Below are 112,012 nucleotides of genomic sequence, written 5' to 3'. Positions count from 1 at the left end.
GGAGGCGGGCGAGCGTCCGTGGGGACCGGCGGTACGGCGCTGGGCACCATCCGCGCCGGAGGCTGGGAATGTCGATCCGACGACGCTCGACAATTTCGTGGCGCGCCTGGCCGCCGATGGCCTGTGGATCTACGAGGCAATGTACGAAGGCCAGCTGGACGAAGGCGTGCGCGCCCGTGTTGCCGAGCGCATCGCCGGGTTGTTGGCGAAGTCTGACGGAACGTCCAGTTGAGCGGCCAGCCGGCGCGCAGACATCGCCCGTGGTAGAGCCGACCGCTGGTCGGCTGCCCTTCGGTCAGGCCACGAAAATGCGCTTCGGTAGAGTCGACTGTCAGTCGACTGCTCTTCAATCAGACAGCGAAAACCCGCGCTTCGCGCGATAGTCGACTGACAGTCGACTCTACCCCTCGCGCGTCTGCCCAGCCTGGCCCCCAGCCGCTTGCGGAACGCCTTCGACAGCGAGAATGACGGAACGTCCAGTTGAGCGGCCAACCGGCGCGCAGACATGGCCCGTGGTAGAGCCGACCGCTGGTCGGCTGCCCTTCGGTCAGGCCACGAAAATGCGCTTCGGTAGAGTCGACTGTCAGTCGACTGCTCTTCAATCAGACAACGAAAATCCCGCGCTTCGCGCGACAGTCGACTCTACCCCTCGCGCGTCTGCCCAGCCTGCGTGGCGCCCGCGGCCAGCCACGCCCTCGGCGATACTCCCAGCCGCTTGCGGAACGCCTTCGACAGGGAGGCGGTATCGGCAAACCCCAGCTCGATCGCCACTTGCTTGACCGCCACGCCTGCCCGCAGCTGCGCGCAGGCCAGGCTCAGCCGCCAGTCCAGCAGATAAGCGGCCGGCGTCGCCTGCATCACCTCCTTGAACACGGCCGCGAACGCGCTGCGCGACATTCCGGCAGTCGCAGCCATGCGCGGCAGCGTCCATTCGACCTGCGGCGCCTGGTGCATCGCCACCAGCGTACGGGCCAGCCGCGCATCGGACAGCCCGCGCATCAGCCCATGGCTGACGCCCGCCGCATCCGGGTGGTCCACCACCCAGCGCAGGATCTGGATCAGCGCCACCTCGAACAGGCGGTTGGTCAGCAGCCGGGAGCCGCAGCGCTGGCGATCGGCCTCGGCGAACAGCAGGTGCAGGGTGTCATCCAGTTCGCCGATCGCCGCCAGCGGCACCACCATCACCGGTGGCAGCGACTGCACGATCGGATTGCGCGCGCCGCCATCGAAGTCCAGCGTGGCGCAGGTGAAATCCGGGCCATCCAGCGGTGCGTTGAAGAACACATGGTGCAGCGGCTGCGGATACAGCAGCAGGCTGGGTGTGTCGATCTTCAACCGGGGCAGCGCGATATCGCCCCCGGGATGACGGACCTCCATTTCACCCTGGCGCAGGATGTGCAGGAAGGCACGACCGGGTTGCGGCTCGAAGACGTGGCGCCCGCACAGCGGACCACTGTGGAACAGCGCGGCCTGCACCCGGAAGCGTTCCAGCAGGGAGGAGAGGCGGTCGGGTGAGGAAGTGTCGGCGGACACGTTCATGGATGAATGGACAACATGTGTGGTTTATTGCGCCTGATTCGTCCAGGAAGTCTACCTAGGATGAGCGGGTCGTCCAATCCCGGGCGCTTTCCCAAGGAGATCCACCATGTCCCGTGTCCCCCTGATCGATGCCGCCAACGCCACCACCGACCGTCAGGCCCTGCTGGGCCAGGTCCACGCCGCCTTCGGCGCCACCCCGGCCATGTTCCGTGCCGTGGCCAATTCGCCGGCCGCGCTGCAGAGCATGTGGGGTGCGTTCGGCGCGCTGGGCGGCGGTCGCCTGTCGCCGCTGCTGGGCGAGCAGATCGCCGTGGCCATTGCCAACCGCAATGCCTGCGAGTACTGCCTGGCCGCGCACACCGCGCTGGGCCGCAAGGCCGGCGCCAGCGGCGAGCAGATGGCCGCTGCGCAGATCGGCCAGTCCAACGACCCGGCTACCGCCGCTGCACTGGACTTCGCGCTGAAGGTGGTCGAGCAACGAGCGCAGATTGCCGATGGCGATGTGCAGGCGTTGCGTGCGGCTGGCTTCGATGATGAGCAGATCGTTGAGATCCTCGCCCACGTCGCGCTCAACCTGTTCACCAACTACGTCAACGTAGCATTCGACGTCCCGGTGGACTTCCCGAAGGTCGCGCTGCGCTGAGACCTGGCCTGGCCCGGGTGGCAGCGGTCGCCCGGGCCGGTCTGAATGGAGCCGACCGGGTAGAGTCGACTGTCAGTCGACTATCGCGCGCAGCGCGGGGTTTTCGGGGAGGCTGAACGAAGAGCAGTCGATTGACAGTCGACTCTACAACGCAGCGTTCGACGTGCCGGTGGACTTCCCGAAGGTCGCGCTGCGCTGAAACCTGGCCCGGCCCGGGTGGCAGTGGTCGCCCGGGCCGGTCTGAATTGAGCCGACGGGGTAGAGTCGACTGTCAGTCGACTATCGCGCGCAGCGCGGGGTTTTCGGGGGGCTGAACGAAGAGCAGTCGACTGACAGTCGACTCTACCCAGTCGAGGACTACCCAGTCGATGCTAAATGTCGTCTGCCTGCAGCCGCTCGGGATGGGTATACACATTGAATCCGCTCTCCCGTGCGAACCCGACCAGGCACAGGCCGGCGCTGCGGGCCAGGTCGATCGCCAGCGCGGTCGGCGCCGAAACCGCCGCCAGCACGCTGGCTCCCGCACGCGCTGCCTTGCTCACCATTTCGTAGCTGGCGCGGCTGGAAATCACCAGCAACCCACCGTCGATGGCGTGCTCGTTGTGATGCAGGGCGCCGATCAGCTTGTCCAGTGCATTGTGGCGACCCACGTCCTCGCGTACCCAACCGATGCGCCCACTGGCGTCGGCCCAGGCCGCGGCGTGGATCGAACCGCTTGCCGCATTCATCGGCTGGTGCTGCGCCAAGGTCGCCACCGCCCGCTGCAGGGCGGTGGCGGAATAGCTGCGGCGTTCGCGGATCTGCGGCAGCGGTCGCAGCACTTCTTCCAGCTGGCGCGTGCCGCACAGGCCGCAGCCACCACGGCCGGGCAGCAGGCGCCCATTGGCGGGGTCCAGATCGGCACCGGGTGCATCCTCGGTCACGGTCATCTGCAGCTCGATGCCTTCCAGTTGCGGTCGTACCTCGATGGCCAGCAGTTGGGCAGGCGTAGCGATCAATCCCTCGCTGAGCGAGAAGCCCAGCGCAAAGTCCTCCAGGTCGCAGGGCGTGGCCATCATCACCGCGAATGCGGCGCCGTTGTAACGCAGCGCCACCGGCACTTCCTCGGCCACCACGTCGACCTGCGGCTGATGCCCCTCGCTGCGCCAGCGCTGCAACGGGCGCTGGGCCGTGCCGGCAGGCGGGGTGTGCGGTGGGGTCGAATCAGGCATGCAGCGCGTCCGGACAAGGGAGATACGCAGGTGGTGGACCACCCACGCCATCGAGAATAGCGCAGTGGCCATGCGCTGACGCAGGTGTAACCGTTGTCATGGCAGGCTGCGCTGAAAACAGCGCGCACCCACTGGCGAAGCCGTGCAGGCCGTGTTTGACTGTGGGGCTGGCTGTGCGTCCGAAAGCGCCGCCGGACCGCGTTGTGCCCATTGTTGCCGCGTTCCTCCCGTCAGGTTCCCGAACATGTCCGAGCAGAAGCCGCCGCGTTACAAGCCCTACAACCAGCCCGCCGGTGGTTGGGGTGCCGCCGGAGCCACCGCCAAGGTGTTGCTGCAGCAGAGTGTGATCGGCAAGGGGTCGAAGGCGTTGCTGGCGATGAACCAGCCCGGTGGCTTCAAGTGCCCCAGCTGCGCGTTCCCCGATGCCGACGAACGCAAGAAGCTGGAGTTCTGCGAGAACGGCGCGAAGGCACTGGCCTGGGAAGCCACCCAGTTCCGTGCCGGTCGTGAGCTGTTCGCCCGGCATACCGTTACCGAGCTGATGGCGCAGACCGACTACTGGCTGGAGATGCAGGGCCGGTTGACCGAGCCGATGCGCTACGACGCGGCCACCGATCACTACGTGCCGTGCAGCTGGGACGATGCCTTCGCACTGATCGGCCGCCACCTGCAGGCGCTGGACAGCCCGCACCAGGCCGAGTTCTATACCTCCGGACGCACGCCCAACGAAGCGGCGTTCCTGTATTCGATCTTCGTGCGCGAGTTCGGCACCAATAATTTTCCGGACTGCTCGAACATGTGCCACGAGCCGACCAGCCGCGGCCTGCCGCCGGCCATCGGGGTGGGCAAGGGCACCATCGTGCTGCAGGATTTCGAGCACGCCGAGGCGATCTTCGTGATCGGCCAGAACACCGGCACCAATTCACCGCGGATGATGAGCAACCTGGTCGAGGCGCGCAAACGCGGCATTCCGATCGTGGCGGTCAACCCGATGCCCGAGCGCGCGCTGATCCGCTTCGCCGAGCCGCAGGACATGGTGCAGATGGCCACGTTCGGTTCGACCGAGATCACCAGCGAGTTCGTGCACATCCGCATCGGCGGCGACCTGGCCCTGATCAAGGGCATGATGAAGGTGATGTTCGAGCGCGAGGCGCAGGGTGAGCGTGTGCTCGACCATGCCTTCCTCGCCGAACACACGGTGGGCCTGGAGGCGCTGCGCGAAGACGTGATGGCGCAGGACTGGGACCAGATCGTGCAGGTGTCCGGCATTTCGCAGGCGCAGATCCGTCGCTGTGCGGAGATCGACATCCGCTCCAATGCCACCGTGATCTGCTACGGCATGGGGCTGACCCAGCACCAGTACGGCTCGCGCCTGCTGCAGCAGGTCGCCAACCTGCTGTTGCTGCGTGGCAACTTCGGCAAGCCCGGTGCTGGCATCGGGCCGATCCGGGGCCATTCCAATGTGCAGGGCGACCGCACCGTCGGCATCGACGAGAAGCCCAAGCCGGCCTATCTCGACCGCGTGCAGCAGGTGTTCGGCTTCGACCCGCCGCGTGAGCATGGCCACCATGTGGTCGAATCCATCGAGGCGATGCTGGACGGCAGCGCCAGGGTGTTCATCGGCCTGGGTGGCAACTTCATTCATGCCGTGCCCGATACGCCGCGCGCGTACGAGGCAATGCGTGGGCTGGACCTGACCGTGGGCATCGCCACCAAGCTCAACCGTGGGCACCTGGTTCATGGCCGCGATGCGCTGATCCTGCCGGTGGTGGCGCGCTCGGAGCGCATCGTCACGCCGGCCGGCGAGCAGTTCGTCACCATCGAAGACGCGATGTCCAATGTGACCGCCTCGCGCGGCGTGCTCGAACCGGTCAGCGCCGATGTATTGCCCGAGGTCGAGATTGTCTGCCGCATGGCGCTGGCCACACTGCCCGACAGCAGGGTTGACTGGGCCGGCTGCATGCACGACTACGCACCCATCCGCGAGCTGATCGCTGCGGTGTATCCGGAGATCTACACCGGCTTCAACGAGCGCATCCAGCAGCCACACGGTTTCCATCTGGACATTCCGCCGCGCCGCCGGGTGTGGCCCACGCCGAATGGCAAGGCCAACATCCTGGTGATGCCTGGGCTGGACGTGGACGACCCCGTACATGACCCGGACATGCTGCGCTTGGCCACCGTGCGCTCGCATGACCAGTACAACAGCACCATCTACAGCTACAACGACCGTTATCGGGGCGTGTACAACGATCGCATGGTGCTGTTCATGAACATCGAGGACCGGCTGGCACGCGGGCTGGACAAGGAAGCGCTGGTCAGCCTGGAGACGATCAGCGGCGATGGTGTGCAGCGGCGCGTCGAGGGCCTGACGGTGCTGGACTACCCGATGCCGCGCGGCGCGCTGGCCGGCTACTACCCCGAACTGAACCCGTTGTTGCCGCTGGACTACTACGATCGGGTCAGCGGTACCCCAGCGGCCAAGTCGATCCCGGTGCGGATGAGTGCAATGGCGGCGGTCGCCTAGCAGTGGATGAATCCAGTCCTATGGGCCTTCGGCATGTGGGTTGGGTTCATCCAGAGCAAAGGAGCAACGGAAATAGTTGGCCGTATCCCGCCAAGCGCCAACGATCGGTTCCTGGATCTGGGCCAGCAGTTCACGGGCCTTGACGGGATCATTGGCCTGGCAGGCGAAGTACGCGAATGATTGCAGGTTCCATGGCGAGGGATAACGTGACAGCACGTCTTCGAAGCCGCGTTTCATGGTCGGCCAGTTCACTTTCGAATCGGTGAACAAACGGTCCTCGTACTCCCGCTGCGAGGCGACCCAGTAGATACGGGCGTACAGCATGTATTGGTCCTGCGGTGGGGCCGCAGCCATGACCCTGCGTGCATAGGCTTCCAGGCCAGCCGGATCGCCGCCCCACTTCGGAGCGAAATAGCGCACGGCAGCAAAGTAGAGCGGGAAGTAGCCCGGATAGCGCGCGATGCCTTCGTCATGCAATGCGAAGAAGCGGTCTGCATCCCAACTCTGTTCGATCGCCCGGTGTTCCATCGACTCGTACCAGTACGGGTCCGTGCTGGCGATGTCCTTGTATTTCAGCAGGTAGTCAACGGCCTGCTGCTGCAGCGCCTTGAACGGTGCCCAGTCCTCTTCCTTCACCGTATTTGCATAGCCGGGGCCGCGGATGCTCCAGCCTTGGCGGCTGAGCATCTCAGCCATGGCCAGGCGCGCCGACGGCGACCTGGGGTAGCGCGAGATCCACGCCTGCACGAGCTTCTCGCGACCCTGCCAGTAGGCCGGATCACGGTTGCTCATGCTGAAGGCATAGCCGATGCCTACGTAGTACGCCGAAAGCTTCCAGACACCACTGCTGAAGTAGCGATCCGTATCCCGGAAACGACTGGCGAGTTGCTCCAGTCTGGCGAAATCCTGCTTCTCCAGCAGTTGCTGTGCCTGCCGAGAGACTTCAGCGCGTTCGCTTGCTTCATCTTCGCTTGGTTTTTCGGCGTGCGTGATGGTCGCGCACGACAACAGCAGCACCACAAGCAGTGTTCGCATGAATCCATTCATGAGGGAAACTCCGTGTCGGGGACAGGGGCAGGGGCGTGGCAATGCAGGGTGGCACGATTGCCATCTCGCCATAGCAAGGGGCGTCGCGCAAGTCGGCCGCGTGGTTGTCAAGCTGTCAGGGTCGTTGCCAGCCCACTGAGGGTGCCTGCATCGGCTATCATCGGCGTGTGAACCTGCCTGGCCTGCTGCTGCGATGGATGTTGCTTGTCGCCCTGGTGCTGAATGCACCGGCGCTGGCACTCGCTGCGTCTTCGTACAGCGGATCGGCCAATCAGGATCACTGCGCTGCACCGCACGCGGCCGCGATGGCGGCAGCCGGCTGCTGCGATGATACGGCCCCGGCGGCCTGCCAGAGTGGTGAGTGTGAATGCCCGCCCGCCTGCCTTGGCATGCTGGCCACGTTGAGCGGAACGCCAGCCTCGCCGTGGCGCGAGGCGCCTGTAGCCGCCCGTTCCCAGCAACGCGCATCGCCGCCGATGCCGGACCCGTTGCGGCCCCCCATCGCGTGATTTCCTGCAGGCCTCACGCGCCTGCCGTAGCTGCTCGACTTCTTCTCGACTCTGCCCGCGCCTTCGATGCGCGGGCGGCGGGCTACGTTGCCCGCCTCTGCAAAGGAATCACTCAATGAACCGTACTCTCTCCCTCGGCCTGCTGCTGGGCACTGTGTTGGCTACGACCGCCTGTGCACGTGCCGCCGAAGAATCCGCCGCCGCACCGGTCGCCAGCGCGGCACCGGTGACACCGATCCAGGCCAGCCCGGCCAAGGTCGATCCGGCCTTGCCGGTGGCCATCGTGCACAAGACCGCCAGCTGCGGTTGCTGTGGCATCTGGGTCGACCACCTGAAGGCCGCCGGCTTCCAGGTCGATGTGCGCGACACCGATGACATGAATCCAATCAAGGTCCGCCTGGGTGTGCCGGTCGGCAAGGCGTCCTGCCATACCGCCGAGATCGGCGGTTACGTGGTCGAGGGTCACATCCCGGCCGAGGACATCAAGCGCCTGCTGGCCGAACGCCCGGCCGCGCGCGGGCTGGTGCTGCCCGGCATGCCGGCCGGTTCGCCGGGCATGGAAATGCCGGACGGCTACGTGCAGCCGTACACCGTCGAGCTGGTGCGCACCGACGGCAGCACCGAGCCGTTTGCCCAGCACGGGCAAGGTGGCTGACAGCCAGTGGTGGTGCCGGTCGGTCTGACCGGCACCTTTCCTCGCGGCCGACTTGCTCTTTCGACTTGCTCTTTACAGAGTCGAGCCGTGCTCGACTGCTCTGCGGCTCCGTCGAGCAAGCTCGACGCTTCGGAATCAGCGGGTCCCGGCCGTTTCCCTGGCCAACTGCGCGTCGAACTTCTTCTCGGCCGCATCCGCGTAGGCGTTGCAGGTCAGTGCCTCGGCGCTGGCCTTGCTGCCGACGGCGTAGTTCCAGTTGCTGGCGCCCGGATGCGGGGTGAGCAGCAGATCGCAGGGCAGCGCCCGTACCGTTGCGAAGCTGCGCTTGTAGTCCTCGATCAGGCGCGGATAACGGGGATTGCCCTTCAGCTGGTAACCCGGTGCACTCAGGCTGTCGGCGTAGGCGATGCGCACCGGCTTCCCATCGCGGGTGTCGGTCCAGGTCCAGGCGGTGCTGCCCGGGGTGTGCCCCGGCATGAAGTGCGCGGTGAATGCGATGCCGCCCACCGTGACCACTTCGCCGTCCATGATGATGCGGTCGGCGCTGGCCGGCGGATAGGTGATGCCGTCGCCAAAGTGCAGGTCGTTGCTGCCGCCGCGCGCCAGCAGCACCGCCGTTTCTGCATTGGCCGCCACATGCGCGCCGGTGCGACGCTTGAGCTCGGCGACCGGGCCGGCGTGGTCGGCATGCGCATGGCTGAGCAGGATCAATCGCAGGTCCTGCGGGGCCACGCCGCGCAGCTTCATGTTGTCCAGCAGGTGACCGGCCATCTGTGGCATGCCGCCATCCAGCAGTACTGCGCCCTCGGCGGTCTGCACCAGCAGCGCGGTCAGGTCCTCGGTGCCGATCTGCCAGGTGTGGTCGGCAACCTGCAGCGGCGCCATCGGCTGCAGCCAGGACGCATCCACGGTATAGGCCCGCAGTTGTGGCAGCGGTGCCTCGGCGGCGCTGGCGTGGGCGGCCGGAAGAGCGACGGCCAGGGCGAAGGCGAGCAGGGTAAAACGCATGATCCACGTCCGCTTGAAGGAGGCCCAGAAACTAGCATGGGCCTCCTTCATCGCGTCTCGCATAGATTTCATGGCTCCCATAAGGACGCCATGGATCAGTACCGGTACTGCCATCCCAGCGTCAGCACCCGGCCGCGGCCGGAGAAATAGCTCGGGTTCGACGGCGTGGTCTGCGAGTAGTAGCTGATGTACTGCCTGTCCGCCAGGTTCTGCACGCCCAGCGTGAAGGCATGCTTGTCCAGCGTATAGCGCGCGACCAGATCCACGGTGGTGTAACCCTTGAACTCGGCCACCCGCGCGCCACGCAGGTCGAAGTCGCGGTCGAAGGCATGACTGGCCTGCAGGCGGGTGCTCAGCTGCGGCGTCCAGCTCTGTTCCCAGAACGCAGTCAGCCGGTTCGGCGCGATGTTCACACCAGCCAGGTCGCTGTCGAGGCGACCGTCGACGTCGGCGTCGTAGCGGCCGTTGGCGCGTGCGTAGCCGAGGCCGAGGCGGCTGTCGCCCAGCCGCAGGCGCAGGTTGCTTTCAAAGCCTTCCACGCGGGTGGCCTGGCGCTGTACCGCATAGGCATCGATGCCCGGATCGTAGATCAGTACCGAGCCGAGCCTGGATTCGGAGGTGTAGTAGGCAATGTCACCGCTGAAGCGGCCATCGTCGTACTCCAGTCCGATCTCGCGGTTGTCCGACACCACCGGTGACAGGTCGATGAGGCTGTCCACGCGCTGGCCGTCGCGGTTGATCGCGCGCAGCACGCGGCCGACGTCGGCCACGGTGTAGCCTTCCGAGTACGAGGCATAGGCGTTGAGGCGATCGTTGATGTACCAGACCGCGCCGAAGTTGGGCAGGGTCTCGCTCATGGTCGGCTTGCCACCGGCCACCTTGCGTGCGCCGTAACGGGGCAGGGTGGTGTAGTCGCCTACTTCCAGCTCGCCCTTTTCGTAGCGCAGGCCGCCGGACAGCATCAGGTGATCGGTCGGCCACCAGTGCAGCTGCAGCAGCGGTGACAGGCTCTGGTAGGTGGTCTGCGGCACCCAGTTCATGCCACTGGCCAGCAGCACCTGGTGGGTGCGGTCGCGCAGGCCGTCCAGGCCCAGGGTCACGTCCAGCGAGGTGTCGGCGATGCGGCTCCAGCTCTGGGTCAGCTTGAAGCCGCGCTTGTCCGATTCGTTCTGGGTCTGGTCCCAGGCGGCATTGGCGCCGGTGTTGCCCCAAGGATCCCATTGGCTGGCACCGTAGCGGCCTTCGAAATCGACCGCGAAGGCCTGCGCCTGGAAACGGCCGCCGAGCAGGTCGGCGGCGCTGTAGTCCACCGTCAGCGAACGCGAGCGGTTCATCGGCGGATCGAGCGGCGTATCGCCCGGGACCGAAATGGTCGGGCGACCGGTCCGGTAGTCACCGTTGATGGCCAGGTAGTTGTCCAGCCCGCGCAGTTCATAGCGGTTGGCCATGACCTGCAGGCGGTGGCCGTCGGCAATGTTCCAGCCCAGCTTGGCGAATACGTTCGATGAGGTCGAGTCCATCAGCTCGCCCTGCGCGTTGGTGCCGATCGATCGGCCCTCGCCGTCGTGGTACAGGCCCTGCTTCTCATAGGCCAGGCCGGCGACCAGGTCGAACTGCTCGCCGCGCACGCCCACCAGGGCCGAGCCGCGCTGGCCATTGTCGTCGTGGCGGCTGGGCAGGGCAGCGCTGTAGCTGACGCTGGTGTCGAGCAGGAACGCGCCCGGCTCACTGGGCGCACTGCGGGTGATGATGTTGACGATGCCGCCGGTACCGCCGATGCCCTGCAGCGCGTTGGCACCGTGGATGACCTCGATGCGTTCGATCATCGCCGGGTCGATGGTGTGCGAATCACGCGAGCCATCTCGCAGTGGCGTGGACTGCGGCACGCCGTCGACCATGTACAGGATGCCGCGGCCGCGCATGGTTTCGCCGTAGTTGGACATCTTCTCGCGCGCCGGGGCAAACGCCGGGATCTGCGACGACAGCACCCGCGACACATCCGAGCCCAATGCCAGCTGCTGGGCGATGTCCTCGCGGGTCAGCACCGTGATGGTATTGGGCATGGCGGTCTCGCCCTGCGGCATGCGCGCGGTCGAGGCCGAGACCGTGACGCGGGCCAGCGACGTCGTCGAGGCGGATGACGGCGCCGATGATGCGGCCCGGGCCGGGATGCGCGGCTTCGCCGGCGCTGGCGCGGCACTCACCACGAACACCCCTGGCGAACGTTCCTGCATCGCCAGGCCTTGGCCTGCCAGCAGCCGCTGCAGGGCCTCACGCGGGGTGTAGCGGCCATCAACAGCCGGGGCGCTGCGGCCGCTCACGCTGTCGGCGGCGAACAGCAGCTGGATGCCACTCTGCCGCGCCAGCGCAGTGAGCGAGGCCTGCAACGGGCCGGCCGGCAGGTGCAGCTCGACGGGCGCGGATGCAGCGGTCTGCGCCGTGGCGGGCAGGGCCGCACAGAGGCAGGCAGCGAGCAGGGTGGGGGCCAGCCGGCGCAGGGCGGCTGGCGGAACAGGGCGGGTCATGCGGGGGTCCTTCGGAAGGGTTCAAGCACTTGCCGGATGGGACGGCGCGCAACCCACCCTCGGTGTGGCATTCAATCGCGGGCGCGCAGATGCAGGCTGCCATCGGAAGCGGTGTGCACCTGTACCGGCAGGATCTCGGGCAGCAGCGCGAGTACAGTCTCGGCGCGGTCGGCATCGAAGACGCCTGACACCTGCAGCGGCCCCAGTACCGGGTCGTCCAGCACGATGGGACGGTCGTGATAGCGCTGCAGGATGCGCAGCACCTCGGCCAACGGCATGCGGTCGAATTGCAGCCGTCCACGGGTCCAGTCGGCTCGATCCGGGTCCACCGCTTCCGGCGGAGACAACGATCCTGGCTGGGCCAGCACGCGCTGCCCCGGCTTCAGGCGCTGCTCTGCGCCCCCGCCATCCACACGCACGCCCACCTCGCCGCGCCACAGGGTTACCTCGCTGAGGCTACCCTGCCGGTCAACGTCGAACACCGTGCCATAGTTGCGCACATGCACCGCCCCGGCCTCGACCTCGAACGGGCGCCAGGTCGAGTGCTGCACCTGGAAACGGGCCTGGCCCTGCACCAGCACCACCTGCCGCGAGCGGATGTGCCTGCGAACCTGCAGATGGGTACCGGCGTCGAGCAGCAGATGGCTGCCATCGGGCAGGCGGATGCCGCGGCGTTCGCCCACCGCGCTCCGATAGTCGTGCACCTGCCATGCCGGGTCGGCAATGAACACGCCCGTGGCCGTGATCAGCAGCAGCGGCAGGACGATCTTCGCCGCACGCCCACCGCGACGACGCTGCAACGCATCCGCGCTGGGCATGGGGAAGCGTTCCTTCAGGGCATCGCGATGCTGGTCCAGCACCTGGTCGATGGTTGCGGGTTGGACCGGCGGTTGCGGTGGGGACGGCGGCGGTTGTGGGCTCATCGCAGGCCAGCCGACCGTTGGCAATCGGCCATGGCCAGGCGCAGGTGGCGCTCCACCGCCTTCTGGCCGATACCCATGCGGCGGGCAACCTCAGCCTGTGGCAGTTCGTGGATCTTGTGCAGGATGAAGACCTGCTGGCGGCGGCAGGGCATGCGTTCGATGGTGGCGCCCAGTCGTTGCAGTGCCTGCTGTCCCTGCGCCTGCTGCTCAGGCCCGGGGCGCGGGCAGGCGTCATCGGGCAGCTCGGCACGCGCTTCCACCCAGTGCCGGCGCAGATCCTCGGCGCGGCAGCGATCCACCGCCGTATCGTGCGCGATCCGCCGCAGCAGCGCGATGGGTTGCCGTGCATCGTAGGCGGCCGGGCGTTCCAGCAGGCGCACGCAGACATCGTGCACCACCTCACGAGCCAACCCCGGCGAGCGGAAACGGCGGCGCAGGTACTCCACCAGTTCCTCGTAATGGCGCACCAGCGAGGACATCAGCGGCAGCGCGGGAGGGGGTGGGGAAGGCAGCTGGGACATCCGGACCGGAAGCAAGGGCAAGGGGCGCGCGCGGGGGAGGGCATCCCTGCGCGATGACGCAATACTAATGGGAACCGTTCGCGTTTGCCATGTGGGGCGCGGGTCGGGGATTGTTCGTCGGAACTGGAAAGTGAAACCACGATCATCGTCTGGAGCGCAGAATCGGCCGCGGCTAGCCTGCAAGCAGGCTCAAGGAGATGGACCATGCACGTGCTTCTGGTGATGGTGGGTGGGGTGTTGTTGTTGGGGGTATTCCTGCTCTTCGGGCGGCTGTGGAGCGTAGGCCAGTCACAGCTGCCCACGGCGCTGCTCGCGTTCATCGCCACCTGGCTGCTGGTGACGCTGGCCAACATGTGGGTGGGCGTGAGCAAGGCCGGTTACGCCGTGCGGGAAGAACTGCCGATCCTGCTGCTGGTGTTCGCGCTGCCGGCCCTGCTGGCTGGACTGCTGTACTGGCGCCTGGCGCGCTGAAGGACGGCCATGAGCACACGACTGAGACCGCCTGCCCTGCGCCAGCGCGATGGCCACCACGCCCGCGTGACTTACGAAGAGCTGTTCTTTGATCTGGTCTACGTCTTTGCGGTTACCCAGCTCAGCCACCATCTGCTGCATCACCTGGACCTGGTCGGGGTGATGCAGACGCTGGTGCTGTGGTTCGCGGTCTGGCTGGGCTGGCAGTACGCCTGCTGGGTCAGCAACTGGTTCGATCCCGAGGCGCCACGCATCCGCAGCCTGCTGTTCGTCACCATGTTGCTGGCGCTGTTGATGTCCTCGTCCATTCCCGAGGCCTTCGCTGAACGCGCCTGGGTCTTCGCGGGGGCGTACGCCACCATGCAGGTCGGGCGCACGGTGTTCGTGCTGCTGGAGGTCGGTCGCAGGCATCCGTTGGCGCCCAATTTCCGACGCATGCTGGCGTGGGTGAGCGTGTCGGCCTGCTTCTGGCTGGCGGGCGCCGCCGCCGAGGGCAATCTGCGTCTGGCGTTGTGGGCGGTGGCGGTGGCCTGCGAATACATTTCGCCGATGTTCGGTTTCGCGTTTCCTGGCCTGGGCCGGTCGCACACCCGCGAGTGGACCATCGAAGGCGGGCACCTGGCCGAGCGTTGCCAGCTGTTCGTCATCGTCGCACTCGGCGAGACGCTGCTGGCTACCGGTGGCGTGCTCAGCGAGGTCGAGCAGTGGAGTGCTGCGGTGGTGTCTGCGGTGCTGGCCACCTTTGCCGGCACCATCGCCATGTGGTGGTTGTATTTCGGCATCTCCAGCCGCGATGCCACCGCGGCGATCACCCATTCCGAGGACCCCGGGCGGATGGGGGCCAACTTCCACTACGTGCATGCGCTGCTGATCGCCGGCATCATCGCCACCGCGGTCGGCAATGATCTGGTCATGGACCATCCTGGCGCAGCGGTGACCCCGGTCTACGCCACGGTGCTGGTAGCGGGGCCGTTGATCTACCTGCTGGGCAGTGCCCTCTACAAGCGCGTGGTCTATGGGCATGCGCCGCGCTCGCACCTGCTGGGTGCGGTGGCGCTGCTGGTACTGGGCCTGATGCTGCCGCACATGCACCTGCTGGCCGCCGGGTGGCTGACCAGCCTGGTGCTGCTGGGCGTGGGGCTGCTGGATACGCGGCTGAAGCGGCGCACCCGGCCGTTGCCGGGCTAGAACCCGCCGCCGGTCTTGAAGCCACCGCCACCGCTGATGCCGCCGCCGCTGCGGAAGCTGCTGCCGCTGGAACCCGAACTGGAACTCGAGCGCGAACTGGAACTGGAACTGGAACTGGAACTTGAACGCGAGCTGGAACTGCTGGAACCGCTCAAAAGCAGGTCGAACAGGCTGCCAGAGGAGTGGGTGGCGCTTCGGCTGCTGGTGGTGCTGAAGAAGGACGCGGCGACTGTGGCCGGTGCGGCGGCCCGGTAGCTTGGCGCCTCGTAGGCTTGGCGTTCGCTGTCTGCTGCCGCCTGGTAGCTCCTGCGCGCAGCCTGCAGGCTGTCCAGGCGCTTCTTCAGCACGGCCATTTCACGGGTGTGCTCAGCCACCATGCCGTCGATCTCGCCCAGGCGCAGGCGACTGCCATGGATCCGTTCGAGCACGGCATCGTCCTCGCCGGAGGCGGTGGCGGCGACGCGGCGGTACAGGTCGTCCATGCTCTTGGCCGAAAGCGTGCGCGCCAGCGCGGTGAGCAGGGTGCGGCCTTCGGCATCGGTCCAGCTGTGGAAGCCGTCGATCTGTGCCTGCTTGGCATCCACGGTCTGCCGATGCAGCTGCTCGGCCAACAGCGCCTGCGCCAATGCGCCCTGTGCCGTCTGCAGCTGCTGGCGCAGCGGGTCGCCACCGGCGTGGGCGAGGGCGGCATCGCGGGCCTGCTGTACCGGCTGGCGGGCAGCCTCGACGTCGTCGCGGGCGCGTCCGGCATGTTCCTGCAGATAGGGCGGAAGTTCGACCAGCGTGGCGTACTCGCGACGGGCACGGTCGAAGCCGCACAGTTCGGCCAGCCAGCCGTCGACGGTGCGCACCATCGGCCAGCCGCGGTAGGCCGTGCTGCCGTAGTTGCGCCGGTGCAGGTACATGAAGATCGGGTCGGCCTGGTAGGCGCCGGCCTTGGCGTCATGCTCCGACTGCGCAGAGGTGGCCATGCGCTCGACCGTGTCGGCCCGCGCCACGGCCAGCTGCAGGTCGTCCTGCAGCGCCCTGTAGGTGGGTTCCGCTTCCAGCGTGGTGTCCACCTGGTCCTGCAGGGCCTGCCAGCGTCCGCCGGCGGCGTCGCGTGCGGCAACGGCCTCCTGCGACCGCTGCTGCAGCGACTGCTCGATGTCCAGCAGCGCCTGCAGCTCGCCTGCCAGCGCCGCCGCTTTGCGATCACGGCGCTGCAGATCGGCGCTGGTCTGCTGCAGCAGGTCCCGGGCCAGCATCGGCGGCGCATCGGTGGCAGCCTCGGCCTGCAGGCGGGCCAGCGCGTTGAAGTCGTCGCGGACCCGCCCGTGCAGTGCTTCCTGTTCCTTGATCAGTTCCCGGCACTGGTCGCCACGCGCGGCCAATTGTGCCTGCGCCTGGCCGATATCGGTTGTGACATCGGCAATCGCGTCGTTCAGATCTCTCATGTCAGTTCCTTACCCATCACCATTGGGTGATGTAGCCGCCGGTGGTGGGCATGCGGAACCGAGGCGAAAGGCTGCCGCGCGGCTTGCTGCCGATCTGGTCGTCTTCGATGATGCCGTTGTCCTGCTTGTCGGCGGCAACACGGTTGTAGGTGGCCTCGGGCACACGTACGGCAAACACAGAAACCCGTTCGTCCTTGCCGGTCTCCTCGTTGCGGATCGGCAGTTCGGCAGCGTTGCCGGCCTCGTCCAGCGCTTCGGTCACCAGGTAGTAGTTGCGGCCACCATTGGCCTTTTCGTTGTAGCGCCAGACGCCGGTGCGTTCATCGTCACGGTTGACGATGCGGTAGACCAGGGTCTGCGACAGCAGCCCCACCAGCTGGCTGACCTCGTCCACGGCCGGCCCGGCTTCGGCCAGCGTCTCTATCCGGATCAGGCGGGCGGCCTGGTCCAGCGCACGCTCGAAGCGCTTGCGGTCTTCGCCGGTGACGCCGGTGGCGAGGCCGTCGGTCTTGAGCTGGGCCAACCGCTCGTTGAGCGCGGCCAGCTTGTCGGCGCTGCCGATCAGGTCCTTCAGGGTCGCTACCGCCTGGCCGGCCGCGGCCATGTCGCCTGCGCGCAGTGCCACGTCGCCGCCGGTGTAGGCGCGTGCGCGCACCTGCTCTGCATCCGGCGCGAGGCGAGCGGCCTTTGCAGCGGCGTTGGTGGTGTCCAGCAGCTCGCTGGCCTCGATGGCCTGGCTGAGGGTATTCACCCGCTCGGTGAGCGCGGGCAGGGTTTCCCTGGCCTGCACCAGCAGCTGCGCGGTTGCCAGCCGGTGCTGCTCAACCTGCGCGGCCGCCTGCGCGCCGGTGGCAGTGCCACCACTGCTGAGCCGGGTGAGCTTGTCTTTGCGCACAAGAGTCGGCTGTGCGGCCAGTGCGGCGGGAACCTCGGCGAAGCGGCGCTGTGCTTCGGCCAGCGCGGCCTGTGCGCCTTCGGTCAGCGGCTGCAGGCGCTCACCGCTGGCGGTGGCACGTGGCAGCAACCCCTGCAGGACCTGTACCTGTGCGGCCAGCAGGGCGCGCGCTGCAGCAGCCGCCTGTTGCAGCGCGGCCACCTTGTCGTTCAGCACCTGTACGTTCTTCTGCACGTTGCTCTCGTGCACGAACGCGCCGAAGCTGCGCGCCATCGCCAGCAGAACACCGAGCATCAGCAGCACCAGGGCCACGATCAGCGCCCACTTCAGCAGCCGGCTGCGATCGATCCAGCGCCGCGCCAGCCACGCCTTCCAGCCACATGGCGCGACGTAGAGGTAACGCTGCTCACGCTGGGCCGCGATGCCGGCCTCGAGGATCTCGTCGGAGACCTCGATGCCCTGCGAGCGGTACAGCTCAAGCAGGCGCTGCTTCAGCGTTGCCTTGTCATGGCCGCTGTCGGCGAGCGCCTTCATTTCGGCATTGCGGTAACGCAGCTGGTCGACCACATCCATGGTCAGCAGCGCATCCTGCAGCTCGGCAGGGGCCATCGTCGCACTCACCTCAGCGCGACTCCGGGCTCGGCGGTGCCTGCAGCAGGGCAGCGAAACGCTGTTTGCCCTGTTCGACGTACTCGGCGATCTCCGCCGAGTCACGGGTGGCCTGGCCGCGCAGCTGCTCGATCTCCTGCAGCGAAGTCTCCTGGAAGCGCACCACTGCATCGACCAGCTTGCGCACCGAATCGACGCCGATGGTGGCGCCGTAGCCCGCCTTCAGACCCTCGTGCAGCACGTCGTCGCCAATGTTGGCCACCGCTTCCAGGCCCTTGGAGGTGCCCTCGGTCATCGCGTTGAGCGCCTGCGTGGACTCATGCAGCCCCATCTGCGTGGTGAACGCCAGGTTCAAGGCGGTGAAGCTGGTTTCATTGGTGGAGAAGAACACCACCGAACGCTCGTTGACGCGGCGCTTGACCTCGTGCGACTGGTGCACGCGCAGCATGATCGCCTCGGACGTGGCGTAGTTCACCTGCAGGTTCTCGGCCAGGTCCTTGGCCAGCTGGTAGCGTGACTCCTCGGCCTGGTTGTTGCGCAGGGCCTCGTCGCGGGCCATGACCAGGCGGCCGGTGTCGGCGGCATCGGCGGCCGGATCGGCCGATTCCACGCGCTGCTGCGCCTGCTTCAGCGCCTCGCGTGCATCGGCCAGCGCCTGCTCCTGCAGCTTCAACAGTTCATGTGCCTGGATCTCGGCATCCTTGATCGACAGGCGGAAGTCGCCGTACATCTCCAGCACGCGCGACTCGCGCTGCAGCTGCTCGGCCGAATCGCGGCTGACCTCCAGGAACGTACGGCGGATCTTCTCGAACCGGCTCGGGATGTCACCGCGGGTGACCTTCATCCACAGGTTCTGCAGGCGCTCGCCCATGTCGATCTTGCCGTCGCGGACCTGCTCGACCATGGTGCTGGCATCGTCACGGATGCTGTCGAAGGCGCGGATGATCTCGGTATAGCGGTCAGACACCTTGGCCGAGCTGATTTCATCACGCATTACGGCATTGAAATGGCCGGACTGCTGCAGCACGCGGGCAATGGCCACCACGCGACCCTGGTCGAGGGTGGACAGCTGCGACACCAGCGCGATAGCCGGCGCGTTGTTGTCCTGGGGGGCGGCCAGGCCCAGGCTGCGCAACGTGGCCATGGCGCGGTCGAGATACTTGATCGGCGCGGTAGCAGCCGGCGTGGCAAGGAGGGTGTTCTCGGACATTTCGACGGCTCCGGTCAGGGCAAGCGATGAGGAACCTGCTGCGTGGAACGGGCAGGTTGCTGCGAAACGAAGGGGAAGGGGAGCGGCAGCCGTGCGGCGCACGGCAGGCTGGCCCGGTCAAGGACCGCGGGCCCGGTATGGGCAAGGGTGGTGTCCTGTTCAAGCATGGCGCTTTCCCTGCAGATCGCCCCCTGGCGATTCCTGGCCCATTGTAGCGGTGGTGATGGACAGGTGAAGCCCCACCGATGGCAGGGTGGAGTAGCGTTGGCGCTCGCTCATCCGTTCCGGCCAGCGAGGGCTTCGTGCAGAACATACCGCAGTGGTTGATCTGGGCTGGATTGTCTGCCGTGTTCGCAGCGCTGACCGCGCTGTTCGCCAAGGTTGGGGTCAAGGGCGTCGACTCGGACCTGGCCATGGCGATCCGCACCCTGGTGGTGGCCGCGGTGATCCTGCCGCTGGTGGTGATCACCGGCAAATGGTCCAATCCGTTGCTGCTGCCGGGCCGCACCCAGCTGTTCCTGGTGCTGTCGGCATTGGCCACCGGCGCTTCGTGGCTGTTCTACTTCCGCGCGCTGCAGAGTGGTGAGCTGGCCAAGGTCGCAGTGGTCGACAAATTCAGTGTGGTGCTGGTGATCGTGCTGGCCTACCTGCTGCTGGGCGAACGTCCGACCCTGCGGGAGTGGAGCGGCATCGGCCTGGTTCTGGCCGGGGTGATCGTACTGGCGACGAAGAAGTAGCAGCGTTCAAACCCATCGACGAGGGAGAGCAGGATGCAGGGCGAAGCGCGCGGAACCTTTGAAGTGAACCTGCTGCCGATCGGTGGCAACGACGGCCCGATCGGGGTGATGTCGATCGACAAGGTCTTCCATGGTGACTTGCAGGGCAGCAGTGTCGGCCAGATGCTGGCCTTCCGCAGCCCGGTGCAGGGCTCGGCCGGCTACGTGGCGATGGAGCGGGTGACGGCCACGCTGGCCGGGCGCCAGGGCGGGTTCACCCTGCAGCACAACGGGTTGATGACCCGTGGCACGCCGCAGCTGAGCGTGGTGGTGGTGCCGGATTCGGGCAGTGAAGGACTGCTCGGTCTGTGCGGCACACTGGAGATCATCATCAGTGAAGGCCGCCACGATTACCGGTTGGTTTACGCGCTGCCGGAGCCGGAATAGGCTGCTTGCGGGTTCAAGCGCTGCCCGTCTGCAGGCGGTCGTACATGCGTACCAGGTCAACCAGGGTGCGCGCGCCCATCTTGCGCATCACCTGCGCGCGGCGCACCTTCACCGTGATCTCGCTGACCCCGAGGTCGCTGGCAATCTGCTTGTTGAGCCGGCCGCGTACCACGCCATCGACCACCTCGCGCTCGCCGGCATTGAGGGTGTCCCAGCGTAGCTGCAGCGCGCCGAGTGCCTCGCCGTCGCGGCGGCGCTGGCGGTCGATCTCGATGCCCTTGTGGATGGCATCGAGCAGCTCCTGGTCACGGAAGGGCTTGGTCAGGAATTCGATGGCGCCATCCTTGATTGCGTTGACGCCCATGGCGATGTCGCCGTGGCCGGTGATGAACACCACCGGCAGCTGCAGGCCGTGGCTGCCCATCGTGCGATGGAATTCGAGGCCGCTCTGGCCGGGCATGCGCACGTCCAGCACCAGGCACGCCGGCGCGTCCTCCAGGTCGTGTTCGAGGAAGGCCTGGGTGGAGGCGAAGGCGCGCACCTGCAGGCCCATCGAGGCCAGCAGGTCTTCCAGTGCGGCACGCACCGACGGATCGTCGTCGACCACGTAGACGATGGGCGCTGGGTCGATGGCTGGGGCAGCGGGCTTACGCATGTTGAACGTCCGAGGCGATGGGCAGGTCGAACACGAAGCAGGCACCGCCGCCTGCCGGTCGTTCGGCGCGGATCTGGCCGTCATTGGCTTCGATCATCGAACGGCTCAGGCTGAGGCCCAGTCCCAGCCCATGTGACTTGGTGGTCCAGAACGCATCGAATACACGCTCGGGATGATCGGCGGGCAGGCCCACGCCCCGGTCGCGCACGCTGAGACTGACCTGCTGGCCGTCACGCCGGGTCAGTAGTGACAGGCGACGGTCGGCTGCGGGTATGGCTTCCATTGCATCCACTGCATTGAGGATCAGGTTGCCGATCACCTGCTGCACCTGCACGCGGTCGGCGTGTACCGGCGGCAGGTCGGCGTCCAGCAGCAGCGCCACCGCCACGCCGTGCTGGTCCAGCTCGCTGCGCGACAGCGCCAGCATTTCCTCCACCGCCTGATTCAGGTCGAAGGCGCGTCGTTCCGGTGCCGCGCCCTGGGTCAGGCCGCGGATGCGGGCGATCACGTCACCGGCGCGGTGCGCGTCTGCCAGGATGCGGGCCACGGTCTGCCGGGCCTTGTCCACGTTCGGCGGGTCCTGTGCGAGCCAGCGCTGGCAGGCTTCGGCGCTGCTGGCGATGGCCGCCAGCGGCTGGTTCACTTCATGGGCGATGGAGGTGGTGAGCTCGCCCACGGTGGAGGCGCGCGCCACCCGCAACAGGCGGCCCTGTGCTTCCTGCACGGCGGCCTTGGCCGCTTCCATGTTCAGGGCGAGATAGGTGGTGATGCCGATCACCAGCATGCCGATCACCGAATTGACCAGGCCGATGCGGTAGGTGCCGAAGCGGGTCAGGAAGAAGCTCAGCCCGGTGAGTGCGATGCAGGCGACGGCCAGGGTGATGAGCCCGCGCGCACCCAGCACGCGCGACGCCGCGAGGATGACCGCTGCGTAGAAGCAGGCAGCGGCAACCGCGTAATCGGTGACGGTGTCGATCAGGAAGATCGCCGCCATCACGACGATCAGGGCCAGCAGCACCAGCGGGCGGCGGGGCGACAGCGATGGCATCGGGGAAGCTCCCTGGCGTGGGGGAAAAGGATAGCAAAGCCGGCATTGGTGGATGCCGACCTGGGCCGGCGTGCTCTCGTGCGGTGGGTGCCGACCGTTGGTCGGCACAAACCAGAGCGATGCCTGGTAGTGCCGGCCGCTGGCCGGCAACTGCATGGTGTTGCCGGAGTTCATGAGGTTGCCGGCCAGCGGCCGGCACTACCGCAGGGATGGACACGGTCTCTGAAGGTTCTGTGCCGACCACCGGTCGGCACCCACCAAAGCGATGCACGGTGCGCCCGCGGATCATGAGGTTGCCGGCCAGCGGCCGGCACTACTCCTCCAGGCTGGCGTTCCAGAAGCCCTGCAGCACACCGGGCGTGGTCGCCAGGGTGGCCAGCACGGCATCGAGCTCACCGGCATCCACGGTGGTGGCATACAGCACCGCTTCGATCTCCACGTCGCGCTCGCCGAACGGACGCTGGTCCACCGCGCGCACCGGGTAGTGCGCCTGCTCAAGCAGCAGCAACAGCTGGTCCAGCACCTCGGCCTGCTGCTCGCGTTGGCAGACCACGTTGATCGCATAGGTTGCCTCGCTGAACGCTTCCGGCAGCGGCTGCCGCTGGATGCGGTTCACCACCGGCCGCAGCAGGGTATTGGCGGCCAGCACGAACACCGCTGCCAACACCGCCTCCGGCAGCAGCTTGATACCGGCACAGGCACCCACCGCCGCCGATCCCCACAGGGTGGCGGCGGTGTTCAGGCCGGACACCTGGGCGCCGTCCTTCATGATCGCGCCGGCGCCGAGGAAGCCGACGCCGGAGATCACATAGGCCACCACATGCAGCGGTGATGGCGGGCCGCCGTACAGGTCATGGAAGCGCACGGCCAGATCGACGAACACCGCCGCTCCCACCGCCACCAGCGTGTTGGTGCGCAGGCCCGCGGTGCGTTGCCGCAGCTGCCGCTCCAGGCCGATGGCCGTGCCCAGCACGAACGCCACCGACAGGCTGATCAGCGAGCTGAGCGTGGCGCCGGCGTTGAACGCCGGCAGGTTCGGATTGATGTCCATTGTGTTTCTCCCTGGACAAGGCGGCGGGCGCTTACTGCCAGCCGTAGCGACGGATGTAGAACTTCTTCAGCGCGGTGGTCAGCACCGCATAGCCGAACAGGATCGCCACCAGGAACGGCCAGTAGCCAGCCGGCAGCGCCTGCAGCTTGAAGTAGCCGGCCAGTGGGCTCATCGGCAGGGCCACGCCGATTGCCATGATCAGGCCGGCCATCAGTAGCAGTGGCGGAGCGGCGATGCTCTGCAGGAACGGCACCTTCGGCGTGCGGATCATGTGCACGATCAAGGTCTGGGTCAGCAGGCCGACCACGAACCAGCCGGACTGGAACAGGCCCTGGTCGGCCGGCGTGCGTGCGTCGAACACGTACCACATCAGCGCGAAACAGGTCAGGTCGAAGATCGAGCTGATCGCCCCGAAGAACACCATGAAGCGGCCGATGTCCGCCGGGTTCCACTTCAGTGGCTTGCGCACCAGCTCCTCGTCCACGTTGTCGAACGGGATGGCGATCTGCGAGATGTCGTACAGCAGGTTCTGCACCAGCAGCTGCAGCGGCAGCATCGGCAGGAACGGCAGGAAGGCCGAGGCCACCAGCACCGAGAACACGTTGCCGAAGTTGGAGCTGGCAGTCATGCGGATGTACTTCAGCATGTTGTTGAACGTGCGCCGGCCCTGGATGACGCCTTCCTCCAGCACCATCAGGTTCTTTTCCAGCAGGATGATGTCGGCCGCCTCCTTGGCGATGTCCACCGCACTGTCCACGCTGATGCCGATGTCGGCCGCGCGCAGCGCCGGTGCATCGTTGATGCCGTCGCCGAGGAAGCCGACCACCTTGCCCTGTGCGCGCAGCTCGCGCACCAGCCGCTCCTTGTGCAGCGGCGTCAGCCGGGCAAACACGCGGTGGTGGTGCAGCGCCCGCGACAGCGCGCCGTCGTCCATGCGCTCGATCTGCGGGCCGGTCAGGATGGTGTCCGCGTCCAGCCCCACCTGTGCGCAGACACGGGCGGTCACCAGTTCGTTGTCGCCAGTGAAGACCTTGACCTCCACGCCATGTGCAGCCAGCGCCTGCAATGCCTGCGCGGCCGATTCCTTTGGCGGGTCCAGGAAGGCCACGTAGCCGACCAGGGTCAGGCCGCACTCGTCGGCCTGCGTGTACACAGTCTGGCTGGCGGCGGTCTCCTTCATCGCCACTGCCACCACGCGCAGGCCCTGTTCGTTCAGTTCCTCGGTGGTCTGCCGCACGCGGGCCAGCCGGTGCTCGTCCAGTGGCATGTCCTGGCCGTTCTCGCGCACGGTGCTGCACACCGCCAGCATTTCTTCCACTGCCCCCTTGCAGATCAGCTCATGGTGGTCCTCGCGCTCGGAGACCACCACCGACATGCGGCGGCGCTCGAAGTCGAATGGGATCTCATCCACCTTGTGGTAGTCCTGCGAGAGCCGCAGTGAACCCTGCAGCTCCACGTGCTCCAGCACCGCGCGATCCAGAAGGTTGATCAGCCCGGTCTGGAAGTGGCTGTTGAGATAGGCGAATTTCAGCACGTCTTCCGAATCGTGGCCGAACACATCGGTGTGGCGCTCCAGCGCGATCCTGTCCTGGGTGAGGGTGCCGGTCTTGTCGGTGCACAGCACTTCCATCGCGCCGAAGTTCTGGATCGCATCCAGGCGCTTGACGATCACCTTGCGCCGCGACAGCAGCACCGCGCCCTTGGCCAGGGTGGAGGTGACGATCATCGGCAGCATTTCCGGCGTCAGACCCACTGCCACCGACAGTGCGAACAGGAACGCCTCGGTCCAGTCGGCCTTGGTCCAGCCGTTGATCAGCAGCACGAACGGCACCATCACCAGCGCGAAGCGGATCAGCAGCCAGCTGACACTGTTGACGCCGGCCTGGAATGCGGTCGGCGCACGGTCGGTGGCGGTGCTGCGCTGGGCCAACGTGCCGAAGTAGGTGCGGTTGCCGGTGGCCAGCACCACGGCGGTGGCCGTGCCGGACACCACATTGGTGCCCATGAACAGCAGGTTGTGCTGTTCCAGCAGGCCGGCCAGGCCGTCGCCCGGGTGCGCGAACTTCTCTACCGGCAGCGATTCGCCGGTCATCGCGGCCTGGGCGACGAACAGGTCCTTGGCGGTCAGCACGCGGCAATCGGCCGGAATCATGTCACCGGCCGACAGCACGATGTGGTCACCGGGCACCAGCTCACGGATCGGCAGGTCCAGCAGGCGAGCCGGGCGACGGCTGTGCAGGTGAGCGCCGAAGTACTGGTCGGCCACATCGGCGGCCTCGGTGCCCGGATTGCGGCGCAGCACGCGCGCGGTGTTGCCGACCAGTGCCTTCAGCCGCTCAGCCGCACGGTTGGAGCGGCCTTCCTGTACGAAGCGGATCAGCGTGGACAGCAGTACCATTGCACCGATCACCACGGTGGCCTTGATGTCCTCGGTCAGCCAGGACACCGCGGCCAGCACGGTCAGCAGCAGGTTAAACGGATTGCGGTAGCAATGCCACAGGTGCCGCCACCACGGCAGCGGCTTTTCGTGATCCACCTCGTTGGGGCCGAGCGTGACCAATCGCTCCTCGGCCTCATGCGGGCTGAGGCCGTCGGCGTGCGATCCCAGCGTGGTCAGCAGCTCGGCTTCGTCCTGCTGGGCGAGGGTGACCAGGCCGGTGGTGAGCGCGAACGGCGCGGCCTCGGCGCTGCCCGGGCCAAAGCCGGCTTCGGGCATCGCGCGGCGGCGGAACAGGTTGCCTGCGCGACGGCTGCGCAGGAAGGCATTGAACCAGGCGTTGAGCAGGCTCATGGGACTCTCCTCGAATGTCAGAGCCGGCCGCGGCCGGAACACGAACGGAACGGTTGGAACAGGTCAGGCGTGGCGCATCGCCAGCACCGCCGGCGACCACGGCTGCATGTGCAGGCGCTGGCTGCCGCCGATGCATAGCGGTTTCATTGCATCGCGCAGGGGATAGGGCAGGTGGCGAAGCACGGTGATGCGCTCGCTGATCGGCAGCAGCGACAGCGCGTCGGCCACCACGCGCGGCGAACCGAGCGACAGCGAACGGGCGAACATCACGGGGCCGTGTTGCAACAGTTGGCTGCGCAGGCCGGCGACATCGCGCTCACTGATCAGGCGGCGCAGGGTGATGTAGAGGATCTTGTAGGACATGGGGGCGATCTCCAGGCAAGCAGCGCCTGGCGGTCCCCCGTCACTCAGGCAGGCAGGAACCGGCGGGCAGGCGCCAGGAACAGGCGGATTGCGTGCATCGGGGGCGCGGTGCGCCCGGCAGGGTCGGGGTCCATCTGCGTCTCCATGAGGGGAGGGTGCCTGCCAGGGTTGCCCTGGCCAGTGGCGCTATTGTCCGCCCCTGAATGGGGCTGGCCTAGAGGCTCGTGGGTTAGCTGGGCTATACCTTGGTATAGCTGATGCCGCGATGAGGCTTCGAACATTCTGGGCCCCTTCCCACGGAACGCACGTAATGCGGCTCACTCATCAGTTTGAGCGAATGGATGGCGCCGTCTGGGCTCTTGACGCTTTCGGCCCGACTCGAGGAAGGGGCCTTTGCATGCAGCGTCCCGGTGCCCTTCGTTCCTGGCGGTCTACGTCACGGTTTGTGCGGAGCACGCAGAGACGTTGCTCCGGGAAGCGTTGCTCTGGAAATAGACTGCCTTCCACCACACAGACACAGGGCCATCAATGAAAACGTCGACCCAGCATCTTCCTGAGGGGATATCCCTGACGGTTCGCGAGCCCGAAAACGGCCCATCAAGGCCCGTCATCATCTTGTGCCATGGATTCTGCGGCATCAAGGAGCTGCTGCTTCCAGATTTTGCCGATGCCTTTGCGAAGGCGGGCTTTGTGGCCGTTACGTTCGACTATCGGGGTTTTGGAGACAGTGACGGTGAGCGAGGTCGGCTCGTGCCTGCGATGCAGATCGAGGACATCCGGTCTGTCATCAAGTGGGTTCGCGCACGCTCGGATGTGGACAGTACGCGGATCGCGCTATGGGGAACGTCGCTGGGTGCAGGGCATGTCTTTGGCGCGGCTGCGCAGGACGGCGGAATTCGCTGCGTGATCAGTCAGCTGGGCTTCGCGGACGGCGAGGAGGTGGTGACCGGACACATGAGCGAAGTTGAGAAGGCAGCCTTCGTGGCCACGCTGGACAAAATGGCTGAAAGGCAAGCCACGACGGGCAAGGAAATGCTCGTAGGCATCACCAAGGTGCTGAACGATGCCGAATCGAAGGCATTTTTTGAAGAGAACAGGGAGAAGCATCCAAAGATGGACGTCAAGATTCCATTCTTGACGGTCCGCGAGACCCTTAACTACAAGCCAGCCCTGGCGGCTGCACGGGTTACCTGTCCAACGCTGGTGGTGATTGCCGGCCAGGATCGTGTGAATCCCCCTGCGCAGGGGCGCGCCCTGTTCGATGCAGTCGCCGCAGACGAGAAGACGCTCTATCAAGAGCCGGATGCGCGCCACTACGATGTCTACAGTGGCGAGTACTTCCAGAGAATCATCAAGATCCAGATCGATTGGCTCAGGGCACAGCTCTAGACCTACGCCTCCGTCCGGAAGTGCAACCAGGACGGGGCGGGCGATTGCAGGTGGTCGCTCTTGTCAACGCGCCAGGACGCACCTGATAGGAAGCCTCCCTGTGCTCCGTAATCAGTTGCCGGCAGTGACGCGGTCCGCGAAGGCGTCCGTGGCCCGCACCAGCGCATCGACCGTGGCTGGCTCGTTGGCGCTGTGGCCGGAGGTCACCATCTCCAGCCGCGCTTCCGGCCACGCCTTGGCCAGGTCCCACGCGCTGCGCGGCGGACAGATGATGTCGTAGCGCCCCTGCACGATCACGCCGGGCAGGTGGCGGATGCGATCGATGTTGCGCAGCAGCTGGTCGGGTTCCAGAAAGATGCCGTTGCGGAAGTAGTGCGCTTCGATGCGGGCCTTTGCCAGCGTGTCCAGCGGATCATCGGTGGATTGCGCATCCACATCGTGCTGCAGAGTGGCCGCATTGTCTTCCCAGCCCAGCCAGGCCTGTGCGGCTTCGATGCGGGTCGCTTCATCCGGGCCATCCATGCGCGTCCAGTAGGCCGCGATCATGTCGCCACGCTCGGCTTCCGGGATATAAGCCTCGTAGCGGTCCCAGCGCTCCGGGAAGATCCAGCGCGCACCGCCATCGGCCTCGGCGAACCAGCGGTTCTCGATCTCACGGCCGAGGAACACGCCACGCACGATCAGGCCGGTGGCGCGTTCGGGATGTGCCTGCGCGTAGGCCAGCGACAGCGTGGAGCCCCATGAGCCGCCATAGACCAGCCAGCGCTCGATGCCCAGGTGCTCACGCACCTTTTCGATGTCCGCCACCAGGTCCTGCGTGGTGTTGTCGCGCAGCTCGCCGAACGGCGTGGAGCGGCCGCTGCCGCGCTGGTCGATCAACACGATGCGGTAGCGCGCCGGGTCGAAGAAGCGCCGATGGGTCGGCGAGATACCGGCGCCCGGGCCACCGTGCAGGTACACCACCGGAATGCCCTCCGGCGTGCCGCACTCTTCGATATGCAGCGTGTGCAGATCGCTCACCGGCAGGGTGAATTCGCGGTAGGGATCGATGGCCGGGTACAGGGTGCGCATGACGGGTGTCTCACAAGCAGGGGCGGCCAGCATAGCGCCGCCACCGGCGGCTTGCAGCAGCGGGCTCCTGCGCGGCGCTGGAAATGCGCTAGCCGATGCGCATAAGCTTCCGCGATGCAAGCGACCACCACCGGGACGTCCACGTTCAACCTCACCCTCGGCAGCGGCGCGCGCGAGCTGCTGAAGTGGATCGCGCTGCTGGCCATGACCGGCGACCACGTGGCCAAGGTGGTCTTCGGGGGCTACGTGCCGGTGGTCAGCGAACTGGGGCGTATCGCCTTCCCGCTGTTCGCGCTGGTGATGGCCTGCAACCTGGCCCAGCCGGGCGCCGACCTGCGCAAATCGATGCGCCGGCTCGCGCTATGGGGACTGATCGCGCAGCCATTGCACGCACTTGCGTTCGGTTCCTGGCTGCCGCTCAACATCCTGCTCACCTTCACCTTGGCGGTGGTGGCCGTGCATGCGCTTGCGAACAATCGGCCTGTGCTGCTGTTGCTGGCTGCCGGCGTGCTGCCGATGTTCGTGGACTACCAGTGGGCCGGTGTTGGCGCCGTGCTGCTGGCCTGGATCGCGTTCCGGCATCGGGCGTGGTGGCTGTTGCTGGTTGGGCTTGCAGCGGTGTGCTGGGCCAACCACAACGGCTGGGCACTGCTGGCCGTTCCGGTGGTCGTGCTGGCGACGCGGGTGCCGTGGCGACTGCCGCGCTGGCGCTGGGTGTTCTATGGATACTACGTGGGGCATCTGGCGGTGCTGGCGGTGGTGGCGCGAGTGCTTTCGTGATCAGTGCGTGCGTGGTCGTGCCTTGTGTCGGTAGATCCACGCCAGGCGTGGATGCGTTTGGCGGATCACCATGGAACCAGCCAGGCATGGCCTGGCTCTACAGTTTCCGGCAGATCCACGCCATGCGTGGATCCCGTTGACAGTTTGTCGCCCGGCTCAGAAATCCATCGTCGCAGAGAGCAACACCGTCCTCGGTGCACCCAGCGCCAGGCTTGAAAGCAACGGCATTCCCCAATACGCCTTATTGGTCACGTTGTTGACGGTGGCGCGCAGCGCAAGTGGTCGCCCGGCCATTGTCGTGCTGTAGCGCGCACCCACATCGAACAACGTGCGCCCCGGCACCGACAGCCGGTTGTCGGCACTGATGTACTGCTTCGACATCGCCGTGGCATTGGCGGTCAAGGTCAGGCCCTGCACGGTCGGCACATCCCATTCCAGGCCCAGCCTGGCCTGCCGCTGCGCCACGGCGGTGGCAATGCGTCCTTCATTCACGCCGCCGGCCGTACGGGTCAGCTTCGGCTGCACGTAGGCCACGCCGCCCAGCAGACGCACGCCGTCCAGTGACGCGCCGAAGAAGCCCCATTCCACGCCCCGGTTACGCTGTTCGCCACCAAACGAGAAGATATTCGTGACCGGGTCGGTGTAGCTGCTGGGCCGTTTGATCTCGTACACGCTGAAGGTGTGCGCGAAGCTGCCGAGGTCCAGCTTCAGGCGCAGCTCCTTCTGCCTGGTGCGGAAGGGTGCGAACACATCGCCGGCGTTGGCGGCGGTCATCGGTGCGGTGGCGCCCTGGCTGAGGCCTTCGATGTAGTTGGTGTAGAGGGAGATCGTGTCGGTGGCTTTCACCAGCAGGGCCGCTGCCGGCGTGGTGGCGCTTTCGTCGTAGCGTGAGGTGCGTGCACCACTGGCGACGTTGAAGGTCTCGCTGACCACCTGCTGGCGGCGCACGCCCAGCGTCAACTGCACGCGGTCATCGGCGAAGGCGAGGGTGTCGGCGAAGCCGAGGCTGTCCAGCGTCAACTCGGTATGCGAGATATGCGGCGCGACGAACGGCGCCGCCGGGCCCCACACCGGGTTGTACAGATTGGTGGTCCAGTCCCAGCCCGGCACGCTGCGACGGCCGTAGTCGTTCTGGGTGTGCTGGTAATGGGTCAGGTTGGCCGCCCACTGGTGGCCGACGCTACCGGTGTGGAACGAACCGCGCAGGCCGGCATCTCCGGACTGCTTCTTGATGTCGAAGGCGAGCTGGCCGATCACCGTGCTGAAGTCGCCGGCCGGGTTGAGGATCTGCGCGCTGATCGAACCGTTGTAGCGGTAGTCGGTCTTGCTGGAGCCGTAGGCGAGGTAGGCCATCAGGCTATCGTTGATATCCAGTTCGCCGCGCAGCATCGCGCCCTTGTCCTGGCTGTCCACGTAGGCCCAGTCCGGGTTGATCAGCGTATCGCCACGCGGCGGCCGCGGAATGGCCACGCCCGGTGCCAGGCCGACGCCACGTGCCGGGCCGTCCACGCGATCGTCGGCGCTGTACAGATCGGCCGACAGCCGCGCACGTTCGCCGCGCCAGTCCAGTGCCAGCGAACCGAGCTGTACCTTCTTGCGCTGCTTGCCGACCGCGCCATCACCATCACGGTAGGCACCGTTGAAGCGGATGCCGAACTGCTTGTCGGCGCCCAGGCGGCGCCCCATATCCACATGGGTTCCGAACTGCGCATCGGAGGCGAAGTTGGCGCTGACCCGCAGCAATGGCTGCTCGCCCGCGCGCTTGGGAACCAGGTTGACGCTGCCGCCGACCGAACCACCCGGCGGCATGCCGTTGAGCAGCGCAGACGGGCCCTTCAGCACCTCGATGCGTTCGAACATTTCCGGCGAGGTGCGGTAGTACGGCGCCATGCCGCTGAGGCCATTGAAGGTGGTGTCGCTGGTGTTGGAGGCGAAGCCACGGATCGCGTAGTTCTCGCTCCAGGAACCGGTGACGCCGTTGCTGAACACCGTAGGGTCGGTGGCGGCGATGACGTCGGTCAGGTCCTTGGCCTGGCGGTCGCGGATGAAGGACTCGGTGTAGCTGACCGTACTGAACGGCGTGTCCATGAAGTCCTTGTCGCCGAGCAGGCCGACGCGGCTGCCAGCGGCCACTTGCCCGCCTGCAAAGTCTGCAGTGACCCGGCGCTGGCCCTGCACCTGCACCGAGGGCAGGGTGGACGGTGCGGTGTCGGCCAGCGCGGTAAACGAGGCCAGCAGCCCCAGCGCGAGGGCGGACATCCGGTAGCGCAGGTGCATGCCCGGCGGATGCATCAGGCCGGAGGATGCGGCGGCAGCACGATGCTGTGCAGAAGTGAAGTTGTAAACGGTCATGCCAGAGTCCTGTGAATCGCAGGCGCGAGCGCGCCTGGCGCGCTGCCGACGGCAAGCACGGGGAGAGGGCGCAGCGCAGGGTTGTTGGCTGGGTGGGGACCTGGCGGGAGGTGAGCCATGGGCTCGATTACGGGCAGCGTGCTGGATGCATTCCGAATTAGTTGAGTAAATTAAACTAAATCAATCGAAGCGGACAAGAGGGTCCCTTTACTGGCACCCTCAGCAGGGTATGGACGCGCACCGTAAGAGCAGGCACCGCATGAGCACGCACCCCGATCCAACGGCGCCGACCCGTGGCCGCCCGCCCACCATCACCCCGGAGCGTCTGGCCGACATCGGCATCCGCCTGGGCCTGCCCAACCTGACCATGGCCAACGTGGCCGCCGAACTGGCGGTGACCCAAGCAGCGCTGTACAAGCGCGTGGCCAACCTGGAGGCGTTGAAGCGCCTGGTGGCGGAGGCGGTGTTCCAGCGCTGGCAGATTCCGCGCGCGTCGGTTGACGCACCGGGTGGGTTGGAGGCTTACCTGATGGGGTTCGTGGAGTCACTGTGCGAAGTGGTGAAGGCGCATCCCGGGCTGCCCCCATACCTGCTGCGGCGCACGGTGGCGACCGCGCCGATGCTGGAAAAGATCGCCTCGCACCAGGCGCACGTGGCCGAGGTGTTCGGCCTGCCGGTGGACAAGGCGCGCTGGCTGCTGGCCACGATCGCCTTCTACTGCATCGCCGGCGCCGACACCATCTACGCGATTGCGGACGATGAAGAAGGGCAGGTGATCACCGAGTTCAAGCAGGGCATGCGGGCGTTGGTGATCGGTTCGCTGGAGGTCTCGCGGCTTCGGTAGATCCACGCCATGCGTGGATGATCGTGGCCGTTCACCATGACGCCAGCCAGGCATGGCCTGGCTCTACTGGACGGATCGCGTAGTGTCGAGAATACAATGCGGCCATGCCTGCCACGCCCACCCTTGATGATCTTCGCCGCTACGCGGTGGGGCGCACCCTGTTCAAGCCGACGACGCTGCTGACCGCGATCCGGCGGCTGGGCTTCGTGCAGGCCGACCCGATCCGGGCACCCGCTCGCGCGCAGGACCTGACCCTGCGCCACCGGGTGAAGGACTACCGGGCAGGCGATCTTGAGCGGCGCTACACGCGTCTGCCGGTGGAAGAGGATTGCCTGGTGAACTACGGCTTCCTGCCCCGTGAGCATCTGGCGCTGATGCACCCGCGCGTGTCCAAGCGGGTGTGGGATGCCGAAACCCATCGCCGCGCAGCAGATGTACTGGCCTTCGTGCGCGAGCGCGGCAGCGTGCACCCACGCGAGGTCGACCAGGCGTTCGCGCATGGGCGGGTGACCAACTACTGGGGCGGCACCAGCAATGCAAGTACCCATCTGCTGGACGGCATGCACTACCGCGGCCTGCTGCGCGTGCAACGGCGCGACAGCGGTACGCGCATCTACGCGGTGGCCGATCATGCCGAGCCCGATTCCAGCGAACAGGCGCAGATCGAACGTGCTGCCGCCCTGATCGATCTGGTGGTGCGCAAGTACGCACCGCTGCCTTCGGCCAGCCTGACCTATCTGGTGCGCCTGCTGGGCAATGGCGCTCCGCACCTGGCCGAGCAGACCCGGCAGGCGTTGGCATTGGCCAAGCAGCAGCTGGCCAGCTGCACGCTGGAGGGTACTACCTGGTACTGGCCGGCGGACGAGAACCCGCGCTCGCGCCGGCATGCGCCGGACGAACAGGTGCGCCTGCTGGCGCCGTTCGACCCGGTGGTGTGGGACCGCCGCCGCTTCGAGCTGCTGTGGGGCTGGATCTACAAGTTCGAGGCCTATACGCCTGCTCCGAAGCGCCAGTACGGGTACTACGCATTGCCGGTGCTGTGGCACGAGCAGGTGGTGGGCTGGGCCAACCTGAGCGTGCACGACGGTGAATTGGTGTCGAACGTGGGCTATGCCGGCAGGTCGCTGGCCCGCGACAAGGTATTTCGTGGCGCGCTGGACGACGAGCTGCAGCGCATGGCGGAGTTCCTGTAGCGCCGAGCGGCGCATGGGTACCCATCGCGCCCGGTAGCCGCCAACCTTGGTTGGCGCGGGCTCCCGCCGGTGCCCACCAAGGTGGGCATCTACCGGTCAAGCGGCGTCCTTGTGGTCCGCATCGTCCATGCCGGGGCTGACTCGCCGGCCGATGTCCTTCAGCCGCGCGAGCTGATCCACCATCGACGGTGCATCATCCAGGCTGCCGACGAACGTCCACAGATAGGTCATCACCGCATACACATGGCCCGGCGTCACACCGTCGGTGGTGGCGAGACGGCCGATGGTGAGCGCGAACAGCACTGCTGCCGCTGCGCCAACGACCACGAAGGCACCGGCTTCGCGATCGGAGAGCAGGATGCGCAGCCGCGACAGCGTGGTGTAGTGGCGACGCAGCACCGAGGGACTGACCCGGTCGACCAGGCGGATCTCATGCTCCAGCCGGTTGCTCAGGCGTCCATGCAGCTGCTCGTTGCGGCGTGCGAACGATGGCAGCAGCAACAATGCACCCAGCAGTGCGACCAGGCTTGCAGCGCCCACCAGCGGTTCGATCGCCAGCAGCATCGCTGCCGCACCGAACATCGATGCCAGCGCGGTCGCGATGATCGGGACGTGCTTTTCAAAGAAGTCGACGAACTCGCGGGCCAGCACTACACGTGCCGCCGAGGTGGACGTTGCCTGGCCGAGGCGGCGCTGCGCCTGCACCACGCTCACTGCCAGATCGGCATAGATGCGGGTGAAGGTGCGGGTATCGACCGCTCGGCGGGTTGCACCGACCAGCCAGAACAACAGCACCACGCCGGCATAGGAAACGGCATGGCCGATGTTGCCGCTGATGATCGCGTCCACTGCGAAGCCGGCGAACAACGGATAGGCCAGCAGCAGTGCGTTCTCCAGTGCGACCAGCGAGAACGTGCCGGTGAGCTGCCAGGGGTAGGTGCGCAGGATGGCCTTCAGGGTGGCGGCCGCATTCTGCTGGCCGATGCTGCCGGCGGCGGCCGCTGGATCATGGGGGTGTTTCATGGGATCCCTGGGTGGGTCGGGGGTAGAGTCGACTGTTGGTCGACTGCTCTTTGCGAACTGCTGGAAGAACCCGCGCTTGCGCGCGCAAGTCGCCTGACAGTCGACTCTACCCAGGCAGTTCCGGCATTTCGGGCTTTCCAGGGCAGCGATGGCCCTCAACGACGCGCGTGCACCGGCCAGCGGATCTCGAACGCGCTGCCGCCGCGCTCGGTTGGGCGGCACTGCGCCGTTCCGTGATGGGCCACGGCAATCGCGCGCACCACCGCCAGGCCAAGCCCGGAGCCACCACTCTGCCGCGAGCGCGACACATCGGTGCGCTGGAAGGCTTCGAAAATGCTGTCGCGAAGGTCGTCCGGTACACCGGGGCCACCATCCTCAACCGTCACGGTGCAATGGCCCTCCGCCAGCGACACGCGGACCTGCAACGGACAGGGAATGGCGTGGCGCCGCGCATTTTCCAGCAGCGCCAGCACCGCCTGGCGGATGCGCGCCGGATCGCAGTCGGCCAGTGAAGGCCGTGCCTCCAAGGTCACCGAGAAGCCACTCTCGGTCAGCGCCTCGGACATCGCGTCCACCACTGCCGCCACCTGCACGCGGACATCGCTGCGCTGCAGGCGCAGATCCAGATGACCGCTCTCGGCCAGGCTGACCACGCGCAGGTCCTCGATGATGCGGGTCAGGCCCTCCAGCTGGGTGAGCATGCTGTTGAACTGCTCCGGCCCGGGCTCGAACACGCCTTCGGCGATGCCCTGCAGGCGGCCGCGCAGGATGGTCATCGGCGTGCGCAGTTCGTGTGCGATCGCCGCGTTCCAGAACACCCGGTTCTCGGACATCCGGCTGAGCCGCTCGGCCATGGAGTTGAAGTCGCTGACCAGTGTGGCGGCCTCGGTCATCGAGGTGTCGCCGCCGCGCGCACGCGCCTCAAGATCACCGCTGGCGACGCGACGCAGGCTTTCGGCCACCGAGTTCAACGGAGTGATGATGCGCCGGGTCAGACGCGAGGCGATCAACGTGGCCAGTGCCACCACCACGGTGGCGGTCAGGCCGATCCACAGCCACTCCAGCCCTGACGGCATGATGGTCTCCGGCTCGTCATACCAGCGTGGATAGAACACCTCCATGAGGTAATAGAACAGGTAGAAACCGCTGATCGACAGTACGGTCGAGCACAGCGATGCGACCGTGATGGACAGCGTGATCTGGCGCCCGATGCTCTTGCCTTTGCGGTTCATCGGTTCAGTCCAGGAAGCGGTAGCCGACACCGCGGATGGTGGCGGGAATGCCGATGATGCCGACGTCCTCCAGCTTGCGGCGCAGCTTGCTGACGTGGCTGTCCACGGTGCGCTCCTGCGCATCGCCTTCCGGCAGGCAGGTCTGGAGAAGATCCAGCCGGCTGTGCACCATGCGCGGTGCGCGCGCCATGTGCACCAGCAGACGGAACTCGGTGAGTGTGAAATTCAAAGCATGCACGTGGTCATCGGTGCGCACGGTGACCTCATGGCTGCGCAGGTCGATCTCGAACGGGCCCTGCCGGATCAGCCCGTTGGGTTCTTCTGCCATGGGCTTCGCGCTACGGCGCAGCACCGCCTGGATGCGGGCGACGATCTCGGCCGGATTGAAGGGCTTGGCCACATAGTCGTCGGCGCCGACGCGCAGGCCAGTGAGCTTGTCCACGTCCTGGTCCAGTGCGGTGAGCATGATCACCGGGGTGTTGCCGCGCCGGCGCAGCTCACTCAGGACCTGCCAGCCATCCAACTTCGGCATCTGCACGTCCAGCAGCACCAGGTCGGGGCGCAGCTGGCGGTGGCTGGCGAGGGCGGCTTCGCCGTCGGCGGCGCGGGCGCTGCGCAACCCGGAGCGGGCCAGGTAGGCGCCGAGAATGTCAGCAATTTCGCCTTCATCCTCGGCAATCAGCACCAGGGGCGCCTGGTGCGTGCGTGCATCGGTCTTCATTGAACGCTGCAGTTTCAAGTGCGAGATGGGGAGTGCCGGCGGCGGTGTCATCGTGGCCGTTCCAGGGTCTGTGCTTCTTCGTGGGCGGCCCAGGCGAGGGTGGCCAGCACCAGCGTGTGCTGCAGGGCGGGCGCCAGCGTTCCGGTCCCGCGCAGGTGCTGTGCGAGCAGGGCCGATACGGCCGCAGGCAGCTTGCTCCACCGTGATTGCATGCCCGTTGCGTCCACCCGGTCCTGCAAGCGGCGGGCCATGCGGACCAGGGCCCACAGGCGCCGGGCAAGCAACGCAGCCACCAGGACCGCCGCTATCCCTGCAGGCATGAGACTCAGGCCAGCGCTGGAGGCGGACCAGGCCGCGAAGCCGATCAGCACCAGCGACGCCAGGGTGCCCGTGCGCGCCGAATGGGCGGGGCCTTCGCTGCGGAAGCACACCAGCGCGGCGGCACCGGCGCCCGCCAGCAGGGGCGGCGCCGGGTTCGCGCTGGCAAGCATCCAGGCGCTGGTCGACGCCATTACCAGTGCAAGCAGCCACGGCGAAGGCGCGCACCAGGCGAGGTAGGCGCGGCGGACATCGATGGGAGGCAGGTCAGGAAACGGGAGGGACACGGCGGGAACGCAGTCGGCGAGGCCGACAAGGCTAGGGGCCGTTGATGGAGACTTGGTCGAGATTGTGTCGAGATTTCATGGACGCGATCCGTGCCGTTCAGGAGCGGATGCCGTGCCTGAACGGATGTGCGGCCTCCATGCAATCTCCACAGTGGCTCCAAGAAACATCCACCACCACCTCCCAGACTGCGGCTTCTGCGGTCACATCCGGTGGCTGCGTGCATGCGAGCCTTCCGATGAACAACCGCAGGACCTGGATCATTGCCGCAATCGTTGCGCTTCTTGCAGGCGGCACCGGCTGGTGGCTGTTTGCCGAGGGCGATGATGCCGCGCTGATCACGGCCCCGGCAAGGGTGGCGGACCTGGAAAAGACCGTGCAGGCCGTTGGCCGGGTCAACCCCAAGGAACTGGTGGCGGTGGGTGCACAGGTATCGGGCCAGGTCAAGCGCCTGCATGTGGTGCTGGGCCAGCGTGTGCACGCTGGTGATCTGATTGCCGAAGTGGATTCGCAGCCGCAGCGCATCGCCCTGCGCAGCGCCGAAGCGGCTGCCAATGCGCTGCGTGCCCAGCATGCCGCCAGCCAGGCGCGCTACGCCCAGGCCATCCGCGTGCATGAGCGCCAGTCGCAGCTGGTGGCGTCGCGGCTGGTTTCGCAGGAAGGTTTCGAGTCCGCGCGGGTGGCGCGCGAAGCGGCGCGCTCTGACGTCGCCGCGCTGCAGGCCCAGATCGAGCAGGCGCTGACCCAGGTGGAGACGGCGCGGATCAACCTGGGCTACACCCGCATCGTCTCACCTTCCGATGGCTACATCGTGGCCATCGTCACCAAGGCCGGGCAGACGCTGAACTCGATGCAGACCACGCCGACCATCGTAATGCTGGCACAGATCGACACGATGACGGTTCGCACCGAGATCGCGGAGGCCGACGTGGAGCTGATCGCGCCTGGCCAACCCCTGTGGTTCTCTACGCTGGGGCCGGGCGGACGCCGCTACGAATCGCATCTGCAGCAGCTTGAACCTGCGCCATCGTCGATTGCCGATGTGGCCACCGGCAACACGGGTGGATCGGCGCAGACGCCGAAGGCGGTGTACTACGCCGGGCTGTTTGACGTACCCAATCCAGGCCTGAAACTGAAGCCGTCGATGACGGTGAAGGTGACGATCCAGCTGGCCCGCGCCGCCAACGCGCTGCAGGTGCCGTTGACAGCAGTGTCCGAGAGCGATGACAAGGCGGGCAACCACGCGACCGTACAGGTGATCGACGCCAAGGGCCGTGCCCGCGAGCGCGCCGTGACGACCGGCCTGCGCACCGCTACTGCGGTGCAGATCCTGTCCGGCCTCAAGGCAGGCGAGAACGTGGTGGTCGGGCAGGCGCCCAGTGGCGCGGAAGCCGAGCCCACCAGCCTGCTGGGGATGTGAGCATGGCCGACGCGCTGCTGGAACTGCATGGCGTATCGCGCGCCTACCGCTCGGCCGCCGGCGAGGTGGTGGTGTTGAAGGACGTGTCGCTGCGCATCGCGGCGGGCGAGTTCATCGCCATCATCGGCCCGTCCGGTTCGGGAAAATCCACGCTGATGAACATCCTGGGCTGCCTGGACCGGCCAACCGAAGGCAGCTACCGCGTGCACGGCGCCGCAACCGAGCAGATGTCGCCCGATGAACTGGCGCACCTGCGTCGCGAGCATTTCGGTTTCATCTTCCAGCGCTACAACCTGATGGAGAACCTGAGCGCCACGGAGAATGTGGCACTGCCGGCAGTCTATGCCGGGGTGGAGGCCGATGCGCGCACCACGCGTGCCCGCCTGCTGCTGGAAACGCTTGGCCTGGGCGAGCGGACCGCGAACCGGCCCAGCCAGCTGTCCGGCGGCCAGCAGCAGCGCGTTTCCATTGCGCGTTCGCTGATGAACGGCGGCGCCATCGTGCTGGCCGACGAGCCGACCGGCGCGCTGGATCATGCCAGCGGCAGGCAGGTGATGGCCGAACTCAAGCGCCTGCATGCGCAGGGCCATACCGTGATCCTGGTGACCCATGATGCGGCGACTGCCGCGCACGCTTCACGCGTGATCGAGATCGCAGACGGCCGGGTCGTATCCGACTGTGGTACGGGTGATCCCGCGGTTGCACGCCAAGCCGTCGCGCCCGCGCGCGGCACGGAACCGGGCGCCGAGCGCCGCGCGCGCCTGGATGCGACCAGGGAAGCGGCACGGATGGCGGTACGTTCGATGCTGGCCCATCGCCTGCGCACCTTGCTGACCATGCTGGGCATCATCATCGGCGTGGCTGCGGTGGTGACCGTGGTTGCGTTGGGCAAGGGCGCACGGGCGCAGGTCGAGTCACAGATCAACGAACTGGGTGCCAGTACGCTGGAGATCTTCCCGGGTGCGGATTTCGGCGACCCGCGCTCGGCCGAGATTGAAACGCTGGTCGTGGACGATGCCGATCACCTGGCCGCATTGAGTTACGTAGACAGCGTAAGCCCCAACCTGAGCAGCTCGGTGGCCGCTCTGCAGGGCAACCGGCGCGCCAACACACAGGTGCTTGGCGTGGGCGCTGATCTACCCCGCGTGCGCGGGCTGCGCCTGAAGGCGGGCCGGTTCTTCACCGATGCCGAGGTGGAGGCGCATCGCGCGGTGGCCGTGCTCGACCAGAAGGCGGCCAAGGCATTGTTCAACGGCAATCCGATCGGCGGCACGGTGCTGCTGGGCGGCATGCCGGTGGACGTGATCGGGGTGGTGGGTGCCAGTGCATTCGCAGGCGGCGCGACGCCCACGGTCTACGTGCCTTACACCTCGGCGGCCTCGCGCCTGCTTGGCAGCCAGCGGCTGGAGAGCATCACCGTACGCGTGCGCGATGACGTACCAACCCGTGCAGCTGAGGCCTCGCTGGGTGCGGAACTGCAGCGGCTGCATGGGCGCCGCGATTTCTTCATCTACAACTCGGACCAGATCCGCAAGGCGGTGATGAAGTCCAGCCAGACCATGGCGGCGCTGGTCTCGGCGATTGCGGCGGTGGCGCTGGTGGTCGGTGGCGTGGGCGTGATGAACATCATGCTGGTGTCGGTGAAGGAGCGCGTGCGCGAGATCGGTGTGCGGTTGGCGGTGGGGGCTCGGCAGGGCGACATCCTGCGCCAGTTCCTGATCGAGGCCGTGCTGATCTGCCTGTTCGGTGGGGTGCTGGGCGTGTTGTCCGCGTTGGGCGTGGGAGCCTTGTCCAGTCTGCTGTCACTGGGGGTGCCGTTCCTGTTCACGCCTGGGCCGGTGCTCGCCGCGCTGGCATGTTCGTCTGCAATCGGGCTGGGTTTCGGCTACTTCCCGGCCCGCAATGCCGCACAGCTGGACCCGATCCAGGCATTGGCGGCGGAGTAGGCTCGCCTGCTATGGCACGTGTAAAGCCGAACCCACGCTCGGCTGCTCTCCGTTCAGACGGCGATGCGCCCTGCGCCCTGCGCCGCGCGCAGCGAGCCGAGCATGGGCTCGGCGCTACAGCGACTCAGCGCGCCTTGCCTTTGATCGCCACGCTTCCTGGCAGCTGCGAATATCCGCTGTCGCCCCAGTGCCGGGTGATGCGCTGGAAGAACAACGAGTTGGGCACACGCAGCAGGCAACCGCGCGCGCCTTCGCCACGATCACTCAGCGTGGTGTAGATCAGGTTGATGTCCACCACCTGGCCGCACAGGCCCGGTTTGTCCACGCTTTCCAGCACTTCGATGGTGTCATTGATGCGGAACGGGCGCGTGGCGACGATCAGGAACGAACAGAACAGGTTGGACAACACGCTCCACGCGGCAAAGAACGCCACCGCGCCGACGGCCATGAACCCAGTCAGCGCGGTCCACAGCACCGAGCGCGAAACGCCCAACCGCTCCAGTATCAGCAGCGCGGCCGCCAGATACAGCAGCAAGGCACCGCCGCGACGCAGGCCGACATGAAGCTCTGGAGCCAGCCTGCCGCGCTGCCGGGCCTGCACCAGCAGCCACGCCAGCGCACGCACCATCACCCACGCGACGCCGAGGATGGCCACCACCTCGGCCACCGGCACAACCACGGTCAGCCAGTCCTCGATCCAGGCAGGCAATCCGGTCATGGAGGCTACAGCGTCGCCGCGCCGCCAGAAATGGTCAGCAGTGCACCAGAGGTATAACTGGCACTGTCCGAAGCCAGCATCACATAGGCCGATGCCAGTTCGGCTGGCTGCCCGGGGCGGCCGAACGGCGTCTGCGAGCCGAACTGCTCGACCTCCTCGGCGGCCATGCCTGCCGGAATGAACGGCGTCCAGATCGGGCCGGGCAGCACCGCATTGACGCGGATCTGATGCTCGGCCAGCAGGCCCGCCAGCCCCAGCGTCAGGTTGGCCACTGCGCCCTTGGTCGCGGAGTACGGAAGGATGTTCGGGGTCGGCCGCTTGGAATTGACCGATGCGGTGTTGATGATCGCGCCGCCACCGCGCAGGTGCGGGACGCACAATCGGGTCAGATTGAACACGGCATGGACATTGGTATCGAACGTCCGCTTCCAGTCATCCAGGGTGATGTCGTCGAAGTGCTCGTAGTAGCGCTGGTAGGCCGCGTTGTTGACCAGGATGTCGAGGCCGTCCAGTTCGCTGGCCACGCGGTCCACGAGCGAGCGCGCCTGTGCCGGGTCGCTGATGTCACACGGCACCAGCACGGCCTTGCGCCCGGCCTGTTCGATCTGCTGCTGCACATGGCGGGCATCGTCCTGCTCACCATCGAGGAACGCGATGGCAACGTCGGCGCCTTCGCGCGCAAAGGCGATGGCCACGGCTGCGCCGATGCCGCTGTCACCGCCGGTGATCAGTGCCTTTTTGCCCTGCAACAAGCCATGGCCGCGGTAGCTGTCTTCGCCGTGGTCCGGACGCGGTTGCATCTGCGCGGTCTTGCCGGGGAAGGATTGCTGTTGGGCGGGGAAGGGCGGGCGTGGGTAGTCGGGCAGGGCCATCGTCACTCTCCGGAAGGAAACCGGCGCCAGTCTCCCTCCATACGGGTAAACGGCCGGAGGGCGCGGTGTCGTTGCAGCGTGGACGCCTGCGCGGAGGACTTCACAACGGATGGGCGATCGTGGTCATGATGCTGTTGGCCGGTTGCCGTGAATCCAGCCGCGTGTGCTGCACGATGATCGGCTGGTCGGATTCAACGAGGGTGGCAAAGCCGGTGCCGCGCGGCACCGGCGCCGGATCCTGCAGGTCGTTGAAGCGCAGGTGACAGGTGCGTCGCGCCGGCACGGTGACCCGGTAGGGGCCCACCGGATCACGGTCTTCGAAGTAGAGGGTCAGCGTGACATGCGCGGGCTCGTCGCCGGCATTGAGTACGCAGCAGGTTTCGTGACTCTGCATCTCCGGTGACGGGCCGTTGCTCCAGGCTGGAATGTAGCCCTCGGCGATAGCCCAGCGTCGATGCCCGATGCAGGAAGCGTTCGTTTCCATGACGCGGTTTTAGCTGGAGGGGTGTTGCCATCGTGTCCAGTCCCCGCACGGAATCCGTGATGACCATCGGCTACCACGCATCGCATGAGCAGTTCCCGCCCGCCACCTTGCTGGGCCTGGCGCTGCGCGCCGAACAGGCGGGATTCGAGGCCGTGATGTGCTCGGACCATTTCCACCCATGGACGACTGCGCAAGGGCAGTCCGGCCACAGCTGGGTGTGGGCCGGCGCGCTGGCGGTGCAGAGCGCGCTGACCCTGGGCATGGTGACCTGCCCGATGCTGCGCCAGCACCCGGCATTGGTGGCGCAGGCAGCGGCGACGCTGGAGCAGTTGGCGCCGGGCCGGATCTGGCTGGCGCTGGGTACCGGCGAGGCCCTGAACGAGCGCATCACCGGCCAGCCGTGGCCAGCCAAGCGCGAGCGGCAGAAGGCACTGCGCGATGCGGCCGAGGTGATGCGGCGGCTGTGGGGTGGCGAGCAGGTCGACCACGACGGTGGCTTCCAGGTGCGCAAGGCACGCCTGTACAGCCGACCGGCGCTTCCCCTGCCGCTGCTGGGGGCGGCCGTCACCGAGGAAACCGCACGCTGGATGGGGGGTGGGCCGATGGCCTGATCACCATCAGCCAACCGCTGGCGCAGTTGCGGCGTGTGGTTGCGGCGTTCGAGGAAGGCGGTGGCAGGGGCAAGCCGATGTACCTGCAGGCCAAGCTCTCCTACGCGCGCGCCGAACAGGCGGCGCTGGAAGGTGCGATGGAGCAGTGGAGTGCCAACGTGCTGTCGCCGGAACTGGCCGAAGGCCTGGACCAGCCCGAACAGTTCGAAGCACAGGCCCGATCGGTCAGCGCCGAGGTGGTGCGCCAGCACGTGCATGTCTCGGCAGACCTGGGCCAGCATCGGGCCTGGCTGCAGGAGCTGCAGGGACTGGGGTTCGATCGCATCTACCTGCACAACGTGAACCGCGAGCAGGAACGCTTCATCGACGACTTCGCCGAACACGTGCTGCCCGCGCTGCGCACTCAGGCACCTTCGGCAGCCAGCCACGTATAGCCGTGACCCTGCAGGTAACAGCGGCGACCCTGCAGTTTGGCGCCGTGGCCCACCAGCGTGTTCAGCGGGCCGCGCAGGGGCACGTCCACCTCGACCGGCTCGTCGCCGAAGTTGATCAGTGCCAGTGCCTGATGAGGTGCCTCACCGTAGCGGAGCATCAGCAGCGCAGGTGAGGGTTGGTCGAGCGTGTGAGGACCCTGCTGCAGCACGGAATGTGCATTGCGCTGCTGCAGCAGCTCGCGCACCCGCAGCAGCAGTGAACCTGGCGTCGCGCGTTGCGCCTCGACGTTCACCGTGCGGTAACCGTAGGGGCCGTCTGCCGGTGGCGCGCGCCAGGCATGCCGCGGTTCGTCGGTGAACCCAGCCCCTAGGCCGTTATGCCAGTGCATCGGCATGCGCACGGCATTGCGTTCGGGCAGTTCCAGGCAATCACCGAGGCCGATCTCTTCGCCATAGCGGATCACCGGCACCTGGCCCAGCGACAGCAGCGCCGCCCAGGCCATGGCCTGCCATGCGATGTCGCCCTCCAGCATCGGTGCCAGCCGGCGGCGGATGCCACGGCCATAGATGCGCATGCCACGCTCAGGGGCGAAGCGTTCCATCACCGCTTCGCGCTCATCCGGCTCCAACTGCTCAAGGTCCAGTTCATCATTGTTGCGCAGCCAGGCAATGCGTGTGTCCGGCGGCGCGTGCGGGCCGTACTCGGCCATGACCCGCGCCACTTCGCTGGCATCGCCACGTGCCAGTGCGAGGAAGAAATGATTGTTGAGGTGGAAATCCAGCAGGTGCGAAAGCCGCCGCCCGTGGCACAGGAAGTCACCGTAGTGGGACGCGCGGACATCCGCTTCGCCGATCAGTGGCAGCCCTGGTTGCTGCGCGTCTGCCGTGGCGCGCATCGCCTCCAGCAGCCACAGCCCGTCGTCGCGCGGGTCGGCGTGGCGGGCGCGCTCGACCATGTACGGAACGGCGTCCACGCGGAAGCCGGCCACGCCACGCTGCAGCCAGAACGTCATTACCCGCAGCAGTTCCTCGCGTACCGGGGCATGGGCCAGGTCGAGGTCTGGCTCGTGCCGGTAGAACATGTGCCGGTTGAACGCGCCGGCCGTGGCATCCCATGTCCAGACAGAGGCCTCGATCGGCGGGAACATCGGCTGCAGGCCGTCGTCAGGCATGTGGTCGCTCCACAGGTACCAGCGGCGCCAGGCCGGGTCGCCCTGCTGTGCGGCGACGAACCACGGGTGCGCGCTGGCGGTGTGCTGCATCACCAGTTCGACGATGATGCCGATGCCGCGCGCGTCGGCCGCATCGACCAGGCGCTGGAAGGCGGTCTCGTCGCCCAGGCGTGGATCGATGCGGTAGTGATCGGTGACATCGTAGCCGCCATCACGGCCGGCGTTGCAGTAGAACGGCAGCAGCCACACATGGCTGATGCCGAGCCACTGCAGGTAGTCCAGCTTTTCGGTGATGCCATCCAGGGTGCCCCAGCCGCGGCCTTGGCTGTCGCGGAACAGATACGGGTCGACCTGGTAGATCGCGCGCAGCGGACGCACCGCCATGGGGCTTCTCCGGCACTGTTCACGGGTGACCAGCCTGCTGTGCGCCGTGGCAGCGGTTCGTGAACCGAATGGCACCGCATCATGACGTGGCATCCACGGCCCGTGCATGCCCGGGCGCGCAGAGTGAATGCTCGTCCCGCTGCGCCGAGGAGCCTTTATCCATGCCCCGCCGCAAAACGCTTCGTATTGCGACGTTCAACGTCAACGGCATCGGCACGCGCCTGCCGCAGCTGCTGGACTGGCTGCACAGGGAATCGCCGGACGTGGTTGCCCTGCAGGAGCTGAAGGCCACCGACGCCGCGTTTCCCGCTGCGGCATTGGAAGAGGCCGGCTACGGTGCGCTCTGGCAGGGTGAGGCGCGCTGGAACGGCGTGGCGCTGCTGGCCCGGGGGACCATGCCGGTCGAGAGCCGCCGCCGATTGCCGGGCGAACCCAAGGATACGCAGAGTCGCTACCTGGAGGCGGCGGTGCACGGCGTCATCGTGGGTGCCCTCTACCTGCCCAACGGCAACCCGCAGCCCGGGCCCAAGTTCGACTACAAGCTGCGCTGGATGGAACGCCTGATCCGGCATGCACGCAGCCTGGTCGAGCTGCCGCACCCGGCGCTGCTGCTGGGTGATTTCAACGTGATTCCCACAGACGCCGATGTCTATGATCCCAAGGCCTGGCGGCGCGATGCGCTGTTCCAGCCCGAGGTTCGCGATGCCTTCGAACGGCTGCTCGCGCAGGGCTGGACCGATGCGCTGCGGAAGGTGCACGGCGACGCCACGATCTACACCTTCTGGGACTATTTCCGCCAGCACGCCGAGCGCGACCGTGGGCTGCGCATCGATCATCTGCTGTTGAATCCCGTATTGGCGGAGCGACTGAAGGATGCGGGCGTCGACCGTTGGGTGCGGCTGCAGGAAAAGGCCAGCGACCACGCGCCGGCCTGGGTGACGGTGCGGGCTTGATCAACGCGCGGCAGGGTCCTCGCGTCGCTCCCGACGCACGCGCGCGCGGGTTCGGTACAGGCGGCTGTCCGCCTTCTGGATGGTGTCGGCCACGGGCTCACCGGCCGTGTTGATGGCCGCGCCCATCGAGAACGCGCTGGGCGAAAGCGCGGCGTGGTCCTGGTACCAGTGCTCGAGTTCGCTCAGGCGGCCATTCGCTGGCGCGACCAGCACTACCATGAACTCGTCGCCCCCCAGCCGTACCACGGTCTCGTCCTTGCCCAGCGGCGAGCGCAGGAAGGTGGCGAACTCGACCAGCACGGCATCGCCACGGCGGTGGCCCTGGGTGTCGTTGATGTGCTTGAAATGGTCCAGATCGAACATCACGCAGGCCCAGCGCTCGTCAATCAGTTCATCCAGCCGGTGCAGGTAACGCCGGTTGTAGCACTGCGTGAGCGGATCCTTGAAGGACATGTCGCGCAGCTGCTGCTCCTGCATCCTCAGCGCGGTGACGTCCTGTGCATGCCCCAGCACGTAGGGCGGGCTGGCTTCGTTGTCGAGCACGTTGTGGTACGCCCAGTAGTGGCGCGTACCATCGGCGGCAATCAGCTCGATCACGCCAGCGTCGGTGTGGTTTGCCTGGATCCGGGCGAGGTAGGCCCTGAAGCCTTCGCGTTTTTCCGGCGGCATCAAGTCACACAGGCTGCGCCCGATCATCTGGCTTTCCTCGAAGCCCAGCGACTGCACCGCCGCCGGATTCACCGAGGTCAATGTCCCATCCAGCGTGTGGGTGCAGATCAGGCCCAGGCTGTAGTGGAACAGCCGACGGTAGCGGGTTTCGCTCGCTTCCAGCGCGTCCAGCGCGGCTCGTTCGTCCGTGATGTCCTGGATCGCCCCGACCAGGCGCGGATGGCCGTCGACCTGTTGCCGGCTGCCGACCACCCGGGTCCAGATCGCGCGCCCGTCGGCCGTGGTCATCGGCAGCTGTACTTCCCAGGATGTCCCCTCGTCGATGCAGCGCTGTACCGCCGCCTGGATGATATTGCGGCTGTCCTCGCGATAGAACGAGAGTGCGGTCTCCAACGTGGGCGTGAAGTTGCTGCGTACGCCATGCAACTGCTTGGTTTCCCGTGTCCAGCGCACCTCGTTGGTCAGCAGGTCCATCTCCCAGCCGCCTACCCGTGCGGCACGGTTGGTACGCTCCAGGAAGTCCACACTGCGTTTCAGCTCGCGATGCAGCGCCTTGGCCTGGCCAACCTGCGCCATGAGGGTGCTGCGCTGTTCCAGCACCTGGGTGGTGACCCGAGCCAGATGCACCATCAGTTCGCGCTGGGAGGGTGACAGCACGCCGGGCATCGGGTCGAGCAGGCACAGCGTGCCGATGCGTGCGCCGTGCGTCGATCCCAGGGGAATGCCGGCGTAGTGGCGGATGCGCGGCCCACCGGTGACCAGTGGATTGGTGGAAAAGCGTGGGTCCTGGCGCGCATCGGGAATCTCGAACAGCTCGTCCTGGCGTATGGCATGGGTGCAGAAGGAGATCTCGCGGGCGGTCTCGCTGACGCCCTCCAGGCCGATGTTGGCCTTGAACCATTGGCGGTCTTCGGCCACCACGGTGATCAGGCCCATGGTCAGTCCGGTCGCGGCGCGGGCCGCGGCGACGATGGCATCGAACACCGGCTCCGGTGGCGTATCCAACAGGTGCAGTCGTTCGATTTCGAGCAGTCGTTCGGCTTCGTCCATGGCGCTTTTCAGGGCTGGGTGGCGAGGGCGGTTGCAGCGGCTGTCTGGCGCTACGCTAGTGTGCTCGCCGTTATGTATCGCCACGGCGGGGTGATGCCGATGTGAGGTGGGCGCGCCGGCTCAGTGCTGTTGGAGCGATGCCTGCAAGGCGGTGGCCAGTGCAGCGTCTCCGGATACCAGGTCCTGCCAGCGCAGTGTGATGCCCTTGCGTCGCCCCTTCTCAACCAGCTTGAGGCCCTCAGGGGCCACGGTGAGAGTGTAGGGTTGGCCGTCGATGTGCAGTTCGCGGCGCAGTGGCTTGTCGAGCGGGGTCATCATCGTTTACTCGCTGGGGCGGAAGCGCGACGTGGCTGGATCGATACGTGACGGTGATCACGGATGTGCCAACGCCAGGGGAAATCAACAGCGCGGGTGATGCCGATGCGGGGCCCAACCACTGGATCCTCCGGCGGCGGCACGCCGTCGCTGGCGATGACAATGCCGTGGTTGCCGGTCACCAGATCAGCGCCGTCGAAGCTGCGGTCCAGCCCGAAGGCCTGCGAGAGCTTGCCGGGCCCGCTGGCCAGATCGTGGTCGCGGCGCGCGGCGGGACGCAGTTCGCGCATGCGCTCCAGGCCCAGCAGCGGCTCGATGGCCCGCAGCAGCACCGCCACGCCTTCACCCACTTCGCCGCAGACAACGTTGCTGCCCCAGTGCATGCCGTAAGTGAAGTAGACATACAGGTGGCCGGCCTCGCCGAACATGCTGGCCGTGCGCGGCGTCTGCCCGCGATAGGAGTGCGCCGCCGGATCGACGCTGCCCGCGTACGCTTCGACTTCAACGATGCGACCCGTTCGGCCATCGTCACGGACCAGAAGTTTGTTGAGCAGCTCGGGCGCAACCTCAACGGGCGGGCGCCGGTAGAAGCTGCGCGGGAGGATCTGAAGAGAGGCGGGCAACCAATCCGGCACGGTAGAGGCAGGCTCGGGCAGATGTTGGTGGCACTGTGGCATTGGACTGGTGAAACGGGCGCAGACGCAGCGTCATTCCGGCGCGGGCGGTACCGCCAGCGTGGCGCGCCGGGCGGCGTAGACCTCGGGCGTCTGCGGCTTGATGAACAGTGCCACCAGTTCCGGATACTCGCGCTTCACGGCTGATTCGATGCGGGTGATGCACGCCTCGATCTGCGGTGTCTTCCGGTCATCCTCGAACTCGGCGCTGAGCATGGCCACAACCTGTTCGGGGCCCATCTGCATGGTGGTCACGCCATTTGCGCGGCGCAGGTCCGGATCGGTTTCCGCCACGGCCATGATCCGCTCGGCCACGGCCGGGTGGGCCGGCTCACCCACCAGCAGTCCCTTGGTTTCGCGTGCGAGAAGAAAGGCGGTGGCGGCAAGCACGCCAGCGATGCACAGCGACGCCACACCATCAAGCACCGGCATGTCCAGGACCTGGGCGGCCACGAGCCCGATCAGCGCGAAACCCAGGCCCAGCAGGGCCGCGCTATCCTCCAGCAGCACGGTGAAGGTGGACGGGTCCTTGCTGCGACGGAAGGCTTCGAAGTAGCCCAGTTTGCCCTTGGTACGCCGGAACTCCCGTAGCGCGATCCACCATGAAGCTCCCTCGAACAGGATGGAGATGCCCAGCACGCTGTAGCTCAACGCGTGGTTGGTGGCCGGCTCCGGCCGGCGGATGTGCTGGATGCCCTCGTAGGCCGAAACACCGGCGCCGGCGGCGAACACCAGCAGGGCGACGATGAAGCTCCAGAAGTACAGCTCTCGGCCGTAGCCGAACGGATGCACGGGGTCTGGCGCCTTGCCGGCGCGGCGCAGGCCGTACAGCAGCAGGAGTTCATTCAATGTGTCGACCAGCGAATGCACGCCCTCACTGAGCATGGCCGAGCTGCCGGAGATGCCGGCAGCAATGAACTTGGCGATGGCGATGGCCAGGTTGCCCGCGAGGGCGGCGTAGATGACCAGACGGGAACCTGTGGGAGCGGACATTTCGGCGGCGGGGTGAGGCGGATTCCTGATCTTCCTGATCAGCGCGTGCCTACTGTGTGCACGGTGCGATCAGCGCCCCTTGGGATTGAGGTACAAACGCGCCCCATCCGATTCACGGTACCCCGTCCAGCGCCCACCGCCTGACGCGCGGAAGCGCCCGAACACGGTGTTGCTGGTGTCGGTGAGCAGCAGCTGATTGCCCGACAGTACCCAACGGTTGGCCGAGAAGAAGCCATCCGGGCAGCCGGCGGGCACGTAGGCACTGTAGCCGCCGAACCACTCGATGTTCTTCAGCTCGATGGAGCAGGTGTTGCCGTTCTCCTGGCCCAGCGTCCAGCTGCCGAACAGATCGCTGTCGCGCACATCGCGGCCGCCACGGTGGCGGTCGTGGCCCCAGTCGTCGTTGTCGTCGTGGAAACCGAAGCCCAAGTCGATCTCTTTGCTTTCGCTGCGTGACTCGGACTGCGAGCTGCCGCTGGTGATGGTCTGGGTGGTCACCGCGCCACTGCTCTGGGTCTGGCTGCTGCTGGATTGCGTGGTCTGGTCGGTGTGGGTGGTCTGTTCGCCGAAGCCGAACGAGGCGTCCTGGGCCAGGGCGGGCAGGGCCAGGCAGCACAACGCGGACAGGCAGGTACGGGCGAGCACGGCAGCCATCGCAGCATCCTCGGAAGGGTGGACCGCGCGAGTATCGAACCGGTGGGGTGGGAGACGGTGTGAGGGTGTGCGCTGGGGCAGCCCAGCGAAGGGTAGTGCCGGCCGCTGGCCGGCTCCCACTTGGCGCCCAGAAACCGAAGGAATGCCGGCCAGCGGCCGGGCACTTCCAGCAGCCAGGCATGGCCTGGCGCTACGGGTCGGGTTTCACCCTTACCACCCGTTTCCGGTACTCATACACGTTGTCACCGCGGATGCGCTTTTCCTCGGTGCCGGTGACCCGGCCCACCTGCTGGTCCGAACCGGTCACGGGCTGTGCCTCGATTTCGGTCTCGTGCTCGAAGGAATGTGATTTGTCGGTGTTGCGGTAATAGCGGTACAGCGCCCAGTACAGCGCGGTTGCGCCGGCTGGACCTGCCGCCAACAGCCAGAGGCCACTGTCGTCGCTCATGTCGATGCCACCAGGAAGGCAATTGCGAGGGCTTCAATGACGGTGCCGGTGGCCAGTGCCGCCAGCAGCATCTTCCATTGCTGCACGGGCACGCTGCCCATGGTTTCGCCGGTACGGCCGTTCACTGCGATGTAGTGCAGCATGCCGCCGTTCTTTCCGGGCTGGTGGTAGGAGTACAACCACACCGGCAGGTACATCGACACCCAGCGGGTGCCATGCACCTCCAGCTGTTCCTGCTCCCAGCGCACGCCACGGTTGTAGCGCTTCACCGAACCTTCCACCTGCGCGCGGGCAATCGACAGCAGCTGGTCTTCCAGTCGCGGCCGCAGTTTCTCCACGTCCAGGTTGCGCTTCTCCGAAGTGAAGCCGGCCAGATAGGACGCGTTCCACTTCACCGCGTTCTTGGTATCGAACGGCAGGATGGTGTTGATGATGTTGTTGGTGTTGGCGCGGGTGTCCAGATTGCCGCGCTCGGCCGAGGATTCCAGCGGCAGGTCATCAACGGTGAAATCGACCTGGCGTTCGACCTGGTAGACATCGGCGTCGTAGAGGGTGCGCTTGTTCTTCTCGCTGCCCACCGTGTACTCGCGCGTCTTGATCTCGCCCTTGCCGGCCACGGCCGCGCTTACATTGCTGTCGACGATCATGTAGGGCAGGAACACGCCCACCACGTTTTCCGGGGTGAACTGGTCCTTGAAGGCCTTCAGCGCGAACATGCGGCGCTTGTCGACGAACTGGCGGATGCGCGCGACCGCGTCGTCCTTCTTGATATGGAAGGGCAGCACCGCATCAGGCACCGCGCCATTGCTGATCTGTTCGTTGACGCCGAACACGTGGCGGCACCAGTGGCAGCGCGCCGTCATCGTGCTTTCGGTATTGACCGTGACTTCGGCGCCGCAGCCGGTGCACTTGAACGTCATCAACGCCGAGGTGTCGGCATCGATGTCGCGTGCGCCGGACGCGATGACGGTGCCGCGCAGCTGGTCGATGGCCTCGCCCAGCCCGAATTCCTCCTCGACCCGCGCGCCATGCCATTCGTGACGGCAGTACAGGCAGACGAGGATGTCGGTGCCGGCCTTGGGCCGGATGTCGGTGGCGCCGCACTTCGGGCAGCGGTTGAGGCCGTCCTTCAGCTCGCTGGCCGAGGTATCGATGGCCACGGGATCGGGCGCTTCCACTTCATCGCGGATGGCCTGCGGCAGCTTCGAAGTGTCCAGCGGGAAGCTGCCGGGCAGGGGAGGGACGTCCTGCGGCGAACCGGGCCCATCCAACGACGCCGCCGGCAAGGGCGGCGGCGTCGCGGGCGCGGATCCGGGCAGCGGCGGTGGGCCGTTTCGGGGATCGGACATGTCGGTTGTGCGTCCTGCTGTTACAGGCCCAGTGCCTTGGCCTTGAGCGCGTCGTAATCGCTCTGGGTGATCAAGCCCAGGTCCAGCATTTCCTTGGCCTTCTTCAGCTTGGCGACCGGATCGTCGGCAGCCGGGGTGGCCGGCTGCTGCATGCCGCCGACACCGAACATGCCCGAGGCCATGCCGACACCGACCAGGCCCGCCGCACCGCCGTTCTCGCCGGCCGACTGGATGCCCTGGGCGACGCTGGCCTGCAGGTTGGAATTGCCGCGCGAACCGGACAGCGCATCGGCGCGCTGCACGGTCTTCAGCAGTTCGCGGGTGTTGGCGTCGTACTCGATCGAGACGATGGCGGTCTTGACGATGGCCAGGCCGCGGTCGGACTTCCACTGGTAACCCTGCTCGACGGCGGCCGACAGGCTCTGCGCGAAGCCCAGCGAGTCCTGCTGCAGCTTGGTGATGCGGTTGCCCTTGCCCGGATCGTTGGTATACAGGCTGAAGGCCGGGGCCAGCGAACCGACCACTTCATTGAACAGCTGGCTGGCAGCGGCGTTGTCCAGATCGGTGAAGTCGAACACCTGGCCCGGCCGCAGGTAGCTGGCCGGTACGAAGTTCTTCACGAACAGGATCGGGTCGACGATCTTCAGCGTGTACGAGCCGCGGGTGATCGCACCGACCTGGGTATTGAGGAAACCGTCGTCCCAGTAGATTTCCGACTGGGTGCCGAAGCGGTTGTCCGGCAGTTCCTTCAGCGAGACGAAGTAGGCCGCCTGCTGCGCGCCCGGCTGGCCGCCGAACTTGAAGCGTTCCCAGCTCTGCTTGATGAAGGTGCTGACCAGGCCGTCGCCGGCGAAGATCGACTGCGAGTTCAGATCGTCGGAGCGCCACTCGTAGCCACCCGGTTCGGCGACGAATGCGGTGATCGCGCCGTCCTGGAACAGCAGCAGGCCGTAGCCCTCCGGCACGATGATTTTCGAGCCGTTGGTGATGATGTTGGACGAGCCGCTGGTGTTGGAGCCGCGGCCGGCATTGGTGCCCTGCGGCACCGCCGCGAACAGGGCGGCCGTGGACGGCAGGCCCGCCGGCACGGTGTAGAAGTCCTTCCACTGGTCGGCCAGCACACCGCCAACCGCACCCTTCACCGCCTGTACCAGACCCATGTCCAACTCCCTGTGATTCGAGGGCAGGCACCGTGCCTGCCGAGCTGGACTGAATATAGCAGCGGGCAGGGACCGCTGTGGTGCCGGAAGATGAATCCGGGCCATGCCGATGCACGGCGCAGCGTCGTGCCTGGCGCTGTTGCTACAACATGTACGGAATCTTGAACGCCAACGTGAAGTCCGGCGCATCCGGGGTCAGCCCGATGCCCAGCAGCGTCACCAGCGTGGTGTGCTGGTTCAACGCATAAGTCACGCCCAGGTTCAGGGATGCCGCATTGGCATCACTGCCGATCACCTTCATCCACTTGCCGCCCTGGAAGCGGGTGGAGGCGCGGGCGCTGGTGCGGTCACTGAAGGACAGGCTCAGGCTGGTCCGCTCGTTGAACGCAAAGGCCACGCCTGCGCCGAAGTACACCGAGCCACCCAGCTTCACGTCGCCCGGATTGACCGTGTCCGGATTGCTGTCGATGTCGTTGAATCCGCGCGGGATGGAGTGCACATAGCCGATATTGGCGAACAGGATGGCCGGGTCGGCGGTCTTCACCATCGACAGGCCGAGGTTGGCCTGCCATACGCCGTTGCCGGTGGGCTGCTCGCGCGGCACGGCGAAGCGGATGTAGTCATCGTCATCGCGCTCGATCACCTTCCAGTCCAGGCCGTAGGGTGCGCGCCCGGTGGGGGCGGTGACGCCGGCCGTGAGCACGGTCTCCGGGCGCCAGCCGCGTTCGCCGAACAGCCGGTAGTTCGCGCTCAGGCCAATGTCGCCCAGGCCGTTGCCGTTGGTCTGCTCCTGCGCGATGGCGGCTGCTGCACCGCCGGCGCCGCCTTTCTGGTACACGGTGCGCCCCGCCAGGTAGGGCACATCCAGGTTGAGCGTCAGGTTCGGGCTGACGCCCCAGCGGGCCGCCACGTTGTAGGTCAGCGAGTCGGACTCCACGTTCTCGATGGCGATATTGCCGAGGAAGATGGCGTCCAACGCGAGGAAGCCGTTGAGGGTGAGCTGCTTGCGGTCGTAGCGTGCGTAGGTGAGGCTGTTCTCGATGGTGAAACGACGCGAGAACAGGGCCGATTGCTGCTGCTTCACATCGTCCACGCTGCGCCGCGACTCCTGCCTGGCCTGTTGTGCTTCTGCGGCGGTACTGGCGTAACCCTCGCTGCTCGGTGGAACCGCGGCGGCCGCCGCCTGCGCCAATGGCGAGGCCGGCGGGGTCGAGGCTGGGCCAACCCGCCCGCCCAGGCGCGCCTGCATGGCCTGCACCTGCATGTCCAGTTCGCGCAACCGCCGCACTTCCTGTGCGTAGTTGGCCTTCAGCTGTTCCAGCTGGTTGGCCAGGGCCTGCACGTCAGCGCCATCGTCCGGCGTCGTCGGTGCGGCGAGGGCGGTGCCCGCCAGCGCCGCCAGCGCCAACGGAGTGATCCTCATCAGGGTGTGCATGATCGTGTCCTGCGTTGTGGAGCGTTTCCCCCAATGCCAGGCGCTGCTACTGGCCCGGCCCCATGCCGCGGTTCAACGCAATCGCCTGGGCCACGTTCTGGCTCAACGGCAGATTGCCGCCCACGGCGTTGCGCACCAGCTCCAGCCGCAACTGGTTGCTGGCGATCTGGCCGTCACCGGCGAGGGCGATGCCCTGGCCGACGCTGCCATTGCGGATCCACTGCTGTACCAGTCCCTGGCCGTCCACCTGCAGCAGCAGGCGTGCCTGGTTGCCTTCCAGCACCGCCGTCGCGCTGGCGCCGCCCTGCTGCGCACTGACATTGCCTGCGCCATCAGAAAGAGCCGCCGGCACGCCACCCTCGCGAACCGTCAGCGTGGTGACGTTGCGCGCGAGATTGCCATCGCCGGCCACCTGCACGCTTTGCACCAGGCCGCTGGCGTTGGCCAGGCCGCTGCTGTCGATGCTGCGTCCGTGGGTATCGGGCAGCGGCGCATCGGCTGCCGTGACATGCACGCTGGGCTGGAAGCTGAGTTTCGGCGCGCCACCGCCACGGAAGTCCATGCCCAGGGTCAGGCCGCCCTGCAGGGTCGTGCCGTTGCTGGCCTGCCACTGCGACACCATGGTGACCCCGAACCAGGCGACGTTGTTGCCGCCCACGGTGTAGCGCCCCCGCATCAGGCTCAGCTCCGGATCGGGGATTTCCGTGAGGCCACGCCCGGTCCTGCCGTCGGCGGCCTGCAGGGGCAGGGCAGGGGCCATCAGCAGCAGAGCCATCCATACGTGTTGGCGGAACATGGTCATACCTCCTCAGAACAGGTCGGCGTGGCTGAAGCCGAAGTCCACCAGTTCGGCATCGGTGATCGGCCCTTGCCGCGCGAAGAGCGCGCGGGCACTGGGCCGTTCGCTGGGTTGCAGAAGAGCGGTGTTGCGATCGAAGTCGCTGCCGATCACCACGAAGACCGCGCGCGATGGCCAGGCGGCCAGGAACTCCGGCAGCGCCAGGCTGCGGTTGCCGAGGATCGGGTCAGCCACTTCCACGATGCCGTTGCGCACCTGCTTGAGCACCACGAAATGGCGGAAACCGCGCACGTCCATCAGCACCAGTCCCGGCACGCGAAGGGTGCGCAGTCGTGTTTCATCGATGCGGTAGCCCCGGCCACGCATGCCCAGCGATTCCACGTAGCGCTTGATGTCGAGCAGGGAGAAGCCGCGTTCGGCCACCAGCGCTGGATCGGACACCCCCATCATCCCTTCAATCACCGTCGCCTCGTCGGTCTGCAGGTGGTAGGCGTGGCGAAGGATGGTCGCCAGCGCCGCAGCCCCGCAGCTGTAGTCGGTGTGCTGGCGTACCACGTTGCGGTAGCGCCGCTCCTGCATGCTCTCCACCTTCTGCTGCAGCAGCGCTCCATTGGGCAGTACGCCACTGAAGCGCACGTCGCCCGCCCACGCAGCAACAGTGGCCAGCAGCAACAGGCAGGCCAGCAGGCACATCGAAAGACGGCAACGGATCATCACGGTCTCCGGCAGCAGGGGGGAGCCCCTGCCCCAAGGGGGAGGAGGGACAGGGGCTCCCGGGAACCCGGCCATTGGCGGACGGCCGGGGTGTTGCGCTTACTCGCCGTTGCCACCGCCGCCGCCGGTGCTGGGCTGGGCGACTGCCAGGGCCAGGCTGTTGGCCTGCAGGTTGCCGGTGCCTGCAGCCACGTTCACGCCGATGTTGCCGGAGGCGCCGGAGAAGGCGCTGCCGGACAATGCCGAGGTGTTGGTGGCGTTGACGTTCACCCAGCGCGTGGTGCTGACCGTGCCGCTGAGGCTGGCATACAGGTCGGCCACGCCCAGTTCGACGAACTGGCTGGTGCCACTCTCACGCGTATCGAAGCCCAGGCCGCCCACCCCCGGCCGGTTGGGGTTCATCGTGGCGTTCTGGATCTGGTTGTCCAGGTCGATGTGGCCGGTGCTGTTGCCACCCGGGTGTGGCAGCTCGCCACTCCACGTATCCAGGTAGTAGTTGGCCATCTGGTAGGCGTTGCCGGTACCGCGGTAGGTGCCCGCGCCATAGGCCAGGGTCAGGCCACTGACGCCGCCACGCATGCCGACCTGCACGGTATCGGTGTAGGACTGCACGAAGCCGGCGTTGCTGACCGTGTTGCCGGTGGAGACCTGGTTGGAGCTGATGCTCGACTGGGCCACCGCGGTGGTCGCGACCGAGGCCGCGAGCGCGTTCTTCTGCTCGTTGTTGTTGCCCGAGGCGATGTTCACGCCGATGTTGCCGGACGCGCCGCCGAAAGCGTTGCCACCAAGACCTGCGGCGTTGGTGACGCCGGAGTTCATGGTCGCGTTGCCGAAGCCGGCCTGGTTGACGAACACCTCGGCGTCAGCCATGCCGAAGCTGAAGGACGCATCGGCAGCGGACAACGACGCGGCATTGTCCTGGGCATTGTTGTCGCCGGAGACCACGTTGAAGCCGAGATTGCCCGATGCGCCGGCACCCACGCTGTCACCGATGGACGCACTGTTGGTGACCAGGCTGTTGCTGGTGGCGTTGTTGCTGATCGACTGGCGGTTGTCGATCACGGCAATGGCCGCCGAGTCGAGGTCGATGTCGCCGGTGATGTTCGGATCGCCGGAGAAATTGATGTCGGTGCTCAGCCGCAGGTCCTTCTCCAGGTTCACGTCGACGCCGTGGTTGTTCTTCTCCTTGCGTTCGTCGGCCTGGATGTTGCTGTGCTTCTGCACATTGACGTTGACGGTGCGGTTGCGCACGTCGTTGTCGGTGTGGTTGTGCGTATCGTTGCGGGTTTCGCTGACGGTGTGGTTGTGGTTGATGTTCGCGTTGGCGTTCTGGTTGTCCCAGCCATTGGCCGCAGCGGCGGTCGAGGCAGTGGCAATCGCCATGGCGAGCATGGTCTGTTTGACGGTCGCTTTCATGGTGCCCTCTCTCTCATCAGGTGGTGCATCGGTTGGGTGGTTGTCACGGGCGGTCCTGCACGACCAGGCCCAGTACGTTGGCCGTGTCGTTGCCGTTGCCCGCGATCTGATTGAGTTGCAGGACCCCGTCGAATCCCCGCAGCGCGGTGCTGGCTACACCGGCGCTGCGGGTGCCCGTCGCGACGCCGCGACCGGTGTCGTCCCGCCCCCCTGCCAACGCGGAACCCTCGGCGGCCAAGGCCGTATCGTCGGTTTCGCGTATGCCCTGTCGGGCCAGCGTTGCGCTGACGACGTTGAGCGTCGTGTTTGCGATGCCGCTGGCCTGGTTGATGGATGCGATGCCACTGGCACCGGCCAGTGCGTCACCGCCAATGAATGCAGTGGCCTGCAGCGGCCCGGACAGCACGCGGTTGCCCTGCTGCAGTTGCCGCGCATTGATCGCTACGTCAGCGCGATCGCCCTTGGCGATACCCCGCAGGTTGGCCTGCACGTTGAGGTCGCCGGCGGCCTGGTTCACGGCGATGGCGCCATTCGCCCCGGCCAGTGCGTGGCCGTCGATCCGGGCCACGTCGAGATAGGCGAGCATGCCGCTGTAGTCATCGGCCCGGGTCGCCGAGGGCGCGGTAGCGAGCAGCAGAAGCACGCCGTGCAGGGGCTTCATTTTCCACCTGCCGGGGCCGTGCCCTGCAGCGGGAACTGGGCCAGTGCGCCGCGCACGGTATCGGCGATACCGCGGGTGCTGCTGCCGACCGCACCGAGCGGCCCACTCATGGCGCCCCCCAGGCTGCTGCCGACCATGCCGTCGCCACTGCGGCCCAGCGCGCCGCCCAAGGCCTGCTGGGTGACCCGTTCAACGGTGGTTCCGCCCGGCGCCGCGATGGACGCGGCCTGGCCGGCGCCCATGCCGGCATAGTCCTCATCGCTCAACTCGTCCATGCCGGTCGTCGTGCCGCCGACCCCCAATGCGGCGGCGATCTCGCGCTGCGGCTTCGGGTCGGCAATCAGCGCCATGCCCGGTGGTGCCATGCGATAGGCCGGCCGCGCGGAGACGTCCCGCAACAGGACGATTTCGCCCGGTTGTGCCTTCACGCCCTGGCGGGCGCCCGACGCGGACGCGTCGGTGCCAACCGACAGCAGGGCTATTGCCAGCGCTGCGGCCAGGCCGCGAGTCAGGGTGGTGCCGTCCATGCCGATCTCCCGCGATGGGTGCGGCGGAACCACGCATCAACCGTGCCAACTCCGAAGCGCCCACGCGCCAACAGGGTGACCGTGCAGCACCTGACCGGGTTGCTGCCATGCTGTTACAAGCACGTCGCGGAATTGTCGGGATTTCGAAGCGCCAGGCACCGCAGGGCAAGGGCTGCGGGCGACTGTCGCATCGGTGTTACAGGTGGCGTCGCCGTCTGCTACGGTGCCGCTTCAGTCAGGAATTTCTTGACGCACTGCTCATTGCGCCGCCGTTTAGGGAAGCGCTAGGATCCGCCCAACAAAGGCCATCCCGGTGGCCGTAGAGGTCCCGGCGGGGGGCGGCACGCCGGTGATTGCCTGACAGTCCGCCGACGGTGTCCGGATGCTGGGGGAAGCATGGCAGCGGTCCCGGAGGCTTCTACGTCACGTTGCGTGCTCTGGTTTGGCGAGCCGCTGGCAAACGAGCGCAGTGCGCTGGCGGCAGCGGGCTGGTATGTGCGCAGCATCCATCCCGATCCCGCCATGGCGATTGGCCTGCGTGGGCGCGATCGTTTGCTCGCCGTGCTCGATCTGCGCCATCTCGATGCGGTCGCGCTGCAGCTGCTGGCGCCGTGGATCGAGCAGCACCAGCATCTACCCTGGCTCGCGGTACTGCCACCGGGTGCCGGACCCACATCGCCGGCTTGGCTGCCGTTGCTGCAGCGATGCTGCGCGCGCTTCACGCTGCCGTTCGGCCTGCAGGACCTGGTCTGCGCAATGCGCCAGCAGTTCGACGCGGATGATCCGCCTGTCGACGCAACCTGCGGTGGGCACGGACCGCACGCGCTGATTGGCGAAAGCGCCGCGTTGCATGCGGTGTGCACGGTGCTGCACAAGTTTGCGCCGGTGGAGCTGCCGGTGCTGGTCACAGGTGAAACCGGTACCGGCAAGGAACTGGCCGCACACGCGCTGCATGCGCTGTCGGGGCGTGCCGGCAGGCCTTTCATTGCAGTGAACTGCGGTGCGATTCCGGCCAACCTGGTGCAGTCGGAGCTGTTCGGCCACGAACGTGGCTCGTTCACCGGTGCCGACAAGCGGCAGATCGGCGTGTTCGAATCGGCCCATGGCGGAACGGTGTTTCTTGATGAGGTGGGCGATCTGCCGGCAGAGGCACAGACCAGTCTGCTGCGTGTGTTGCAGGAGGGAACCTTCGAGCGCGTGGGCAGCAGCCAGCCGCTGCGCGCAGACGTGCGTGTGCTTGCCGCGACCCACGTCGAACTGGAACACGCGGTGGCGCAGGGGCGGTTCCGCAGCGATCTCTACTACCGCCTGAATGTGCTGCGCCTGTTGATGCCACCGCTGCGCGAGCGCGGCGCCGACGTGCAGCTGCTGGGCGAGCACTTCCTGCGCTGCTTCCGGTTGCGCCACGGCGTGCGTGCACGCGGCTTCGCACCGGCCGCAGTACAGGCCATGCGGCGCTTCGACTGGCCCGGCAACGTACGCGAACTTCTCAACCGTGTGCAGCGTGCAGCGATCATGGCCGAAGGCGAGCTGATCAGTGAGCGTGACCTGGAGCTGGGCGCATCGGCGGCGGTCCTGCCGGCGGCGATGCTGCACGATGCACGGGGGCAGGCCGAGCGCGATGTGCTGCTGCAGACCCTGCGCCAGACCGGCTACAACGTCTCCGAGTGTGCGCGGCAGATGCAGATATCGCGGGTGACGGTGTATCGCCTGTGCCGCAAGCACCGGCTGGAGCTGCCTGCGCAGCGCTGATCAGCCGGCCGCGAGGTGCTTGAACAGGCGCAACGGCTTGCCCGCGACACGCTCGATCACGCCCTTGGCTTCCAGGTCCAGCTGCACGGCCTTCAACCACCAGCCAGCGGTGGCACCTGCCGGGAACAGGGTGGCGGGCAGATGTGGCAGCAGTGCCTGTTTTGCCTGCGCAACGGTCAGGCCGGGCGGTTGCGCAGGCAGGACCCACAGCAAGGCGTGGCGCATGGCGAGATACTTGGCCCGATCCACGCGCTGGATGTGCCCGGGCGTGGTGATGCTCTCGATCTCGATCCGCTCGGGCTCAGACATGGGTATCTCCCGCGACTTCGATGCGCGGGCTGCGGAAGCCCATGGCGATCCACGCCTTCATCAGGCGGGCGTAGAATTGCAACGACCGGGTCTCCAGGTTCGGCACATCGTCGGGAAGGACAGACGGATCAGGAAGATCACTGACCATCGTCCGCATCTCCACGGCGGGTCTTGCCGATGCCGGCCACAACAGGCCATAGAGGCTCAGCCAGTGGCCGCCGCTGAACTCCAGGAAGAGCGGTGTATTGCAGCATCCCGCCACGACGCGGCGGCTGCCGCCCTTGCTGGACAACCGCAACGCGCGCAGCATGGCATGTCCGGCATCGATGCTGACGCGATCCTTGCGGTGCATTACGAAGAGCGTCTGGCCGTGCGGGCCCAGGACGTCCGGTGCTCGGGGCATCGACTGCAGCATGGCGCCGGCCTTGCGGCAGCTGTCGCAGCAGCATTCGACGGTGGCAATGGGTTGGCCCGTGGCGGTCAGGCGCACCTGGCCGCAGGCGCAGGCAAGGGACTGGTGTGAGGCCATCTGCGTTTTCTCCTGGGGTTTCATCCTCTCGACGAACCGGGGCGCCGAAAATCGACACCATCTGCCTTCAGGGGCGCATCATCCGAAAGCGGATGCGGTACAGGTCCAACCCTGCACCGTCCGCGCGCCGCGCCGAATAGGTCAAGGTGTCGGGTTGCGAGCCATCCAGCATCGCGCCGTAGCTGTCGCCGGAGGCCTCGTTCAAGGGGGAGGGCAATGCAAGGCCCGCGTCATAACGGTCTCCACGCGCGTAGGCGATGAACTGGCGTACCGGTGCACTGCCGAAGTCCAGGGCGCGGGCAAACACCAGCGTCCGGCCGTCGCCCAGGAAGGTGGCATCGAACTCCTGCGCTGCGGTATTGAGGTCTCCCGGCAGCGGCCGTGCCGGCTGCGCCATGCCACGGACCATCGCTGCGACGTAGAGGTCATGGCCACCCGCACCGCCTGCGCGATCGCTGGAGAACAGCAGCGTGGCTGCGTCGGGCGAGAGCATCGGCGCGAATTCATCGGCCGCGCTGTTCACTGCCGGGCCAAGATTGACCGGCTCCCCGAATCGACCGTCGCTCCCCATGCTGACCCGGTACAGATCGTCGCCGCCCTGGCCGCCTGCGCGATCCGAAAAGAAATACACCACGCGGCCATCGGCGGAAAAGGCGGGATCGAAGTCGCGCCCCGGCGAGTTGAACGGCACCGGTGTCGCCGGCCGCCAGCGCTGCCCGTCGTTGCGGGAGACCCAGATGTCATACCCGCCTGGACCGCCGGGCCGGTTGCGGCTGAACCACAGTGCGGTTTTTCCGTCCGGGCTCAAGGTCAGTCGAATCTCGTCGTATTGCGTGGATGCAACGCCCGGGGCGAAGCGCTCGGCGGGGCCGACGATCCGCAACACCCTGGATGGAGACGCGGGAGGCGACGCAGCAACCAGCAGCATCATGGCCAGCAGCGCCTTCATGCCTGTCGCTCGAAGTCGCTGACCCAGTTGGTTTCCCAACTGCGTCCAACATCGGTCGAGGCCGCCTGTTCCCAGCGCGCCGAACGCGGCGTGATGCGTGACCAGATCACCCGGGTCTGGATTGTTCGACCGTCGTGCTGGTCTTCGCCGAAGAAGCGGCCGACACCGGCCTGGAAACCTCCGCGCAGTGGCGCGCCGATCCGGGTTGGCTCCCGGCCATCCAGCCACCAGCTCAGCCAGTGCCGCTCCGCCGCATTCCAGGCGCGGATGCCCATGCCGCGCAGCGGCGCTCCAGGCATGTCCATCAGGTTGTCACCCACGTTGCCGAATCCTCCCAGGACCGGCCAGTTGTGCAGGGTGCCGTTGAACGCGTCCCATGCATCGCTGCCTGCCAGCCGAGCGCGCAGGCGACGATGGCGCACGTTCCAATGGCCCACCAGGAAATCAAAATCGCCCGGTGCATCCGGCAGCTTCGGAAGCGGAGAGGGGACCGCAGCAGTGCGGCGGAACCAGTTGCGCCAGTTCACTTCCCAGTGCGCACCGGCATCGTCGGAGAACGCCTGTTCCCACCACGGCTCCTCGCCGTGGATGTCGTGCCAACGGAACCAGACCTCGATGGGGCGCCCGTCGATCCGGTCGGTGCCGCGGAAGCTGCCGGCATCGCCCTTGAAAGCGCCGCGCACAGGGGCTTCGATATGGGCAGGGTTGCGGCCATCGATCCACCAGATCGACCACGTGGAAGACACCGGATCGAATGCACGCACGCCCAGGCCCCTGTAGGGGCCCGAAGGCAGCGCCATGACGTTGTCATCGATGGTGCCGAGTCCGCCCAGGGTGAGCCAGACCGCGCTGGAACCGGTGAAGGACTCCCAGCGGGTATCGCCGACCAGGCGCTCCTTCAGGCGTCGGTGCCGGACCTGCCAGTTGCCCTGCAACCATTGCCAGTCTTCGCTGTGGCTGGGCAGGGCCCACCCGGAGGGCAGCGCCGTAGATGCCGCCGCGGCGGCCAGGGTGGCCAGGAACTGCCGTCGATCCATGTGCGTGATCCCCTGTCGAAGGTGCCTCCATCGTTGCGCGTACCAGGGGGATTGACCACGCAGATATCGGGGCTCAGGCTAAGTCACACTTATGGTCACCCAACGCCAGCTGCCATCGCTTGCCGCCATCCGTGCCTTCGAGGCGGCGGCGCGGCTGGGCAGCTTCGCGCGTGCCGCCGAAGAGCTCGATACCAGTGCGGCATCGGTGAGCTACCACGTGCGGCGGCTGGAGGCCCAGACCGGGATCTGCCTGTTCCTGCGCCACGCACAGCACGTGGAACTGACGGTGGCGGGTGCCAGCGTCGCCCAGGAGGCGACCCGGGCATTCGATGCACTGCGCGCCAGCTTCATGCGCGCCGCTGACAGGGATGCGGCGCGACTGCGCCTGTCCGTGCTGCCGACGCTGGGCACCAGTTGGCTGACGCCGCGGCTGGGCACGTTCCGCGCCCGCCACCGGCAGTTCGTGCTGGAACTGGACCTGTCGGCAGCGCCGCAGGATCTGGCCGCCGGTCACTTCGATGCCGCCATCCGCAATGGCCAGGGCGAATGGCCGGGTCTTCAGGCAACTCCCTTGTTTCCCAGCGTGTTCACACCGCTGTGTGCGCCGGCGCTGCTGCACGAGGCGCGTGGGCTGGGCAGCAGCGCGCTGGAGATTCCCCTGCTCGGGCGGCCGGACTGGTGGGCCCTGTGGTTTGCCGCGCACGGGCACATTCCACCGCCGGCACCGGAGAGTTTCGTCGCGCCCTTTGCCGTCGAGCATCTGGATGTCGGCGCCGCGATCGCCGGGCAAGGCATCGCCATTGGCTCGCCGATCCTGTTCCAGGCCGAGCTGGACAGCGGGCGGCTGGTGCAGGCGCATCCGGGTATCGCCAGCGACGGTCGCAGCTTCTGGTTCGTGGCACCCACGGCGCGAAATGGCAGTGCCAAGGTCATTGCATTGCGTGACTGGCTGGTCGAGCAGGCCGCTGAGGCGCGGCACGCGGCACGCCACTACCTGGCCCAGGCGGTGGTGCCATGAACCAGAGCCCCGAACTGCTGCGGCGCCTACTGCGTGCCAAGGACCGGATGGACCGCGCCAGCCATGAGGAATGGCCGGTCGCGCGCCTGGCCGAGGTCAGTGCGGTGTCGCCGGCGCATTTCGCCCGCTCGTTCAAGCAGGCCTTCGGGCTGCCACCGCACCGCTATCTCCTCAGCCGGCGCATCGAACGCGCCGTGGCGATGTTGCGTGACACCGAGTTGCCGGTCACCGAAATCGCCGCGCAGACCGGGTGGAGCAGCCTGGGTACCTTCGGCCGCATCTTCCGTGACATCACCGGTGACAGCCCGGGCAATGTGCGTGAGCGTGAGCGTGAGCGTGCGGGCCAGGCGGCGTCGGCCAGCGTGCCGGAATGCCATGCACGCGCCGCGCAGCGCCCGGACCTGAAGATCGCAGTTTTGGAGAAGCGCCGCCGCGAGGCGGTTGCTAACGTGGACCCTACCTGAGGGAGGTCCCATGACGAACACTGTGAACACGGTCGGCCTGTATGTGCGCGACCAGGATGAGGCGCTGGCGTTCTACGTCGGCAAGCTCGGCTTCGAAGTGCATACCGACGTACGCAATGGCAGCTACCGATGGCTGACGGTACGCAGCCCGGGCCAGGACGGTTTCCAGCTGGGCCTGTTCGTGCCAGGCCCGCCCACCCACGACGCCGCTACCGCGCTTTCGCTGCAGCAGCTGGTGGCCAAGGGCGCAATGCCGCCGCTGGTGCTGGCCGTGGATGACTGCCGGGCGCGCTACACGCAATGGCTGGCACAGGGCGTGGAATTCACCCAGGAGCCGATCGAGCGCTATGGCGCCATCGACGCCGGTTTCCGTGACCCATCAGGCAATGGTTGGAAGATGATCGAAGCCCGTTCCGAAGCGAGGCGCCGGCAATGAGTCGCGGTGGCTGGGCACGGCCCCTGCATCGTTGGACCTCGATCGTGTTCACCCTGGCGGTGATCGCCAACTTCGCCGTTCGCGGGCTGGGGCAGGGCGAACCTGCAGCGTGGATCACCTATTCGCCGCTGCCGCCGCTGTTCCTGCAACTGTTCACCGGCCTGTACCTGTTCGCGCTGCACTACGCCGGAAAGCGCCGCAGCGCCGCATTGGGCACTGCGGGCTGAGCAGGGTCAGGCGACGGCGTCCACCGCGTAGGCGGCAAGCAGGGCCGGCAGCTGGTCCATGCGCTGGAAAACCACCTTTGCACCGACTGCACGCAGGGCTTCGGGCGTACTGTGGTGCGGGCCACCCTCACTGAAGCCGAACACGGTGGCGCCTGCGGCAACGCCCGCAGTGGCGCCGGTGACGGTGTCCTCGATCACTGCACAGCGCGTCGGGTCGACGCCCAGCGCTGCGGCTGCAGCCAGGTACACGTCCGGGTGCGGCTTGGTGCGCGGCATGTCCTGGCCACTGAACACATGGGCACCGAAGGCATCAAGGATGCCGACCTTGCCCAGCTGCAGCTTCACCTTGTGCAGGTCGGCACCGGAAGCGCAGGCGATCCGCCCGCCGGTGGCCGCAGCGATCGCACGCACGGCCTGGGGTGCCCCCTGGATCGCTTCAAGGTCACGTTCCAGTGCCTGGTTGCGCTGCTGGCGGAACTCCTCCAGCCATTCCTCGGTGAACGGCTTGCCGGTGCGCTCTGCGATCAGCCCTGCCAGATGGGCCACGGACTGGCCGAGGAAGACTTCACCCGCCTGCGCCGGGGTCAGCGGCCAGCCGCGTGCGGTCAGCATTTCCGAGAGAACGCGGGCGACCAGCGGCTCGGAATCGACGAGTACGCCGTCGCAGTCGAACAGCACGGCATCAAACGGGAAACGGGACATCTACAGCTCCAGGGGGCAATGCAGTGGTGCAATTGCCCGCCATTTTCCCACAGCCATCCCTGTGTGGCACCCGGACTGGGTGCCACCCATTCCCGGCCAGCCGGTCAGCCCAGGTCACAACCCGCCGGCTGCGGCCAGGTGCTGGCCGGCAGCATGTTCTTCAACGAGGCCGGTGCGTTGATCGCCACGTAGCTCGCACCCAGCAGCTCCTCCAGATCGGCGATGGTCACCAGATAGCTGTCGAGGCTGCCCAGATTGGCTTCGTTGGGGATGATCCAGCTGATCGCCTTGGCGGTGCCGGTGTTCGGGTCTCGGGTGATGATGGTTTTCCAGAAGAACTCCGGCGTCGGGATGCCGTGGCTGGAAAGGAAGTAGTCGTTGGAGGCGTCGCCGTAGACCACGCCACCATAGACATCCACCGGCGCGATATCGCGGTAGCACTCGGCCACGTTCTCGGCCTTCACCCAGATGCCCTGGTTGAAGCTGGACACCTGCGGAACGATGTTGGTCATGTAGTTGGCGCGGCGGATGTAGGTCGCGTTGTAGTCCATGTGGTTGGACGTCACCAGATGGCCGCGGTCATAGCCGGACTTGATGCTGGCGTAGGATGCGGTGCTGGTCTGGCCGAGGCAGCCTGCCGGCAGGTCCGGATCCTTGTAGAAGCTGGACGGCCGCGCGGCCGAACCGGTGTCTGCGGTCAGGGTGTATTCGTAGCGGGTGGCGCTGTGGATGCTGCAGTCGTAGGTGAGCACGAAGCCGCCCTTGTTGAGGGTGACGACCTGGGCCTGGGCAGCGCCGGCGAAGGCACTGAGGACGAACGCGAAGAAGAAGCTTGCAAGGCGCATTGCGGTTCTCCAGCAGAAGTTCAGGGCGCAGCCGTCCGCCACGACCAGGCCGGGGCGAAGTCATGGGAGGGCGTTGCGGGGACGGGTGCTACGGATTGCGGTAGGACGTGACCGCGATGACAGGGCCGTGGGGGCCGTGCGGTGTCGTAAGCGTCACAAGCTGTCGTCTTTCGGTCAACGACGAAAAGACCAAGCTGTGACAGCGCGCAAGCACTGGAGATGTGTCAGATGGAGCAGGGCGTGACTGAAACCCAGGCGTGCTAGGGCATCGCGACGCCTGCAGCGGTCGTCAGGGGTTCGCCTTCAACACGTAGTCGCCATTGCGTGTTCCCGGCACCAGCGACCACTCCGGCTTCAGGTCCAGCGACCATCCGGCCCCTGCAGCGGCGGCTCAGTATTTGCGGGCGCCTGCACGAACACCGCCTTCCAGTCGCTCTGCATCAACGCACCGTCGGTGACTTCCAGGCTGCCCCAGACGTCGGTCAGCCGCATCGTTGGATATACCGTGCCACGGCCAGGCAACGGCTGCATCGTGTTGGGGTTGAACTGGATGCGCATGCTGCGCAGGTCCAGGCGCACGACCGGGCCTGTCACGAAGCGCGCACGATTGTGTTCCAGCTGCGCCAGGCGCTGCTGTTCGCGCAGCGTTTCAGCTTCGCGCAGTGCTGGCCCGTCGTAGCGCGCGGCAGCTGCCCGCAGTGCGGTAACGTCCGTCTGTGGAGGTGCACCGGTCGCTTCGGCCAGGCGCGTGCCGAGATCCCGGGCGTGGTGGGCGAGATCGCTGCGCCAACCGGGGGCCGCCTGGTCCAGCAGCAGGCCATAGGCCGGGCCGGTGGCGTAGGCGAAAGAGCGGACGAAGCTGCGATCAGCAACGTGCGCCCGGAGGTCATGCAGCGCCGCCTGGACGCGTGTCGCGGGTGACGGGTTGCCGACGACCACGCCGGTGTATTCAGCCAGGCCCTCGTTCAATTCCAGCGCCGCTTCTTCCTGTGCTGCCGCAGGGAACTGGCGGTGGCGCTCGGCGCGGAATGCGAGTGCGTCGGTCACCGCAGTGTGCTGCGCCACTGCATCGGTGCCCGTGAGCGCATCCGCAAGCGCGCGCCATTCCAGCTGCAGCCAGTAGCGTCCTTCAAGCGTGTCGAGGTGTTCATTGCCGTCCTCTGCCGGCGCTGCGATCGACAGCGCGGGTTGCAGTCGGTGGAACATCTCGTGGGCCAGCAGCGTGCGTCGCCGGCTTTCGTCCTGTGGCAGCGGCCAGAGCAGCTGCGTCCAGCGGGTGCCGGACCATTCGACGGCGGTGTTGGCGATGATCGCGTCCGGCGGAAGCTGGCCGATGAAAACCTCTCCACGTGCCTGCAGGTTGCCCTGTGCATCTGCACGGGATGCCGTGACCCGGCGACTGGTCCTGTCCACCAGCATCATTGGCCCACACAGCGACGCTCCCCAAAGTCGGCCGTTGTCGGCCTGGCACAGCGTTTGCGCCTCTTCGAAGACTGCGCCAGCGGTCGCGTCGGACAGCGCAGGATCCTCCGCGGACACGGGGCCAACGGCAACCAGCAACAGGGCGACAAGTGAAAGCGGCCGGGGTCTCATTATCCATCCGTCCTTGGGAAGGTCCCGTCATAGCATCGATTCAAAGGTTGCGACAGTGCAGCAACGGTCATGCTGCGTCGCAAGGTGCCACCCACCATTCGCACTGGTACGGTCCGATCCATTGCACCACCACCACCGACGGGGAGAGACCACGATGCGCAAGGTAGTGCTGCTGTTGATCCTGCTGACCGGGCTGGCGCCCACCGCTTGGGCGGCCACGGTCAAGACCACCCATCGCACCATTCCCAGCTGGGATGGAACGCCTCTCGGGGCCTTCGTCATCGAACCGCAGGACGCGGGCAGCGGACGCTATCCGCTGCTGGTGATGCCCAGCAGCTGGGCCGTGCCCAGCGTGGAGTACGTGGGCGTGGCGCAGTCGTTGGCCCGGCGCGGCTATGTGGTCATCAGCTACAGCTCGCGTGGCTTCTGGGAGTCCGGCGGCAGCATCGACATCGCCGGGCCGGCCACGGTGGAGGACGTCAGTGCACTGATTGACTGGGCGCTGGACAACACCCGCGCCGACCCGTCACGAATCGGCGTATCGGGCATCTCCTATGGGGCCGGCACCAGCCTGCTGGCGGCCGCACGCGATCCGCGCATCAAGGCAGTGGCTGCACTGAGTGGATGGGCCGACCTGCAGGCCTCGCTGTACAGCAACGACACCCCCAGCGCACAGGGCATCGCGCTGTTGGTTGCCGCAGGCCTGGCCACCGGTCGCCCGGGACCGGAGCTGTCCACCATCAATCGCAATGTGCTGGTCGGCAATTACCAGGGCGCGGTGGACTCGCTGTTGCCGGTGGCGGCGCAGCGCAGCCCCGGGGCCAGCATCGACGAGATCAACGCCAACCAGCCAGCGGTGTTCCTGGCCAACGCCTTCAACGACAGCCTGTTCCCGCCGGGCCAGCTGGTCGATTTCTTCAACCGCCTGAAGGGCCCCAAGCAGCTGCAGTTGCGCCATGGCGATCACGCGCTCAACGAAGCCTTTGGCGCACTGGGTGTTCCCAACGAGGTCTACGATTCGGTGGGCGACTGGTTCGACCATTACCTGAAGGGGGTGGCCAATGGCATCGACCGGCAGCCTGCGGTGCAGCTGAAGTCACAGAAGGGCAGCTGGAGCACGTATGCGAACTGGCAGGCGACCAGCAAGGGTGCGGTCAGCTACGGCCTGACCGCACCCTCTGGCCTGCTGCTGCCGACCGGTGGCCTGGTCGAGAATGGCAGCAATACTGGCTGGAACTATCGCATCGGCAGCGGGCTGCTGACCGCAGCCAATTCCGGCGTGGCGATGGCCTCCGGCGCGCTGCAGATGATCAATCTGCCGCCGGGTGCCTACGTGCCGTTTGTTGGCCGCAGTGCTGCCGGCGTCTGGCAGGGGCCGATCCAGTGGAGCGCCAAACGGCTGGACGGTACGCCGGAAGTGCGCCTGACGGTCACGCCCAGCCGCGCCAATACCACGCTGTATGCCTACCTGTACGCCGAGGATGTGCTGGGCAACGGCCAGCTGATCAGCCACAAGCCGTACACGCTGCGCGGTGCCACGCCGGGCCAGCCGAAGACGCTCGACCTGCGGCTGGAAGCGAGCAGCTGGAACCTTCCAGCCGGCAGCCGCCTGACCCTGGTGGTTGATACCGTGGATCTGCGCTATGCGGGCATCAGCCAGTTGGGTGGCACGGTGAGCTTCAGTTCACCGGCGAACGCGCCGTCGGTATTGAAGGTGCCGCTGCATTGATGTGGCGCCGTGCCCGTTGCGGCGGGCACGGTACGCCAGCGCGGAAAGCTGCGAGACTGCAGGTCGGTCCGGTAGAGGGATGAATCCATGGCCATTGCATGGCTGTTGCTGGGTGCAGTGCTGGCTGCACCTGCCACGCAGGACGCGCCGATCGACTGGCCGAGTACGCTGCAGAAGGATCTGGAGGCTGCCGATGCGGCGATGCGCGGCAGCCATCCCGGGGCCGTTGATCGGCAGAACCCCGGATTCGGCGCCCAGCTGGACGCTGCCCTGGCACTGGCACGCTCCCGCGTTGGAAAGGCGAAGAGTTTCGCGGGCTACTGGTGGGCCATGAAGGGCTATGCAGCCTCTTTCAACGATGGTCATGTCAGCCTCAATGCGCTTGCCGGGGCTCCCGAGCTGCCAACGCGGTGGCCCGGCTTCCTGACCGGCTTCGATGGCGACACGCAGGTGGTCATGACCGTGGACGGTGGCCCAGGCCATCCGCCACTTGGAGCACGATTGCTGTCCTGTGATGGCATCGATGCACAGACGCTGGCTGCGCGCAGGATCGGGGACTTCAGCGGGCGCTGGAACCTGCAGGCGAGCCGCATCCACGGCGGCGGTGAGGTATTGCTGGAGCAGGGCAATCCTTACGTGCCGGCACTGCGCACCTGCGTTTTCCTGGTGGATGGACGCGAGAAGCCCTACGCGCTGCAGTGGCAGCCACTGCAGGCGGCACAGCGCAAGGCGCGCCTGGCCGATACCCGTCGCAGCTTCCGCCCGGCCAATGGCTGGCACATCATGCCCGATGGCGGCTACTGGATCACCACCAGCAGCTTCAATGCCGACCCTACGGAGCAGAACTTCAAGGAACTGACCGCGCTGCTCGAGCAGCTTGCTCCAAAAGCCGAAGCACTGCAGCAGGCACGGTTGGTCGTGCTGGATGTGCGTGGCAACAGTGGCGGTGCTTCGCAATGGAGCATCGAACTGGCGCGATTGATCTGGGGCCGTGCCGCCGTGGACGCGCTGTCCGATCCCAGCTGGGTGGAGTGGCGGACCTCCGAGGCCAACATCGCCCAGTTGCGCGGCTTCCTGCAGAAGCTGGTGCAGGCGCCCGACGCGTCGCCAGAGCTGCGTCGCATGCTGGAATCGGTGACGACGGGCATGGCACAGGCACGCGGCCGGGGTGAGGCAGTGTGGCGCGAGCCATCCGAGGCCAGGGCAGATATAGCTGCAACTGCAGGCCCGGCCGCTCCGCTGCGCAGGGGCAGGGTGGTGATCGTGGCCGATGCCTCCTGCGGCTCGGCCTGCCTCGATGCACTGGATCTGTGGAAACGGCTGGGCGCGATGCAGGTCGGCGTCGAGACTTCGGCCGACAGCCTCTACATGGATGTCAGGCCGGAGCGGCTGCCGAGCGGCCTGGCCAGGATTTCCGTACCGATGAAGGTTTTCCGAGGCCGGGTGCGCGGTTCCAATGAACCGCATGTTCCGGATCGTCGCTATGACGGCGACATGCGGGACACACGCGCACTGGAAGCGTGGCTGCTGGCGCTGTGAGGACGCGCTTGCCCGTGACGCGGGATTCCCACGTGCTGTTGCCGGACGCAACGCTGGGTCAGCGCAGGTCCGGTGGATTCATCGAAGCGTCGCGGACACAGGGATCACCAGCGTCCGGTGTCAAGCGCGCCTCGATGTCCGGTGGAAACCGCGGAATCCTGCTGGTCTGCATCACCACCCAGCGCATGATCGTGTGCAGGTAGTTGAGTGGCAGCATCGTGAGCCACATGAAACCCGGGAGCTGCGCGTCTTCGGCGAAGATGCGCTCCTTGCCGGACGCGAAGCTCTCGTGCTTGCCGTCCAGCGGCATGCAGTAGTGCACCGCGTCCACGACGGCTGCCGGTCCTTCTTCCATGTAGCGCCGCAGGAACTCCCAGTGGGCATGTGCGTTCTCGATGCGAGAGGTCGCGATGCAGAACGCGAACGTCTCCCGTACTGTGACGCCATCCGCGTCCAGGATCAGTCCGCGGACATCCCAGTTGTACCATCCGAAGGTTCCGGTTCCGCGGCCAAGCGTGAAATAGACCTGGTCCCAGGGCACGCTGAGGGTGGTGCCATCCAGCCGGAACACGTGTATCTGCCGGTGCTTGCGATCGAGCGCGATCGGATAGTAGGTCCAGCGGAACAGCTCGAGGCAAGCCACCCAGATGCTCGCTGCAGTGAAGGCGGCCAGCATCGCCATGCCGATGAATATCGCCTCCCACAGGCCGTTTTCGTTGGGTAGCCTGTTCACGATCAGCAACCAGAGCAGCATCAGCATGCCGCCCAGCCCGAAGGCAATACCGATCGCGCCCAGCAGGGCTGCAAAGCCACGCGCGGCGAACCAGCGATCCACCGAAACCAGGCCGTTCGAATTCATCTTCACCACGCACAGCTGCGCCAACGGCACGACATCCAGCCGCTTCTTCTGCAGCAGGCGGTGCTCGCGATCAAACGCATTCAGTGGGCGGTTGTTGGGAAACTTGCGCGTGTATCCGGTGTAATCCATGGGCGATCCCTGCGCGATTCCGGCGCCCGTTGGATTCTAGCGGGATTCTCCCGGGGGGAGATCAGCGACGAACGTCGAACGGATGGCTCTCCATCAGTGCCCGGACTTCAGCTTCGCGGGCAGGGCTGAAGTCGCCGGGAATGGCGTGCTTCAACGCGCCCGCAGCCAGTCCGAAGCGGACGGTGCTTTCTGCGTCTAGACCGGACAGCAATCCGTGCAGGACGCCGGCGGCAAAGGCATCGCCACCGCCGATGCGATCAACGATGCCGGGCAGCGGCCTCGGAGCCGCCTGCGCGCGGGTTCCATCGCGTCCCAGCAGCAGCGCACCGAGCACGTGATGGTCTGCACTCACCACCTCGCGCTGGGTGCAGGACAGCCACCGCAGGTGCGGGAACGCGGCAAAGGCAGCGGCCGCAGCGGCCTCGGTTCGGGCGACCGCATCGTCCTGCGCGAAGTGCAGCCCCAGCACCAGTTCGATGTCCCGATGATCGGCAAAGACAATGTCGGCCTCGGCGAAGACCTCGCGCAGGATCGCCGCTGCGTCGCCATCCCAGCGTCGCCACAGTGAGGGACGATAATTGCCGTCGAAGGACACCTGCACACCGGCCGCGCGAGCCGCACGCACGGCACCCAGCACCGACTCGGCCACGTTGGCGCCCAGCGCCGGGCTCACGCCCGAGACATGCAGCAGGTGCGCGCCGGACAGCAGGGCAGGCCACGCATGGTCACTGGCATTGCTGTTTGCGAATGCAGAACCGGCCCGGTCATACACCACTTCACTGGCGCGCTGCACCGCACCGGTCGCCAGGAAGTACAGGCCCATGCGATCACCCTCCACTTCACGCACGGCGCCCACGCCCACGCCATGCCGCCGCAGCTCGGCCACAGCATGCCGGCCCAGCGCGTTACCGGGTACCGTGCTGACCATCTGCACATCGTGGCCCAGGCTGGCCAGCGAGACCGCCACATTGGCCTCGGCACCTCCCACATGAACCTGCAGCTGCGGCGTCTGCAGCAGCAGTTCACGACCGGGTGCACCCAGGCGCAGCAGCAACTCACCGAAACAAACGACGCGGCTCATCGGTTCTCTCTCACTCGGGGGTGGTGCAGCCCAGCATGCGCAGATCGATGGCATCGGCCATGCGCCGGTAGCCTTCGTCGTTGGGATGCAGATGGTCGCGGGTGATCTCGTTGGGCAACGATTCGGCTGCCTTCGGGTCACGCAGCGCGGCATCGAAATCGATGATGCCATCGAAGCCGCTGTTGCCGCCGCGTGCCCACTGGTTGATCGTGGTGCGGGTGGCGGCGGACACGGGCTCGTAGCGCTCGGAACCGCCGAACGGGGTCAACGTACCCAGCCAGGCGCGGATGCCGTGCGCATGCAGCCGCGCCGCAACCTGCTGATAGCCCAGCAGCATGTCCGCCGCACTGCGTCCAGGCAGCGGCTGCGCGCCACCACCGTGGCGGATGTCATTGATGCCTTCGAACAGGATCACCTGATCGGCGTCGGCCACCGCGATCACATCGCGATCCAATCGTGACAGCGCACTGTGGCTGCGGCCGTGGTCAAGCAGCTTGTTGCCGCTGATGCCCTGGTTGAGCACCACGAACCGGTTCGGGCAGGCCTGCTGCAGGCGCTGCGCCAATCGCTCCGGCCACTGGTTGAAGCTGCCGCGGCGTGCGGTGGCGCCTTCCGTGATGGAATCGCCCAGCGCCACGATTACCTGGGGACGATCATCACGCTGCACCATCACTGCCGAGAACACGTTCTGCTGGTAGCTCAGCCGCACGCTGTCGGCGACGGCTGTCTGCTTGCCATCTGCGACCCGCAGCTCGGTGCGGCGCACCGCGGGGCGGGTGGGCTGCGGGAAATAGGCACTCACGCTGATCTCCTGCAGCGCCGCCACCGGCATCCGCACCGGGTCGCTCAGCAGCGCGGCTCCGACCGGCACCTCGATGACCGCGCGGCCATCCACCGTTACCGGCAGCGGTGCGGCCTTGCCGTCCTTCACTCCCACACGCAGGTCCTCGACCCGCAAGGGCGTCGTGCCGAGCTCGTTGCTGATGCGCAGCCGCAGCGCATCGCCACGGCTGCCGATACGCATGTCCTGGCGCACGGTCTGTGCGGCGAACTGTACGGGTGCCTCGGACGTTCCGTCCTTGCGGTCGGGCGCGGGCGCGGCCGTCCAGGCAGTGACCCACACGGGTGCAGCCCACACGGCGGGCGCCGTCATGGCGGAGCAGAGCGTCAATGAAAACAGAAGTGTCCAGCGCTGCATGGGCAGGAGTCCGGTCAGGTGTCAGGAGAAGTAGGTGCCGCCGTTGACGTCCAGATTCGCGCCGGTGATGAACGCCGCCGCATCCGAGGCCAGGAACACCGCAGCGTCGGCGGCTTCGTCCGGCGCGCCCTGGCGGCGCAACGGGGTGGCGCCGGCAACGGCCGTGCGTACTTCCGGCTTGGTGAATTCATCGTGGAAGCGGGTGGCGATCATGCCGCAGCACAGCGCGTTCACCCGGATACCCTTCGGCCCCAGCTCCTTGGCCATGGCGCGGGTGAAGGTCATCACCGCCGCCTTGGCGGTGGCGTAGATCGATGCGCCCGGGCCGCCGCCATCACGACCTGCCTGCGAGGCGAAGTTGACGATGGCCGCGCCTTCGCGCATGTGCGGCACCACCGCGTGGGTGGTGAGGTAGGTCGAGGTCAGGTTCAGGTCCATCACGGTGTGGAAGAACACCGGGTCGATGTCGGCCAGCGGTCGGCGCTGCACCATGCCACCGGCCACGTTCACCAGCAGGTCGATGCGCTCGCCGAACGCGGCCTGTGCCGCAGCGACCAGGCCGGCGACGGCCGTGGCATCGGTGACGTCGGCGCGATGCACCATGGCCTGGCCACCGGCCGCCTGGATCCGTGCCAGCGTTTCCTGGGCACTGGCCTCGTCATTGGCGTAGTTGATGCAGACGCGTGCACCGGCGGCAGCCAGCTTGATCGAAACGGCGCGACCGATATCGCGGCCACCGCCGGTGACAATGGCCACCTTGTCCTGGAACGACATGCGGAAAACTCCTTGGTTTGCGGGGGGATGAAAAACGTGGGCTCAACCGCCGCGGCGGTCGAGCTTCCGGATAGGGCCGGTCCACCACCACAGCGCGGCCAGCGACAGCGGCACCAGGGCGGCAACGAGGATGAAGATCGGGGCATAGGAGTGGCGGGTCAGCACCGGCACCAGCCAGGTGGTGATCAAGGTGCCGGCCACGGCGGCCAGGCCACCCAGGCCTGCCAGCGTGCCCACCGAGCGGCCGTCGAACAGGTCGCCCGGCAGGGTCTGGATGTTGCCGATGGCCACCTGGAAGCCGAACAGCACCGCAGCGATTGCCAGCACCGCCAGCAGCGGCTGGTTGGCCAGCACGGCACCCAGGAGGGCAGGAGCCATGACCACGCAGCCCAGCGTGATGGACAGCTTGCGGGCGCGGTCCACGCTGTGCCCGGCGCGTATTAGGCGCCCGGACAACCAGCCACCACTCAGGCTGCCCAGCATCGCGCCGACAAACGGAACCCAGGCGAACAGGCCGATCTGCTTGATGTCGAAGCCGAAGGTTTCAGCCAGGTAGATCGGCAGCCAGGACACGAACAGCCACCAGATCGGGTCCAGCAGGAAGCGGCAGGCGAGCATGCCCCAGCTCTGCCGGTGGGCCAGCAGCTCACGAACGCTGGCCTTCGGCGCCACCACCGCCTGTTGCCCGGCCTGGTCTTCCTGGATCAGCCGGCGCTCGGCATCGCTCACCCACGGGTGCTTGTCCGGGCCGGCGCGGTAGACAAACAGCCATGGCAGCAGCCACAGGAAACCGATTGCACCGACCAGCACGAAGGTGCCGCGCCAGCCCAGCCACAGGTACAAGCCGGCGATGGCCGGTGCGGACACGATCGCGCCGATCGACGCACCCGCGTTGAACACGCCTTGCGCCAATGCGCGCTCGCGCGCCGGGAACCACTCGGCATTGGCCTTCACCGCGCCCGGCCACGCACCGGCCTCGCTGATGCCCAGCATCGCCCGCACCAGGCTGAAGGACAGCATCGAATGGGTGATCGAGTGCAGGGCGATGGAGATCGACCACACGCTGATCGACAGGGCGAAACCCAGGCGCGTGCCGATCATGTCGAACAGGCGGCCGAACAGGAACTGGCCGGCGGCGTAGAACAGCATGAACACCGTCACCAGCAGGGCGTAGTCATCCTTGGTCGCGCCCACTTCCCTGGCGATTTCCGGCCACATCACCGCCAGTGCATTGCGGTCGATGTAGTTGATGACCGTTGCCACGGCGATCAGGCCCACGATCAGCCAGCGCACGGCTGAACGCACCGGTACCTTGCGCAGCTTAGCCACCACCGCAGGGCCGTTCATTTGCCGTCACCCTTGCTGCGGTCCATGCGTGCGTGGCTGCCGCTCCAGCGGTAGGCATGGCCGTCCACGCTCACGCTGTGCTCGCCCTTGGCGCTGCTGTCGTCGGCCACGCCGAGGGCGATGCGCGCACCGCTGGCCAGGCGCAACTCGATCACCTCAGCATCGCTGCCGCGGGTGCGCACGATGTCCCTGATGCGGCTGTCGGCCCCGTGCACGTACTCGGCGGTGCCGTTGTACTCGCCATGCGGCTCCAGCACGCTGAAGAAGGTGACGTCCTTCTGGCCGTCCACGCGGAGCAGGGCAGGCTCGCGGCGCAGGTTGAATTCCGGATCGTTCGCGCCGCTTTCCACCAGCAGCGCCTGCGCCGGCGCACTGCTGCCGAAGCGGTAGGTGTAGAAGCGCCCGTCCAGCAGCCACGCCAGCGACCGCGGCTCGCTGCCGGGTTTGCTGCGTGCATCCAGCCACAGGTGCTGGTAGCCGTTGTCCTTGCCCAGAACCGGGCGCTGGCTGGGGAAGTGCTCGGCCTCGAAGCCGGTGGTGACGATGTGGCCGTTGAAGTGCAGCGGCAGGTCGTAGCGCGCGGCCTTGTCGCCGTGCACCTGCAGCAGGTCCAGCACCACCGGCAAGCCCAGGTCGGGGTGGCGCAGCAGCGCCTGGGTGCGGGTGAACGCCACGCCGGGATAGGCATCGCGCATCGTTGCCGAGGCAATCTGGGTATCGGCATCGGCCTGGAAGAAGCGCACTTGCGGGGCATGCGCCTCGCCACGCTTCCAGTCGCCGTTGAAGTGGCTCTGCTCGTCCACCACCAGGGTGTTGTGGGCCACGGTCTGCTTGGCCCAACTGCGGTTCTCGGCCAGGTAGATGCCACCGCGCTTGGCTTCCACGTTGAGGAAGCGGGCGGCGCCGTAATCGGTCACCACCGGGTTGCCGTTGTCGTAGAACAGCCAGTTGAGCTTGTCGAAGTGGCCGTGTCCCATGCCCTGCATCGTGTCCTTCTGCACCAGTGCCTGGCCGCGTTCGCCGTTCATGCGCAGGATCGCCAGGCCGCCGCGGTCGCCGTCGGGGTCATCGCGCAGCAGCATCGGGCGGTAGTCGAAGGGCTTGGCCTTGTTGGCGGCCAGTGCCTGCGCCACCTGCAGGCCTTCGGGCGAAAGCAGCAGGCGTTTCTGCTGCTGGGCCACCGACAGCAGGCGGTCATCACCGGTGCGCGCATAGGCGATGCCGATGCCGGCCACCAGCTCTTCGGTGTCGATGCCCTTGTCCAGGATCGCATCGTTGATCGGGAAGAACAGGCCGCCATAGCTGGACTGCACCAGCACATCCACCGCCTTCAGCAGCACGCCATCGCGACGCGCGAAGATCTTCCGCTGCGGCTCATTGCGTTCGATGGCGTTGGCGAACAGCAGGAACGGCGCCAGTGCATAGCGCTGGTAGTAGGGGCCTTCCTCGTAGTAGCCATCGGGCGAGAACAGCAGGTCGATCTGCCGCAGGAAGCCGAACTTGTCGTCCTTCTGGCTGCCGCGCAGGGACTTCTCCACCAGTTCCTGGTCGCGCAGCACGTAGCCGGTCATGCCGGTGGCGGCCACCGCCCACGTGGCGTGGTTATGGATCTGGTCGTAGTTCTTCGGTTCGCTGACGAGGAACTCGGCCATCGGCCGGAACACCTTCGATTCGATGGTGTTGCGGTCCTCGGCGGACAGCACGTCACGGATCGCGTCGTAGCCCTGGATGGCGTTGACCAGCCACACCGAATCGTTGAGCACCTGCCAGAACACGCGGCCGGGAATCTGGCCCCTGCCTTCCGGGTGCGGGCCGAGCGTCGGGTACAGCTGGGCATACTGAAGCAGCATGTCACGCGCGTAATCCACGTAGGTCCTGTCGCCGGTCAACCGGAACAGCGTGCCCGCCGCCAACAGTGCCTGGTAGTTGCGCTTGTGCTGTTCATGGGTGCGCCCGCCGCCCTTGTCCCTGGGCACCGGCACGTCGATGCCGGCCTTCATCATCTTCTTCAGTGTTGCCTCGGTGCGCGCCTGCTCCTTGGCGAACCACGGGTAGCGGCGGCCTTCGCTGGCCATCTGCTGCCACTGCGCAGCGGTGACCAGCACCGGCGCGGTGTCGGCCTGCCGCGCAGCGGCAGCGGGCGCTGCGGACAGCGATGCGCTCGGCAGCAGGGCGAAGGGGGCGGCCAAAGCCAGGGAAACGAACAGCGGCTGCAACCTCATCGATCAACTCCATTGCGGGTGCGTGACAGGGCAACTTCGCCCACCTTGGGATACCAGTCGACGCCGGTCGCCTCGCGCGCGGTCATCGCCAGGGCAGGATCGGCGCCCACGGCGGGCAGGGCAGGCGTGGCCACCCACAATCCGCTGGCAGCCTGCTGCAGACTGACGCCACGGCCCTCTACGCCACCCGGGAACACGGTGCTGGCTGCCGGCGACTGCACGTTGCCGCTGAAGTCGATGCCGGCCAGCGAACTGGCGGCATTCGGCGGGTTCCTGCTGCTGCGGTTGACGATCAGGTTGCCGGTGAAGCGGCTGCTGCTGGCGGCGACCACGATGCCTTTGGCTTCATCGTGGCCGACGCCGAAACTGATCTTCGCCGCGTCCACGAAGGTGTTGCGATTGATCGTGGCATTCACCACCGGCGCATAGCCGGACAGCGGAGGACTGGCCTGCGCATCCATCACCGCCAGTGCCGAGCGGTTGCTGGACCCGGCCAGCCGCTCGAAGTAGTTGTTGCTGACGGTCTGGTCGGCGTTGATGATGCGTACGCCGCCGGTGCCGGCCTTGTCATCGCCGAGGAAGACGTTGTCGATCACCCGGTTGCCGTTGCCATGGCGCAGGGTCAACGCGCCGGCCGAACGGTAGAACACGTTGCCGCGGTAGGTGTTGCCGCCGGACTTGTTGCTGATGATCTCAGTCTCGCCGTCGCAGCCTTCGAACCAGTTGTTCTCCACCGTGCTGTTGGAATCGCTCAGTGAGCTGTCGCTGGTGCCGACGCGGATCGTTTCGCCCCCGTTGACGCCCAGCGCCGGGCGCGGCCCGAACCAGTTGTGGTCGATACGGTGCTGGTTGTCCAGGCCCTGGGTGGCATCGCGCACCACCACCACGGTCGGCCCGGCGTTGGTCTTGCCGCGCAACTGGCTGTGATCCAACCGGTTGTTGCTGCCATACAGCGATACCCAGTAGTCCTGGTCGCTGGCATCCGGGTTGGTGTAGTCATCGATCACCAGGCCGGTGACGCGGCTGTTGCTGGCGACGGCCTTGCTCGACTCGCGGAACGCCACCACCGCATCACCCGGCGCATAGCCGTTGCGGAACACCAGGTTGGACACCTGCAGGTAGTTCCCGGCCAGGCGCAGGTCCGAGCGTCCGCTGAGGACGACCTTGCCGGCGGTCTGCGCGCGCAGCACGATCGGTGCGGCTGCCGTGCCCTGACCCTTAAGCAGCAGCCGGGCATCGGTCCAGGTGCCGTCAGCCAGCACGATCTCATCGCCAGGCTGCAGCGCCGAGGCGGCGGTAGTGAACTCCGCGACATCGTGGACGAGCCAGCTGGCTGCACTTGCTGCTGAAGTGGTCAGGCACATTGCCAGACCAGTGGTCAGGCAAAACAGCCATGAATCATTGGATCGGTGACGCGCCAGCGAGTGAATGCGCATGAAATCCTTCCAGGGACGGCCGGGCCGTCGTTTCAGGGTGGGCCTGCATACCACTTTCGGGTCTGTTGTAAGCCACCTTTCGCGCAAAGTCATGCTGCATGAGCACATTAAATTGCGATCAAGTGGTATGGATCAAAGGCATTTGAACAATCGCATACCAATTGGTTGACATTTTCATGTCGCCGTGCCGAAGCTGCGTCCCACGCCTGGCATGCAGGCGATCCTGTGGGAGGAGGAAACCATGCGGCGACCCGCCGGAGCAGTGCACAGCATCTCGTTGTCCCCCACACCCCTGATCGTGGCGCTGCTCGCCGTGCTGGCGGGGCTGCCCACGGCCCAGGCGCAATCCGGCAAGGACGCGGCAGGGCAGGATCCCACCACGCTGGACCAGGTGCAGGTCACCGGCATCCGCGAATCGATGCAGAGTTCGATCAACAAGAAGCGCGATGACACGGTCATTGCCGACGTGCTCACGGCCGATGACATCGGCGACCTGCCGGCGCCTTCGCTGGCCGATGCGATCGAGACCCTGACCGGCGCCGCTTCGACCCGCGACAAGACCGGCGCCTCGGAAATCTCCATCCGTGGCCTGGGTGCCTTCCTCAGCAGCACCAACTTCAATGGCCGCGAGATCACCAACGGCAGCGGCGACCGCTCGGTGAACTTCAACATGTTCCCCGCCGAGCTGATCAATACGGTGGCCATCTACAAGACCCAGCGCGCCGACATCATCGAAGGCGGCGTGGCTGGCACCATCGGCCTGGAAACAGTGCGCCCACTGGAGTACGGCAAGCGTGCGGCGCAGCTGGACCTGCGCGGCAGCTGGGCCGAGTATGACAAGAAGTACCGCGACGACGACGGCATCGGCTATCGCGGCACCGCCAGCTACATCGACCAGTTCGAGTTCGGCAACGGGCAGAAGCTGGGCATCTCGCTGGGCTTCCAGCGCCTGGACGGCACCGACCCGGAAGAGAGCATCACCAGCGGTTCCACCTGGTATGCCTGCGATGGCACGCAGAACGTGGGCAATGCCAACTGCAATGAAGTGTCCGCGCAGGCCATCGCCAACGGCGCGCCGTACTACCTGGTGCCAAGCAGCCGCATCTACCGGCTCAAGCAGGAGCGCAACGACCGGCAGAGCGAGTTCGCCGCATTGCAGTGGCGGCCCAATGACGTGGTTGAAGTGAACCTCGACTTCGAACACACCGAGCGCAACTGGTACGAGAACCGCAGCGACCTGAGCCTGTCCAACGCCCGCCGTGGCATCACCCGGCGTGAGGTGGACGAGGACGGCATCGTGCGCCACCTGCATGGCAGCACCTCGATTGATTCCACTTCAAACCGCTACTGGCGTGGCGAGGAGTACACCGGGGGTGGCCTGAACCTGATCCTGCGACCGACCCCGGCCTGGGAACTGTCCACCGATCTTTCGTACTCGCACACCAATCGCCTCGACAGCGAGCGCATGACCCGCCTTCGTGCCAACCAGCGCGACGTCAACAATGCCATCGTGCCGGGCATCAGCAGTGGTGCCACCGGCTACGTGGACTATGACTGGGACTGGCACGGCGAAGTGCCCAGTGTCGCGCTGGCGCCGAACTTCGACCCCAACAACTGGGACGCCTACACCGGCGCGTCGCGCGTCACCTCCAGCGCAACGGAGAACGACCACAGGATCAAGGCCGGCCGCTTCGATGCCAGCTTCATGCCGGAGTCCGGCTTCTTCACCCGCATCAAGGGTGGCGTGCGTGCCAGCCAGGCTGACTACCGTCTGCGCGACAACACCCTGGTAACCGACTACGACCAGCGCGTGGCGGCCGACAAGGCGAAGATCATCGCCGCCAACCGGGCCTGCCGCGCGCCGTTCCCGCAGGATGACTTCATGGATGCCGCCAGCGGCAACACGATCTCCTCGTGGGCGTACTTCGATCCGAACTGCCTGTACCAGTCGTTCCGTGGCAGCCTCGACAGTGGGTTGGATCCGGGTTTCCAGGATCCGAACAATGTCGATATCACCGAGAAGACACGCGCGCTCTATCTGATGGGGGAGTTCAGCAGCAGCCTGTTCGGCTTGCCGGTGACCGGCAACCTCGGCCTGCGCTGGGTCAAGACCGATGTTCGCTCCGAAGGCGTGCGTACCGGGCTGCGTATCGAGGACAATGGTGACGGCACGATCCGCCTGCAACCCACCGGTGCGTACAGCACGCAGGTGTTCAAGGCGGGCAACGACAAGCTGCTGCCCAGCCTCAACGCGGCCTTCGAACTGCGCCCGGACCTGTTGCTGCGGGTCGGTGCATACCGCGCGATGTCACGGCCGGACATCGCCGCGCTGGGTGCCGGGCGCACCATCAACGTGAGCAGTGATGCCACCTACGGCAATCTGGCCGACGCGCTGGATGACATCAGCGCCAGCGGCAACCCCGCCGCGCAGCCGCTGATGTCCTGGAACGGCGACCTGTCACTGGAGTGGTACCCGAACCCGGACACGATGCTGGCCGGCGCGGTGTACTGGAAGCAGTTCAACGGCGGCACGGCCACTGCGCTGGTGCCGGAGACCTACACCATCGACGGCCAGAGCGTGACCGTGCCGGTACGCCAGCAGGTAACCACCGACGAGGACAGCACGCTGACCGGCTTCGAGCTGACCGCCACCCATCGACTGTCGTACCTGCCCAAGCCGTTCGACGGACTGGGCTTCAAGGTCAGTTACAACTACGCCGATGCCGACTACCGGACCCAGGACTCGCGACTGGGCGAGCAGCTGGCCAGTGACGGCACGATCATTCCGGCGATCGTGCCGCCGGCGGGCCTCAGCGGCTTCTCGCGGCACGTCCTGTCCGGCTCGATCTACTGGGACGTCGGGCGCTTCAACATCCAGGCCATCGGCAAGTTCCGCTCGCACTACTATCAGGACTTCACCGGCAACACCGCACAGCAGAACCGCTACTACGATGACAACACCAGCGTGGACCTGCGCCTGCGCTACCGGGTGAACAAGCGGTTGTCGCTGTCGCTGGAGTTGATGAACCTGACCAACGAGCCGCGCGTGGCCTACCAGCCGCTTTATGGGAACTTCCGCGAAGTGGTGACCTACGGGCGACGTGCGTATTTCGGTGTACGATACAAGTTCTGAACAGGGCGGCGCGGCCAGTGGTCGCGCCGTCGCTCCAACCGGACCCTTGCCGGCCGCGGTGGCAGGGCAGGGACCGGGAAGGAATCGCCAAGGGTCAGCCGCATGTCCGCCAACCGCCTTTACCAGACCATCGCTGCCAAGCTCCGCAAGCTGATCGAGGACGGCGAATTTCCGCCGGGCTCGCGGCTGCCGGGCGAGCGTGAACTGGCCGAACGGTTCGGTGTCAGCCGGGTCACCATCCGCGAAGCCGAGATCGCACTGGAAGCACAGGGCTGGATCGCGATCCGCATCGGTTCGGGCGTGCATGTGAAGCCGCGCCCGACGCAGGCGCCCGGCGGGCTGCCGGATGTCAGCGCCTTCGACCTCACCGCTGCCCGCGCGGTATTCGAGGCCGAGGCCGCCGCTCTGGCGGCAAGCAATCTGGATGATGCCGGCATTGCCGAGCTGCAGGCGTTGGCCGAAGCACTGTGCCGTCGCGACCTGAGCGACGCGGAAGCTGGCGAGTACGACCGCCGTTTCCACCTGGCCATCGCACGGCTTTCCGGCAACCCGGTGGTGGAGTTCTTCGTGCAGCAGATCTGGCGCATGCGCAGCGAACTGCCGCGGGTAACCGAGGTCTATGCACGGGTCTGCCATGATGATGGCGCCAGCCGTGCCGACGAGCACATGGCGATCTTCGAAGCCCTGCGCGCGCGTGATCCGGTGGCCGCGCGCAATGCGATGCGCCATCACTTCCAGCGTCTGTTCGAGGCCATGCTGCAGGCGACCGAAAGCCAGGCGCTGGAGGAGATCCGCCGCCGCACGCAGCAGGACCGCGAACGGTTCATGGCCACGACGCGTATCTGAGTAACGGCGTTTCCAGGGCCGCCGGGGCGGGTCAGGACGCTGTGACGTGCGGGGAATCATCCTTGCCGGTGCCGACGAGCGCGAAGTAAGCTCTGCTTCGTCGACGAGGGGGACACCATGTACGCAAGGATCGCGGCAGCTGCGCTGCTGTGTATGACGGCCCTGCCTGCGTCGAGCGCCAACCGCGGCTCGACGGTGATGGAGGATTACGCGGCGGCGCTGAATGCCCGCGGGCAGATTCTGCAGTTGGATACCGGTGACATGTTCGGGGAAAGGATCGGGCTGTTTACCGGCTCGGTGGAATTTCTGCAGACGGACGTCGACCTGCCGGGCAACAGTGCGCTGGAGGTGGGCATCAAGCGGCGCTTGGTGGCAGGTGCGCAGGGCCGGCAGGGATTGGGCATGTTCGGGGTGTGGGACCTGGCCCTGCCCAGGGTGCATGGAACGTTCAGCACCCAGGGGGGATGGAAGAATTACGTGGTGGCCGAGCCGCTCAACCGCTGTTCGAAGTTCACCCCGCCTCCAACCGAGATCGTCACGGTGAAGGCACAGACGCCGACAGGACCGGGGACATTCACCGAGTACTTCAACTCCGACGAGTTCTGGCATGGAACGCAGCTCTACCTGCCAGAGACCGGTGACGAAGATCTACTCGCGCAAAGCAACGAATGGCCGGTGCCGAGTACAGGCCATGCGTACCCGATGCGAACCAAGAGCGGCAATGTCATCCGCTGCGTCGCCATGGACGATGGGGCAGGTGAGGGCTTCGAAGTCACGACGCCTGCCGGTATCACCTATACGCTCAATCATATGGCCAGCCTTGGTAGCGGACCGCCATTGATCAAGAAGGGATACTCGCGGGGAAACTTCGGCTCGGTTACGGAGTTCGAGTTCGTTCTTTTCCGGCAGGAGTTCCATATTCTTCCGACCAGTGCCCGAGACCGGTTTGGCAATTCGGTGACCTACACGTGGGATCCGGCAAATCCACGGCAGTTGCTGCGCATCGCAGCCAACGATGGCCGCACCGTCGATCTCGAATGGACGGCTGGATCGCCCAGCACGCTGCCAAGCGAAGTGAGCGCGGTCCGTGCGGGCGGGAGGACGTGGACCTACGGTACCGTGGTGGGTGGCTACAAGGTCACCTTCCCGGACCAGTCCTACTGGCAGACTACGGGGTTCAACGCAGGCACCATGGGTGCCGGTGCCGTTCCCGCAGAGCGGGGTTTCTGCCGGAATCCGGGTGTGGTGACCTACGGCCATTCCGGTTCGATCCGCCATCCCAGTGGTGCAGTGGCGAAGTATCGCTTCGAGCCGACGCTGCATGGCCGCTCGTGGGCGCGTTATGGCTGCAATATGCCCGACAGCACCGGTAGCGGGTTCCTCGACTCGATCGAATACACGCCCGCCAGGTACTACACGTGGTCGCTGGTTTCCAGGACAGTCACCGGGCCGGGCATCGACCAGCCTTATACGTGGGCCTACAGTTACGGGCCGGCCAACGGGTGCTATGCCGACGGCAGCAAGGAACTGTGCCAGGCCAATTCGCCGGCCACGAAGTGGGTGGACGTCAAGGATGCAGAGGGCGTCACCACCCGGCACACCTTTGGCAATCGATTCAATGTGGACGAAGGCTATCTGCTTTCCTCGGTCCAGCCGGGCCGCGCCACCACCCTCAGCTATCAGCTTGACGCTTCCGGCAGCTATCCGGCATTGGCCGGGCGACCGGCATATCAGCGTGCCAGCGGAATCATCGCAGCCAAGCAGATACCGTTGTTGCAGAAGGTCATCGAACAGGATGGCGTACGCTACATCTGGAAGGTCAATACGTTCGACAGCGTGGCACGACCTGTGTCCATCACTGAAGCCAGCCAGCCCGTGCAGTAGGCGTACGATGTGGCATGACAGGGGCCGCAACGCGGGCAGAAGTGGCACGTGCTGGATTGCCCCGCCGCGCCCTGTTCGCCCTGGAAGAGGGAGCAGCAAGGACGAAGGCACTACACCGCCGGAACCGTGATCCTCTGCAGATCCAGTCTGGCCCTCGCCCACCAGCGCTGTCGATGCCTGGCCCGTGACCCCGCACCGACGCATCCGAGGAATCCCGCATGTCCGACAACCCTCCACCGCTGAACATCCTGGCGTTTGCCGGCAGCCTGCGCAGCAACAGTTACAACCGGCGCCTGGTCAGGGCAGCAGCAGGCGCCGCGCCTGCGGGCCTGCTGCTGACCGTGCATGACACCATTGCCGATATTCCGCTGTTCGACGAAGACCTGGAAGCCGCCGACCCGGCCGGCCCTGCCGGGGTCAAGCGCCTGCGCGCGGCCATTGCGGCCGCTGACGGCGTGCTGATCGCCACGCCGGAGTACAGCCAGTCACTGCCCGGCGTACTCAAGAACACGCTCGATTGGCTGTCCCGCGACGATGCCGAGTACCGCACGGTCCTTTCGGCCAAGCCGGTGGCGATCATCGGCGCTACGCCGGGCCGCTGGGGCACCAAACTGGCACAGTCGCAGCTGCGCCATACACTGACCGCCATGGGCGCATTGACCATGGCCTCGCCACAGCTCTATGTGGCCGAAGCAGCGGCCGCCTACGACGATGACGCGGAAGATTTCGACGCGGCGACGCGCAAGCGCCTGCAGCGCTTCCTGGAGGGATTCCAGAGCTGGGTCCAGCTGCTGCAGGGTGGGTCGTCGCGCGGTTGAGCGATGCCGGCAGAGGCCGTCATCGCCCGCCGGTGCCAAGGACCGGATCATGCAGCCCGCGCAGCTTCTTCTTGTTGATCTTGCCCACGCTGGTCCGCTCGATTGCATCCACGAAGCTCACGCGCTCCGGGATCGCATAGCGTGAGATGTCTCCGGAACGGCTGCGCGCCGCGACCAGTTCGATGATCTCCGCTTCGGCCACATGGCTTCCCGGCTTCCTGACCACCAGTGGCAATGGCCGCTCGCCCCATTTCGTGTCGGCGATACCGATCACCGCGACCTCGCTGACCGCCGGGTGCAGTGCGATGATGTCTTCCAGCGCGAGCGAGGAGATCCATTCGCCCCCGGTCTTGATCACGTCCTTGATGCGGTCGGTGACACGCAGGTAGCCAGCTTCGTCGATGTTGCCGATGTCGCCGGTGTGCAGGTAGCCGCCCGCCCACAGCGTTGCCGAAGCCTCGGGATCGTGCAGGTAGCCCTGGGTCAGCCAGGGGGCGCGCGCCACCACTTCACCGGTGGCGACGCCATCGTGGACGACATCGCCCATGTCCGGGTCGACGATGCGCAGGTCCACCAGCGGCACCGGAATGCCGGCCTTGGTGCGCAGTGACAGCACCTCGTCGGCATCGGTCACGCTGTCCACGTCGATCTGGGCGATGGTGAGCAGCGGGCAGGTCTCGGACATGCCATAGCCGCCGAAGATGTCGATGCCCCGCGCCAGTGCGCGCTGCGCCAAGGCACGGGGCAGCGCGGCACCACCGATGATCACCTTCCAGCCCTCCAGGTCGGTCTGCGCGGCGTCCGGGTGCTCCAGCAGCATGTGCAGGATGGTTGGCACGCAGTGCGAGAAGGTCACCTTTTCGCGGGCGATCAACGCCAGCAGTTTCGCAGGCAGGTAGCGCCCCGGATAGACCTGCCTGATGCCCATCGCGGTAGCCACGTAGGGCAGGCCCCACGCGTGCACATGGAACATCGGGGTGATGGGCATGTAGACATCGTCACGATGCAGGCGTCCCTGGCGGGGTGCGCCGCCGAGCGCGGCCATCGCCGCCAGCGAATGCAGCACCAGCTGCCGGTGGCTGAAATAGACCCCCTTGGGCAATCCGGTGGTTCCGGTGGTGTAGAACACCGTGGCACGGGCATTCTCGTCGAAGTCCGGGAAGCGGACGACCGGCGTGGCACCGCGCAACCCCGCTTCGTACTCGGTGGCGAAGCCAGGCGGCAGCGGGCCACCGGCATCGTCCAGCAGGATGCGCGTGCGCAGGTCCGGCAGCTGCTCGTCGATGGCGTCCAGCAGCGGCAGGAACTCGCGGTTGGCCAGGATCACCCGCGCGCCGCTGTGGTTCAGCGTGTACGCGATCTGCTCGGGGGCCAGGCGCACGTTCACCATCATCAGCACCGCACCGATCATCGGAACCGCGAAGTAGGCCTCCAGGTAGCGGTTGCTGTCCCAGTCCATCACCGCCACCGTGTCGCCGTGGCCGACGCCCAACGAGGTCAACAGGCCGGCCAGCTGGCCGATGCGCGCCTGCAGGGTGCGGTAATCGAATCGGACCCTGTCGCCATAGACGACTTCCTGTTCAGGACTCACCGCCAGCGGCATCAGCAGCAGCTGCTTGATCAGCAGTGGATAGGCATGGGCATCGGGAGTGGGGGCGGATGACATGGCATTTCCTCGTGGGCGGCGTTGCGGTCGCCGACCTTCTCCGCACCACACTATCAAGCCCTTCCTGCTGTACCAGCGTACCTAGGTACCTGTTCCCGCGCGCAGCCGATTTGATAATCTCGCCAGGACATGCCAACCCTGCTCATCGCCGATGATCACCCCTTGTTCCGTGCGGCACTGCATCGCGCGGCGGAAGAGGCGGTCGCCGATCTGCAGATCAGCGAGGCGGATTCACTGGACAGCGTGCTGGAGGCGATCGAGAACCAGTCGATCGACCTGATGCTGCTGGACCTGCACATGCCGGGCAACCATGGGCTGGCCGGGCTGGCGACCATCCGTGCGCTGCAGCCGGGCCTGGCGATCATCATCGTCTCCGCCAACGAGGAGCCGCAGGTGATCCGGCGCGCCATCGACCTCGGCGCCGCGGGCTACCTGCCCAAGAGCTCGGGTTTGAACGAGCTGCAGTCCGCGCTGCAGTCCGTGCTGGAGGGCGAACGCTGGATCCCGGCGCTGCTGCGCGAGCCGGTGGCGCGGGTAGCGCCGTTCAGCAGGGATGCCGACCTCGCCGCGCGCCTGGCCAGCCTGTCCGCACATCAATACAAAGTGCTGGGGCTGGTGGCCGAGGGCCTGCTCAACAAGCAGATTGCCGACCGGCTGGGCGTACAGCTGCGCACGGTCAAGGCGCACATGACACGCATCATGGAGCGGCTGGGCGTACGCAACCGCGCGCAGGCCATCCGCGTGCTGCACGAAATGGGGTTGGCCGATCCGTCCCGGCTGATCGAAGAGCTGCCCGAGCCCTGAACGGTCAGCGCGTGGCAGTGGCCGCCAGCAGGTGGTTGATCGCCCAGCGCAACGCCAACGGCTTGAACGGCTTGTTGAGCAGGGATAGCCCAGCGCCGCGCACCGCCTCGCGTGTATCGCTGCCGGTATCCGCACTGAGGATTACCGTCGGCCGCGGTCCATGCATGTCCGCCAGCCGCTGCCACAGCGCAACACCGGTATCGCCGTCATCCAGGTGATAGTCGAACAGCCACAGCGCCGCCTCGTGCGCTGAGGCCCCGATGGCATCGGCGCTGCCTGCCGCGATGACGTCGCAGCCCCAGGAAAGCAGCAGTTGCCGCATCGCCTCCAGCGCGTCCGGGTCGTTGTCCACTGCCAGTACGCGGATACCCTTGAGGGCGTTGCTGCCACCCGTCGGTGCCGAACTGCGCGGGGCCACAGGCGGTGCTGCGCGTTGCACGCTGATCGAGAAGGCCGAGCCGTGCCCGGGCACGCTGCGCAGGTGCAAGGGTGCATGCAGCAGATCGGCGATGCGGTGGGCGATGGTCAAGCCCAGTCCCAGTCCCTGGCCGTTGCTGCGATCGACCCGGTGGAACTCCTCGAACACCACCGCCTGCTGCTCCTGAGTAATGCCGGGGCCGGTGTCATGCACGCCGATCATCAGTGCCTGCCCCTGGCGGCGCACACCCAGCAACACACCGCCATGGCGGGTGTAACGAATGGCATTGGCCAGGAAGTTCTGCAGCACCCGGCGCAGCAGCAGGGGATCGCTATGGACCCAGGCCTGGCTCCGCACATGGCGGAACTGCAGGCCGCGCGCCGCCGCCAGCACCGCGAACTCCTGCGCGAGCGGATCCAGCACCGTCGACAGCGCGAACGGGCGCGGATCGGCCACCAACCCACCGGCTTCCAGTCGCGAAATATCGAGCAGGCCGGACAGCAGGTCATCGGTGGAATCCAGTGCGCCGCGGATCTGCCGCAGGAAACTGTCGAGGAACTCGGATTCGATGTGCTGCGACATCGCCTCGGTCAGCAGCTGGGCCGCATGCAGGGGCTGGATGAGGTCATGGCCGACCGCCGTCAGGAAGCGGGTTTTCGCCGCGTTCGCGCGCTCGGCCTCCTGGACCGCCTGCTGCAGCCTCGCGGTGCGGTCCTGTACGCGGCGTTCCAGCGTTTCATTGCTGCGCTTGAGCGCATCCTCCGCGCGGCGGAACGCCGTGACATCGGTGAAGGTGGCCACGTAGCCACCGCCCGGCATCGGGTTGCCGCGGATCTCGACGATGGTGTCATCGGGAAATATCCGTTCCGACAGGTGCGGCGTGCCACGGCGCATGTGCGCGACGCGGCGCTGCAACGCCCTGGTGGGCGTGTCGCCGGGGCCATCGCCGATCTTCAGCTGCCCCAGTGCCCACGCCGTGAGGTTGACCACCGGCTGCCCGACCTGCAGCAGCTCCGGCGGGAACTTGAACAGCGCGGCGTAGCGGCTGTTCCAGGCCACCAGCTGCAGCTGCGCATCGACCACGCTGATGCCCTGGCTCATGTTCTCCAGCGCGGCTTCGAGCAGTCGCTGGTTGAAGCGCAGCACCTGGGTAGCTTCGCCGACGGCGCGGGTCACCGCATCCAGCGGCGCGGTGCCGCCCTCGCGTGCGGCTTCGACCAGCAGCCGTGCCATGCCTGCGCCCACCACGGCCGTCAGCTCACGCTCGACGGCGGTGACCCGGTCGTCATCCAGCATCTGCCCGGCGTGGCCGTCGAGCAGCTGGCGCGCACGCTCCTGGCCAAGGAAGCGTCCGGCGGTCCTGCGCAGGGACGCCGCAGCCACCGCATCCCGCCTCCGCGGCAATGACGGACGCACGGCCCGCGACACCAGGGCCACGGTCAGCAGGTTGACCGCCAGGCTGGCCCCCATGCTGATGGCGATATGCCCCGGCTGCACGCGCAGCGAGACCACCGCCAACCAGTGCAGCCCGTCGGCGCTGACCGACGGCGTCGCGGCCGGGATCACCATCGGCAGCAGTACCAGCCAGAGCCAGGCCAATGAGCCCAGCACGATGCCGGCTATGATGGCCGCGGAGGGCGTACGTGGGCGATACACCGCCAGCAGCCCAGCCGGTGCCAGCTGCGAGAGGGCGGTGAAGGACATCAGGCCGAAATCGCTGAGTGCCTCGGTGTCGCTCATCGCGCGGCTGTACAGCCACGACATCAGGAACACGGCGAGGATGCCGGCACGGCGGAACGCCAGCACGCGCGGGCGCAGATCGGCGTTGGCCACGCCACCCCCGATGCCGCCGAGCAGGCGCGAACCGAATCCATGGTTGCCAAGCATGATCGACAACGTCAGCCCGGACAGGATCATCATGCCGGTGGCCGCGCTCAGGCTGCCCAGATAGGCCAGCAGCGCCAGCAGATGATGGCCGCCGGCCTGCGGCAGCGCCAGCACGTACAGGTCAGGCGATACCGAGGCCGGCAGCTGCGCGGCGCCGGCCAATGCCATCGGCACCGACGGCAGGCCGATCAGCAGCAGGTAGACCGGGAACATCCAGCGTGCCGTCTTCAGGTCCGAGGTCTGGCGAAGCTCGACCACGCCGACATGGAACTGGTGCGGCAGGGTGAACGCGGAGATCGCCCCCAGCGCGACCATGGTGAGATAGTCCGGCACGATGGCCGGGGGCGGCAGCTGCGCCATCTTCTCCAGCAGCGGTGTGCCGGCCTTGTGCACGGACAGCGCCGCATTCAGGCCAATGGCCAGCAGCGCCACCAGCTTCAATACGGACTCCAGGCCCAGCGCGACCACGATGCCGCGGTTGGGCTCGGTGGCCGAGGCCTTGCGTGCACCGAACAGCAGGGTGAACGCGGCCATCGTCAGCGCGAACCAGAACGACATGTCCAGCTGCGCACCGGCAGGCGCGAACCCATCACCCAGCAGGGTGCCCAGCCCCTGGCTGACGGCTTTCAGCTGCAGTGCGATGTACGGAATGATGCCGAACAGCGCCACCAGGGTGATGGTGAAGCCGAGGCCGCGATCGGCACGCAGTCGTGCAACGACCAGATCGGCGATGGTGGCACTGTTGTGCTGCTTGGCCAGCCGCCCGAGACGGAGCAGAAACGGCAGGCCGAACGCGAAGATCAGCGCCATGCCGGCCAGGGTTGGTGGAATGGGGAAACCCCATTGCCGCCCCTGCGAGGCCGCACCGTAGTAGGTCCACGCGGTGCAGTGCACGGCCAGCGACAGTGCATAGATGAGCGGCCATGCCTTCGAAAGCCGGTGCCCCCGGCGCTCGCCCCACAGCGCCACGCCAAACAGCAGTGCGGTCCATGCAATGCAGGCGAAGAGGACGATGGAGGGCGTCAACATCGCTCCAGTGTAGGGAGAGAATCGGGCGGGGTGGTGCTAGGGCGTAATCACGACCAGTGACAGCTGCTCAGCGACCAGTGCCAGCTCGCCATCGGCGACCCGCTCGACGGCCTTGCGCTGGATCAGCAGCCACTGGCCGGGCTGGCGCGCATCCAGTGACAGCAGCTGCGAGCGTACCCGCACCTCGGACCCGCTCGGCACCGGCGCCAGGAAGCGGACCTTGTTCAAGCCGTAGTTGAGCACATGGGCGATGCCGGGGAAGCCAGCCAGGGCGGCCACATCGTCCTCCACCGTCAGCGAGAGCAGCAGGAAGCCGTGTGCGATGGTACGCCCGCCCGGCATCTGCGCCTGCGCCCGCGCTGGATCGACATGGATCCAGTTGTGGTCGCCGGTGGCGTCGGCAAAGGCATCGATGCGCGCCTGGTCCAGGCAGGTCACGCCACTCAGCCGCTCACGGGCGGCCCACTGCTGCACGGCCTGCAGGGCGGGAGGCAGCTCGCTGTCCGCACTCACACCACACGCTCCAGCAAGGCAAGGATCGCGTCACGCGCCTCTGGTTCGGACAGCATCGGAGCGTGGCCGACATCGGGCACCTCCACCAGACGGGCACTTTCCGAGGTGGCCGCCATCTGCCGCGCCACATCGGCCGGCAGGATGTCGGACAGCGCGCCGCGCACCACCAGCACCGGCACCCGGGCGGTCAGCCCGCGAACCGCACGCCACAGCAGGGGACGCAACAGCCACAGCAGCCATGGCCGGGTGGTGCGGATCACTGCCGGGTCGTAGTCCAGTTCCAGCAGGCCATCGCTGCGCGGGCGGAAGGTGCGCACCGCCATCTGCCGCCAGTCGTCGGCGCTGAAGCGAGGGAACGCAGCCTTGCCGATGGATTCCACGTAGGCCGTGGCCTGCACCAGGTCCATCGGCGGTACCGGCTTGCCGGCATACTTGCCGATCCGTGCCAGCGCCTCACGCGGCACCCTGGGGCCGGCATCATTGAGCACCGCGCCCGCGATCCGCTCCGGCGCGCGCGAAGCGAGGGTGATGGTCACCAGCACGCCCAGTGAGGTGCCGACGAACACCGCCTTGTCGATGTTCTGCGCGCGCAGCAGCGCGACCATGTCATCTGCGTAGGTGCGCGGGTTGTAGCTGGACGGATCGTGCGCACGTTCTGAACCGGCGCGGCCACGCAGGTCGACGGCGATCACGCGCCATCCCTCGGCGGTGAGTGTTTCGGCCAATGCATCGAAATCGGCACCATTGCGGGTCAGGCCGGGAATGCAGACCACGGTGCCGCGGGGCGCCTGCCGGGCGTCCGCTGCATGGTCGCGCGCGTGCAGGCGCAGGCCATCGTCGCTGTTCCAGTACAGGTCGTCGTAAGACTGCGTCATGCAGAAGCTTCCTGAAGATCGTAACGGATGCGCTAGAAATCGTAACGGACGCTGAGGCTATATTGGCGGGGCGGACCATAGAAGCCGATCAGCGTGCCGACTGCAGGAATGTTGTAGCCAGTAGTGCGGTATTCCTTGTCGGCCAGGTTGGTGCCCTGCAGCGAGAAGGTCCACGCATCATCCAGGCGCCAGATGACGCCGGCGTTGACCAGCCCGTAACCCTGCTGGCGGATCACCGGGCTGAGGTCGGTGGTCGGCCACACTTCGCTCTGGTAGCTGTAGCTCACGCGTGCCGACAGGTTGCTGCCGTTGGCCAGGTCGGTGCGGTATTCCACGTTGAACGCACCGGAGATATCCGGGGCATTGGTGAACTTCATCTGCCTGGCCACGTTGATGCCGCGGTCCATGTACTCGTCGTATCTGGTATCCAGCCACGCCAGGTTGCCGGAAATCAGCCAGTGCTGGCTGGGCAGGTACTGATACTCGACTTCCAGGCCTTTGACGGTACCGGCGCCGGCATTGGTGAAATCACCGAAGAAGGAATCATCGATGCCATCGCCATTGGTATCCAGGCCGGTGAACACCGACAGCTGGATGTCCTTGTACTTGTTGTAGAACGCTGACAGGTTCAGGAACAGGCGCTGGTCGAGGAAGGCCATCTTGCTGCCGACCTCATAGCTGTCCACGGTCTCGTCATCGAACGGCTCCGCCGAGCGCGGTACCGCCACCGCGTTGGCGCGGATGTTGTAGCCGCCGGACTTGAAGCCACGCGTCGCCAGGCCATAGACCATGATGTCCGGAGTGATCTGGTAGTCCAGCGAGACCTTGGGCGAGACGTTCCTGAAATTGGTCTTCTTGTCGAAATCGGCGGTCACCGCCACCGGCCGGCTGAAGCCCGGGTCGGCGTAGAGGCGGTTGAGCACGATCGCGCGCTTGTCCTCGTCGGTGTAGCGGGCGCCGACATCGAGCTTCAGTCTGCTGGTCAGGTCGAAGGTCCAGTCCGCATACAGCGCGATGCTGTCGGTCAGCACCTTGCCCTGGTTGTCGGCGAACTGGGCACTGAAGTAGTTGTTCTGGATCTGCCCGCCAGCCTTGCCACTGAACTGGTACAGGCCGACCACACCGCGCACCCGGCCGCCGGCATCGTAGTTCAACTGCACTTCGTTGCTGACCTGGTCGTCGTGGTAGGTGCCACCCACGTCGGCGAGCTTGACCGGGGCGGTATCGAAGTCGATGTTGGCCTCGCTGTCCGATTCACGCTTGGCGACCACGTATTTCAGCGCGATGTCTTCGTTCGGCCGCCAGTTCACCGTGGCCGAGGCGCCCTTGCTCTCCACGTTGTTGAGGTTGCGCATGCCCGACCGGATGTCATAGCGGCTGTCCATCGGCGGGTAGGCGCGCAGGAACGGATTGGGTGCCAGCATCTTCGAGCCGCGCATGCCGGACTGATCGTCGATCCAGTCCAGTGCGAACTGCACGTCGAAGTCGTCGCCCGCATACGCGCCCAGGTTCAGGCGTGCCGCGTTGATCTGCTTGTCACTGACCGGCTGGCCGTTGAAAGTGTTCTCGCCAAACCCGTCGTGGTTCATGCTGGCCACCGCCACGCGGGCGCGCAGGCCGCTGTCAGCACCGCCGATCGGACCGCCGATGGCTGCCTTGGCATCCAACTGGCTGTAGTTGCCCACGGTGACCTGGGCGAAGCCCTCGGTCTGGGTCGGCAGGCCGCGCGAGATGTACTTGATCGCGCCGCCGATGGTGTTCTTGCCGTAGAGCGTGCCCTGCGGGCCGCGCAGCACCTCGATGCGCGAGACATCGAACACATCCAGCAGCGCACCCTGCGGGCGCGCGATGTAGACGTCATCCAGGTAGATGCCCACGCCCGGATCGGCGCCCCAGGTGGGGTCGGACTGGCCGATGCCACGGATGTAGGCGGTGACCGTGCTGCTGGCACCGCGGGCGGCGTAGATGGTCAGGTTGGGCACCTGCGCATCCAGGTCGCTGATGTCCTGCACATTCATCTTGTCCAGCGCTTCGGAGGTAAATGCGGTAACCGCTACCGGGACCTCCTGCAGGGTTTCTTCGCGCTTGCGCGCGGTGACCTTGATGCTGTCCAGGTTGGTGGGTGATGCAGTCCTGGCCGCCGTCGGCGTGGCCTGGGGCGTTTCCTGTGCCAGTACCGGCCCGGAGGCCAGCAATGCGCCGATCATGAGACTCAGGCAAGTCCGTTTCATTCGGTCCTCCCCCAGGCAGCTGCTTGCAGATGGCCCATTGCCATCCTGCAGCCAAGGCTAGCGGTGTCATCACGCAGCGGCGAGTGGACCTAGGTCCAGTCGGCAGCGGCCGCTGGATGCGGATACTGGGCGCGCCCCCCAGCCGGAAGCGCGTCCCGGTACCACTTCATCCACGACTCACGCATGAGGATCTGGCCATGAAATCCGGAATCGATTCGATCAAGGTTGTACTGCTGGTGCTGTGCAGTTGGCTGGCGATGGCGGGCAGTGCCCTTGCCGCAGGCCCGGCCGGGCATTGGGACATTGGCCTGTACGGCAATCTGTTCGGCGCCCGCGAGTACCAGGTGTGGGTGCCGGCGGGCTACGACGACCAGCAGCCGCTACCGTTGCTGCTGGTGCTGCACGGCTGCGTCAACGGGCCCAACCTGATGGGGGAGGCGTCAGGCTTCAATGATGTGGCCGACACCGAAGGGTTCATCGTGGTCTACCCCCGGCAGAACGTCACCTCCAATCCGGCCCGCTGCTGGAACTGGCAGCTGCCGATCAACCAGGCCCGCGACAGCGGCGAAGCGTCGATCCTGGCCGGCATCGTGGACAAGGTGAAAGCGGACTACAGCGTGGATCCGCGCCGGGTCTATGTCACCGGCATTTCGGCAGGTGGTGCGATGACCTCGATCATGCTGGCCTGCTATTCGGATGTGTTCGCTGCCGGCGCCATCCACTCCGGTGGCATGTTCAAGGGCGCGACCACGATTTCCGGCAGCGCCTACGCACTGCTGGCCGGCAGCATCTATTCGCCGGACAGCAATGGCCGCCTGGCGTGGCAGTGCTCGGGTTCGCCGTCGCCGCGACCGCTGCCGGTGCTGGTGTTCCATGGCAGCGCCGATCTCACCGTCAATCCGGTGAACGGCCAGCAGGCCGTGCGCCAGTTCCTGCAGACCAATGACCTGGCCGACGACGGCCAGGACAACGACTCGGTGAAATACGTGCCGACCAGCACCTATCACGGGCAGGTGCCGGGCGGCCGCGCGTATACCGTCGACACCTACGCCTACGGTGGCAGGGCGCTGGTCCAGCACTACGTGGTGCAGGGCATGGGGCATGCCTGGAGCGGCAGCCAGTCGGGCCTGCCATTCACCGACCCGAAGGGGCCGGACGCCACGCTGATCACCTGGTTGTTCCTGAAGGACTACCAGCGCTGACGGGGGGCAGGGGGCCTCCAGGGAGGGGCGCGACTGGAGGTGCCGGATGGCACCTTCAGCCGCTCATGGCAATCAATTATCGTGAGCGCCCGTTCCCACGACCTTCAAGCGCCGGCGCATGGAATCCATGTCAACGACTACCCGAAACCGGCAATGGCTCAATGCCGTCGTGCTATCCGCAGTGCTCCTTGCCGTCGGCTGCGAGGGCAGGAAGACTCCGCCGAACGATGTGGGGGCGGCGGTTGACGAGGTGGCCCAGGCCCTGATCGAACAGCCTTTGCTGCACTCGGCCTCCATCGGCGTGGTGTACCGGGGCAAGACCTTCATCCGTCACCGCGGCGAGATGGTAGCCGGCAAGCCCGATGTTCCGACCGACGCAACGCTGTATGAGATCGGCTCGCTGAGCAAGACCCTGGCGGGCACGTTGATGGCCCGTGCGGTGCTTGAGGGCAGGGTGGGCCTGGAGGATGACGTTCGCAGCTACCTGCAGGGCGACTATCCGAACCTGCAGTACCAGGGCCAGCCCATACGGGTCCGTCACCTGCTGTCACACACCAGTGGCCTGCCGAACATGCTGCCGGAGCGGGCGAACACCGTGTTGGAGGACTTCACCGATCACCGCGTGCCCGGTGAACTCAGTGCCCTCTATGCGCATTACGGCAAGCCGGATTTCCTGCGGGATCTGCACGCCGTGCGGATCCCACGGATGCCCGGGAAAGAGTACGCCTACTCCAGTGCTGGGACGGAGCTGACGGCCCACATTCTGGAAGGCGTCTACAAGACCGACTACACGTCATTGCTGCGTGGCTTCTTCAGCGACGCCGCAGCAATGACCAGCATCGGGATCAAGCTGGGGAATGCGGAAAAAGACCGTCTTGCCATCGGCTACCACAGCGACAATCCGGTGCCGACCTCGCCGATGCCACAGTTGCCATGGGGCGCTTCCGGCAACGTCAAGGCAACAGTGCCCGACATGGTGAAATACCTTCAGTTCCAGCTGGCCAACGGCCCGGTGGTGCAGGAATCGCATCGCACTCTGGCCAGATTCGACGACGAGTTCAGCATCGGCTATTTCTGGAACATCGTCGCTGGCGATCGCCAGAAGGGTGTCTATTACGCCCACCACGGTGGCGTTCCACGCTCGCAGTGCTACATCTACATCATGCCGGAGCACGATCTGGGCATCTTCGTGATCACCAACCAGAGCGGCGACCGGACCGCGCGTGCCATGGAGGCGGCGATCGATACCCTGGTCGGGAGAATCGCGGCGCGTTGAACCGCCCGCTGAGGCTCGGGCCCACGCGGCCCGGTCCGTGCACCAATGTGGCTTCGCAGGACGACGTGTCGGACAAGCCTGGAACCGATCTGGACAGACTGCTCGGCCCCGGCGGCTGTCGGCCGCAGGGCTTTGCGCTCGAACTATTGGCATTCGTCGCTGCATGCTGTCGTTGGTCGCATGTTCTCCACAACGCGGGTGCCCGCGGCTAGGCTGTAGTGATCGACTACAGGGATGACCACCCTATGAACCGCTGGCTTTTCCTGGCGCTTGCTGCGCTCCCGTTCACTGCCGGTGCCGTGGTCATCCGTGATGACGTTGACGACGCCCGGTATCAGATCGATGCCTCTGTCTTCCCGGCGCTGGCCGACATGCCGGGCGAAGGACATGGCGTTCTCATCGCCCCGCGCTGGGTGCTGACCGCAGCGCATGCGGCACCCATGGAAGGGATGGAAGAATCCATCTCCATCAATGGACGCGCCTATGCGGTCGAGCGCGTCTTCCTGCATCCCGGTTTCAGAAGAATGCCGGAGGCCCTGGGCAAGGAGGCGCTGGCGACAGGAAATCCCTCCAGGATCCACGCGTTCCTGGCAGCATCGGATGACATCGCACTGATCAGGCTTGCGACTGCTGTAAAGGATGTACAGCCCGTAGCGCTCTATCGCGGTGCTGCCGAAGTCGCGCAGATCGCGGCCCTGATAGGGAAGGGGGCTACCGGCAATGGCGTCGTAGGGCTGGCGCCGGGCGGCCCGCATCGCACGACCCTGCGGCGGGCATTCAACGCGATTACCGGCGGCAACGAACGGTATCTCTGGTACCGGTTCGATCCGCCACCGCAGGCCCTGCCGCTGGAGGGGGCTCTCGGCAACGGTGACAGCGGCGGTCCGTTGGTGATTGATGATCACGGAACGCCGCAGCTGGTGGGGCTTGGTTCGTGGATCACTGCGGTTCCAGAGCATGCGCTCGAGGCGGGGTTCTATGGCCAGGTGGTCTACAACGTTCGCGTATCGCGCTACATCGACTGGATCGAAAGCATCAGCCGTGACGCGTCACATTGATTGCTTTTCGTGGAGGCGTAGCAGTGCAGGGGGGCGTTACCCTGATCTCAGCCGGTGCGACGGGCGTTCGTATGCTTCCCATCATGGGCTCATCATTTCACCGTCCAGATTTCATGATCGTCACCCGGCCGTCCGGCTGGGTGCAGAGCGGCGAGCGCTGGGATCTGTGGTGGAACGGCCGTTCGGTGGCCAGTATCGTGCCGCATGCCGTGCTCGGGTTCCGCCTGAAACTGGACGCACGCAGGATGTCACAGAGCAAGGTCGTGTCCGTCGCCAGCGCCCGCCAGGCGAAGCGCTACGCCGAGCGCTGGTGCGCGGCGCGGCTCTGCCCACAACTGCCACTGCGTGACGCCGTCGCCCGACTGGTGCAGAGTGCATCCGAACCGGGCGCCGTGTTCGCGCCGCCACTGACCCGGACGCAGCGGCAGCAGGCCCGGCGCCTGGCCGAGGCCGGCGCAAGCGAGATGGGGCGGATCAAGGAAGCGCTGGCGCCACGGCCGCGCGTGATGGCCGCCAGGCCCGAGGTGCAGGGACGAGGTGGAACCTGGTCTGTGCCCGGCCAGAATCCATCCTCGCCGCACCGAAACGGGAACACCTCCCCAGCCAAGGTTACGCCGAAAGCTCCTCACGCACGATCCTGGCCCCTTCGCTGAGCGCGCGCAGCTTGCCGCGTGCCACTTCCCGTGCAAGCGGCGCCATGCCGCAGTTGGTGCTTGGGTAGAGTTTGTCGGCATCCACGAACTGCAGCGCCCTGCGCAGCGTGTTGGCCACGTCTTCCGGCGTTTCGACCGTATTGGAGGCTACGTCGATGGCGCCCACCATCACCGTCTTGCCGCGCACCAGTTCGATCAGGTCGATCGGTACGTGCGAGTTCTGGCATTCCAGCGAGATGATGTCGATGCTGGAGGTCTGCAGCTTGGGGAACGATTCTTCATACTGCCGCCATTCCGAGCCCAGTGTCTGCTTCCAGTCGGTGTTGGCCTTGATGCCATAGCCGTAGCAGATGTGCACCGCCGTCTGGCACTTCAGGCCCTCAACCGCACGCTCCAGCGCGGCCACGCCCCAGTCGTTCACTTCGTCGAAGAACACGTTGAAGGCCGGCTCATCGAACTGGATGATGTCGACGCCAGCGGCTTCCAGCTCCTTCGCTTCCTCGTTGAGGATCTTCGCGAACTCCCAGGCCAGCTTTTCGCGGCTCTTGTAGTGCGCGTCGTACAGCGTATCGATCATGGTCATCGGGCCGGGCAGGGCCCACTTGATCGGCTGCGTGGTCTGGCGGCGCAGGAACTTCGCATCCTCGACGAACACCGGCTTCGGACGGCTCACGGCGCCGACCACGGTCGGCACGCTGGCATCGTAGCGGTTGCGGATGCGGACCGTTTCGCGCTTCTCGAAATCGACGCCGCTGAGGTGCTCGATGAAAGTGGTGACGAAGTGCTGCCGGGTCTGTTCGCCGTCGCTGACGATGTCGATGCCGGCGTGCTGCTGCTCCTGCAGGGACAGGCGCAGTGCATCCTGCTTGCCTTCAATCAGGCCGTCGTCCTGCAGCTTCCAGGGTGACCAGAGCTTCTCGGGCTCGGCCAGCCAGGAGGGCTTGGGCAGGCTGCCTGCGGTGGAGGTGGGAAGCAGTTTCTTCGTCGACATTGCGTCTGGTTTCCTGGGGGCGAATGGGGAATCAATGGATCAGCGGGCAGCCCACTGCTCAAGCACGTCGCGGTACGGCTTGATGAAGTGTTCTTCGGTGAACCGGCCCTGCTTGACCGCCAGCTGGCTGCGCTCTTCGCGGTCGTAGACGATGCGGGTGGAGGAGTAATCCTGGTGCTTCAGGCTGGGCTGGTAGACCTTGCCCGCCACGGAGTTGGCGTTGTAGATCTCCGGGCGGTAGATCTTCTGGAAGGCCTCCATCGTGCTGATGGTGCCGATCAGCTCCAGGTTCGAGTAGTCGCCCAGCAGGTCGCCCTGGAAGTAGAACGCCAGCGGTGCGACGCTGCCCGGCGGCATGAAGTAGCGCACCTGCAGGCCCATCTTGTCGAAGTACTGGTCAGTGGGAGAGAACTCGCTCTGGCGGTATTCCACGCCCAGGATCGGGTGGTGGTTCTCGGTGCGGTGATAGGTCTTGCTGCTGGATACGCTGATGCAGATTACCGGCCCCTTGCTGAAGTTGGCGCGGTAGGCCTCGGACTCCAGGAAATGCTTGAACAACTTGCCATGCAGGTCGCCAAAGCCCTCCGGGATGCCAAAGGTGGCCTTCCCTTCGTTGCTGGCCGGCAGCACCACGCTGAAATCGTAGTCGCGCACGTAGGACGAGAAATTGTTGCCGACGATGCCTTCGATGCGCGCGCCGGTGCGGGTGTCGACGATGGTCGGGCGCAGCACCTCGATCAGCGGGAACGGATCGCCGCCATCGCTGTTGCCGATGTGCATCTCCACCGAGATGATGTCCAGCTCGACCGCGTAGCGATCCGCGCTGGGGTTGTCCCAGTGCGCCAGATCGTTGAAGCGGTTGTTGATCATGCTGATCGTGTTGCGCAGGTTTTCCTGGCGGGACGCGCCGCGGGCCAGGTTGGCGAAATTGGTGGTGATGCGCGTCCCGTCGGCAGGCTGGTAATCCTCGTTGAATGGGATCTGCGTGATGCTGAAGGTGAAGGTGTCGGTCGTCATGGGTGGCGTTCCGTAGTGCGGGGTGACATCCGGATGCGGGCGAGGGCATCCGGCATTCAAAGTGCTGCGGCCGCTTCCAGGTCGGCGGCGCGCTGGCGAGGCAGGTCCAGCAGCGGCATGGCCCGCTGCACCGCCAGCCGTGCGCGCTCGATCAGGGCATCGTTGTGCACGCGACCGTCGGCGAAATCGCGGTCGGTGGCGTAGACGCCCAGCGGCAGGGTGCGTGCCTGGAAGAAGCTGAAGAGCGGGCGCAGCTGATGGTCGATCACCAGCGAATGGCGCTCGCTGCCGCCGGTCGCGGCCAGCAGGATGGGGGTGTCGACCAGTGCGTCCTGGTGGACGAAGTCGAAGAAATGCTTGAACAGCCCTGTGTACGAGCCGCGATAGACCGGCGTGCTCACCACCAGCACATCGGCCTGCTCGACGGTGGTCAACTGGCGTTCCACGGTGTCGGGCAACTGCGAACGCCAGAGCGCACCGGCCAGATGCGGGGCCAGTGCGCCCAGTTCGACCAGGTGCTGCTCGCTGTGGATGTCCTCGCCGATCAGGCCCAGCAGATGCTCGGCCAGGGTGGCGGCCTTGGAGGGGCGCTGCAATCCGCCGGACACGGCGACGATTCGAAGGGGGCGGGCAGGTGAAAGCATGACCCGATGCTAGCCACGGCCTTCCATGACGTAAAATGGTATTACTTCACCTATCCATGAGCAGGATTCATCGTCATGCTGGAGCGGATCCACCTCAGCATCGTGCAGCAGGTCGAGCAGCAGGGCTCGCTTACCGCGGCCGCCGGCGTACTCAACCTGACCCAGTCGGCCCTGAGCCACAGCATGAAGAAGCTGGAGCAGCAGCTGGGCACTGATGTGTGGCTGCGCGAAGGCCGCAGCCTGCGCCTGACCCAGGCCGGGCAATACCTGCTGGCCGTCGCCAACCGCGTGCTGCCGCAGCTGGATCTGGCCGAGGAGCGGTTGGGCCAGTTCGCACAGGGCGAGCGCGGCGCGCTGCGCATCGGCATGGAATGCCATCCCTGCTACCAGTGGCTGCTGAAGATCGTCTCGCCATACCTGGCCGCGTGGCCGGATGTGGATGTGGACGTCAAGCAGAAATTCCAGTTCGGCGGCATCGGCGCGCTGTTCGGCTACGAGATCGACCTGCTGGTTACCCCCGATCCACTGCTGAAGCCAGGCCTCAAGTTCATTCCCGTGTTCGACTACGAGCAGGTGCTGGTGGTGGCCAGGAACCACGCCCTGGCCAAGGTGGATTACGTGAAGCCGCGCCAGCTCGGCCAGGAAGTGCTGATCAGCTATCCGGTGCCGTTCGAGCGCCTGGACATCTACAACCAGTTCCTGCTGCCGGCCGGCATTACGCCGCGACGGCACAAGGCCATTGAGACCACCGACATCATGATGCAGATGGTGGCCAGTGGTCGTGGCGTGGCCGCCATGCCGCGCTGGCTGGTGGAAGAGTACGCCACCCGCATGGACGTGGTGCCGGTGCGCCTCGGTGCGAAGGGCATTCCCAAGCAGATCTATCTGGGTGCGCGCGAGGCCGATACCAGCATCGACTACCTGCAGGCCTTCATCGAACTGGCGCGGAACAGTTCGCCCCTGGCCAGCAATGCAGGCGTGGGCGCGTGATGTCCGCGCCTACGTCGCTGCGGGTGCAGGCCTTCCTTGATGCCTTTTCGCTGGAGGTGAGCGCCAGGGCCATGCCGGCGCTGGGTGCCGAAGCCACCCGCATTCCGCGTGGCACCACGATCTCCATTCCCTGGCTGGCCAGCGAGGACGACGACGCACGCCTGGCAGCGGCGCGCAGGGTGCGCGAACTGGGCTTCGAGCCGATGCCGCATCTTTCGGCCCGCCGCATCCGGTCGCGCACGGTGCTTGAACGGTTCCTGCAGCGCGCCGCCAACAAGGCCGGAGCAACGCAGTGCCTGGTGATCGCTGGCGATCTGGCCACGCCCGCCGGCCCATTTGCTGACAGCGCTTCGATCATCGAGAGCGGCCTTCTGGAGAGGGCCGGTATCAAGGTCGTCGCCATCGGCGGTCACCCCGATGGCCATCCGGTCCTGGGCAGTGACGCGTGCTGGCAGGTACTGGAACACAAGTGCCAGTCCATCGAAGCGCGCGGCATGGCGCCAGTGATCATCACGCAGTTCGCCTTCGATGCCGACATCGTCCTGGCCTGGTTGCACGCGCTGCGCGCCCGTGGCATCCACGTTCCGGTGCTGGTTGGCGTGCCGGGCCCGGCAAGCATCGCGCGGCTGGTACGCTACGCCGCAATGTGCGGGGTGGGGGCCAGTGCATTGATGCTGTCCCGGTATGGCATCTCGATCGGCCGGTTGCTGGGCAGCGCGGGCCCGGAGGTGTTCGTGGACCGTCTGGCGGGCGGTTTGACTGATGCCCACGGGTTGGTCAGCCCGCACTTCTTTCCGTTCGGTGGAATTGCCCAGTCGTTGGACTGGATCAACCAGCATCGGGCGCTGCCATCGGTTGCCCGCCGCTGACAGGCCATCAATCGTGCCTGCCGGGCAGCGCATGGCCCGGTGCCGCCCCGCTCAGCCCCGGCGGTGGCGTATCCCTGACGGGGTACTGATCAGGCCCGCATTGCTGATGGCCTGGCGCGTACCGCACGCCCGGCACGCAAGCACGGTTCCTCCTCGCACATGCTCCATCTCCTGCTCGCCCCAGACGCTGGTTGCGCCGCAGGCCGTGCAGGTGGCTTCGATCTGCAGGGCACGGGCCAGGTCGCCCTCCGCGCCTGGCGTGTAGGTGAGGTCCCTGATCTTGAATAGGCCGGTATGACTCATTGGAACGGCGTTGTGGGTGCACTACGGGAAGATGCGAGGCGAAGGTGTCGACAGGGTTGGCACAGTGTCGAGAAACGGCGCGCTTCAGCTCATGGATCACTACGCAGCACGAACTCCTCCAGCCGCGCCCGGCTGACGGACTGGTGGTTGCCACAGCCTGGGCAACTGAGCGAAGCAGCGCCGTTGAGGTCGACGAGGCCATGATCAGGAATGGCGCGGAACTGCCTTGAACACTTCAGGCAGGAACAATCGATCCGGGTGACCTGCAGCAGGGTGCCATCCTCACGCGCCACTCCTTCGACGCTGTTTACATAGAACTGTCCGATGTCGCGCATGAAGATGAATAAAGCCCTGAACGTACGGGGGCGTTCATCATGCCGTCTGTCGCGCTGCCAGGCGCGAACCGTATTCTGAAGAATTAAGAATACGCATCACGGCCCGGACTTGCGCCGGGTGCTAGAGTGTGAATAGGTGCCGACGTGGCCCTGCATTCAAGGCGAAGTCCATGCCCATCCGGGCCGTTGTATACGCAAGCCAGGCCGTTGAAGGCCTTTCGATTGACCGCCTGGAAGCACTCGTCACCGATGCTGCGAGGTTCAACAAGCTTGCAGGGGTGACAGGCGTGCTGCTGCATGACGGCACGCGATTCGTGCAGTACTTCGAAGGGCCGGAAGATGGGGTGGCCAGCGTCTACGAGCGGGTGCTGCAATCGACCAGCCACACGGATGTGGTGGAGCTGGCCCGGGGGCGTGTCTCTACCCGGCAGTTCCCCTATTGGTCGATGCACCAGCTTCCTGCCGACCAGCTTCTGGTCGGCCGACTTGCCAGGGCCGACTGGTCACGCTTCAAGAGAAGCCAGCCCGAGGAGATTGCGGGTTCCGCGTGGGGTATTGATGTGCTGGCCGCTGCGGTTGAGCCCCACGTGCACGCCGCTTAGTTTGCGGTTCGGCGGCCGCTCCTTTTAGATGTGCAGCGACATGAAGGCTTTCATTACGCTCATCGCCGCATTTGCTGCGAGCCCGGCGCTTGCCGATTCCCCGCTGCCGCCGCCAGAAAGGTTCACGGCATGCTCCTCCACGCGAAATCTCTGTACCGATTCGGATCCAGCCGTCAATTCAACGCGGGTAACGCCACAGGCATCGGGTCAGGATGCCTGGCTGATATGCGGATGGCATCGCGGGTTGTTCCCGTCGGACGATGGGGCTCGGTCGTGGTCGGCTGCGAAGGCATGAACCTGGTTCCGGCTGACGTGACGTTGAGCGAGCCGGTGCTGCATTTCTACAATCGCGGCCGCCTCGTTCGCACGGCTACGCTCGATCAGTTGTATCGGCGCACCATGGCGTGACCACGCCATCACCCGCATTCACTCCACAACAGCGAAAATGCACTATCGGGCGCGCCCCTACGCGCGCCGCTCACTGCCTGCAGGATCGCGAAGATGTCCAAGCCCCCTTTTGGTGAATCGTCATGTGCCGCCGCTGCCAGCGGTTGCGTCGAGGTGCGTGGCGCGCGCGAGCACAACCTCAGGAATGTCGACGTCTCCATCCCGCGCAACGCATTGGTGGTGTTTTCCGGTGTTTCGGGCTCCGGCAAGTCATCGCTGGCGTTCGGCACGATCTTCGCGGAGGCGCAGCGGCGCTACTTTGAGTCGGTTGCGCCGTATGCACGGCGTCTGATCGACCAGGCCGGCGTGCCCGATGTGGACGCCATCGACGGGTTGCCGCCGGCAGTGGCCCTGCAGCAGCAGCGCGGCGCCAGCAACGCGCGCTCATCGGTGGGCAGCGTCACTACGCTGTCCAGCCTGGTGCGCATGATGTATTCGCGTGCAGGTGCATACCCGGCCAACCAGCCGATGCTTTACGCCGAGGACTTTTCGCCCAATACCCCGCAGGGCGCCTGCAGCACCTGTCACGGGCTGGGGCACGTCTACGAGGTGACGGAAGCCTTGATGGTGCCGGATCCGTCGCTGAGCATCCGCGAGCGCGCCATCGCCTCCTGGCCGCCGGCCTGGCATGGCCAGAACCTGCGCGACATCCTGGTCACGCTCGGCTACGACATCGACGTACCGTGGAAGAAGCTGCCGAAGAAGGATCGGGAGTGGATCCTGTTCACGGAGGAAACGCCCACCGTGCCGGTCTATGCAGGCTTCACGCCTGCCGAGACCCGGGCTGCGCTCAAGCGAAAGCTCGAGCCGAGCTACATGGGTACATACACCGGCGCGCGTCGCTATGTGCTGCATACCTTCGCCAACACCCAGAGCGCGCTGATGCGCAAACGGGTTTCCCGCTACATGGAAGGCAAGCTGTGCCCGGTCTGCCACGGAAAGCGGCTGAAGCCGGAAGCGCTCTCGGTCACCTTCGCGGGCGTGGATATCGGTGAGTTCATGCGGTTGCCCCTGGATCAACTGGCGGATCTGCTGGAGCCCATCGCGGAAGGTGATTTCGGTGCACACAGCAAGGGTGCACCTATCAGCACGCATGCGACACCCCGCGATCGTGCCCGGCGCGCCGCGAGTGGCCGCGCGACGCACGAGGGCGCCCCCGACGTGCGCCTGACCTCGGCCCTGTCCGAAGAGAAGCGGCTGGCCGCACAGCGGCTGGCGGGCGGAGTCATGGGGCGGGTACGGCAACTGCGCGAGCTTGGCCTGGGCTATCTCTCGCTGGACCGCGCCACGCCCACGCTGTCCGCCGGCGAACTGCAGCGCCTGCGGCTGGCCACGCAGCTCAGCTCGTTGCTGTTTGGTGTGCTGTACGTGCTCGACGAGCCTTCGGCCGGACTGCATCCCGCCGACAGCCAGGCGCTGTACGACGCGTTGGACCGGCTGCGTGATGGCGGAAACTCGGTGTTCGTGGTCGAGCACGATCTGGAGCTGATGCGCCGCGCGCAGTGGCTGGTGGACGTGGGCCCGGAGGCCGGCGAGCGGGGAGGGCGCGTGCTCTACAGCGGTGAGCCGGGCGGCCTGCGCCAGGTGCAGGAGTCGCGCACGGCACTGTATCTGTTCGACCAGGTACCCGCGCCCACCCGTCGGCAGCGCACCGCCACCCACTGGCTGGAACTGCAGGGCATCCATCGCCACAACCTGCAGGGAGTGGACGCGCAGGTGCCGCTGGGATTGCTGACGGCCGTGACCGGCATTTCGGGGTCGGGCAAGTCCAGCCTGATGGCACAGGCCTTGCCCGAGCTGATGCTGCTGCACCTGGGGCATGAACCCGCGGACGATGGCGCCGAGGCGTCGCCGAACGACGGGCCGACGGTGATGGAAACCACCCGAGGCCAGTTGGCCGGTGATGTGGACGCCATCCAGCGGGTCGTGCAGGTCGACCAGAAGCCGATTGGCCGCACACCGCGCTCCAACCTCGCCACCTATACCGGGATGTTCGATCACGTACGCAAACTGTTCGCGGCGACGCCCGCCGCACGTCGTCGTCGCTTCGATGCGGGTCGTTTCTCGTTCAACGTAGCCAAGGGCCGATGCGAAACCTGCGAAGGCGAGGGTTTCGTGAGTGTCGAACTGCTGTTCATGCCCAGCGTCTATGCCCCATGCCCCACCTGCCACGGCGCCCGCTACAACGAGGCCACGCTGAAGGTGCTGTGGAACGACCGCAACATCGCCGAGGTCCTGCAGATGACCGTGGACCAGGCGCATGCATTCTTCATGGCGGAAGAGGTCATTGCCCGGCCGTTGCAGCTGCTGCAGGACATCGGCCTGGGTTACCTGAGGCTGGGCCAGCCGGCCACGGAGCTTTCAGGCGGCGAGGCCCAGCGCATCAAGCTGGCCACTGAACTGCAGCGCAGCCAGCGCGGGCGCACGCTTTACGTGCTGGACGAACCCACCACCGGCCTGCACGCGTCGGATGCGGACAGGCTGCTGGTTCAGCTGCAGCGGCTGGTCGACGCAGGAAATACGGTGGTGATGATCGAGCATGACATGCGGGCGGTCGCCCAGGCGGACTGGGTGATTGACGTCGGGCCGGGCGCAGGCAGCGCGGGTGGCACCATCGTGGCGAAGGGAACGCCGCAACAGGTGGCCCGCGCGCGGGGAAGCAGGACAGCGCCTTTCCTTGCGCGCGAGCTGGCTCCTCTGTAGGGCCGAGCCATGCCCGGCCATCACCCTCGGCCAGATCCGGGGGCGGCCTGTCCAGCAAACGATGCTCAGGTCTCCCCGCGCCACTGGCTCATCAACATCTGCAGAAAGCGTTCCGCAGTAGGCGAGAGCAGGGCGCCCCGGCGACGGACGATCCCGATCGTGCGCGACACCACGGGGTTACCAATCGTGCGCGTCACCAGGGTCGGATGATCCCCGTCCGGCGTGGCCATTTTCGGCAGGACCGACACGCCGATGCCGGCCTCGACCATGCCCAGTGACGTCGACAGGTGGGTCACTTCGTAGTGCCAGCTCAGCTTGAGGTTCTCGCGCGCCAGGGCACCATCCAGCAGCGTGCGGTTGCCGCTGGTGCGATGCACGGTGATCAGCTGGTGCTCGGCCAGATCGGCCCATTCCACCTTGCGCTTGCGGGCCAGCGGATGATCGCGTCGGCAGGCCAGCACGAAGGGATCTTCGGCCAGCACGTCGAAATCGAGATTCGGATCGTTGGCGCCCATGAAGTTGATGCCGAACTCGACTTCGCCACGCTCTACCGCCTGCAGGCCTTCGGTGGCCGGGATATCCAGGATCCGGAAGCGCACGTTGGGATGCGCTTCGTGGAAACGCGCCATCACGCTGGGCAGGAAGTAGAACGCCGCCGTGGGCAGGCAGGCGATGGTGACGGTAGCGCCCCGCGTATCGTCCCGGCCCCGCAGTGAGAACAGTGACCCATCGAATTCCTCCAGCATACGACGCACCAGCGGCAGCAGGTTCTCGCCGACGGCGGTGGTGCTGACGCTGCGCGTGGTGCGCTCCAGCAGTGGCGAACCCACAGCCTGCTCCAGCTTCTGTATCCGTCGGCTGAGTGCCGGCTGGGAGACGTGCAGGATCTCCGCGGCGCGGTGGAAGCTGCGCGTCTCCGACACCAGCAGGAATGCGCGTAGATCCAGGATCTCGCAATTGATGCTCATTGGGTATCAATCATCCAAAAATCAGCAATTCACAGATCAATTGGGGTCATGCCAGTATCGAATCACAGAGGGGTCATTCATCCCCTACACGCATCAATCTAACACACGTATGTCCAACGATCTGCTCAGCATTCCCTGCGTACTCATGCGCGGTGGTACATCCAAGGGCCCGTTCTTCCTGGCCAGCGACCTTCCGGCGGACGTTGTTGAACGCGATCGCCTGCTGGTGGAAGTAATGGGGTCGGGCCATCCGCTGCAGATCGATGGCATCGGTGGCGGCAACGCACTGACCAGCAAGGTGGCCATCATCGATCGATCCAGCCGGGCAGACGCCGACGTGGACTATCTGTTCGCCCAGGTACGGGTGGAGCAGCAGGTGGTGGACACGTCCCCCAACTGCGGCAACATGCTGGCGGCGGTGGGCCCGTACGCCATCGAGCGGGGGCTGGTGCAGGCTCAGGATCCGCAGACCGAGGTGCGCATCCACAACGTCAACACCGGCAAGCTGATCATCGCCACGGTGGAAACGCCGGGTGGCCATCTGGTCTACCGCGGTGATACGCGCATTGCCGGCGCACCGGGCTCGGCCGCGCCGGTCAGGCTTTCCTTCCTTGATGCCGC

102 protein-coding genes (2 of these 102 running past the window's edge) are annotated in these 112,012 nt (G+C 66.4%); 39 read left to right on the top strand and 63 right to left on the bottom strand.

The window, feature by feature from the left end; genetic code table 11:
* Positions 1-232, top strand: partial view of a TetR/AcrR family transcriptional regulator gene (locus CKW06_RS13260; RefSeq protein ID WP_024956537.1) — the 3' end only. 326 nt of this gene lie to the left of the window's left edge; 232 of the gene's 558 nt are visible here — the last part of the coding sequence; its start codon lies off the left edge, out of view; its stop codon occupies positions 230-232.
* Between the two features lie 410 nt (positions 233-642).
* On the opposite strand, the gene CKW06_RS13255 is transcribed toward CKW06_RS13260, so the two are convergent.
* Positions 643-1,539 (bottom strand): AraC family transcriptional regulator, encoded by an 897-nt coding sequence (locus CKW06_RS13255; protein ID WP_024956538.1) that lies wholly within the window; start codon positions 1,537-1,539, stop codon positions 643-645.
* 106 nt (positions 1,540-1,645) lie between these two features.
* Here CKW06_RS13255 and CKW06_RS13250 point away from each other — a divergent pair, with 106 nt between their 5' ends.
* Complete coding sequence (locus CKW06_RS13250; protein WP_024956539.1) at positions 1,646-2,182, top strand: carboxymuconolactone decarboxylase family protein; 537 nt, start codon at positions 1,646-1,648, stop codon at positions 2,180-2,182.
* Positions 2,183-2,553: 371 nt separating this feature from the next.
* Here CKW06_RS13250 and fdhD read toward each other — a convergent pair whose 3' ends face one another.
* The gene (gene fdhD / locus CKW06_RS13245) at positions 2,554-3,393 is read right to left on the bottom strand and encodes a formate dehydrogenase accessory sulfurtransferase FdhD (protein WP_024956540.1); all 840 of its coding nucleotides are present in this window, start codon (positions 3,391-3,393) and stop codon (positions 2,554-2,556) included.
* Between the two features lie 244 nt (positions 3,394-3,637).
* Here fdhD and CKW06_RS13240 point away from each other — a divergent pair, with 244 nt between their 5' ends.
* Entirely contained in the window at positions 3,638-5,920 is a 2,283-nt protein-coding gene (locus tag CKW06_RS13240; protein WP_024956541.1) for an FdhF/YdeP family oxidoreductase, read from the top strand.
* Positions 5,921-5,938: 18 nt separating this feature from the next.
* Here the strand turns inward: CKW06_RS13240 and CKW06_RS13235 are convergent, their stop codons facing one another.
* Positions 5,939-6,955, bottom strand: a complete 1,017-nt coding sequence (locus tag CKW06_RS13235; RefSeq protein WP_231910769.1) for a DUF4034 domain-containing protein — start codon at positions 6,953-6,955, stop codon at positions 5,939-5,941.
* Between the two features lie 636 nt (positions 6,956-7,591).
* Between CKW06_RS13235 and CKW06_RS13225 the strand changes: the two genes are divergently transcribed.
* The gene (locus CKW06_RS13225) at positions 7,592-8,131 is read left to right on the top strand and encodes a DUF411 domain-containing protein (protein WP_005413586.1); all 540 of its coding nucleotides are present in this window, start codon (positions 7,592-7,594) and stop codon (positions 8,129-8,131) included.
* 135 nt (positions 8,132-8,266) lie between these two features.
* Here CKW06_RS13225 and blaL1 read toward each other — a convergent pair whose 3' ends face one another.
* The 4 genes from blaL1 to CKW06_RS13205 all read right to left on the bottom strand — a co-directional run bounded on the left by blaL1 (position 8,267) and on the right by CKW06_RS13205 (position 13,108).
* Positions 8,267-9,139, bottom strand: a complete 873-nt coding sequence (gene blaL1 / locus CKW06_RS13220; protein WP_024956543.1) for a L1 family subclass B3 metallo-beta-lactamase — start codon at positions 9,137-9,139, stop codon at positions 8,267-8,269.
* Between the two features lie 95 nt (positions 9,140-9,234).
* Positions 9,235-11,664 carry a TonB-dependent receptor gene (locus CKW06_RS13215; protein ID WP_024956544.1) on the bottom strand — a complete coding sequence of 810 codons (2,430 nt, stop codon included), beginning with the start codon at positions 11,662-11,664 and terminating at the stop codon, positions 9,235-9,237.
* Between the two features lie 71 nt (positions 11,665-11,735).
* Positions 11,736-12,587 carry a FecR family protein gene (locus CKW06_RS13210; protein ID WP_024956545.1) on the bottom strand — a complete coding sequence of 284 codons (852 nt, stop codon included), beginning with the start codon at positions 12,585-12,587 and terminating at the stop codon, positions 11,736-11,738.
* A complete protein-coding gene (locus tag CKW06_RS13205) occupies positions 12,584-13,108 on the bottom strand; it encodes an RNA polymerase sigma factor (protein WP_024956546.1) in 525 nt (174 codons plus the stop codon). The genes CKW06_RS13210 and CKW06_RS13205 overlap by 4 nt, the downstream gene beginning before the upstream one ends.
* A 204-nt stretch (positions 13,109-13,312) precedes the next feature.
* Here CKW06_RS13205 and CKW06_RS13200 point away from each other — a divergent pair, with 204 nt between their 5' ends.
* Both CKW06_RS13200 and CKW06_RS13195 read left to right on the top strand, forming a co-directional pair.
* Positions 13,313-13,579, top strand: coding sequence for a hypothetical protein (locus tag CKW06_RS13200; protein WP_005413581.1), 267 nt, complete (start codon positions 13,313-13,315; stop codon positions 13,577-13,579).
* 9 nt (positions 13,580-13,588) lie between these two features.
* The gene (locus tag CKW06_RS13195) at positions 13,589-14,767 is read left to right on the top strand and encodes a low temperature requirement protein A (RefSeq protein WP_024956547.1); all 1,179 of its coding nucleotides are present in this window, start codon (positions 13,589-13,591) and stop codon (positions 14,765-14,767) included.
* On the opposite strand, the gene CKW06_RS13190 is transcribed toward CKW06_RS13195, so the two are convergent.
* From CKW06_RS13190 to CKW06_RS13180, 3 genes are read right to left on the bottom strand one after another with little or no spacing between them, the layout of a single operon-like run.
* Entirely contained in the window at positions 14,764-16,203 is a 1,440-nt protein-coding gene (locus tag CKW06_RS13190; protein ID WP_024956548.1) for a hypothetical protein, read from the bottom strand. The two genes, CKW06_RS13195 and CKW06_RS13190, sit on opposite strands and share 4 nt — an antisense overlap.
* Before the next feature lie 16 nt (positions 16,204-16,219).
* Positions 16,220-17,707: a DUF6384 family protein gene (locus CKW06_RS13185; RefSeq protein ID WP_024956549.1), complete on the bottom strand. Its 1,488-nt coding sequence runs from the start codon at positions 17,705-17,707 to the stop codon at positions 16,220-16,222.
* 13 nt (positions 17,708-17,720) lie between these two features.
* On the bottom strand, positions 17,721-18,917 hold the full coding sequence (locus CKW06_RS13180) for a hypothetical protein (RefSeq protein ID WP_024956550.1): 1,197 nt from the start codon (positions 18,915-18,917) through the stop codon (positions 17,721-17,723).
* A 302-nt stretch (positions 18,918-19,219) separates the two neighbouring features.
* Here CKW06_RS13180 and CKW06_RS13175 point away from each other — a divergent pair, with 302 nt between their 5' ends.
* Together CKW06_RS13175 and CKW06_RS13170 are read left to right on the top strand one after the other, a co-directional pair.
* A complete protein-coding gene (locus CKW06_RS13175) occupies positions 19,220-19,654 on the top strand; it encodes an EamA family transporter (RefSeq protein WP_024956551.1) in 435 nt (144 codons plus the stop codon).
* 33 nt (positions 19,655-19,687) lie between these two features.
* Positions 19,688-20,080: a DUF3224 domain-containing protein gene (locus CKW06_RS13170; protein WP_024956552.1), complete on the top strand. Its 393-nt coding sequence runs from the start codon at positions 19,688-19,690 to the stop codon at positions 20,078-20,080.
* Between the two features lie 13 nt (positions 20,081-20,093).
* Here the strand turns inward: CKW06_RS13170 and CKW06_RS13165 are convergent, their stop codons facing one another.
* The 5 genes from CKW06_RS13165 to CKW06_RS13145 form a co-directional block, all read right to left on the bottom strand.
* Positions 20,094-20,735, bottom strand: a complete 642-nt coding sequence (locus CKW06_RS13165; RefSeq protein ID WP_024956553.1) for a response regulator transcription factor — start codon at positions 20,733-20,735, stop codon at positions 20,094-20,096.
* Positions 20,728-21,783 (bottom strand): sensor histidine kinase, encoded by a 1,056-nt coding sequence (locus CKW06_RS13160; protein ID WP_024956554.1) that lies wholly within the window; start codon positions 21,781-21,783, stop codon positions 20,728-20,730. The genes CKW06_RS13165 and CKW06_RS13160 overlap by 8 nt, the downstream gene beginning before the upstream one ends.
* Positions 21,784-22,096: 313 nt before the next feature.
* A complete protein-coding gene (locus CKW06_RS13155; RefSeq protein ID WP_005413576.1) occupies positions 22,097-22,834 on the bottom strand; it encodes an MgtC/SapB family protein in 738 nt (245 codons plus the stop codon).
* 31 nt (positions 22,835-22,865) lie between these two features.
* Positions 22,866-25,625: a magnesium-translocating P-type ATPase gene (gene mgtA, locus CKW06_RS13150; protein ID WP_024956555.1), complete on the bottom strand. Its 2,760-nt coding sequence runs from the start codon at positions 25,623-25,625 to the stop codon at positions 22,866-22,868.
* A gap of 63 nt (positions 25,626-25,688) precedes the next feature.
* The gene (locus CKW06_RS13145; protein WP_024956556.1) at positions 25,689-25,988 is read right to left on the bottom strand and encodes a hypothetical protein; all 300 of its coding nucleotides are present in this window, start codon (positions 25,986-25,988) and stop codon (positions 25,689-25,691) included.
* 528 nt (positions 25,989-26,516) lie between these two features.
* Between CKW06_RS13145 and uilS the strand changes: the two genes are divergently transcribed.
* Positions 26,517-27,377, top strand: coding sequence for a UilS family quorum-quenching N-acyl-homoserine lactonase (gene uilS / locus CKW06_RS13140; RefSeq protein ID WP_024956557.1), 861 nt, complete (start codon positions 26,517-26,519; stop codon positions 27,375-27,377).
* A 111-nt stretch (positions 27,378-27,488) separates the two neighbouring features.
* On the opposite strand, the gene pip is transcribed toward uilS, so the two are convergent.
* Positions 27,489-28,448 (bottom strand): prolyl aminopeptidase, encoded by a 960-nt coding sequence (pip, locus tag CKW06_RS13135; protein ID WP_024956558.1) that lies wholly within the window; start codon positions 28,446-28,448, stop codon positions 27,489-27,491.
* 114 nt (positions 28,449-28,562) lie between these two features.
* Between pip and CKW06_RS13130 the strand changes: the two genes are divergently transcribed.
* Positions 28,563-29,228 (top strand): TraX family protein, encoded by a 666-nt coding sequence (locus CKW06_RS13130; protein WP_024956559.1) that lies wholly within the window; start codon positions 28,563-28,565, stop codon positions 29,226-29,228.
* Between the two features lie 156 nt (positions 29,229-29,384).
* Here the strand turns inward: CKW06_RS13130 and CKW06_RS13125 are convergent, their stop codons facing one another.
* A complete protein-coding gene (locus CKW06_RS13125; protein ID WP_024956560.1) occupies positions 29,385-31,580 on the bottom strand; it encodes a TonB-dependent receptor in 2,196 nt (731 codons plus the stop codon).
* Positions 31,581-31,839: 259 nt separating this feature from the next.
* On the opposite strand from CKW06_RS13125, the gene CKW06_RS13120 reads away from it, so the two are divergent.
* Positions 31,840-32,424 (top strand): TetR/AcrR family transcriptional regulator, encoded by a 585-nt coding sequence (locus CKW06_RS13120; RefSeq protein WP_014647283.1) that lies wholly within the window; start codon positions 31,840-31,842, stop codon positions 32,422-32,424.
* Positions 32,425-32,528: 104 nt separating this feature from the next.
* Positions 32,529-33,617: a DNA glycosylase AlkZ-like family protein gene (locus tag CKW06_RS13115; RefSeq protein WP_024956561.1), complete on the top strand. Its 1,089-nt coding sequence runs from the start codon at positions 32,529-32,531 to the stop codon at positions 33,615-33,617.
* Positions 33,618-33,713: 96 nt separating this feature from the next.
* Here the strand turns inward: CKW06_RS13115 and CKW06_RS13110 are convergent, their stop codons facing one another.
* The 4 genes from CKW06_RS13110 to CKW06_RS13095 all read right to left on the bottom strand — a co-directional run bounded on the left by CKW06_RS13110 (position 33,714) and on the right by CKW06_RS13095 (position 37,105).
* Entirely contained in the window at positions 33,714-34,640 is a 927-nt protein-coding gene (locus tag CKW06_RS13110) for an ABC transporter six-transmembrane domain-containing protein (protein WP_024956562.1), read from the bottom strand.
* A gap of 155 nt (positions 34,641-34,795) precedes the next feature.
* Complete coding sequence (locus tag CKW06_RS13105; protein ID WP_024956563.1) at positions 34,796-35,872, bottom strand: ATP-binding protein; 1,077 nt, start codon at positions 35,870-35,872, stop codon at positions 34,796-34,798.
* Positions 35,873-35,876: 4 nt separating this feature from the next.
* Positions 35,877-36,593 carry a response regulator gene (locus tag CKW06_RS13100; RefSeq protein ID WP_032963270.1) on the bottom strand — a complete coding sequence of 239 codons (717 nt, stop codon included), beginning with the start codon at positions 36,591-36,593 and terminating at the stop codon, positions 35,877-35,879.
* Between the two features lie 47 nt (positions 36,594-36,640).
* Positions 36,641-37,105 (bottom strand): hypothetical protein, encoded by a 465-nt coding sequence (locus tag CKW06_RS13095; protein WP_032963272.1) that lies wholly within the window; start codon positions 37,103-37,105, stop codon positions 36,641-36,643.
* Between the two features lie 329 nt (positions 37,106-37,434).
* Between CKW06_RS13095 and CKW06_RS13090 the strand changes: the two genes are divergently transcribed.
* Positions 37,435-38,616 (top strand): efflux RND transporter periplasmic adaptor subunit, encoded by a 1,182-nt coding sequence (locus tag CKW06_RS13090; RefSeq protein ID WP_024956566.1) that lies wholly within the window; start codon positions 37,435-37,437, stop codon positions 38,614-38,616.
* A gap of 2 nt (positions 38,617-38,618) precedes the next feature.
* Entirely contained in the window at positions 38,619-40,562 is a 1,944-nt protein-coding gene (locus CKW06_RS13085; RefSeq protein WP_038645999.1) for a MacB family efflux pump subunit, read from the top strand.
* Positions 40,563-40,686: 124 nt separating this feature from the next.
* Here the strand turns inward: CKW06_RS13085 and CKW06_RS13080 are convergent, their stop codons facing one another.
* The 3 genes from CKW06_RS13080 to CKW06_RS13070 form a co-directional block, all read right to left on the bottom strand.
* On the bottom strand, positions 40,687-41,280 hold the full coding sequence (locus CKW06_RS13080) for a mechanosensitive ion channel domain-containing protein (protein ID WP_038645996.1): 594 nt from the start codon (positions 41,278-41,280) through the stop codon (positions 40,687-40,689).
* A 5-nt stretch (positions 41,281-41,285) separates the two neighbouring features.
* Positions 41,286-42,152, bottom strand: a complete 867-nt coding sequence (locus CKW06_RS13075; protein ID WP_012480369.1) for a glucose 1-dehydrogenase — start codon at positions 42,150-42,152, stop codon at positions 41,286-41,288.
* A 100-nt stretch (positions 42,153-42,252) separates the two neighbouring features.
* Positions 42,253-42,636 carry a sensory rhodopsin transducer gene (locus tag CKW06_RS13070; RefSeq protein ID WP_005409793.1) on the bottom strand — a complete coding sequence of 128 codons (384 nt, stop codon included), beginning with the start codon at positions 42,634-42,636 and terminating at the stop codon, positions 42,253-42,255.
* Between the two features lie 59 nt (positions 42,637-42,695).
* On the opposite strand from CKW06_RS13070, the gene CKW06_RS23970 reads away from it, so the two are divergent.
* Together CKW06_RS23970 and CKW06_RS23965 are read left to right on the top strand one after the other, a co-directional pair.
* Positions 42,696-43,247, top strand: a complete 552-nt coding sequence (locus tag CKW06_RS23970) for an LLM class flavin-dependent oxidoreductase (protein WP_231910765.1) — start codon at positions 42,696-42,698, stop codon at positions 43,245-43,247.
* Between the two features lie 26 nt (positions 43,248-43,273).
* Positions 43,274-43,681, top strand: a complete 408-nt coding sequence (locus CKW06_RS23965) for a hypothetical protein (RefSeq protein ID WP_231910763.1) — start codon at positions 43,274-43,276, stop codon at positions 43,679-43,681.
* Here CKW06_RS23965 and CKW06_RS13060 read toward each other — a convergent pair.
* Complete coding sequence (locus CKW06_RS13060; protein WP_024957178.1) at positions 43,651-45,237, bottom strand: alpha-amylase family protein; 1,587 nt, start codon at positions 45,235-45,237, stop codon at positions 43,651-43,653. The two genes, CKW06_RS23965 and CKW06_RS13060, sit on opposite strands and share 31 nt — an antisense overlap.
* Positions 45,238-45,398: 161 nt before the next feature.
* Here CKW06_RS13060 and xth point away from each other — a divergent pair, with 161 nt between their 5' ends.
* Positions 45,399-46,190, top strand: a complete 792-nt coding sequence (gene xth / locus CKW06_RS13055) for an exodeoxyribonuclease III (protein ID WP_005413552.1) — start codon at positions 45,399-45,401, stop codon at positions 46,188-46,190.
* Here xth and CKW06_RS13050 read toward each other — a convergent pair whose 3' ends face one another.
* The 14 genes from CKW06_RS13050 to CKW06_RS12985 all read right to left on the bottom strand — a co-directional run bounded on the left by CKW06_RS13050 (position 46,191) and on the right by CKW06_RS12985 (position 59,054).
* Positions 46,191-47,909: a sensor domain-containing diguanylate cyclase gene (locus tag CKW06_RS13050; RefSeq protein ID WP_024957179.1), complete on the bottom strand. Its 1,719-nt coding sequence runs from the start codon at positions 47,907-47,909 to the stop codon at positions 46,191-46,193. It lies immediately after the preceding gene.
* Positions 47,910-48,029: 120 nt separating this feature from the next.
* Positions 48,030-48,224, bottom strand: coding sequence for a hypothetical protein (locus CKW06_RS13045; RefSeq protein WP_005413550.1), 195 nt, complete (start codon positions 48,222-48,224; stop codon positions 48,030-48,032).
* Positions 48,224-48,859: a DNA-3-methyladenine glycosylase gene (locus CKW06_RS13040; RefSeq protein WP_024957180.1), complete on the bottom strand. Its 636-nt coding sequence runs from the start codon at positions 48,857-48,859 to the stop codon at positions 48,224-48,226. Before CKW06_RS13040 ends, CKW06_RS13045 begins: the two co-directional genes overlap by 1 nt.
* 72 nt (positions 48,860-48,931) lie before the next feature.
* Positions 48,932-49,891: a cation diffusion facilitator family transporter gene (locus CKW06_RS13035; protein ID WP_024957181.1), complete on the bottom strand. Its 960-nt coding sequence runs from the start codon at positions 49,889-49,891 to the stop codon at positions 48,932-48,934.
* A gap of 69 nt (positions 49,892-49,960) precedes the next feature.
* Positions 49,961-50,545: an AprI/Inh family metalloprotease inhibitor gene (locus CKW06_RS13030; RefSeq protein WP_024957182.1), complete on the bottom strand. Its 585-nt coding sequence runs from the start codon at positions 50,543-50,545 to the stop codon at positions 49,961-49,963.
* A 190-nt stretch (positions 50,546-50,735) separates the two neighbouring features.
* Positions 50,736-50,993: a hypothetical protein gene (locus CKW06_RS13025; protein WP_005409784.1), complete on the bottom strand. Its 258-nt coding sequence runs from the start codon at positions 50,991-50,993 to the stop codon at positions 50,736-50,738.
* Positions 50,990-52,342, bottom strand: coding sequence for a membrane protein (locus CKW06_RS13020; RefSeq protein ID WP_005409783.1), 1,353 nt, complete (start codon positions 52,340-52,342; stop codon positions 50,990-50,992). The genes CKW06_RS13025 and CKW06_RS13020 overlap by 4 nt, the downstream gene beginning before the upstream one ends.
* 20 nt (positions 52,343-52,362) lie before the next feature.
* Positions 52,363-53,502, bottom strand: a complete 1,140-nt coding sequence (locus tag CKW06_RS13015; RefSeq protein WP_005409782.1) for an SPFH domain-containing protein — start codon at positions 53,500-53,502, stop codon at positions 52,363-52,365.
* A gap of 142 nt (positions 53,503-53,644) precedes the next feature.
* Positions 53,645-54,937: a transporter gene (locus CKW06_RS13010; protein ID WP_024957183.1), complete on the bottom strand. Its 1,293-nt coding sequence runs from the start codon at positions 54,935-54,937 to the stop codon at positions 53,645-53,647.
* Positions 54,938-54,983: 46 nt separating this feature from the next.
* Positions 54,984-55,733, bottom strand: coding sequence for a hypothetical protein (locus tag CKW06_RS13005; protein ID WP_024957184.1), 750 nt, complete (start codon positions 55,731-55,733; stop codon positions 54,984-54,986).
* A gap of 12 nt (positions 55,734-55,745) precedes the next feature.
* Positions 55,746-56,450, bottom strand: coding sequence for a C39 family peptidase (locus CKW06_RS13000; protein WP_024957185.1), 705 nt, complete (start codon positions 56,448-56,450; stop codon positions 55,746-55,748).
* A gap of 99 nt (positions 56,451-56,549) precedes the next feature.
* A complete protein-coding gene (locus CKW06_RS12995; RefSeq protein WP_024957186.1) occupies positions 56,550-57,866 on the bottom strand; it encodes a hypothetical protein in 1,317 nt (438 codons plus the stop codon).
* A 43-nt stretch (positions 57,867-57,909) separates the two neighbouring features.
* Positions 57,910-58,527 (bottom strand): hypothetical protein, encoded by a 618-nt coding sequence (locus CKW06_RS12990; protein ID WP_024957187.1) that lies wholly within the window; start codon positions 58,525-58,527, stop codon positions 57,910-57,912.
* Positions 58,524-59,054 (bottom strand): hypothetical protein, encoded by a 531-nt coding sequence (locus tag CKW06_RS12985; RefSeq protein ID WP_024957188.1) that lies wholly within the window; start codon positions 59,052-59,054, stop codon positions 58,524-58,526. Before CKW06_RS12985 ends, CKW06_RS12990 begins: the two co-directional genes overlap by 4 nt.
* Before the next feature lie 396 nt (positions 59,055-59,450).
* Between CKW06_RS12985 and CKW06_RS12980 the strand changes: the two genes are divergently transcribed.
* A complete protein-coding gene (locus CKW06_RS12980; RefSeq protein ID WP_024957189.1) occupies positions 59,451-60,806 on the top strand; it encodes a sigma-54 dependent transcriptional regulator in 1,356 nt (451 codons plus the stop codon).
* Here CKW06_RS12980 and CKW06_RS12975 read toward each other — a convergent pair whose 3' ends face one another.
* The 4 genes from CKW06_RS12975 to CKW06_RS12960 all read right to left on the bottom strand — a co-directional run bounded on the left by CKW06_RS12975 (position 60,807) and on the right by CKW06_RS12960 (position 63,630).
* Positions 60,807-61,115 (bottom strand): DUF6958 family protein, encoded by a 309-nt coding sequence (locus CKW06_RS12975; RefSeq protein WP_024957190.1) that lies wholly within the window; start codon positions 61,113-61,115, stop codon positions 60,807-60,809.
* Positions 61,108-61,644 (bottom strand): GFA family protein, encoded by a 537-nt coding sequence (locus CKW06_RS12970; protein WP_024957191.1) that lies wholly within the window; start codon positions 61,642-61,644, stop codon positions 61,108-61,110. Before CKW06_RS12970 ends, CKW06_RS12975 begins: the two co-directional genes overlap by 8 nt.
* Before the next feature lie 67 nt (positions 61,645-61,711).
* A complete protein-coding gene (locus CKW06_RS12965) occupies positions 61,712-62,593 on the bottom strand; it encodes a TolB family protein (protein WP_024957192.1) in 882 nt (293 codons plus the stop codon).
* Positions 62,590-63,630, bottom strand: a complete 1,041-nt coding sequence (locus CKW06_RS12960) for a twin-arginine translocation signal domain-containing protein (protein ID WP_024957193.1) — start codon at positions 63,628-63,630, stop codon at positions 62,590-62,592. Before CKW06_RS12960 ends, CKW06_RS12965 begins: the two co-directional genes overlap by 4 nt.
* 91 nt (positions 63,631-63,721) lie before the next feature.
* Between CKW06_RS12960 and CKW06_RS12955 the strand changes: the two genes are divergently transcribed.
* From CKW06_RS12955 to CKW06_RS12940, 4 genes are read left to right on the top strand one after another with little or no spacing between them, the layout of a single operon-like run.
* On the top strand, positions 63,722-64,648 hold the full coding sequence (locus CKW06_RS12955) for a LysR substrate-binding domain-containing protein (RefSeq protein ID WP_024957194.1): 927 nt from the start codon (positions 63,722-63,724) through the stop codon (positions 64,646-64,648).
* On the top strand, positions 64,645-65,112 hold the full coding sequence (locus CKW06_RS12950) for a helix-turn-helix domain-containing protein (RefSeq protein WP_024957195.1): 468 nt from the start codon (positions 64,645-64,647) through the stop codon (positions 65,110-65,112). The genes CKW06_RS12955 and CKW06_RS12950 overlap by 4 nt, the downstream gene beginning before the upstream one ends.
* A 10-nt stretch (positions 65,113-65,122) precedes the next feature.
* Complete coding sequence (locus CKW06_RS12945; RefSeq protein ID WP_024957196.1) at positions 65,123-65,548, top strand: VOC family protein; 426 nt, start codon at positions 65,123-65,125, stop codon at positions 65,546-65,548.
* Entirely contained in the window at positions 65,545-65,775 is a 231-nt protein-coding gene (locus tag CKW06_RS12940; RefSeq protein WP_024957197.1) for a hypothetical protein, read from the top strand. Before CKW06_RS12945 ends, CKW06_RS12940 begins: the two co-directional genes overlap by 4 nt.
* Positions 65,776-65,781: 6 nt before the next feature.
* On the opposite strand, the gene CKW06_RS12935 is transcribed toward CKW06_RS12940, so the two are convergent.
* The 3 genes from CKW06_RS12935 to CKW06_RS12925 all read right to left on the bottom strand — a co-directional run bounded on the left by CKW06_RS12935 (position 65,782) and on the right by CKW06_RS12925 (position 68,735).
* Complete coding sequence (locus CKW06_RS12935) at positions 65,782-66,477, bottom strand: HAD family hydrolase (protein ID WP_024957198.1); 696 nt, start codon at positions 66,475-66,477, stop codon at positions 65,782-65,784.
* Positions 66,478-66,581: 104 nt separating this feature from the next.
* On the bottom strand, positions 66,582-67,322 hold the full coding sequence (locus tag CKW06_RS12930; protein ID WP_024957199.1) for a DNA/RNA non-specific endonuclease: 741 nt from the start codon (positions 67,320-67,322) through the stop codon (positions 66,582-66,584).
* 354 nt (positions 67,323-67,676) lie between these two features.
* Positions 67,677-68,735 carry a hypothetical protein gene (locus tag CKW06_RS12925; RefSeq protein WP_231910758.1) on the bottom strand — a complete coding sequence of 353 codons (1,059 nt, stop codon included), beginning with the start codon at positions 68,733-68,735 and terminating at the stop codon, positions 67,677-67,679.
* 334 nt (positions 68,736-69,069) lie between these two features.
* Here CKW06_RS12925 and CKW06_RS12920 point away from each other — a divergent pair, with 334 nt between their 5' ends.
* Positions 69,070-70,644 carry a S15 peptidase family protein gene (locus CKW06_RS12920; protein ID WP_024957200.1) on the top strand — a complete coding sequence of 525 codons (1,575 nt, stop codon included), beginning with the start codon at positions 69,070-69,072 and terminating at the stop codon, positions 70,642-70,644.
* 87 nt (positions 70,645-70,731) lie between these two features.
* Complete coding sequence (locus CKW06_RS12915; RefSeq protein ID WP_024957201.1) at positions 70,732-72,183, top strand: S41 family peptidase; 1,452 nt, start codon at positions 70,732-70,734, stop codon at positions 72,181-72,183.
* A gap of 58 nt (positions 72,184-72,241) precedes the next feature.
* Here the strand turns inward: CKW06_RS12915 and CKW06_RS12910 are convergent, their stop codons facing one another.
* The 7 genes from CKW06_RS12910 to CKW06_RS12880 all read right to left on the bottom strand — a co-directional run bounded on the left by CKW06_RS12910 (position 72,242) and on the right by CKW06_RS12880 (position 81,229).
* Positions 72,242-73,171 (bottom strand): DUF6708 domain-containing protein, encoded by a 930-nt coding sequence (locus CKW06_RS12910; protein ID WP_024957202.1) that lies wholly within the window; start codon positions 73,169-73,171, stop codon positions 72,242-72,244.
* 61 nt (positions 73,172-73,232) lie between these two features.
* Positions 73,233-74,252 (bottom strand): sugar kinase, encoded by a 1,020-nt coding sequence (locus CKW06_RS12905; RefSeq protein ID WP_005409760.1) that lies wholly within the window; start codon positions 74,250-74,252, stop codon positions 73,233-73,235.
* A gap of 10 nt (positions 74,253-74,262) precedes the next feature.
* Positions 74,263-75,450, bottom strand: coding sequence for a GDSL-type esterase/lipase family protein (locus tag CKW06_RS12900; protein ID WP_012480340.1), 1,188 nt, complete (start codon positions 75,448-75,450; stop codon positions 74,263-74,265).
* Between the two features lie 21 nt (positions 75,451-75,471).
* Complete coding sequence (locus tag CKW06_RS12895; protein ID WP_005413520.1) at positions 75,472-76,224, bottom strand: SDR family NAD(P)-dependent oxidoreductase; 753 nt, start codon at positions 76,222-76,224, stop codon at positions 75,472-75,474.
* Positions 76,225-76,266: 42 nt separating this feature from the next.
* The gene (locus CKW06_RS12890) at positions 76,267-77,571 is read right to left on the bottom strand and encodes an MFS transporter (RefSeq protein ID WP_024956790.1); all 1,305 of its coding nucleotides are present in this window, start codon (positions 77,569-77,571) and stop codon (positions 76,267-76,269) included.
* Positions 77,568-79,793 (bottom strand): oligoalginate lyase, encoded by a 2,226-nt coding sequence (locus CKW06_RS12885; protein ID WP_024956791.1) that lies wholly within the window; start codon positions 79,791-79,793, stop codon positions 77,568-77,570. Before CKW06_RS12885 ends, CKW06_RS12890 begins: the two co-directional genes overlap by 4 nt.
* Positions 79,790-81,229: a polysaccharide lyase 6 family protein gene (locus CKW06_RS12880; RefSeq protein ID WP_024956792.1), complete on the bottom strand. Its 1,440-nt coding sequence runs from the start codon at positions 81,227-81,229 to the stop codon at positions 79,790-79,792. Before CKW06_RS12880 ends, CKW06_RS12885 begins: the two co-directional genes overlap by 4 nt.
* Before the next feature lie 241 nt (positions 81,230-81,470).
* On the opposite strand from CKW06_RS12880, the gene CKW06_RS12875 reads away from it, so the two are divergent.
* The 4 genes from CKW06_RS12875 to CKW06_RS12860 all read left to right on the top strand — a co-directional run bounded on the left by CKW06_RS12875 (position 81,471) and on the right by CKW06_RS12860 (position 87,910).
* Positions 81,471-84,362, top strand: a complete 2,892-nt coding sequence (locus CKW06_RS12875) for a TonB-dependent receptor (protein ID WP_024956793.1) — start codon at positions 81,471-81,473, stop codon at positions 84,360-84,362.
* 102 nt (positions 84,363-84,464) lie between these two features.
* On the top strand, positions 84,465-85,208 hold the full coding sequence (locus CKW06_RS12870) for a FadR/GntR family transcriptional regulator (protein ID WP_005409753.1): 744 nt from the start codon (positions 84,465-84,467) through the stop codon (positions 85,206-85,208).
* A 117-nt stretch (positions 85,209-85,325) separates the two neighbouring features.
* Positions 85,326-87,092, top strand: coding sequence for a hypothetical protein (locus tag CKW06_RS12865; protein ID WP_024956794.1), 1,767 nt, complete (start codon positions 85,326-85,328; stop codon positions 87,090-87,092).
* Between the two features lie 218 nt (positions 87,093-87,310).
* Positions 87,311-87,910, top strand: coding sequence for an NADPH-dependent FMN reductase (locus CKW06_RS12860; RefSeq protein ID WP_024956795.1), 600 nt, complete (start codon positions 87,311-87,313; stop codon positions 87,908-87,910).
* A 19-nt stretch (positions 87,911-87,929) separates the two neighbouring features.
* On the opposite strand, the gene CKW06_RS12855 is transcribed toward CKW06_RS12860, so the two are convergent.
* Positions 87,930-89,576, bottom strand: coding sequence for a fatty acid--CoA ligase (locus CKW06_RS12855; RefSeq protein ID WP_024956796.1), 1,647 nt, complete (start codon positions 89,574-89,576; stop codon positions 87,930-87,932).
* A gap of 129 nt (positions 89,577-89,705) precedes the next feature.
* Here CKW06_RS12855 and CKW06_RS12850 point away from each other — a divergent pair, with 129 nt between their 5' ends.
* Positions 89,706-90,380 (top strand): response regulator transcription factor, encoded by a 675-nt coding sequence (locus CKW06_RS12850; protein WP_005409749.1) that lies wholly within the window; start codon positions 89,706-89,708, stop codon positions 90,378-90,380.
* A 4-nt stretch (positions 90,381-90,384) separates the two neighbouring features.
* Here CKW06_RS12850 and CKW06_RS12845 read toward each other — a convergent pair whose 3' ends face one another.
* From CKW06_RS12845 to CKW06_RS12830, 4 genes are read right to left on the bottom strand one after another with little or no spacing between them, the layout of a single operon-like run.
* On the bottom strand, positions 90,385-93,714 hold the full coding sequence (locus CKW06_RS12845; RefSeq protein WP_024956797.1) for a hybrid sensor histidine kinase/response regulator: 3,330 nt from the start codon (positions 93,712-93,714) through the stop codon (positions 90,385-90,387).
* 36 nt (positions 93,715-93,750) lie between these two features.
* The gene (locus tag CKW06_RS12840) at positions 93,751-94,227 is read right to left on the bottom strand and encodes a MaoC family dehydratase (RefSeq protein ID WP_024956798.1); all 477 of its coding nucleotides are present in this window, start codon (positions 94,225-94,227) and stop codon (positions 93,751-93,753) included.
* The gene (locus CKW06_RS12835) at positions 94,224-95,102 is read right to left on the bottom strand and encodes an alpha/beta fold hydrolase (RefSeq protein ID WP_024956799.1); all 879 of its coding nucleotides are present in this window, start codon (positions 95,100-95,102) and stop codon (positions 94,224-94,226) included. The genes CKW06_RS12840 and CKW06_RS12835 overlap by 4 nt, the downstream gene beginning before the upstream one ends.
* Before the next feature lie 32 nt (positions 95,103-95,134).
* On the bottom strand, positions 95,135-97,333 hold the full coding sequence (locus CKW06_RS12830) for a TonB-dependent receptor (protein ID WP_024956800.1): 2,199 nt from the start codon (positions 97,331-97,333) through the stop codon (positions 95,135-95,137).
* A 197-nt stretch (positions 97,334-97,530) separates the two neighbouring features.
* Between CKW06_RS12830 and CKW06_RS12825 the strand changes: the two genes are divergently transcribed.
* The 4 genes from CKW06_RS12825 (at position 97,531) to CKW06_RS12810 (ending at position 101,522) form a co-directional block, all read left to right on the top strand.
* The gene (locus CKW06_RS12825; protein ID WP_024956801.1) at positions 97,531-98,535 is read left to right on the top strand and encodes an extracellular catalytic domain type 1 short-chain-length polyhydroxyalkanoate depolymerase; all 1,005 of its coding nucleotides are present in this window, start codon (positions 97,531-97,533) and stop codon (positions 98,533-98,535) included.
* Between the two features lie 127 nt (positions 98,536-98,662).
* The gene (locus CKW06_RS12820) at positions 98,663-99,811 is read left to right on the top strand and encodes a serine hydrolase domain-containing protein (RefSeq protein WP_024956802.1); all 1,149 of its coding nucleotides are present in this window, start codon (positions 98,663-98,665) and stop codon (positions 99,809-99,811) included.
* A 245-nt stretch (positions 99,812-100,056) separates the two neighbouring features.
* Positions 100,057-100,869 (top strand): S1 family peptidase, encoded by an 813-nt coding sequence (locus CKW06_RS12815; RefSeq protein ID WP_024956803.1) that lies wholly within the window; start codon positions 100,057-100,059, stop codon positions 100,867-100,869.
* Between the two features lie 83 nt (positions 100,870-100,952).
* Positions 100,953-101,522, top strand: a complete 570-nt coding sequence (locus tag CKW06_RS12810; protein WP_231910960.1) for a hypothetical protein — start codon at positions 100,953-100,955, stop codon at positions 101,520-101,522.
* On the opposite strand, the gene CKW06_RS12805 is transcribed toward CKW06_RS12810, so the two are convergent.
* The 3 genes from CKW06_RS12805 to msuE are packed head-to-tail and all read right to left on the bottom strand — an operon-like array spanning position 101,479 to position 104,174.
* Positions 101,479-102,513, bottom strand: coding sequence for a methionine synthase (locus CKW06_RS12805; protein ID WP_005409740.1), 1,035 nt, complete (start codon positions 102,511-102,513; stop codon positions 101,479-101,481). The genes CKW06_RS12810 and CKW06_RS12805 overlap by 44 nt on opposite strands.
* Positions 102,514-102,552: 39 nt before the next feature.
* A complete protein-coding gene (locus tag CKW06_RS12800; RefSeq protein WP_024956805.1) occupies positions 102,553-103,530 on the bottom strand; it encodes a DUF1852 domain-containing protein in 978 nt (325 codons plus the stop codon).
* 56 nt (positions 103,531-103,586) lie between these two features.
* Positions 103,587-104,174, bottom strand: coding sequence for an FMN reductase (msuE, locus tag CKW06_RS12795; RefSeq protein ID WP_024956806.1), 588 nt, complete (start codon positions 104,172-104,174; stop codon positions 103,587-103,589).
* Between the two features lie 75 nt (positions 104,175-104,249).
* On the opposite strand from msuE, the gene CKW06_RS12790 reads away from it, so the two are divergent.
* Both CKW06_RS12790 and CKW06_RS12785 read left to right on the top strand, forming a co-directional pair.
* Positions 104,250-105,164, top strand: coding sequence for a LysR family transcriptional regulator (locus tag CKW06_RS12790; protein ID WP_024956807.1), 915 nt, complete (start codon positions 104,250-104,252; stop codon positions 105,162-105,164).
* The gene (locus tag CKW06_RS12785; protein ID WP_024956808.1) at positions 105,164-106,033 is read left to right on the top strand and encodes a methylenetetrahydrofolate reductase; all 870 of its coding nucleotides are present in this window, start codon (positions 105,164-105,166) and stop codon (positions 106,031-106,033) included. Before CKW06_RS12790 ends, CKW06_RS12785 begins: the two co-directional genes overlap by 1 nt.
* Before the next feature lie 392 nt (positions 106,034-106,425).
* Here CKW06_RS12785 and CKW06_RS12775 read toward each other — a convergent pair whose 3' ends face one another.
* Entirely contained in the window at positions 106,426-106,671 is a 246-nt protein-coding gene (locus tag CKW06_RS12775) for a hypothetical protein (RefSeq protein ID WP_005409734.1), read from the bottom strand.
* 170 nt (positions 106,672-106,841) lie between these two features.
* Here CKW06_RS12775 and CKW06_RS12770 point away from each other — a divergent pair, with 170 nt between their 5' ends.
* From CKW06_RS12770 to CKW06_RS12760, 3 genes are all read left to right on the top strand, one after another.
* Entirely contained in the window at positions 106,842-107,273 is a 432-nt protein-coding gene (locus CKW06_RS12770; protein WP_005413499.1) for a BLUF domain-containing protein, read from the top strand.
* 129 nt (positions 107,274-107,402) lie between these two features.
* Positions 107,403-107,681 carry a hypothetical protein gene (locus CKW06_RS12765; protein ID WP_143578659.1) on the top strand — a complete coding sequence of 93 codons (279 nt, stop codon included), beginning with the start codon at positions 107,403-107,405 and terminating at the stop codon, positions 107,679-107,681.
* A gap of 93 nt (positions 107,682-107,774) precedes the next feature.
* On the top strand, positions 107,775-110,423 hold the full coding sequence (locus CKW06_RS12760; protein WP_024956810.1) for an excinuclease ABC subunit UvrA: 2,649 nt from the start codon (positions 107,775-107,777) through the stop codon (positions 110,421-110,423).
* 65 nt (positions 110,424-110,488) lie between these two features.
* Here CKW06_RS12760 and CKW06_RS12755 read toward each other — a convergent pair whose 3' ends face one another.
* Complete coding sequence (locus tag CKW06_RS12755) at positions 110,489-111,391, bottom strand: LysR family transcriptional regulator (protein ID WP_005409730.1); 903 nt, start codon at positions 111,389-111,391, stop codon at positions 110,489-110,491.
* A gap of 109 nt (positions 111,392-111,500) precedes the next feature.
* Here CKW06_RS12755 and CKW06_RS12750 point away from each other — a divergent pair, with 109 nt between their 5' ends.
* On the top strand, positions 111,501-112,012 hold the 5' portion of the coding sequence (locus CKW06_RS12750; RefSeq protein ID WP_024956811.1) for a 4-oxalomesaconate tautomerase. 610 nt of this gene lie beyond the right edge of the window; only the first 512 of its 1,122 coding nucleotides appear in the window; the start codon lies at positions 111,501-111,503; its stop codon lies off the right edge, out of view.

This window comes from Stenotrophomonas maltophilia (genome assembly GCF_900186865.1).
In the GTDB taxonomy this organism is placed as follows: Bacteria; Pseudomonadota; Gammaproteobacteria; order Xanthomonadales; family Xanthomonadaceae; genus Stenotrophomonas; species Stenotrophomonas maltophilia.
Note: the sequence above shows the minus strand (reverse complement) of the source record. Positions and strands in the feature narration are given on the sequence as shown.

Bases quoted from the DNA above. Each gene is read 5' to 3' on its own strand.
- CKW06_RS13080 (WP_038645996.1), bottom strand. From the start codon at position 41,280: ATGACCGGATTGCCTGCCTGGATCGAGGACTGGCTGACCGTGGTTGTG.
- CKW06_RS13090 (WP_024956566.1), top strand. From the start codon at position 37,435: ATGAACAACCGCAGGACCTGGATCATTGCCGCAATCGTTGCGCTTCTT.
- CKW06_RS12900 (WP_012480340.1), bottom strand. From the start codon at position 75,450: ATGCAGCGCTGGACACTTCTGTTTTCATTGACGCTCTGCTCCGCCATG.
- CKW06_RS13060 (WP_024957178.1), bottom strand. From the start codon at position 45,237: ATGGCGGTGCGTCCGCTGCGCGCGATCTACCAGGTCGACCCGTATCTG.
- CKW06_RS12835 (WP_024956799.1), bottom strand. From the start codon at position 95,102: ATGACGCAGTCTTACGACGACCTGTACTGGAACAGCGACGATGGCCTG.
- CKW06_RS13045 (WP_005413550.1), bottom strand. From the start codon at position 48,224: ATGACCCCGCTCGACAAGCCACTGCGCCGCGAACTGCACATCGACGGC.
- CKW06_RS13240 (WP_024956541.1), top strand. From the start codon at position 3,638: ATGTCCGAGCAGAAGCCGCCGCGTTACAAGCCCTACAACCAGCCCGCC.
- CKW06_RS13070 (WP_005409793.1), bottom strand. From the start codon at position 42,636: ATGGAAACGAACGCTTCCTGCATCGGGCATCGACGCTGGGCTATCGCC.
- CKW06_RS23970 (WP_231910765.1), top strand. From the start codon at position 42,696: ATGACCATCGGCTACCACGCATCGCATGAGCAGTTCCCGCCCGCCACC.
- CKW06_RS13195 (WP_024956547.1), top strand. From the start codon at position 13,589: ATGAGCACACGACTGAGACCGCCTGCCCTGCGCCAGCGCGATGGCCAC.
- CKW06_RS12815 (WP_024956803.1), top strand. From the start codon at position 100,057: ATGAACCGCTGGCTTTTCCTGGCGCTTGCTGCGCTCCCGTTCACTGCC.
- CKW06_RS12975 (WP_024957190.1), bottom strand. From the start codon at position 61,115: ATGTCTGAGCCCGAGCGGATCGAGATCGAGAGCATCACCACGCCCGGG.
- CKW06_RS12820 (WP_024956802.1), top strand. From the start codon at position 98,663: ATGTCAACGACTACCCGAAACCGGCAATGGCTCAATGCCGTCGTGCTA.
- CKW06_RS12760 (WP_024956810.1), top strand. From the start codon at position 107,775: ATGTCCAAGCCCCCTTTTGGTGAATCGTCATGTGCCGCCGCTGCCAGC.
- CKW06_RS12865 (WP_024956794.1), top strand. From the start codon at position 85,326: ATGTACGCAAGGATCGCGGCAGCTGCGCTGCTGTGTATGACGGCCCTG.
- CKW06_RS12805 (WP_005409740.1), bottom strand. From the start codon at position 102,513: ATGTCGACGAAGAAACTGCTTCCCACCTCCACCGCAGGCAGCCTGCCC.
- CKW06_RS12755 (WP_005409730.1), bottom strand. From the start codon at position 111,391: ATGAGCATCAATTGCGAGATCCTGGATCTACGCGCATTCCTGCTGGTG.
- CKW06_RS12965 (WP_024957192.1), bottom strand. From the start codon at position 62,593: ATGAAGGCGCTGCTGGCCATGATGCTGCTGGTTGCTGCGTCGCCTCCC.
- CKW06_RS12910 (WP_024957202.1), bottom strand. From the start codon at position 73,171: ATGGATTACACCGGATACACGCGCAAGTTTCCCAACAACCGCCCACTG.
- pip (WP_024956558.1), bottom strand. From the start codon at position 28,448: ATGCGCACCCTGTACCCGGCCATCGATCCCTACCGCGAATTCACCCTG.
- CKW06_RS13000 (WP_024957185.1), bottom strand. From the start codon at position 56,450: ATGATCCGTTGCCGTCTTTCGATGTGCCTGCTGGCCTGCCTGTTGCTG.
- CKW06_RS12895 (WP_005413520.1), bottom strand. From the start codon at position 76,224: ATGTCGTTCCAGGACAAGGTGGCCATTGTCACCGGCGGTGGCCGCGAT.
- CKW06_RS13085 (WP_038645999.1), top strand. From the start codon at position 38,619: ATGGCCGACGCGCTGCTGGAACTGCATGGCGTATCGCGCGCCTACCGC.
- CKW06_RS13020 (WP_005409783.1), bottom strand. From the start codon at position 52,342: ATGTCCGATCCCCGAAACGGCCCACCGCCGCTGCCCGGATCCGCGCCC.
- CKW06_RS12875 (WP_024956793.1), top strand. From the start codon at position 81,471: ATGCGGCGACCCGCCGGAGCAGTGCACAGCATCTCGTTGTCCCCCACA.
- CKW06_RS13165 (WP_024956553.1), bottom strand. From the start codon at position 20,735: ATGCGTAAGCCCGCTGCCCCAGCCATCGACCCAGCGCCCATCGTCTAC.
- CKW06_RS12785 (WP_024956808.1), top strand. From the start codon at position 105,164: ATGTCCGCGCCTACGTCGCTGCGGGTGCAGGCCTTCCTTGATGCCTTT.
- CKW06_RS12790 (WP_024956807.1), top strand. From the start codon at position 104,250: ATGCTGGAGCGGATCCACCTCAGCATCGTGCAGCAGGTCGAGCAGCAG.
- CKW06_RS12930 (WP_024957199.1), bottom strand. From the start codon at position 67,322: ATGCGCCTTGCAAGCTTCTTCTTCGCGTTCGTCCTCAGTGCCTTCGCC.
- CKW06_RS13005 (WP_024957184.1), bottom strand. From the start codon at position 55,733: ATGTTCCGCCAACACGTATGGATGGCTCTGCTGCTGATGGCCCCTGCC.
- CKW06_RS13105 (WP_024956563.1), bottom strand. From the start codon at position 35,872: ATGAACCGCAAAGGCAAGAGCATCGGGCGCCAGATCACGCTGTCCATC.
- CKW06_RS12935 (WP_024957198.1), bottom strand. From the start codon at position 66,477: ATGTCCCGTTTCCCGTTTGATGCCGTGCTGTTCGACTGCGACGGCGTA.
- CKW06_RS12970 (WP_024957191.1), bottom strand. From the start codon at position 61,644: ATGGCCTCACACCAGTCCCTTGCCTGCGCCTGCGGCCAGGTGCGCCTG.
- CKW06_RS13095 (WP_032963272.1), bottom strand. From the start codon at position 37,105: ATGGCGTCGACCAGCGCCTGGATGCTTGCCAGCGCGAACCCGGCGCCG.
- CKW06_RS12825 (WP_024956801.1), top strand. From the start codon at position 97,531: ATGAAATCCGGAATCGATTCGATCAAGGTTGTACTGCTGGTGCTGTGC.
- mgtA (WP_024956555.1), bottom strand. From the start codon at position 25,625: ATGAGCCTGCTCAACGCCTGGTTCAATGCCTTCCTGCGCAGCCGTCGC.
- CKW06_RS13155 (WP_005413576.1), bottom strand. From the start codon at position 22,834: ATGGACATCAATCCGAACCTGCCGGCGTTCAACGCCGGCGCCACGCTC.
- CKW06_RS12870 (WP_005409753.1), top strand. From the start codon at position 84,465: ATGTCCGCCAACCGCCTTTACCAGACCATCGCTGCCAAGCTCCGCAAG.
- CKW06_RS12915 (WP_024957201.1), top strand. From the start codon at position 70,732: ATGGCCATTGCATGGCTGTTGCTGGGTGCAGTGCTGGCTGCACCTGCC.
- CKW06_RS12770 (WP_005413499.1), top strand. From the start codon at position 106,842: ATGCCCATCCGGGCCGTTGTATACGCAAGCCAGGCCGTTGAAGGCCTT.
- CKW06_RS13125 (WP_024956560.1), bottom strand. From the start codon at position 31,580: ATGACCGTTTACAACTTCACTTCTGCACAGCATCGTGCTGCCGCCGCA.
- CKW06_RS12905 (WP_005409760.1), bottom strand. From the start codon at position 74,252: ATGAGCCGCGTCGTTTGTTTCGGTGAGTTGCTGCTGCGCCTGGGTGCA.
- CKW06_RS13170 (WP_024956552.1), top strand. From the start codon at position 19,688: ATGCAGGGCGAAGCGCGCGGAACCTTTGAAGTGAACCTGCTGCCGATC.
- CKW06_RS13120 (WP_014647283.1), top strand. From the start codon at position 31,840: ATGAGCACGCACCCCGATCCAACGGCGCCGACCCGTGGCCGCCCGCCC.
- CKW06_RS13190 (WP_024956548.1), bottom strand. From the start codon at position 16,203: ATGAGAGATCTGAACGACGCGATTGCCGATGTCACAACCGATATCGGC.
- CKW06_RS13110 (WP_024956562.1), bottom strand. From the start codon at position 34,640: ATGAAACACCCCCATGATCCAGCGGCCGCCGCCGGCAGCATCGGCCAG.
- CKW06_RS13035 (WP_024957181.1), bottom strand. From the start codon at position 49,891: ATGTCCGCTCCCACAGGTTCCCGTCTGGTCATCTACGCCGCCCTCGCG.
- CKW06_RS12960 (WP_024957193.1), bottom strand. From the start codon at position 63,630: ATGGATCGACGGCAGTTCCTGGCCACCCTGGCCGCCGCGGCGGCATCT.
- fdhD (WP_024956540.1), bottom strand. From the start codon at position 3,393: ATGCCTGATTCGACCCCACCGCACACCCCGCCTGCCGGCACGGCCCAG.
- CKW06_RS12955 (WP_024957194.1), top strand. From the start codon at position 63,722: ATGGTCACCCAACGCCAGCTGCCATCGCTTGCCGCCATCCGTGCCTTC.
- CKW06_RS12950 (WP_024957195.1), top strand. From the start codon at position 64,645: ATGAACCAGAGCCCCGAACTGCTGCGGCGCCTACTGCGTGCCAAGGAC.
- CKW06_RS12775 (WP_005409734.1), bottom strand. From the start codon at position 106,671: ATGCGCGACATCGGACAGTTCTATGTAAACAGCGTCGAAGGAGTGGCG.
- CKW06_RS13235 (WP_231910769.1), bottom strand. From the start codon at position 6,955: ATGCGAACACTGCTTGTGGTGCTGCTGTTGTCGTGCGCGACCATCACG.
- CKW06_RS12880 (WP_024956792.1), bottom strand. From the start codon at position 81,229: ATGCGCATTCACTCGCTGGCGCGTCACCGATCCAATGATTCATGGCTG.
- CKW06_RS12830 (WP_024956800.1), bottom strand. From the start codon at position 97,333: ATGAAACGGACTTGCCTGAGTCTCATGATCGGCGCATTGCTGGCCTCC.
- CKW06_RS13250 (WP_024956539.1), top strand. From the start codon at position 1,646: ATGTCCCGTGTCCCCCTGATCGATGCCGCCAACGCCACCACCGACCGT.
- CKW06_RS12985 (WP_024957188.1), bottom strand. From the start codon at position 59,054: ATGGACGGCACCACCCTGACTCGCGGCCTGGCCGCAGCGCTGGCAATA.
- xth (WP_005413552.1), top strand. From the start codon at position 45,399: ATGCCCCGCCGCAAAACGCTTCGTATTGCGACGTTCAACGTCAACGGC.
- CKW06_RS12860 (WP_024956795.1), top strand. From the start codon at position 87,311: ATGTCCGACAACCCTCCACCGCTGAACATCCTGGCGTTTGCCGGCAGC.
- blaL1 (WP_024956543.1), bottom strand. From the start codon at position 9,139: ATGCGTTTTACCCTGCTCGCCTTCGCCCTGGCCGTCGCTCTTCCGGCC.
- CKW06_RS13210 (WP_024956545.1), bottom strand. From the start codon at position 12,587: ATGAGCCCACAACCGCCGCCGTCCCCACCGCAACCGCCGGTCCAACCC.
- CKW06_RS13100 (WP_032963270.1), bottom strand. From the start codon at position 36,593: ATGAAGACCGATGCACGCACGCACCAGGCGCCCCTGGTGCTGATTGCC.
- CKW06_RS12800 (WP_024956805.1), bottom strand. From the start codon at position 103,530: ATGACGACCGACACCTTCACCTTCAGCATCACGCAGATCCCATTCAAC.
- CKW06_RS13205 (WP_024956546.1), bottom strand. From the start codon at position 13,108: ATGTCCCAGCTGCCTTCCCCACCCCCTCCCGCGCTGCCGCTGATGTCC.
- CKW06_RS12855 (WP_024956796.1), bottom strand. From the start codon at position 89,576: ATGTCATCCGCCCCCACTCCCGATGCCCATGCCTATCCACTGCTGATC.
- CKW06_RS13075 (WP_012480369.1), bottom strand. From the start codon at position 42,152: ATGGCCCTGCCCGACTACCCACGCCCGCCCTTCCCCGCCCAACAGCAA.
- CKW06_RS13160 (WP_024956554.1), bottom strand. From the start codon at position 21,783: ATGCCATCGCTGTCGCCCCGCCGCCCGCTGGTGCTGCTGGCCCTGATC.
- CKW06_RS13030 (WP_024957182.1), bottom strand. From the start codon at position 50,545: ATGGCTGCCGTGCTCGCCCGTACCTGCCTGTCCGCGTTGTGCTGCCTG.
- CKW06_RS12920 (WP_024957200.1), top strand. From the start codon at position 69,070: ATGCGCAAGGTAGTGCTGCTGTTGATCCTGCTGACCGGGCTGGCGCCC.
- CKW06_RS12980 (WP_024957189.1), top strand. From the start codon at position 59,451: ATGGCAGCGGTCCCGGAGGCTTCTACGTCACGTTGCGTGCTCTGGTTT.
- CKW06_RS13015 (WP_005409782.1), bottom strand. From the start codon at position 53,502: ATGGGTCTGGTACAGGCGGTGAAGGGTGCGGTTGGCGGTGTGCTGGCC.
- CKW06_RS13185 (WP_024956549.1), bottom strand. From the start codon at position 17,707: ATGGCCCCTGCCGAGCTGCAGGATGCGCTGCTGACCATGGATGTGGTC.
- CKW06_RS12940 (WP_024957197.1), top strand. From the start codon at position 65,545: ATGAGTCGCGGTGGCTGGGCACGGCCCCTGCATCGTTGGACCTCGATC.
- CKW06_RS13180 (WP_024956550.1), bottom strand. From the start codon at position 18,917: ATGTCCGAGAACACCCTCCTTGCCACGCCGGCTGCTACCGCGCCGATC.
- CKW06_RS13130 (WP_024956559.1), top strand. From the start codon at position 28,563: ATGCAAGCGACCACCACCGGGACGTCCACGTTCAACCTCACCCTCGGC.
- CKW06_RS12845 (WP_024956797.1), bottom strand. From the start codon at position 93,714: ATGTTGACGCCCTCCATCGTCCTCTTCGCCTGCATTGCATGGACCGCA.
- CKW06_RS12945 (WP_024957196.1), top strand. From the start codon at position 65,123: ATGACGAACACTGTGAACACGGTCGGCCTGTATGTGCGCGACCAGGAT.
- CKW06_RS13050 (WP_024957179.1), bottom strand. From the start codon at position 47,909: ATGGACGAAGCCGAACGACTGCTCGAAATCGAACGACTGCACCTGTTG.
- CKW06_RS13145 (WP_024956556.1), bottom strand. From the start codon at position 25,988: ATGTCCTACAAGATCCTCTACATCACCCTGCGCCGCCTGATCAGTGAG.
- CKW06_RS12995 (WP_024957186.1), bottom strand. From the start codon at position 57,866: ATGAAAGCGACCGTCAAACAGACCATGCTCGCCATGGCGATTGCCACT.
- msuE (WP_024956806.1), bottom strand. From the start codon at position 104,174: ATGCTTTCACCTGCCCGCCCCCTTCGAATCGTCGCCGTGTCCGGCGGA.
- CKW06_RS13225 (WP_005413586.1), top strand. From the start codon at position 7,592: ATGAACCGTACTCTCTCCCTCGGCCTGCTGCTGGGCACTGTGTTGGCT.
- CKW06_RS12890 (WP_024956790.1), bottom strand. From the start codon at position 77,571: ATGAACGGCCCTGCGGTGGTGGCTAAGCTGCGCAAGGTACCGGTGCGT.
- uilS (WP_024956557.1), top strand. From the start codon at position 26,517: ATGAAAACGTCGACCCAGCATCTTCCTGAGGGGATATCCCTGACGGTT.
- CKW06_RS12850 (WP_005409749.1), top strand. From the start codon at position 89,706: ATGCCAACCCTGCTCATCGCCGATGATCACCCCTTGTTCCGTGCGGCA.
- CKW06_RS13010 (WP_024957183.1), bottom strand. From the start codon at position 54,937: ATGCACACCCTGATGAGGATCACTCCGTTGGCGCTGGCGGCGCTGGCG.
- CKW06_RS13025 (WP_005409784.1), bottom strand. From the start codon at position 50,993: ATGAGCGACGACAGTGGCCTCTGGCTGTTGGCGGCAGGTCCAGCCGGC.
- CKW06_RS13115 (WP_024956561.1), top strand. From the start codon at position 32,529: ATGCCTGCCACGCCCACCCTTGATGATCTTCGCCGCTACGCGGTGGGG.
- CKW06_RS12765 (WP_143578659.1), top strand. From the start codon at position 107,403: ATGCTCCTCCACGCGAAATCTCTGTACCGATTCGGATCCAGCCGTCAA.
- CKW06_RS12990 (WP_024957187.1), bottom strand. From the start codon at position 58,527: ATGAAGCCCCTGCACGGCGTGCTTCTGCTGCTCGCTACCGCGCCCTCG.
- CKW06_RS13255 (WP_024956538.1), bottom strand. From the start codon at position 1,539: ATGAACGTGTCCGCCGACACTTCCTCACCCGACCGCCTCTCCTCCCTG.
- CKW06_RS13215 (WP_024956544.1), bottom strand. From the start codon at position 11,664: ATGACCCGCCCTGTTCCGCCAGCCGCCCTGCGCCGGCTGGCCCCCACC.
- CKW06_RS12810 (WP_231910960.1), top strand. From the start codon at position 100,953: ATGGGCTCATCATTTCACCGTCCAGATTTCATGATCGTCACCCGGCCG.
- CKW06_RS13200 (WP_005413581.1), top strand. From the start codon at position 13,313: ATGCACGTGCTTCTGGTGATGGTGGGTGGGGTGTTGTTGTTGGGGGTA.
- CKW06_RS12885 (WP_024956791.1), bottom strand. From the start codon at position 79,793: ATGAGGTTGCAGCCGCTGTTCGTTTCCCTGGCTTTGGCCGCCCCCTTC.